Origin of the sequence: Nocardia terrae (genome assembly GCF_009760405.1) — a bacterium.
Classification (GTDB): domain Bacteria; phylum Actinomycetota; class Actinomycetes; order Mycobacteriales; family Mycobacteriaceae; genus Nocardia; species Nocardia terrae.
Window position 1 is genome coordinate 1 of the sequence record NZ_WRPP01000005.1, and the last position, 111,753, is coordinate 111,753.

A 111,753-nucleotide genomic window follows, 5' to 3' on the forward strand; every position below is an offset into this window, starting at 1 on the left:
GCATGCCGCCCAGCAGCGTTCTACCCCGAGACCGAACGGTCAACCCACGAGCAAACGCACGATCCGCGCGAAACAGCATGCCGCCCAGCAGCGTTCTACCCCGAGACCGAACGGTCAACCCACGAGCAAACGCACGATCCGCGCGAAACAGCATGCCGCCCAGCAGCGTTCTACCCCGAGACCGAACGGTCAACCCACGAGCGAACGCGCGATCCGCGCGAAACAGCATGCCGTCCAGCGGTGTTCCGCCCGGAGGCCGAGCGGTCAGACCGCGAGCAGGCGGGCGGTGCGGGTGAACAGCGTGCCGCCTGCGGCCAGGGGTAGCAGTGCGGTGTCGAGGCCGGTGGTGTCGGCGAGGCGGGCGTCGGGGTAGGTGAGGACGCTCTCCAGCGCGCGCGGGTCGGTCAGGGCGTCGTCGGTGACGGCGTCCGCGCCGAGTTCCAGCCGGTGGCGCAGCAGCGGTGTCGCGCCGACATCCGCGGTGAGTTCACCGCTCCAGTAGCCGTGGTCCTCGCCGGTGCGGCCGATCTGGACGCGTTCGCGAAGCCGCAGGCGCGCACCGTCTTCCAGGCGCACGGTGGTGACCGTCTCGTGCTCCGCGCCGCCCGCGACCACGGTCGGCTCCGGATCGAAATCCAGCTCCCCGCCCGCGGCGACCTCGAAGTGCCAGTGCGCCACCGACTTGCTGGTCTCGCGGCCCGGCAGGGCGATGGTGGCCGCCACCGAGCGCACGGCCAGGCGCGCGCCCTCCCCCACGGAGACAACGATATCCAACACGTCGCCGCCCAGCGGAGTGGCGGCGGTGCCGATCAGGTGGACCGTGTCGATCCCGGTGCGCCGCGCCGCCAGGCCGCCGACCGCGTGAATGTGCGGCAGCGTCCCGGCGGTCGCGGTGATGCGGAGCTCAGTGCGAATGGGCACTGCCCGCCGTCGCATTCGAGGCCGCCGCATCCTGCTCGGTGGCCAGCTTCAACTGCTCGCGCACCCATGTCAGCACCGGCGTCGCGGCCGGATCCTCGGTCAGCGAGGTGAACACGAACGGGCGGCCCTCGCGCACCTTGGTCGAATCCCGGTCCATCACCGACAGATCCGCGCCGACCATCGGGGCCAGGTCGGTCTTGTTGATGACCAGCAGATCCGACCAGGTCACGCCCGGGCCGCCCTTGCGCGGCACCTTGTCGCCGCCCGCGACGTCGACGACGAAGATCTGCGCGTCGATCAGGCCCGAGGAGAAGGTGGCGGTCAGGTTGTCGCCGCCCGATTCCACCAGGATCAGATCCAGCGGCGGGTTCGCCTCGATCAGATCGTCGATGGCGTCCAGGTTCGCGGTGATGTCGTCGCGAATCGCGGTGTGCGGGCAGCCGCCGGTCTGCACCGCGGTGATCCGCTCGTCCGGGAGCACCGCGTGCCGGCGCAGGAAGTCCGCGTCCTCGGTGGTGTAGATGTCATTGGTCAACACGGCCAGCGACAACTCGTCGCGCAACTGCCGGCACAGGGCGGCGGTCAGCGCGGTCTTGCCCGATCCGACCGGTCCGCCGATTCCGATCCGCAGCGGCTCCCCCGGCGTCCGTTCCCGCTTGGGACGGTCGTGGCTGTGATCGTGCGGTTCCCCGTCGATGAGGTGAGGTGGCATGTTCGACTCCTTTCCACCCCATCCTTGCCCAGCCACGTAAACCGCATGTAACCCGGGCCGCGACCAGCTACGACGCAAACAGCGGCATCTCCCGGCCCAGGTGGCGCTCGGCCAGCACGTCCTGCAGCGGATCCGAGAGCGCGGCAAGAGCTTTGACCGCGTGCGCAGCGGTCGCGTCGCACACGTCGGCGAGCCGGATGGTGCACGCGGCCACGGCCGCCGGGTCCAAGGCGAGCAGCCGTTGCGCCGCGGTCGCGGCGCCGGTCATCGTCGTGTAGACGGTCACCGCCGCGATGTCCTGCGGCGCGGCCTCGCAGGCGGCGCCGACCACCCCGAACACCGTGGACAGGTGTGGCCGGGTCCCGAGCGCGCCCCAGTCGGCTTCCGGCCAGACCTGTTTGGCGAGGCGGAGCAGACCGCGGCCCTGTGCCCGCGAGGCGGTGCGGGCCGAGGGCGACGGGGTGCGGGCATCGGCCTCGAGCTCGGCCCGGGCCGGGTCCAGGGTTCCCGCGCACACCGCCGCGGCCAGTGAGGCCGCGACCAGACCGGAGGTACGAATCCGCCGCCGCAGGTACAGCTCGACGCTCGCCACGTCGCGCAGCAGTCCCGAGGCGACCGCCTCCTCGACCCCGCCGGAGTGCACGTGCCCGCCGATCGGCAACCGCGAATCGGCCAGGGTGAGCAAGGTAGCCAGACTCATCGGCCCGCCTCCGGATCGACGCCGAGCAGTCCGCGCGCGATGAGTCCGAGCACCTGTTCGAGCGCGAAGTCGATGCCTTCGCGGGTGGTGGGCAGCGGGCCGTCCACCAGCAGAGCGGCCAGGCCGTGCACCGCCGACCAGGCGGCGATCGCGGCGCCCGGCCTGCGGTTCGGATCCAGCAGACCGACCGCCTGCACCTCGTCGAGGACCTGGTTCAGGATGTCGAACGGTTCGGCGGTTTCCGACGCTGCCTCGACGGTGGATCGATTCCCGCGCGGATCGAGGTCGGGCACCGGGTGCGAGTCGAAGGCGACACGGAACAGTCCGGGCTCGTTCACCGCGAAGGTGACATACGCGGTCCCGACCGCGCCCAGCCGCGATACCGGATCGGAGGCATCCTCGACGCCGCGCCGCATCTGGGTGGCGAGTTCGCTTCGGGCAGCGCGTGATACCTCGGCGAGCAGCGCCTCGCGGTCGGCGAAATGCCGGTAGGCCGCCGAGTGGGATACCCCGGCCTCCCGGGCCGCCTCGCGCAGGATCACCCGTTCCGGTCCGCCCTCGCGAGCGAGAGCGACGCCCGCGTCGATCAGAGCCGAGCGCAGAGACCCGTGGTGATAGGGCCGTTGTCGGCTGCCGGAGGCGGTTGCTGAGCTCATGGCGTCAAGGATCGCACATGCCGGGAAGGGTGTTGACACTGGTCACATCGCGGGCACATACTGGCCGCATGTAACCACTGGTCACTTTTTTGACCGGGGTGTATCCCTCGAAGCAGGAAGGACAGTCCGATGACACACGCACGTGTTCTGGTCACCGGAGCGACCGGCAAGATCGGCGGCGCGGTCGTCGACCAACTCGTGGAGCAGGGGGTGACGACCAGGGCGCTCGTTCACCGGGAGGACTCCCGCAGCGCTCGGCTGCGGGCGGCGGGCGCGGAGATCGCGGCGGCCGACATGCTCGATTACCGGCAGGTCGAGGCCGCGCTCACCGGCGTGGACCGGGTGTTCTTCAATCCGCCCTATCACCCGCACGCCCTGGACAGCGCGGTCGGATTCGCGGTCGCCGCACGCCGTGCCGGAGTGGAAGCGATCGTGTCACTGGGCCAGTGGATCGCGAGCCCCGAACATCCGTCGCTGCTGACCAGGCAGCAATGGCTGACGGCCAAGATGTTCGAGCTGCTGCCCGACACCGCTCACGTAGCCGTCGATCCCGGCTTCTTCGCCGACAACTACATGAAGACGCTCCCCGTGGCCGCCTTGTTCGGTGTCTTCCCCATGCCGACCGGATCGGGCCGCAACGCCCCGCCTTCCAACGAGGACATCGCCCGTGTCGCCGTCGGCGGCCTGCTCGACCCCCACCGCCACGACGGCAGGTCCTACCGCCCGACCGGACCGAAGCTGTTGTCGGGCACCGACATGGCCGACCTCATCGGCGAAGCGGTCGGCAGACGCGTCCGCCACGTGGAGATCCCGCTCCCGATGTTCATGCGCGCCATCGATGCCGACGCCGAACGCCTGCACGCCGACCTGTTCTTCCAATCCTCCCTGCGCCACTACGTCCCCGAACACGCCCTGGGCACCTGGGAATCCGGCGGCCCCACCACCCACGTCCGCGACGTGACCGGACGCGACCCCGAGGACTTCCTCACCATCGCCCGCCGCTACGCCACCGCCCCCGAAGCCCAGCGCACCGTCCGCAATTATCTGTCCTCCCTGGCGGATTCCCTGCGCATGGCGGTCCTGCCGCGCAAACGCCTGGACCGATTCGAGGCCGTACAACAGCATCCCCGCCCCGCGAACCCGCGTTTCTCGGGCGAGTCCGAATTCTGGCGGGCCGAGCATTCCGCCGGGGACCGCCACGCAGGCATGACCGTTTCGGCCCGGCCCGCCGATCCCCGGCGGAATACCGCGTAGATCAGTTCAGGTCGGCGCGGACGAAGGTATCGGAGTTGGTGAGCACGGCGTGAGCCCAAGGGAGATTGATGAGTTCGGGGCTCGCGCCCGGTCGCGGGGATTTGACAGCCTGATCGGAGACCACATGCCACGCGGCGTGCAGGTGGCCGTCGCGCAGCAGCCCGGTGAAGGAGCAGATGCTCGGGATCTCACCGGCCGCGACGAACGAGAACTGAACACAAGGCCCGCGATGCAGCCCGATGATCGGCACCTCGCTCCCCGCGAAAGCACTGTCCCCCAAGGCGGTTTCGAAGCTCCCCTCCAAACGCCCGCCCGCATCCTCGGTGATCGTCAGGCGCGACCCGTACTCGTTGCGCCACTGTCCCTTCCAGTCGATATCACTCATCTCCGGTCCAAGTCCCCCGCGACTCCCCGTATTCCGCTCAGTGGGTGGCCCGGCGGGTCATGCGGCCGCCGGCGGAGCGGTAGTGGGCGTGTCCGTCGCGAATGTCGTGGTAGGAGACCAGCATTTGGCGCGAGTACCCGGTGAACATTTCCAATGGGAGACCAGTGGGGGCGAAAAGGTCCTTGCCCACGGGGATGAAGCGGCGGGACATGGTGGGGATCGAGCCGCCGGCGAAGGCGGTGAAGATCTCGCGTTGGGAGGTGTCGGCGGGTTCGTAGGTGGTGGTTTCCTCCAATGCGCCGTCCACGATTCGGACGTCCACGCGCAACTGGTTGGAGCGGTAGGTGCCCGTGTAGGGGGTGAGGTCGGGGACTTCGATGGGGCCGGTGAGGAGGTCGGGGACGGTGACGCCGAGGCGGTCACGCAGCAGGGACAACAGGATTCGGTCGAACAGGACCATGGCGCCGGCGCTGTTGCCGTAGGCGGCGAAGACCAGGTCGTGGTCGGGGACGGCGACCAGGACCGCGACGCCGCCCGGGGAGGCGCCGGAGTGCGAGAGGACGGTGATGTCGCCGAAAGGCATGAGCAGCCAACCCAATCCGATCGGCGGGATGTGCAGGGTGCCCATGCTGTGGGTGACGGTCTGCATGCGTGCGATGGACTCCGCCGACAGCACCCGGGTGCCCGACGGGGCGATGCCGCCGTCGAGGTGGGTGCGGCCGAAGGCGAGCAGATCGGCGACGCTGCCCATGGCCGAGGAACCGGCGGGGCCCCAGGTGTCGGGGAGTTTGAACAGGTCGGTGCGGCGCGGGCCCGCCGGGTCGGGGAAGTGGCCGATGGCGGTGCTGCGCAGGATCGCCTGCTCGGCCGAGGTGGAGGTGTCGCGCATGCCGGTCGGCGTGAACAGATCCTGTTCCAGCAGTTGGTGATACGGCATGCCGGTCACCGCCTCCAGGACGCGTCCGGCGACGATCATTCCGCCGTTGGAGTAGCTGATGTACTCGCCGGGCGCGAACAGGGTGCCGACCTGGTCGGCCATGCCCGCGACGGCGACGCGCAGCGCGTCGGGCCCGTTCGCGTTCGGGAAGTACAGGTCGGCGTCGATGCCGTTGGTGTGCGAGAGCAGATGCCGGATCCGGATCTCCGCCGCGCCGGGCGCGGCGAGCCGGAAGTCGGGCAGGTAGGCGCACACCCGCTCGTCGAGGTCGATCCGGCCGCGCTCGACCTGCCGCATGACCAGTGTCGTGGTCAGCACCTTGGTGATCGAGCCGAACAGGAATCCGGTGTCGGGTCGCATCGGCGACCCGGTCACCACATTGGTGACCCCTTCGGCGACGATCTCCTGCTCGCCGGCGTGGTACACCCCGGCGACCACGCCCGGCGCCGCGCCGCTCGCGCAGAACTCCGCCACCAGCTGCTGCAATCCGTTGTCCGACATTGTCGTTCCTTCGATTCCGCTCGTCGCCGTCGAGATCGGGGAATCGCCTCGACCAGCTCTGGGAACGACAATGGCGGGTGCCGCTGACAGCGCACCGACAGTGCGCCGACAGCCGCCCCGGAACCCGGATCAGTCCGGATAGCGCCAGCTCCAGCGGGTGGAACCGGTGAGCGGCCGGTCGGGCGCGACAACCTGCGGGAGGGTGTTCAGGCCGTCGGGCGGCCCGGATTGGGGTTCCACGCAGACGGTTTCGGCGGGTTCGTCATAGACCACCACCCACTGCAGCGGGCTGGCGATGGTCAGCTCGACCGCCCCCGGCCAGGTGAGGACGACGTGCACACCGTCGGGCATGCCGAAACAGTCGTCCCAGGGTCCGGGTCCCGGCGGGATGCGGGTGCCGTCGGGAAGGTGGTCGGGGCCGCGCCGTTCCTGCCAGGCCGGGGTGAAGGAGATCTCCACGTCCTTGCCGTCGGGAGTGAGGCGACGGTGGAACCAGGGGTGCCAGCCCAGCTGAGCCGGGAAGGGCTCGCCGGTGGCCTCGACGGTCATGCGGAGTTCGACCGACTCCGGGGTCAGCTCGAACGATTGGGTGACGCGCCCGGGGAACGGCCAGGGGGCGCGCAGGTCCTGGGTCAGCACCAGTTCGGTGGTGTTGTGCCGCACCACCTCCCACGGGTGGTCGCGGACCGTGCCGTGGATGGCGTGGGGTTCGGCGTTGCGCGGAAGCTGATGGTCGCGGCCGTTCCAATGGAGGATGCCGTCACGCATGCGCCCGCACCACGGCGCCATGGGGAAGCTGCCGAAATGGTCGCCGGACCGCAGCAGTTCGGTCTCACGCAGCCGCAGTCCCTCGATTCGACCGGTATCGGGATGCACGGTGAGCACCGCGTCGTCGGCGTGCAACCGCAGGTTGTCGTCCGTCATATCGTCACCAGCTCCACCCAGTTCGGATTCCAGCCGACCCGGCGACGGTCGACGGGCCGCAACGCGCCGCTGTCGGGGTCGATGGCATACGACGTTACCGCGTGCGACTCCTGCCCCGCCGCCAGCAGGTTGCGACCCGAGGGATCGATCGCCATTCCGCGCGGGCAGCTTTCGGTCACGGTGTGGCCCAGCGGCGTGAGCACGCCCGTGCCGGGGTCGACCCGGAATCCGGCGATCGTGCTCGACCGCCGCTCGGACACGTACAACAGCCGCCCGTCCGGGGTGAGCTTCAGTTCCGCCGTCCACGGCTCGCCGCCAGGCTCGGGAAGTACCGAGACGGTGTCGAGCGGGCTGAGACGGCCCGTCCCGGAATCGTATTCGTAGCCGCTCACCGTGCCGTCCAACTCGTTCGTGCCGTACACCAATCGCCCGTTCGGATGGAACAGCAGATGGCGCGGCCCCGCACCGGGCTTGGTGGAGACGAAGGCCGGATCGTTCGGGACGCCCCGGCCGGTCCGCGCGTCGAATCGGAACTGCAGCACGACATCTCCGCCCAGCGCCGCCACGAACACGTGCCGGTCGGTGGGATCGGTGACGATCGAGTGCGCGTGCGGCGGCGTGGCGAGCGCTTCGATCGGCTCGGCCACCACGCCGCCGTCCGCGTCGATCGCGTTCACCGAGACGAAGTCCCCGGTATAGGACGCCCCGAGCAGGTAGCGCCCGCCGTGATCGGTGGACAGGTAGGCCATGTTCCCCGGCAGCGGCACCGTCTCCCGCGCCCGCAGTTCGCCGGTGCCCGAATCGATCTCGAAGCACGCGACCGACCAGGGCTGCGAGCGCAGCGAGGCGTAGAGGTGGCGGCGGTCGGGGGCGACCGCCAGCGGCATCACCGCGCCGCTGACGGCCACCGTTTGCACCGGCTCCAGCGTGCCGTCGGAGCGCAGTCGCAGGACCGCGATCTCGGCGCTGTCCGCGCAGGACACGTAGGCGACGACCGTCATGCGGCCCGCCCCGCCCGAGCCCGCAGATCCAGCTCGATCTCTTCCAGGCTGCGCCCCTTGGTCTCCGGCACGTACCGCCGCACCAGCACGAACAGCACCACGCTGACCGCCGCGAAGATCCACGCCGAGTACGCCAGCCCCAGATGCTTCGGATCGCTCATGACCGGGAACAGGAAGGTGATGGCGAAGGTGGCCGCCCACAGCACCGTCGAGGCGGTGGCCGTGCCGATGCCGCGCACCTTCAGCGGGAAGATCTCCGCGATCATCACCCACACGACCGCGCCCCAGCCCAGTTCGTAACCGACCCAGTAGAGATTGAGCACGATCAGCGTGATGATGCCGGTCCCGGTGCCCTTGCCCATGGTCAGCACGGTCAGCCCGAGCAGGAACAGCGACAGCGCCATGATCACATTGCCCAGCAGCAGCAACGGCTTTCGGCCCCACCGGTCCACCATCAGGAACACCCAGGCGGTGAAGATCAGTTTGACGGTGCCCATGATGGTCGAGGCGAACAGCGCGTTCTGGGTGCCGAAGCCCAACTGCTTGAACATGTCCGGCGCGTACAGGTTGACCGCGTTGGTGCCCGCGAACTGCTGTCCGATGGCGAGGATGAGCGCCACCACCAGGGCGGGGCGCGCCCACTTGGTGGTCAGATCCCGCAGCCGCCCACGCTGTTCGCCGTCGATCCGGATGACATCGCGGATGCCCTCCAGTTCGCTGTCGGCGTCGTCGTCGCGGTGCGTCTGCTCCAGCACCAGCCGCGCTTCCTCCTCGCGGCCGGCCTTGACCAGCCAGCGCGGCGTCTCCGGCAGCGTGAACAGGCCGAAGAACAGGATCACCGCGGGCACCGCCGCGAGCCCGAACATCAACCGCCAGTTGCCCGCACCGCTCAGTGCCCAGTCGACGATGTAGGCGATGAGGATGCCGGACACGATCATCAACTGGTTCAGCGTGGACAGTGCCCCGCGCATCCGGGTGGGCGCGAGTTCGGACAGATACATCGGCACGGTCGCCGACGAGCAGCCGACCGCGACGCCGGTGATGAACCTGGCCACCACCAGGATCGGATAGCTCGGCGCGAAGGCGCAGGCGAGCACCGCGGCGGTGAAGATGACCGCCGCCACCATGATGGTGGGCCGGCGGCCGTACCGGTCGGCGAGGCGACCGGCCATCATCGCGCCGAACACCGCGCCCGCCGCCAGCGAGCCGCCGATCACGCCCTTGGCGAAAGAGTCCAGGTGCCAGGGCTTCACGATGAACAGCAGGACACCGGAGATGACGCCGAGGTCGTAGCCGAAGAGGATGCCGCCGAGCGCTCCGAAGAAGTAGAGGGAGGAGACGCTGATCCGCCGTCGCTGAGCGGGCGTCGTTGCCGACTGCTGCATGGGTGATGCTTCCTTTACTACCAATCGAGTGTGCCCAGGCTCACATGCTCGAAAGGCGAACACAATACAGATTCCGATGCTTGTTCGGCATCAGCTCATGCGTTCACGGATGTGAACGCGCGGTGCCGAGAGATGTTGCCGCGCACGGCGTCCGGCGGGTCAGAGCGGGTTGGCTTGCCCCAGGGGAGTTTCCAGGAACGCGCCGCCGATGTACTCGGGCAGTTCACCCGGAGGCACCTGGTCGGCGAAGTATTCGGCGTCATCGTGGCTGACGTAGCCGATCTCCTGCGCCTCGCGCAGTGACACCACCGCCCGGGTATTCGCCGAGACGCCCCACATCACTCGATAGCCGGGAGTCTCGGTGGCCAGGCAGGCTTCGAGCAGGCGCGCGCAGTCGTCCGGCGACATCCACAGCGACAGTTGCCGCACGTCGGCGGGCTTCTCGAAGCAGCTGCCGATGCGCACGCAGGACACGTCCATGCCGAATCGCTCGTGGTAGAGGCTGCCGAGCGCCTCCAGCGTCGCCTTGCTCACGCCGTAGTAGGTGTCCGGTCGCGGGGTGCTCTCGCCGGGCAGCCCGTCCGCTCCGGCCTCGCCGACCTTGCGGTAGCCGACGGCATGATTGCTGGAGGCCAGCACGATTCGCGGCACCCCGGCCGCGCGGGCGGCCTCGAGCACGGTGTGGGTGCCGTCGATATTGACCGCGAGGATGCGCGACCACTCGTCCTCGCGGCTGAGGCCGCCGAGGTGGATGATCGCGTCGACATCGGCGCAGGCCGCGGCCATGATCTCCGGATCGGTGAGCGAACCGGTGACCGTCTCCACCTGCTCGCCCGGGGCGGGCGGATCCAGCGGGGCGAGATCGAGCAGTCGCAGGATCCGATCCGGGCGGGCCAGGCGTGGGCGCATCAGCCGCCCGAGATTGCCCGCGGCTCCGGTGACGAGGACGCGTTGCAGCGACATGGGGTGAACTCCTTGTGCGAGGGAACAGGTTCGTGGTCAGCGGATTCCGGCCTGTCGCAGGCGTCGCGCCAGCACCGCGGCGGCGTCGCGCAGCACGGCTCCGACGCGGTGCTGTTCGGCCTCGGTGACCCGGTCGAGCGGCATCGAGCAGCTCAGCGCGTCCGTGGCGGGCAGGCGGTAGGGCACCGCGGCCGCCGCGCAGGCGACCCCGGCCGTGCCCTCCTCGTGCTCGGTGGCGTACCCGCGGTCGCGGATCACCGTGAGCTCGGAGAACAGGACCTCACGGCTGGTCACCGTGTGCTCGGTGCGGGCCGGAAGGCGCTCGGGCAGCAGGGCTTTCAGCTCGCCGTCGGACAGTTCGGCCAGCAGCGCCTTGCCCAGCGCGGTGGCGTGCGCGGGCAGGGTGCGCCCCACCCGCGAGATGAGGTGCTCGGAGCTGCGTGACTCCCGCGTCTCCAGATACACCACCTCGCCGCCGTGCAGGCGGGCGTAGTGCACGGTGAATCCGGTCTGCTCGCGCAGTTTTTCGAGGGTTTCGGTGGCGTACGGGATCGCCGGGTCGCGATCGAGGTAGGCGGTGCCGCAGACCAGTGCCCGCACGCCGAGGCGGAATCTGGTTCCGGTGTCGTCGGTTTCGATCCATCCGGCATCACGCAGGGTGCGCAGCAGTCCGTGCAGGCTCGATCGCGGGAATCCGGTGGCCTCGTGCATGTCCACCAGCGAGAGCCAGGCCGGCCGCGCCGCGAACACCTCCAGCACCGCGATCGCCCGGCGTGCCGACTTCACTCCGTTCGCCGTCTCGTCGGCCCGTCCCCGCGCTCTCTCGTCGGTCCGCCGCACGGCATCCGGACGCTGCATGACACTCCCTGAGATCTCCCGGCATTCCGTCGATCGGATCGTTCTGGTTACGGAATTCCGCCTGATTCCCGATCGTATTCAGATACATGAACTTTCGTCCGATGCTTTCTGTGCATCGCTTGATGCTCAAACAATGTTGGACGGGTATCAGAGCGAGGCCCTAGCCTGCAGGGACAGGGATCCGCGAGACCGCGGGGCAGAGGAGTGCGCATCGATGACCGACGACGACCGGCTCTCGGCCATGGTGTCCCTGGAGCAGGTGCGCGGATTCGTGGTCGTCGCCGAGGAGGGCAGCTTCCGCCGGGCCGCCGACCGGCTGCACATGACCCAGCCGCCGCTGAGCCGCCAGATCCAGAAGCTCGAACGCGATATCGGTGTGCTGCTGCTGGATCGGACCCAGCGGCAGGTGGAACTGACCCCGGCGGGCCAGGCCTTCCTCGTCGAGGCCCGGCGGCTGCTGGCCCTGGCCGAGGCGGCTCCGGCCACCGCGCGCCTGGTGGCGGGCGGGCACACCGGCACGGTGCGGATCGGTTTCACGGCTACGGCGGGTTTCGGTTTCCTGGGCGATTTCCTCAACCAGCTCTCGGTCGCACTGCCCGAGATCGACCTGATCCTCAGTGAACTGGTCAGCAGCCTGCAGTTCGACGAATTATCCAGCGGGAAACTGGATCTGGCATTGGCGCGCCCGCCGTTCGATCGGCTCGCCTTCGACGGGCGGCCGGTGTATCGCGAGCCGCTGGTGCTGGCGGTGCCCGACGGGCATCGCCTGGCCACGGGCGGCCTGGTCGCCGTCCGCGAACTCGAGGGCGAGCGAATGCTCATGTACGCGCCCGGCCCGGCCCGCTACTTCGCCGACCTGACGCACCGGGTGCTTGCCGGGGTCTCCTACGACCCGGCCGACCGGGTGAGCCAGGCGCACACCATGCTCGCGCTGGTCGCGGCGGGCCGCGGGGTGGCGCTGGTGCCCGAGGCCGCGAGCCGGCTGCACCTCGACGGCGTCCGCTACCGGCCGCTGTCGGGGGTGAGCGAGCGCGCCGAACTGTACGCGGTCTGGCGGCGCGAACCGGCGAATCCGGCGCTGCGCCGCGTGATCGACCTCTTGGATACCTGGTAAGGAGAACACCACCGTGCACCGCACACCCCTCGACACGATCGCACCGGCGGATCTGGGACCGGTCCTGGGCCGCGGCCTGCTGTCGTTCCCCGTCACCCACTTCGACGCCGAGCTCGCGTTCGACGAGGCCGCCTACCGCGAGCACATCGCCTGGCTGTCCCAATACGACGTGGCGGGGCTCTTCGCCGCGGGCGGCACCGGTGAGGGCTTCTCGCTGACCACCGCCGAGATCGATCGGGTGGTGCGCGCCGCGGTGGCCGAGACCGCCGGGCGGGTGCCGGTGCTGGCCCCCGCCACCGCCGGGACCGCGGTGGCCGTCGAGCAGGCGCGCAATGCCGAAGCAGCCGGGGCGCAGGGGATTCTGCTGCTGCCGCCGTACCTGACCGAGGCCGGGCCCGAGGGCCTGCTCGAGCATGTGGCGGCGGTGTGCGCGGCGACCTCGCTGGGCGTGATCTTCTACAGCCGCGCCAACGCCCGCGTCGATGATGTGACCGTGGCGCGGATGGCCGAACACTGCCCGAACCTGATCGGGTTCAAGGACGGCGTCGGCGACATCGAGACCATGACCCGCATCTACGCCCGCATGGGCGACCGGCTCACCTATATCGGCGGGCTGCCCACCGCGGAGACCTTCGCGCTGCCCTACACCGAAATGGGTGTCACCACTTACTCTTCGGCGATCTTCAACTTCGCGCCGGAGTTCGCGCTGGCCTTCTACAAGGCGGTGCGCGCGCACGACCGCGAGACGGTGTACACGCACCTGCGCAACTTCGTACTCCCCTACCTCGATATTCGCGACCGCAAGCCGGGCTACGCGGTGTCGATCATCAAGGCGGGCCTGACCGCGGTGGGCCGCCCCTCGAGCCGGGTGCGACCGCCGCTGACCGACCTGGACGCGGGCGAGCTGGCCGAGCTGACCGCGCTCGTGGAAAGGATTGCCTGACATGGCCTCTCCCGCCGTACTGGACCGCGTGACCGCGGTGAAGATCTCCTCGGTGACGCTGCCGCTGCCGGGCGGCATCAGCGATGCGAAGGTGCTCACCGGACGACAGCGGCCGATGACCGAAGTGGCCGTGCTGTTCGCCGAGATCACCACGGCTGCGGGGTTCGAGGGCCTCGGCATCAGCTACTCCAAGCGCGCGGGCGGCCCCGGCCAGTTCGCGCACGCCGAGGAGATCGCGCCGCTGCTGCTGGGCGAGGATCCCAGCGATATCGCCCGGCTCTGGGACAAGCTGATGTGGGCGGGCGCGTCGGTGGGCCGCAGCGGGCTCGCGGTGCAGGCGATCGCCGCCTTCGATGTCGCGCTCTGGGATCTCAAGGCCAAGCGCGCGGGGCTGCCGCTGGCCAAACTGCTGGGCGCGCACCGGGATTCGGTGCGCTGCTACAACACCTCCGGCGGATTCCTGCACTCTCCGATCGAGGAGGTGCTCGAGCGGGCCACCGAGTCCCTGTCCTCCGGGATCGGCGGCATCAAGATCAAGGTGGGCCATCCGGACCACGCCGTGGACCTCGCGCGGGTCACCGCGGTCCGCGAGAAGATCGGCGACCGGGTGCCGCTCATGGTCGACGCCAACCAGCAGTGGGACCGCCCGACCGCGCAACGCATGTGCCGCGCCTTCGAGCCGTTGAACCTGACCTGGATCGAAGAGCCTTTGGACGCTTACGATTTCGCCGGGCACGCGGCCCTCGCGAGAACCTTCGACACCCCGATCGCCACCGGCGAGATGCTGGCCAGCGTCGCCGAACACACCGAATTGATCAGGGCCGGTGTCGATATCGTCCAGCCCGACGCCCCGCGCGTCGGCGGCATCACCCGATTCCTCGACATCATGAACCACGCCGCCCGCGAACAACTCCAGCTGGCACCGCATTTCGTCATGGAGGTCCACCTCCACCTCGCGGCGGCCTACCCCCTCGAACCCTGGGTCGAACACTTCGAATGGTTCGATCCGCTCTTCAACGAACGCCTCGACATCCGAGACGGCCGCATGCACCTTTCCGGCCGCCCCGGCCTCGGCGTCACCCTCAGCGACCAGGCCCGAGCCTGGACCGTCGCCGAGCACGAGGTCCGGGCATGAACGGAATCGTGTTCGAGTGCAAGCTGTTTCGACTTCCCAACGACGAGTACCGGAGGACCTGGTGATCGCGGATACGCCGCTCGAACGGATCGATGAGATTGTCGCGGCGGCGGTGCGGGCCGCCGAGGCGCTGGCCGAGACCACGCCCGCACAGCGGGCCGGGTGGCTGGAGGCCACGGCGGAGAGGATCGAGCGGGCCGGAGATGAGCTGGTCGCGCTGGCTGCCCGGGAGACCCACCTGCCCGAACAGCCGCGGTTGCGAGGAGAGTTGGCGCGCACCGTATTTCAGCTGCGACTGTTCGCCGAGGTGCTCGCCGACGGTGAATTCCTGCGTGCCACCATCGATCACGCCGATCCGAGCTGGCCGATGGGGCCACGCCCCGATATTCGGCGCAGTGTGGTGCCGATGGGGCCGGTGCTGGTGTTCACGGCGAGCAATTTCCCCCTCGCTCTCAGCGTGGCCGGGCACGACACCGCGGCGGCACTCGCGGCCGGATGCCCGGTGATCGTGAAGGCGCACCCGGGGCATCCGGAATTGTCCGCGCGCACACGCGACGTGCTCGTGAGCGCATTGGCCGAGGCGGGTGCGCCGGAAGGCACGTTCGAGATCATCTACGGCGTCGAGGCCGGGACGACGGCGTTGCGGCATCCCGATATTCGGGCCGCCGCGTTCACCGGGTCGGTGCCCGGCGGGCGGGCGCTGTTCGACATCGCCAATGCGCGGCCACGGCCGATTCCGTTCTACGGTGAGCTCGGCAGTCTGAATCCGGTGGTGGTGACGGCGGGTGCGGTCGAGGCGCGCGGCGAGCAGATCGCGCAGGGGTTCGCCGGGTCGTTCACGCTCGGGGCGGGACAGTTCTGCACCAAGCCGGGGCTCTTGCTGCTGCCGGTCGGCCACGGACTCGAACAGCAGCTGGTGAATGCCGTTGCGGCGGTGCCCGAACAGCGGATGCTCAACGACCGGATCGCGGCCGGCTACCGCACGGGTGTGTCGGTCCTGCGCGAGCAGGCGGGGATCACGCGGCTGGTCTCACCGGACGCGGACCCCGCCGACACCGGCTTCCGTCCGACACTGCTGTCGGTGCGCGCCCGCGACTTCCTCGGCGACCGTGAGGTTCTGGACCGCGAATGCTTCGGCCCCGCCTCGGTGATCATCGAATACGACGGCGAGGACGAACTGCGCGCCGTGCTCGAGGGACTCGAGCCCGGACTCACCGCCACCGTGCACGCGGAGGAGTCCGAGTACGAGCAGGTGCGGACCCTGCTGCCGCTGCTGACCCGGCTGGCCGGGCGGCTGCTGTGGAACGGCTGGCCGACCGGCATCACGCTGTCGTGGGCGCAGCAGCACGGCGGACCGTATCCGGCCACCACCGCACCGCAATTCACCTCCATGGGCGCGGCCGCCATCGAACGCTTCCTGCGCCCGGTCGCGTGGCAGGACTTCCCCGACGCTCTGCTGCCCGCCGCCTTGCGGGAGGCCAATCCGTGGCAGCTGCCCCGGCGCGTCGACGGCAAGCGCTGACACCCTGATCCCGGCAATCCGACAGGAATCCGAAGGTATGAACACCGATCTCCCCGTGATCACCGATGTCCGGCTCACCCCCATCCTCATCTCGGACCCGCCGCTACTGAATCTGTCCGGCGTGCACCAGCCCTACACCCCGCGGCTGATCGTGGAACTGATCACCGATGCCGGGATCGTCGGACTCGGCGAAACCTATGGTGACAGGGCGTATCTGGCACGGGCGAGCGAATTGTCGCGGCAGCTCGTCGGAGTGCCCGTGGGCGCGATCAACACCATTCTCGGGCTCGGCCGGTCCGCGAGCGCGCTCATCGATGCCACCCCCGCCGCCAGCGGGCTGCGAGGCGCGCTGACCACCGACAAGGTGCGGCTGTCGGTGATCTCGGCTTTCGAGGTGGCGGCGCTCGACGCGCTCGGCAGACACCTGGGCGTGCCGGTGCACACCCTGCTCGGCGGCAAGGTCCGCGACCGGGTCGAATATTCGGCCTACCTGTTCTACAAGTGGGCCGAACATCCGGTCGACGATGTGCCCGCCGATCCGTGGGGCGCGGCACTCGATCCCGACGGGATCGTGGAGCAGGCCCGGAAGTTCCTGGTACAGGGCGGATTCCGCTCGTTCAAACTCAAGGGCGGGGTCTTCGCGCCCCAGGAGGAGATCGCCGCGATCAACGCCCTCGCGGGAGCCTTCCCGGGCGCGCCGCTGCGGCTGGATCCCAATGGCGGCTGGTCGCTGAAGACCGCGCTGCGGGTGGCCGAGGAACTGACCGGCGTCGTCGAATACCTCGAGGACCCCACCACGACCGTCGAGGACATGGCCGAGGTGCACCGCCACAGCGGAATCCCGTTGGCCACCAACATGATCGTCACCTCCCTGGACGAGGTGAAACCCGCCTTCGATCGGGACGCGGTGCAGATCGTGCTGTCCGACCACCACTTCTGGGGCGGACTGCACGCCACCCGCGACCTCGCCGCCGTGTGCCGGGCCTACGGCAAGGGCCTGTCCATGCACAGCAATACCCATCTGGGCATCAGCCTGGCCGCCATGACCCAGGTCGCGGCGACCATTCCCGAGCTGCGCTACGCCTGCGACACCCACTACCCGTGGCAGTCCGAGGATGTCATCACCGAGCGCCTGACCTTCACCGCGGGCGCGGTCGACGTGCCCGACACGCCCGGCCTCGGCGTGGAGCTGAACCCCGATGCCCTCGCCCGGCTCCACGAACGCTGGAACAGCATGCCGGACATGCGCGAACGCGACGATGTCGCCGCCATGCGCCGCGCGCACCCCGGCCAGCGCACCGCGACCTCCCTCGAGTACTGATCTCGAGGCTGCGAACCGTTCAGGGCCGCAACGGGATTCCTGAAGTTTGCGGGAACGGCGGACAACCGTCGGCGATCGTACCTAGTCTCGTATTCATGAGGTACGCAGCGGAGGGAATGCTCGTCTGCACCGCGATCTCAGGGGCGCTGATCCTCGGCGCCTGGCTCACGAGAGGCGAGGTGCGGCGCGCCCGCGTGCGCCACGGCAGGCACCGCCGACTGCCGCCCGCACTGGTTTTCGGGCATGTCGCGCTCGCTCTGATCACCGCCTCCGCGTGGACCACCTTCGTGGTCGTCGGTAACCACGACATTGCCACCTACGCCGTGGCGCTACTGGTCATGACGGCCATCCTCGGGGCCACCATGTTCGTCCGCTGGATACCCACCTATCGCACCTTCGCCAAATCCCCGGAAGGTCCGGGCGCGGCGCATCGCGCGACCCGGGAATCCAATCTGCCGCTGCGCATCGTGCTGATCCACGGTGGATTCGCGCTCGTCACCGCCACCCTGGCGTCGGTCGTCCTGCTCACCAACCGCTGAGGGTGGGCACCCGATGCCCAGGCATCGGATGGCTCTGGGTAGGCCGGCGCGCGCGACGCACGATGGATCACGTCGAACCGACACCATCGCCGACAAAGGACGAAACACCGTGTACCACATCGCCGTCAGCTTCGATGTCCCCGCCGACCGCCGCGACGAGTTCATCGCCGCCGCCCTCGAGGACGGCCGCAATTCCGCCGCCGACGAGCCCGGCACCCTGCGCTTCGAACTCATCGCCGACGCCGACAACCCGAACCGCTTCTACCTCAACGAGGCCTACGCCGACGAGGCCGCCTTCGACGTCCACGCCAAGGGCCCCCACTTCGCCCGTTTCTTCGAGATCATCGAATCCTTCGCCGAGGGCCCCACCTGGCTCGTCAAAGGCACCCGCATCGAGGACCCGCGCGCCTGACCACTCGCAGTATCGAGATCAGGGAGCTCTCACCGTGGAAATTCGCCCGGATTTCCGCGCTGGGAGCTCCCTGATCTTGTTTGTGTTGGGGTTCTGGAGATTTCGGGTCAGTGGGTGGTCCAGGTCAGGAGTTTGTCGACGGGCCAGGTGTTGATGATGCGGTCGGCGGGGATGTTCAGGTCGAGGGCGCGTTGGGCGCCGTAGCCGAGGAAGTCGAGTTGGCCGGGGGCGTGGGCGTCGGTGTCGATGGAGAAGTCGCAGCCGAGGTCGAAGGCCAGTTTCAGCAGGCGGGTCGGGGGGTCGCGGCGTTCGGGGCGGGAGTTGATCTCGACGGCGGTGCCGCTGTCGCGGCAGGCGGTGAAGACCTGTTCGGGGTCGAATTGGGATTCGGGGCGGGTGCCCCGGGCGCCTTCGACCAGGCGGCCGGTGCAGTGGCCGAGGATGTCGGCGCGGCCGTCGGAGACGGCGCGGACCATGCGGCGGGTCATGGCGGCGCGTTCCATTTTCAGCTTCGAGTGGACGCTGGCCACCACGATGTCGAGGCGGTCGAGCAGGGCGGGTTCCTGGTCGAGGGAGCCGTCGTCGAGGATGTCGACCTCGATGCCGGACAGGATGCGCATGGGGGCGAAGCGGTCGCGTAGTTCGTCGAGGACGTCGAGTTGCTGGCGGAGGCGGTCCGGGGAGAGACCGTTGGCGACCGTCAGGCGGGGCGAATGGTCGGTGAGGGCGCAGTATTCGTGGCCGAGGGCCTGGGCGGCGGCCATCATCTCGGTGATCGGGGCCGAACCGTCGGACCAGTTGGAGTGGACGTGCAGATCGCCCTCGAGGGCCGCGCGCAGCTCGCCACCGCCCAGATCCTTGGCCGAGGTGCGCAACTTGACCAGGGCGTCGGGCTCGCGACCGGCCCAGGCCTGCGCGATCACCGTGGCCGTCTTCGGGCCGATCCCCGGCAGCGACTGCCAGTCGCCGGAGCGGCCCAGCTGCTGCCGCTGGGCGTCGTCGAGGCGTTCGACGATGTCGGCGGCATTGCGGTAGGCCATGACCCGTCGGGGATCCTCGCGGGCGCGGTCCTTGAAGAACGCGATCTGACGCAGGGCGACGACTGGGTCCATGTCACCAGTGTGCGCGCCCGGGTATCACGCGGTGGGCACTCGGGCCCTAGCCGTTGACCGCTCTGCCGACCATCAGCAGTGCGATGACCACCCCGGCGACGACCAGAATGCCGTAGTGGCCCGCCGAGGTGGCGTAGTCATAGGTCGATCCGGCGATGGCGATCGCGATCACCAGGAAAAGTAGTCGCTTCACGGCTGCCTCCCACACAATCGTCTCCACGGTAGAAGCGCGGATTCACGTGCACCACAGTCGATCAGGCCACTGGCGGCGCGGAGGCGTCGAACAGGCAGCGGTAGTGAGCCGGTTACCTTTTCCTCCGCCCCATCGTCATATCAGTGACGGCCCGGAACACGAGGTCGCCACACTGACGATCGGAGGACGAAATGCTCACGAACGTGCTGTACGTGACCGTGTATGTGACCGACCAGGATCGGGCGCTGAAGTTCTACACCGAAGGGCTGGGCTTGGAGAAGCACATCGACTACCCCGGACCGGATGGACGGTTCCTCACTTTGCGCGTGCCCAAGAGCCCCGTCGAGATCATCCTCTGGGAGCACCCGGCCGCCGCGGGACAACCGGTCGGTGCGCACGAGGTGCCCGCGCCCGGCCCGCTCATCCTCGAATCCGACAACCTGCGCAAGGATTTCGCGCTGTTGCGCGAACGCGGCGTCACCTTCCTCGTGGAGGAGCCGGAGGACTACGCCTTCGGTGTCCGCATCGAGGCGGTGGATCCCGATGGCAACCGGATCTCACTGCGCCAGCAGCGCAACGGGCGGTGACGCCATGCAGACCAGGCCGGGGAACCTGGTGACCGAGGCGTTCGAGCAGCAGCGGGATCACCTGCGCGCGGTCGCCTTCCGCATGCTCGGGTCCTATGCCGACGCCGAGGACGTGGTCCAGGAGGCGTGGATGCGCCTCGCCCGCAACGACGACGCCGCCATCGAGAACCTGTCGGGCTGGCTGACCACCGTGGTCGGTCGAATCAGCCTGGATCTGCTGCGCTCTCGCGGCAACCGCCCCGAACAGTCGTACGGGGACGGCATATCCGAGGTAGTCATCGTCGACGACAGTCCGGAGCCGGAAGAGTGTGTCGCGCTCGCCGATTCGGTCGGTCTGGCCCTGCTCGTCGTGCTGGACTCGCTCGGGCCGAGTGAGCGGCTGGCCTTCGTGCTGCACGACATGTTCGCGGTGTCGTTCGCCGAAATCGGCCAGATCCTGGGCAAATCCGCCGACGCCACCAAAATGCTCGCCAGCCGAGCCCGCCGGAAAGTGCGCGCGACCGAGCGCCCCGCCGATGCGTTGTGCGAGCACCGGACGGTCGCCCGGGAACAGGGCACAACCGGCGGGAGACAGCGGGCAGTCACCCGAGAACCGCAGACGAGCGCCCAGGTACATAGGGAAGTCGTCCATGAAACGCGGGCAACTGTTCGAGAACAGCGAGCGGTCGTCCGAGAGCAGCGGGCTGTCGCGCAGGCTTTCCGGGCGGCCGCGATCGGCGGTGACTTCGAGGCACTGCTGCGGGTGCTAGACCCGGACGTCCAGCTCACGGTGAACGCTCCCGGCGGCAGGTTCGTCACCCTCGGCGCGACCGAGGTGGCCGCTCGCGCGAAGATGTTCTCCGGCGAGATCGCCCGTCACCAGCCGGTGCTGGTCGGCGGTCTGCCCGGCTATATTTCCTGGCGCGAGGACGGCACTCCGCTATCGCTGATCTCGTTCACGGTGGCGCACAACCGAATCGCGGCGGTCACCATAGTGGTCGATCCGGCCGAGCTCGAACTGCTGGATCTGCCGAAGTGGGCGTGAGCAACCACACCGGCCCGGCCGACCGTGCAGCATCGGTCCGACCGCGTCGGTCTAGCCCACCGCGCGGTACAGGTCGGCCTCGTCGAAGACCGTGAGCCACTGGGCCCCGACAGCCCGATAGCCGAAGCGGGCATTCAACGCATTGATCACCGCCGGCATGTGAGCCGCACCGTAGACGACCGCCACCACCTCGGGCCGCTCGCGGTGTTCCTCGTAGACCTCGGCGAGGGCAGAGATCAGCTCCTCGTCACGGTCGTGCAGAAACGTCTTGTTCATGAATCGGATCCGCACATCGGAGTTGTCATCGATCTCGAACCGGCTCCGTAACAGCCAGTTTCGGCCGCCCAGCGCCATGACCACGGTGTAGTACGGGGTCAGTGCGAGCAGATCGAGCAGCGACCAGAAGGAGAAACGATGCCGCCGACGGCGACCGGACACACTTTCCGGAAACACCGTGGGTATGCCCAGCGCCGCATGGTCGATGTCCTGGTGGACGAGACCCCGAACTCCACGCTGACGGGTGAGCCGCATCGCGAGCACAATGGCCTGCCCGTGCGAACTGGGCATGTCCCACCCCTCCGACACGATCAGATCGCAGTCCCGCAGCCGCTCGGCCACCTCCCGATAGAACTCCGCCCGTCCGATATGGGCCATCGGAAACAGCCGGAACCGCAACGGTTTCCCCCGCGCCCGCAAATCGATGACCGACGATCGCAATCCGACAACGCTGTATTCGGTGATCTGCACCGCCCACCCCCATGGCCGGTCGTGGGCTCGAGACGGCCCACGCTCTGCGAAAAACGCTATGCCACCGCGGTGCCGACCCAAAGCACCCAATTACGGGGGGTATCTCCCCACAGCTTGACCTCAACGTTGATTGAGGTTGCAAGGTGAATGGGAGTTTGTCATGTCATCGAGGTGGAGGAGTTGTCGTGCACGCCATTCGGCTTCATGAGTTCGGGGCTGCGGAGAATCTGCGGTACGAAACCGTCGCGGATCCCGAAGTCGGCCCGGGGCAGGTGCGAATCGCGGTCGAGGCGGCCGGAGTGCATCTGCTCGATACCTCGCTGCGGAAAGGGATCGTGTCCGGACCCATGCCGCTACCGGAACTACCCACCATCCCGGGACGTGAGGTGGCCGGGACGGTCGACCGGGTCGGGGATGGGGTCGAGCGGAGCTGGCTCGGGCGGCGGGTGGTCGCGCACATCGGGCAGGCACCGGGCGGGTATGCCGAGCTCGCGGTGACCGAAGCCGAACGGCTGCACGAGATTCCGGTGGGGCTCGACGCCGGGGCGGCGGTGGCCATGATCGGGACCGGGCGCACGGCGCTGGGGATTCTCGGCTTCGCCGATCCGGGCCCGGACACGGTGGCGATCGTGCCATCGGCGGCGGGCGGGATCGGGACCTTGCTGGTGCAGTACCTGGTGGGAACGCGAGCCACCGTGATCGGTCTGGCGGGCGGCAAGGCCAAGGCCGACCAGGTTTTCGAGAACGGAGCCGATCTGGCGCTCGACTACCTGGATCCGACCTGGCCGGAGACCGTTCGGGCCCGCTACGGGGAGCGTCCCGCCACCCTGCTGTTCGACGGAGTCGGCGGCGAGGTCGCGCGGACCGCGGTCGATCTGCTCGGAAAGGGCGGTCTACGACTGGTGTTCGGATGGTCCGGCGGGCAGATCGAATTCGACGAGGAGCAACTGGCCGAGCGAGGTGTGACCTCGGAAGTCGTGCTCGGCCCGCGGATGCTCGAACGCGCGGGCGGCTTGCGGGCCCTCGAGACCCGGGCGCTGGCGGAGGCGGCGGCGGGGCGTCTGCGGCCCGCGGTGCACGGCTTCCCGCTCGCGGAAGCCGCAGCGGCGCATCGAGCCTTGGAGCAGCGGCAGACCACGGGGAAGGTGGTCCTACTCCCCTGACAAGCGACCCAGGCCGCGTTCCATGAAGCGTTGCGCGGCGCCTCGGCGCAGGTCGGTCCAGGCTTGGATGGGGCCCGTCCACCACGGGGCGATCTCGAGGGGCCGTGCGACCACGGCATGGCAGATGAGGTTGGCGGCCTCGTCCGCGGTGAGTCCGGGAATGCCGGAGAAGTCGGTGGGCGCGCTCATACGGGTGTGGACCAGGGGCATGTAGACCGAGGTGGTGGTGACGCCGTCGGCGGCGATCTCCGTCGCGACGGTGCGTAACCAGATGTCGAAGGCGCCCTTGGACGCTCCGTAGGCCGACCAGCGCGGGGCCGGGGGCATCCGCAGACCCCAGGTGGAGATGTTGACGATATGCCCGCGCCCGCGCTCACGCATACTCGGCAGCAAGGTCAGCAACAGCCGGACGGGGCCGAGATAGTTGACGTCGATGGTCCGGGTGAAATCGTGGAAACGATCATAGGATTCGTCGATCGGCCGGCGAATGGACCGTCCCGCGTTATTGATCACCACATCGACCCGGCCGTGCTCGGCTAGCATCGTGCGACCCAATTCCTCGACGGCGTTGAATTCGGTGATGTCCGAGGTGTAGACGTGCGCGGTCCCGCCCGCGGCGCGGATCTCGGCGGCCACGGCCTCGAGGTCGTCCTGTGAGCGCGCCACCAGCAGCACCGTCGCACCCGCCCTGGCCAGCTTCTTCGACGCCGCCTTGCCGATCCCGTGCGACGCACCGGTCACCAGCACGACCGCATCGGACACGGCCTCGCGCAAGGCTTTCCCGCGCGGGCGGGAGGTCGGATAGAAGATTCTGGTCGCCACGCGTTCCGCCAGCGGACGGCCGTTCGACCCGGCCGGATTCGCACTGTTCGGGGCGTCTTGCTCAGCCACGGTTTCGAGGGTAGCCGCAGAGTCGGCGGGTGATCGGGAACTGAGTGGAAATACGCGGGCGCGAACAGCTTTCGCCCACAAGGATGAAGGACGGTACTCGGGGGAAGGGAATCATGTCGACGCACACGCCGGAACGGGCGACACCGGAACACATTTCGATCATGGGCTGGATCGCAAGGGGGCTCGCCCTGGTGATCTTCGTCCCGCCACGTTTGGCGTGGGAGGCCCTCAAAGGGCTGGCCCACCTCATCGCCGCGACGCTTCGCCTGTTCGTCGAGCATCTGCTCGAACCGCTGTGGATCTTGTTCCGGGACTGGGTCTATCGCCCGTTACGCAATTTCGTGCGCAACTACCTCTGGCACTGGCTGATCCAGCAACTGTTGTTCGGCATGGTCCTCACCCCGCTGGGCGCATTCCTGCTGGCGTATTTCCTGCGTCCGATCCAGCGCGCCATCGAGGAATGGCTATGGCGACGCGTCCTGAAACCCGCCTTCCGGTGGACAGTCTGGAATGTGGTGGCACCCACCCTGCTGGCGATCGTCTGGTTCATCGAGCACATCGTGAATCCGATCATCACCTGGCTGATCATCTGGCCGCTGGTGCAACTCTGGCGCTGGGTGCTCCGCCCCTTGGTCCACGTGGTGCTCGTGACCTGCGCGTTCGGCTGGAGGATGGCCACCACCGTCGTCGAATTCACGGTGGTGGCGCCCTGCCGATGGCTCAACCGCACTGTCCTGCAACCGCTCTTCGCGGCCATCGCCCGCGCCCGGCACGCCCTGGCGAAGCCGGTGCGCTGGGCCTACCGGCGCGTGATCATGCCCTGGCGCGCCCGAGCCGCCGAGGTCTGGACCCTGATCTTCGGCGGCTAGTGCGCCGACCCGGACGCCACCGCACCGTTCTTCGCGGTGGCACCGGACTTGGCGAAGAAGGCCACCACCGCCATGCCGGCCAGCAGCACCGCGCCGGTGGTGGTCGCCACGTGCATGCCGTTGACGAACGATTCGCGCGCCGAATCCACCAGCGCCGCATTGTCTCCGGCCTCGTTGATGGTCTCGCCCAGGGTGGGGCCGAAGTCCCCGCCGGAGCGGAACACCAGCGCCGCCAGCGATCCCAGCAGGGCCAGGCCCAGCCCGTTGCCGAGCTCGAAGCTGGTCTCGGAGATCCCGACCGCGGAACCGGCCCGCTCGGCCGGCACCGACGACACCGCCACCTCCGACACCAGCGTGAACGCGATGCCGAAGCCCGCGCCCGCCACTACGGAACCCGCGATGTACCAGCCGATGCCGCCGTCCACGCCGACCCCGAGCAGCATGAGGTTGCCCAGCGAGGCCATGCTCAGCGCGAGCACGAAGGTGGTCTTGGTGCCGAGGGCGCGCCCGATGCGCGCACCGCTCATGGAGAACACGAACACCACCACGGCCCCGGGAATCCCGAGCAGCGCCGAGGCCAGCGCGTCGCGTCCGGTCACCGACTGCAGGTACATGCTGGTCAGGTAGCTCATGCCCGCCAGGGCCAGCATGCCGACCGTGCTGGAGCCGACGGCCACCGAGAACAGTCCGCGCCGGAACAGGCTCAGATCCAGCAGCGGTTCACTCAGGTGCCGCTGCCGCCGGATGAACGCGGTCAGCAGCAGCACGCCGATGATGCCGATCCCGATGGAGGGCAGGTCGAATCCCTCGGCCGCGCAATGCTTGATGGCGTAGACGATGGGCAGGATGCCGCCGATGGACAGCAGCACGCTCACCCAGTCCAGCGGCCCGCGCCCGGCCGCGCGGTGCTCGGGAAGCAGCAGCGGGCCGAAGACCAGCAGCACCAGCAGCACCGGGGTATTGATCAGGAACACCGAGCCCCACCAGAAGTGGTGCAGCAGCACGCCGCCGATGATCGGCCCGACCGCAGAACCGCCCGCGAAGAACGCGGTCCACACGCCGATCGCGGTCGCCCGCGCCCGATCATTGGGAAACAGGGTGGAGATCAGGGCCAGGCTGGAGGGCAGTAGCGTCGCGCCACCGATGCCCATGAGCGCCCGGGCCGCGATGAGCACGCCCGCGCTCGGCGCGAAAGCGGCCAGCACCGAGGCGATTCCGAATACCGTGGCGCCGGCGAGCAGGATATTGCGCCGCCCGATCCGATCGCCGACATTGCCCATGGTGATGAGCAGACCCGCGATCATGAACCCGTAGATGTCGAGAATCCAGAGCTGTTGGGTGGCCGAGGGATCCAGGCTCTGGGTCAGCGTCGGCATGGCCAGGTACAGCACCGACATATCCATCGACACCAGCAGCACCGGCAGCAGCAACACGGCCAGGCCGGCCCAGGCACGGCGCGGCGTCTTCGCGTCGGGACGCGCGAGGGTACTCGTCATGACCTATCCTTCGGGCTGATTCGCGGCTGAACAAAGACGGTGCGCGTACACCGTACGCGCGACAAGGGTACAGTGTACGCATAACCGGTGCGGGAAGGAAAGAATTCGTCCGATGACCGAGGCCAAGCTCACCCGGGCCGCCATTGTCGACACCGCCATCGCACTGGCCGACGAGTCCGGACTCGATGCCCTGTCCATGCGCCGCATCGCCGAACGCATGAACGCCGGAGCCATGTCGCTCTACCGGCACATCCCCAACAAGGACACCCTGCTCGCGGCCATGACCGACGAGGTCGCGCGCCGCAATCCCTATCCCCCGGCCGAGGGCGAGAACTGGACCTGGCGCGACCGCGTGCGCATCGCCGCCGAGGTGGATTGGCGGCTCTACCGCGAACACCCCTGGGTGCTGTTCACCTTCGCCGTGCCCCGCTACAACTTCGGTGAATACAGCCTCACCGCACTGAGCTGGCTGGTCGAGGGCTTCACCGAACTCGGCGTCGACACCCGCGAGGCCACCCGCATGTCCCTGTCGGTGTGGAGCTACATCGCCGGCGTCGCCCTGCAGCAGGTCAGCACGCAATTGCTGCACGGCCGCGACAGCAATGCCGACGAACGCTCCGGCCTGACCGCCCTGCTCGAGGGCTCACCCCACTGGCCCACCCCGTCGGCCCTCACCGCCCTCGAGGGCACCGGCGACACCGCCCTGCTCGAGCCCGAACAGCTCCTCGACTCCGGGCTCTCCGCGCTCTGCGACGGCTTCCAGGCCAGAACCACCGGCTGATCGCCGGAGCCGATCGTCAGTTCTCGATATCGCCGTCGAGGTAGACCCAGGCACCCTGATCGCGGCGGAAGCGGCTGTTCTCATGGAGTTCGCCCGGGGTGCCGTGGGCGCGGTAGTGGGCGCGGAATTCCACCGTGCCCTCGGTGTGGAACGGGCCACCGGCGGTGGCGGACAGGATCTCGAGTCGATCCCAGCGCAGGCCGGGGTCGAAATCGATGTCGGCCGGGCGGGTTTCGGGATCCCAGCTGCGCAGCAGGTAGTCCTCGTCGCGGACGGCGAAGGCGCTGAAGCGTGAGCGCATGAGCTGTTCGGCGGTCGTCGCGCTCACCTCGCCCCGATGCAGCCGACCGCAGCAGTCCGCGTAGGCGGCGGGGAGCCCGCACGGGCAGTCCTGCAAAATCGGCTGGGCTTTGCGGCGCTTCGACATGGGGTCAAGCGTAGAAGCTGCGTCCGGTGAGCCCGCCCGACACCGACCAGACCTCGACGATGAGGCCGTTCTCGGAGCGCAGGATGTCGGTGCCGCTCAGGTCGACGACCTGGTCGCCGCGGGTGATCGTGACCCCGTAGGGCTGGGCCACCAGGCCCGTGCGGGTCTCGTCCATCTCGATGACGGGGATGCCCTGCGGGGCGAACACGATGCCCGGCAACTGCTTGTGGAACAGCTCGATCTGCGCGGCGAAGGCCGCCGGATCGTGGATGTCGTCGTACACGGTCGCCCCCGGCTGGGCGTAGCGCAGCGTGAAATGCGGGGCCATGACCTCCTCGACCGGCAGTTCGCGGTTCCAGATCGCGGTCCAGCGGTTGTACAGCTCGATGCCGAAGTCTCGCATCGCCACTCCTCGATAGTCTCATTGATATGATCTCGCCGACGACGGTATAGTCTCATCGATACCGTGTCAATGGATTCGAGTGAAAGGGTGTGCGGCATGGCCGAACTCGGCCCGCAGGACCACATCGTGCTGGGTCTCATCGCCCGGCACGGACCGCTGACCCCCTACGATCTGAAGGTCCGGCTCGAGGAGAGCGTCGACAAGTTCTGGCCCATCCCCCACGCCCAGCTCTATCGGGTGCCGCCGCGCCTGGCCGAGCAGGGCCTGTTGCGTGAGGAAGCCGAGGAGGGCGGACGCCGCCGCCGCGTCTTCCATCTCACCGACGCCGGGCGCGCCGAATTCACCCGCTGGCTCGGCGATCCGAGTTCACCCCCGCCCGAGACCCGTGACCCGGCGCAGCTGAAGCTGTTCTTCGCCGACCTCGGCGAACCCGGCGACGTGGTGGCCCTGGCCCGCAATCAGGCCGCCGAGCACCGGCGCTGGCTCGAGCTCTACCGCGAGCTGTACGAGCAGATCGATCCGGGCGACAGCGTGCGCGCGGTCTCCCGCGCCCGGGTGCTACGACTGGGCATCATGCACGAACAGGCGTACGTGGACTACTGGGAAGAACTCGCCGCGAATCCGTAGCGAACGGCCGCGCCGCGAAAGCGCCGCGCCGCCGGGAGGTTACGAGGACCGCGCCGGAACCACCGGCGCGGACGTGGACACATTGGCGCGCCGATCCGGATCCGAACCGGCCGAGCCAGGATGCTCACCGCGATAGATGACGACCGCGAGCACGCCGACCACGAGAACCAGCGCGGCAACCGGAGCGGCGATCAGAACGCCACCGCGCAACCGCGCCAGCGCACCCGGTTTCCCCTCGGGCTCCACCGGAGCCATGAAGGCGGGTGGCGGGAAGGTCGGGCCGTACAGGTCGCTCATTGGTACGACCGTATTGATCCAAGCCCGAAGACGCCAGGCAACTTTCGAGCAACCTCACTCGGTGGGATGAGCCGGACCGGATAAGCCCAGCTCACCCGCCCGGAGTGAGCTCCGCCTCAGTCGTCCTCGCCCAGCACGATCGCGTACGCGAATCCGTCCCAGCCCTTACCGCCGACGGTCTGCAGCCCGGTCCCGTCCAATCGCGGTTCGGCGGCGATCAATTCGATGACGTCCCGGCTGGCCCGCACGGCCGCATCCGCCGAATCCGCGTCGGCGATCCGCCCGTTGCGCACCACATTGTCGACGATGATCACCGACCCGGGCCGGGTCAGCCGCAGCGCCCACCGCACATAGTTCGAGTTGTTCACCTTGTCCGCGTCGATGAACACCAGATCGAACGGCTCGGGCTGCTCCTCGGCGAGCACGGCCAGCGAATCCAGCGCCGCCCCGACCCGGATCTCCACCCGCTCTCCCACGCCCGCGCGATCCAGGTTCCCGCGCGCCACCTCGGCGTGCTTCGGCTCGAATTCGAGCGTCACCACCTGCCCGGACTTCCCCACCGCCCGCGCCAGCCAGGTGGTGCTGTACCCGCCCAGCGTGCCGATCTCCAGCACCCGCCGCGCCCGCGCCGTTTTCGCGATCACGTACAAGAACTTCCCCTGCGGCGGCGACACATCGATGGCGGGCAGCCCCGCCGCCGCGTTCGCCCGCAAGGTCTCCGAATCCCCGTCCCCCACCAGGGTTTCCACCAGATAACGATCAACTTCGGCCCACTCGGCACTCGTCATACCCGCAGTCTGCCACCGCACCGAGCACCCTCCCAGCATTGCGCTCGAGCCGAGACATTTCACACTCGCCGATGGGCGTCGGCCCGCCGAATGCGACGAACGCCGATGCCCGGGCAGGACATCGGCGTTCGCTCGACGCTATCCGATCAGAACAGGAAGTACCGCTGTGCCATGGGCAGTTCGGTGGCGGGCTGTTCGGCCCACACCTCGCCGTCGATGCGGACGGTGAAGGTGTCGGGGTCGACCTCGATCCGCGGCATGGCCTCGTTGTTGGGCAGGTCGGCCTTGGTGCGGCGGCGAACGTTGGCCACCGGCACCAGTTTCCGGTTCACGCGCAGGCGGTCGGCCAGGCCGTCCTCGATGGCCTGCTCCGAGACGAAGTGCAGCGAGGTGCCCGCCGTGACGCTCGGAGCCGCGCCGAACATGGGGCGCGGCAGGACCGGCTGCGGGGTCGGGATGGAGGCGTTGGCATCACCCATCGCGGCCCAGGCGATCGCGCCGCCCTTGATGACCGCGTGCGGGCGCACGCCGAAGAAGGCGGGCTCCCACAGCACCAGGTCGGCCAGCTTGCCGACCTCGACGGAACCGATCTCGGCGTCGAGGCCGTGCGTAACCGCCGGGCAGATGGTGTATTTCGCGATGTAGCGCTGCACGCGGTTGTTGTCGGCGGCCCCGTCGCCGGGGAGCGCGCCGCGGCGGCGTTTCATGACGTGCGCGGTCTGCCAGGTGCGCATGACCACCTCGCCGATGCGACCCATGGCCTGGGCGTCGGAGCCGATCATGGAGATCGCGCCCAGATCGTGCAGCAGATCCTCGGCGGCGATGGTGGACGGGCGGATCCGGCTCTCCGCGAAGGCCAGATCCTCGGGGATGGACGGGCTCAGGTGGTGGCACACCATGAGCATGTCCAGGTGCTCGTCGAGGGTGTTGACGGTGTGCGGCCGGGTCGGGTTGGTGGAGCTGGGCAGCACATTGAGATGCGAAGCGACGGTGATGATGTCGGGCGCGTGACCGCCGCCCGCGCCCTCGGTGTGATACGAGTGGATGGCCCGGCCCCGGATCGCGGCGAGGGTGTCCTCGACGAATCCGGCCTCGTTCAAGGTGTCCGAGTGCAGCGCCACCTGGACGCCGGACGCGTCGGCGACGGTGAGTGCCTTGTCGATGGCGGCCGGGGTGGTGCCCCAGTCCTCGTGCAGCTTGAAACCGCCCGCGCCGCCGCGCAATTGCTCCCACAGCGCTTCCTCGCGCACCGTGTTGCCCTTGCCGAGCAGCAGGATGTTCACCGGCCAGGCGTCGGTGGACTCGAGCATGCGGGCCAGATGCCAGGCGCCCGGGGTGACGGTGGTGGCCTTGGAGCCCTCGGCCGGGCCGGTGCCGCCGCCGATGAGGGTGGTGATGCCGCCCGCCATGGCCTCGTCGAGGATCTGCGGGCAGATGAAGTGCACGTGGCAGTCGATCGCACCGGCGGTGACGATGCGGCCGTTGCCGGCGATGATCTCGGTCGAGGGCCCGACCACCAGGTCCGGGTGCACCCCGCTCATGGTGTCGGGGTTGCCCGCCTTGCCGATGGCGGTGATCCGGCCGTCGCGAATGCCGATGTCGGCCTTGATGATTCCCCAGTGATCGACGATCACCACACCGGTGATGACGGTGTCGGGAGTCCCCTCGGCGCGGGTGGCGCGGGCCTGGCCCATGGATTCGCGCAGCACTTTGCCGCCGCCGAAGACGGCCTCGTCACCGGCCAGACCCGGTCCGCCGCAACGGTCCTCGGTGATCTCGATGAGCAGGTCGGTGTCCGCCAGGCGGATTCGGTCGCCGACGGTGGGCCCGAACAGTTCGGCGTAGCGGGCACGTGACAATTCGGCCATCAGGCATCCAGCTTTCCGGGTGGGGTGAGGCTGATTCCGTGGACTTCCCGGGAACCGCCGAGCGGCACCAGCGAGACCCGGTGACGCAGACCGGGTTCGAAGCGCACGGCGGTCCCGGCGGGAATGTCGAGGCGGCGGCCGTGCGCGGCCTCGCGATCGAAGTCCAGCGCGGAATTGGCCTGCGGGAAATGCACGTGCGAGCCGACCTGCACGGGCCGGTCACCGGTGTTGACCACCTCGAGTTCGATGCGGTCGGCACCCGGATTCAGCTCGATAGTGCCCTCGGCACAGAGGTATTCGCCAGGAATCATGGCCGCGTCATCCGATCGGGTGGTGGACGGTGACGAGCTTGGTGCCGTCGGGGAAGGTGGCCTCGACCTGGACGTCGTGGATCATCTCCGGCACGCCGTCCATGACGTCGGCGCGGGTCAGCACGGTCCGCCCGGACGCCATCAGCTCGGCGACGGTGCGCCCGTCGCGCGCGCCCTCGAGCACGTGGTCGGTGATGAGCGCGACCGCTTCCGGGTGATTCAGCTTCAGTCCGCGAGCCTGTCGCCGCCGCGCCAGCTCGGCCGCGTAACTCAGCAGCAGGCGTTCCTGCTCATGCGGCGACAATCGCATTCGGACTCCTCGTCGAATCGCGGGGATGGATCGTCGGCCATTCTGGCATGACCCGGGTTACCAGCATGTTTCGTCGGTAGCAGACCTTTCGGTCCGCGCGATTTCAGTTCTGCGGGTACAGGTTCTGCAACCGCACCTGACCGCGCGCCACCATGCGGCCCTGCTCATCGGTGATCTCCACGACCCACAGCTGCTGGGAGCGCCCGCGGTGGATCGGCGTCGACACGCCGGTCAGCTTGCCCTCGCGCACCGCCCGCAGGAAGTCGGTGTTGTTGTTCACGCCCACGACCGTGCCCCGGTCGCCCAGCCACGCGCCCGCGGCCACGCTCGCGAGCGTCTCGACCACCGTGCAGTACACGCCGCCGTTCACGATCCCGGCCGGCTGGAACTGCTGCGGGGTCACCACCCACTCCGCGCTCACGCCGTCCCCGCTCAGCTCGGTGAACTTCAGCCCGAGCAGGTCGGTGAAGGTTCCCTCGCTCATCTTGTTCATCAGCGCGGGGGTCACATCGGCCATGGACTTGACCGAGGAGAAGTCGTCACTCATAGCTCCACGTTCGCACGCGCGATCTAGATACGAAGCGGCGGGCTCCCCCAAATCGGGGAAGCCCGCCGCGGCAGCGGACCGGGGTATCAACGGCAGCCCTCCGGATACTCTCTCGGCCCTTACGCCGCGATCAGTATAGGTCAGGCTTACCTAACATGGCAACCGTCTCGGGATGACCGGCTCGATGTCAACTGATCCACGGATCCTGAAGGCGGCTTCAGGCTTCTTCAGGGACGGTTCAGACCGCATTGACATCGTTCATGCATCGGCAGGCCGATCCGGGCCGCTGATCCGAACGATGAAGGAGCACAGCATGAACCGCCGCCCCCTGACCGTCGCCCGCCGACACCGCGCCCTTGCGGCGTCAGTGCTGATCGGGGCGCTCGCGGTGGGATCAGCGGCCTGCAGTTCCGGTTCCGACACCGGGGTCGAGATGGTGCGTGCGACCGCCGCGACGACCAAGGAGTTCGCCGACATCGATACGGCGAAGGCGACCGGGTTCGTCGAGACGGGTGGCCCGGCCGTCTCCTGGGCCGCGGCGGCCGATACGGCCGAGAAGTCGGTGGCGGGCGGCTCGGTCACCGACCTGACCCTGGACAACGGGGTCTGGGAGGTCGACGTCATGACCTCCGAACCGCGGGTGCACAACGTCGCCGTGGATGCCGCCACCGGTGCGCTGTTGAGCAGTCGGGCCGACCGCATGCCGGACCGGGCCCGTTCGTATCTGCAGATCCCGCTGGCCAAGCTCGCGGCGGCCACGGTGTCGCGCGTCGAGGCCGGGCAGGTCGCGCTCGCGGCGGCCGGGCAGGGGCATGTCAGCGAGGTGTCGATCCAGGGCAGTGAGAGCCGTCCGCAGTGGCGCATCGAGGTCACCGACGGCGCGACACGGCACGAGATCGAGGTCGATGCCCGGTCTGCGGCCGTGGTTCGCCACGAGACGGAACGAGACCGTGGGAACGAGCGGCCGCGCGTCGCCGACCGGGCGCGCGAAGTGTCCGAGGATCGCGGTGTTTCGGAGCAGCCTCGCTGGCAGGAGCGTGCTCGCGAGCGTTCGGGTGATTTCGGCCGCGACTACCACGATTGGTCGGTGTACCTGCCTCGGTGAGCGCGGTCGGGACAAATGACCCGTGAAATCGGTAGCGGGTGTTCATTAGTGTCGACACGATGAGCTCCCGCATCCTGATCGTCGAGGACGAGGTCTCGCTGACCAAGGTCCTGCGGCGCGGGTTCGAGGCGGAGGGCCTGCGTGTCGATGTCGCCCACGACGGGAACGAGGGGCTGCGGCTGGCGCTCGAATCCGACTACGACGCCATCGTTCTCGACGTGATGCTGCCCGGCATCGACGGGCACCGGGTCTGTTCGATGATCCGCGCGGCCGGACTGTGGACGCCGATCCTCATGCTGACCGCCAAGGACAGCGAATACGACGTCGCCGAAGGGTTGGACACCGGCGCCGACGACTATCTGACCAAGCCGTTCTCGTATCTGGTGCTGCAGGCCCGGCTGCGCGCGCTGCTGCGTCGCGCTGCCCGGGGCCGGGCCGAGACCGTCGTGGTGGGCGATCTGCGGCTGACCCTCGCCTCGCGCCGCTGCACCCGGCTGGGCACCGAGATACCGCTCACCGCCAAGGAATTCGACCTGCTCGCCGCACTGGCGCACCGGCCCGGTACGACGGTGTCGAAAGGCGCTCTGCTGGAAGAGGTCTGGGACCTGCCCGCCGAGAGCGATCCCAATATCGTCGAGGTTCACATCAGCGCCCTGCGCCGGAAGATCGATCAGCCCTTCGGCCACGCCGACAAGCTGGTGCACACCTCGCGCGGCCTGGGCTACCGGCTCGTGCCCGCCGAGACCGAATCCGCGTGAGCCGCCGCGTTTTTCCGATCGCTTCGGTCCGGGTGAAGACCACCGTGGGCGCGTTGGTGATCGTCGCCGTCGCCCTGCTGGCCGCCTACGCGGGCCTGCTCGCGGTGACCCGGCACGGGCTGGTCGCCTCCGCCGAACGGACCGCGCGGATCCGCGCCGAGGCGGTCGGGCGGTCCGCCGCCGACGGCACGCTCGTGCAACGGCTAGCCATCCCGGAGGGCGAGGACAGCCTGCTGCAGGTGGTGGCCGATGACGGCCGGATCCTCGCGGCCAGTCACAATCTGACCGGGCAGGCACCGGTCGCTTCCTTCGCGCCCTCCCCCGACAGCGCGGCCGCGGCCCGCGGCCTGCGGGTGCGCACGGATGGGCGCGATCATCCGTATCGGGTGGTCGCGGTCCGCACGACCGCGGGCGACACCCCCGCGACGGTGTACGCGGGCACCTCCCTCGAAACCGCCGAGTACGCCGAGCAATTGATCCGCGACGCCATGCTGCCCAGCATCCCGGCGCTGCTCGCGCTGGTCGGTGCGGTCACCTGGGCCGCCACGGGGCGAGCACTGCGGCCGGTGGAGGCGATCCGCGTCCAGGTCGCCGAGATCACCGAGCACGATCTGGGCCGCCGGGTGCCCGTGCCCGCTTCCCGCGACGAGATCGCGCGACTGTCCACGACCATGAACGACACTCTCGACCGTCTCGAACAGTCCATGGAAAGGCAACGGAGATTCGTCGCCGACGCCTCTCACGAACTGCGCAATCCCATTGCGGCCCTGCGGGCTCACGTGGAGATGTCGCTGGCCCATCCCGAATTGCTGGACGGCCCGGACCTTCTCGACGATGTGGTCCGAGTCCAGCAGCTCGCCGACGATCTGCTGCTGCTGGCCCGCATCGACGCGGGCGACCACCCCGACCGGACGACCGTGGACCTGTCCGCCCTCGCCGCCGAAGTGCTGCGCGAGCGCCCCGAGGGCCGCGTCCCCGTCGTGCTCGAGGCACCCGGAACCGCTGCGGTGAGCGCCAATCGGGGACAGCTGGCGCGAGTCCTGAACAACCTGCTCGACAATGCCCAGCGCCACGCGGAATCGCGAATCACACTGGCTGTCACCGTCATTGGAGACCACACCACGGTCGAGGTACGCGACGACGGGTCGGGCATCGCGGCCGCTGACCGCGAGCGCGTCTTCACCCGCTTCACCCGCCTGGACGAGTCCCGCAGCCGCGACGCCGGCGGCACCGGCCTCGGCCTGGCCATCGCCCGCGATATCGCCACCGCGCACGGCGGCACCCTCACCGCGCACCCGGCTCGGTCTCGGGGCGCGCGCCTGGTTCTCACCCTGCCGTCACCGGCATGGTCGGCGCATACCCACTGACACGACCGCTGTTCGCCGGAGGCTTCGGCAGACGCCGACCCCAGGGTGGTTATTTCGTGGCGGCTACCAGCGGTACCAGCGTCCGCGACCACCGGCGGTATCAGCGCTGCGGAACACGAACCCGAGAGCCCAGATCACCAGCACGGCGATGGCAACCCACCAGAGAACCTTCACGAGGAATCCCAGCCCGACGAAAACGAGAGCGAGCAGCAGCACCAAAAGCAATACGGCCATATCCGTCAACCTCCTGATCGGTGCGTACCCGCCACCGTGAGTTGCTAACGGGCGGCGGTCACGCCCCGGGCACGACATCGTTTACCAGGTGTTTCGGTGGTAGCACCGCACCAGGGAGGCGTCGGGTTGTGAAGGAGTGCGACATGGATACCTCGAAGGACGGACCGGACGACAGCGGGACGCTGTCGGTGTTCGACCGGTTTGCCACCAGCACCAGCGAGTGGGCTTCTCGGCCGGGGTTTTTCGTCCTGTGCGTGGCGCTGGTGGTGATCTGGGTGCCATCGATCCTGGTGCTGCCGAGCATCGACACCTGGCAACTGGTCATCAACACCGCCACGACCATCATCACCTTCCTGCTGGTGGCGCTGCTGCAGAACACGCAGCGGCGCAGTGACGCCGCGGTGCAGGACAAGCTCAACGCGATCGCGGGCGCGCTGGCCGCCTTCATGGGTGAGCTCAGCGCCGAATATCCGGAGCTCGATCGCCATCGCAGTGAACTCGCCAACGCGGTGGGTTTGGAGAAGCGCGAGGGATCACGCGGACAGACGAGCAGACATCAATCCGGATCTGCGGGGTAGCTCGTCGGTATCCCGTTGAGCGACCGCGAAGGAGCGAACCTGTGACCAGATTCGGATACACGCTGATGACCGAGCAGAGCGGCCCCCGCGAACTCGTCGGCTACGCCGCGGCCGCGGAACGCGCCGGATTCGATTTCCTGGTCAGCAGCGACCATTTCTCCCCCTGGCTCCAGGAGCAGGGGCACGCGCCGCACGCGTGGACGCTGCTCGGCGCGGTCGCGCAGGCCACCGAGTCGATTCCGCTGATGACCTACGTGACGTGCCCGACCATGCGGTACCACCCGGTGGTGGTGGCCCAGCAGGCCGCCACCCTGCAGATCCTCGCCGGCGGCCGTTTCACGCTGGGGCTGGGCAGCGGGGAGAGCCTCAACGAGCACGTGGTGGGTGCGGGCTGGCCCGGACTCGCCGAGCGGCACGAGCGCCTCGAGGAAGCGATACGCATCATCCGCGACCTGCATTCGGGCCGGACGGTGAGCCGACGCGGACATTGGTATCGGGTCGATTCCGCACGCATCTGGGACCTGCCGGCCCAGCCCGTTCCGATCGCGGTCGCGGTGTCGGGCCCACGCTCGGTGGAACGCTTCGCCCCGCTGGCCGACGAGATGATCAGCACCGAACCCGACGAAGACCTGGTGCGGTCCTGGCACGATGCCAAGCCCGACGGTTCGGCACGGATCACCGGTCAGGTCCCACTGAGCTGGGATGCCCACCGCGACAAGGCCGTTCAACGCGCCCACGAACAGTTCCGCTGGTCCACCGGCGGCTGGGACGTGAACTCGAACCTGCCCACCACCGACGCCTTCGCCGCCGCGACGCGACTGGTACGACCCGAGGATGTCGCCGACACCATCGCCTGCGGCCCGGACCTCGACTCGGTCGTCGATTCGGTCCGCCCTTACTGGGAAGCCGGTTTCACCGACATCGCCCTCGTCCAGATCGGCGACGAGGCACAACAACGCTTCCTCACCGAAGCCGCCACACCCCTGCTGGAGAAGCTACGGGACGCAGCTTCCCGCGGCCAGAAGTAGATCCAACGCTGTCCGTGACGATCCCTACCGCCACAGGCCATCTCGGCCGTGCGGGGCGGTGGACCGGCTCACAGCTCGCACCTGGCTTACACCAATTTCGCACTGATGTTCCAGCGCAACGATGTTCAGGGCGCGCGGAACGATCGAGCCGTGTGCGCCGGAATGACCCCCGACGACAGGAGATGCATCTATGTCCCACTCGAGGTTGTCGAGAATCGCCGCTACCGCCGCGATCTCCCTCGGATTGCTCGGGGCGGCAGCGGGTATCGCTGCCGCCGACCCGGCGCCCGATCAGCCCGGCGGTCCAGTCGCAGGACAGTGCCCTCCGCCCGGAGATTCCCAGGGCCAGCCGCCGCAGGGGCAACCGCCGCAAGGCCAGCCGCCGCAGGGTGAGCCGCCTCAGGGGCAGCCGCCGCAGTGTCCGGCGTCCTGATCTGACCCCTGCCGCGAGGTGGAACCCCGCCCTAGCCGGCGTCGGCGTCGGCGTGGGTGGGGTTGGCGGCGTTGAGGAGTCGGTACAGGGTGGCGCGGTCGGATGGGGGGAGGGTGCCGATCGTGGTGTCGAGGATCTCGTTCATCAGCAGGGAGCCCTTGCGGTGTGCCTGTTCGCCTTCGGGGGTGAGGCGGTGGCGGATCGCTCGGCCGGGGCCCGCGACTCGGACGAGTAGGCCGCGGTCGATCATGCGGGTTGCCAGTGTCCCCATGGATTGGTCGGTTTGGAAGGTCAGCTGGGCCAGGGTGTGGAGCGAGGCGTCGGGATGTTCGTGCAGGTTGCGCAGGACGTCCCATTGGGCCAGGGACAGGCCGAGCTCGGCGAGGCGGCGGTTGGCTTCGCGGTGGTGGTGCCATTGCAGTCGTTTGACCGCCTGACCGACTTGTTGGAGGGAAGGGTCCACGGCGACAGTGTATCCCCGAATTCATCTTCCTTATATAAGGAGCTTGATATAAGCTTCCTTATATAGTCGGGAGCGGTTGCAGCTCCCGGAGATTCGGAGATTTCGATGACCATCCATTCCCTCACCGGGTTCGGCGAGCCCGTCCAGTTGACCGTCGACGATCGCGGCACCGGCGACCCGATCCTGCTGCTGCACGGCGGCGCGGGACCGATCTCGGTCGACGGCCTCGCGCAGGCGCTGGGCGAGCACCACCGGGTGCTCACGCCGACCCATCCCGGATTCGAGGACACTCCGCGACCGGAAAACCTCACGAGCATGGCCGATTTGGCCCGGCGGTACCGCGCACTGCTCGAAGCCCTGGATCTCACGGACGTGACCGTGGTCGGCAATTCGATCGGGGGCTGGATCGCCGCCGAGCTCGCCCTGCTCGGTGACCCACGCGTCGCGCGGGTCGTCCTCGCCGACGCGGCCGGACTGGATCTGCCGCAGACCCCGATCGCCGACTTCTTCGCGCTCACCTTCGACCAGCTCGCCGACCTGAGCTACTGCCGCCCCGACGACTTCCGCATCGACCCGAGCACCCTTTCCCCGCAACGCCTTTCGACCATGGACGGAAACCGCGCCGCCCTGCAGACCTACGGCGGCACGGCCATGACGGACCCGCATCTGCTCGACCGGCTCCCGGCCATCGCGGTCCCGACCTTGGTGGTGTGGGGCGAGTGCGACCGCATGATCCCCGTCGCACACGGCCACGCCTTCGCGTCGGCCATCCCCGGCGCACGCCTCGAACTCATCGAGAATGCGGGCCATCTCCCGCAATTGGAAACGCCGAAGCATTTCGTCGAGCTCGTCGAAGACTTTCTCGACACTCCGAGAGAGGCCGACTGACCCGACACCGGTCAGGAGGACGCGGTAGTGGCCGCGTAGGGCACGACCGTCGCGCGGCCGGACGCCGGCGACCAGGGCAATACCTTTCCGCCACGGACGAGTTCGCCGTAGTGCGCGGGATCTACCGGGCCGAGGGCGAGGTCCACAAGGCCGTTGGCCGCTTGGGCCGGGGTGGGCGCGTCGCTGACGTTCCACCACAGGGCCGAAGTAGGGGTGTTGATCATTCCCGGGCAGACGGCGGCGAGGAGAATGCCACGGGCACTGTCGGATTCGCGGCGGTCCGCGGCGAGGATGCGGACGGCGGCGACCTGCGCGATCTTGGAGGGGATATTGACGAAGCCGGGCCAGTCGCCGGAGCGGGCGCTGCCGTCGGCGACCGCGTCACGCCAGCGCGCCACCTGATGGTCGAGGTCGTCGAGGGAGCCGGGACCATCGAAGCGGTCGTGCAGGCTCGGGGCCAGGTGGTGGAGGGTGCCCAGGGAACTCGCCACGATGATCAGACGGGCGTTGTCGCGGAGGATCGGGGCGAACGCGCGCAGCAGCCGGGTGGTGCCGAAGTTGTTGACCTCCACGTAGTCCCGGACGATCCGGCGCGGGTCGTCGTCGGGGCCGACGCGCATGACGGCATTGCCGAAGACGACGTCCACCCCGCCGTGCCGAGATTTCAGTTGCGCGGCAAGGCGTTCGGCGGCAGTGGGATCGGCGACGTCGAGCAGCTCCCCGCGTACCTGTGCGCCACCGGCGGGCATGGCGGCGACGGCCGCGCCGACCCGGTCGAGATCGCGGCCGGTGAGGTAGACGGTGTCCTCGGGCTCCAGTCGCTGGGCGAGACCTTCGACCAGGGCCAGTCCCAGGCCCTGGGTGGCTCCGGTGACGAGTGCGACGGTACTCATTTCGCTCCTCCGATGGTGTTGTCCCGCAAGCTCATGCGTCCACGCTAGGAGCTCGCCGGACATGTCGGCAGCGAGAATTCTGCAAGGGTGGTATGCGTAAATGTCATGACCTTCAGCGACGCGTCTCTGACCGCCCTGCGCGTGTTCCGGGAGGTGGCCGAGCGCGGCACCCTCACCGCCGCGGCCGCCGCGCTCGGCTACACGCAATCGGCGGTGTCGCGGCAGATCGCCGCCCTGGAGCGGGCCGCGGGCACGCCGCTCATGGAACGCCGCCACGACGGGGTCCGGTTGACGCCCGCCGGGCGCATCGTGGCGCGGCGGGCCGCGGCCGTCGTCGACCAGATCGATGCCACCGCAAGGGAATTGGCCGGGCTCCCCGATGATCGCGCGACGGTGCGACTCGGCTGGTTCGCCAGCGCCGGTGCCGCGCTGGTCCCGCCCGCCCTGGCGCGGCTGCGGCGTACCCACCCGGGGATCACGGTCGTGGGCCGCGAAGGCAGCACCCCCGCATTGGTGCGCGCGATCCGGGCGGGAACGATCGATCTCGCCCTGGTCGCCTCCGCGCCGCCCTATCGACCGCTCGACGCGGAAACGCCCGCCCTGCAGGTGCGGATCCTCACCGAGCGGGACCTGCGGGTCGCCGTACCGGCCGATCATCCCCTCGCCCGCGGCCACCACATCGATGTCGCCGATCTGCGCGGACAGTCCTGGATCGCCGGGACGGGCGACGACCTGTCCATGGGCGTCTGGCCCGGTCTGGACGAACGGCCCGCCATCGCGCACACCGTGCGGGACTGGCTGGCCAAGCTCGAACTCGTCGCCGCCGGATGCGGAATCACCACCATCCCCGCGAGTCTCACCCCGGCCTGTCCGCCCGGCGTCCGGGCGCTGCCGGTGCACGGCGGACCCGGCGAATATCGCCGCCTGCTGCTGGCCCGGCTGCCCGGCCCACTCGCCGATCCGGTCGCCCGCGTGGCCGAGACCCTGCGCGCCATCGCGGTGGAGTCGGTACGTGACGCCGACGCCTGACCTCAGGAGAGCCACGCCATCGACGCACGGGTCTTACGCGCCCACCGCACGGTGACCGCCAGCACCGCCGCACTGATAACCCACCGCGTCCAGCCCACATCCGCTCCGGTGATCCGGCCGAGCGCACCGGCGAACACCCGTCCGCCGAACCAGTAGAAGAGGTTCAGCGCGAACGCGGTGTACACCGCGGTGAGAGCCGCCCGGCTGATGCCGGTGAGTACCGACAGCACGCCGAACCATCCCGCGCTCACCAGAACACAGAGTCCGAGCTCCAGATATCGCAAGGCCAGCGGCAATTCCGCATGCGTGGCGAGAGTGAAGAATCCGACCACGAATCCGGGCAGCAGCGCGGCGAAGACGATTCGCGGTGCCCGCCAGCTCATCTCGGCGTCGGCGAGGTCGGCGGTGTACGGCTTGCGGTCGAAGCAGTTCTCGGTGCAACCCAGGCAGGGTCGGCAATGGTCGTTGCACACGGTGGCCAAAGGGCTTCGGCCGTAAGCATGTTCGAGCGGGAGCAGCGGGCAGATATTGCGCCACAGCCCGGGCGCGACCATGAATGTGACTGGCAGCAATGGGATTCCGATCCCGGACAGCAGCAGCAACCCGTCCTCGGGCCGCGCGAACAGCGCCCCGATGAGTCCGGCGAACGCGAGGAACACGACCGCCCGAGCCACACTCCACTTCGTGGGCGCGGCCATCACCCGCTGCACGGTCAGCAGGCCGCCGCGAGCGCGTCGAACGGACCATCGAACGGATCGAGGCGACGAACCGCGGTCTTGCCGTGGTCGGACTCGATTCTCGTTGCGAACACTGACAACTCCTCGCTGCGTAGGCACTTCCCTCGCCAACCGTAGCGAGGGGATGCCGAGCGAGCCGGGACGAATGCCCCCGGGAAGTGTGATGAAAATCCGCTTTCGATCAGCGGAATTACCCGATGATCGATTGCCCCGGCATGCCGCAGGTGCTGCCCGCCGGGGCACCGGCGAGTCGATCGCCGATCCAGTCGAGGGCGGCTGGGCTGCCCGCCACGTTTCCGGTGAGGTGTTCGACGCCTGGATATTTGTGGTAGCTGACGTCGACTCCACGGGCGCAGTAGTCACCGATGAGGCCGTCGGTGTCGGCGATGGGTGCGGTTTCGTCGTTCATGGCGTGGTAGATGTACAGCGGCATCGAGGGGGTGCCGTAGGCCCCGGCGCGCAAAGTGCCCACGACACCGGCGATTTCGGGGATGTCGAGCAACCCGACGCCACCCGGGGTGACGGCGTGGTCGGACAGGCGCATCATCGGGAACGCGGATTCCAGTTGCAGCAGGCACGCGTTGCCGACGGTAGTGCGGAACCCGGGATCGGGAAAGTAGGAGTCCATGCGCAGTTGCGGGTAGGCGCGGCCGAGACCGAGGGCGGCGGCCGCGGCCAGCGGTCCGGAGAAGGTGCCGTCGATCGAGCGCGCCGTCGAGGCGATGTCCACGGTGACTCCCCCGGCCGCGACGCCGCGCAGATTCAGTTCGGGGGCATAGGCGGCGGCGAGTTCGGCGGCGAACTCGCTGCCGCGCGCGCCGCCCGAGTAGCCGAAGATCGCGGCCGGTGTCGCCGAACCGGGAAGACCTGCGGGCGCGAAGTTCTCGGCGGCCCGGATGCTGTCGAGGGTGCCGCGGCCTTCCACGTACCCGGCCGCGAATTCGCCGTCGGGCCCGAGGTAGTCGGGGACCACGACGGTCCAGCCGCGCTCGAGAGCCCGGGCGAGGTAGAGCATGTCGAATTCCATCACGCCGGTCGTGGTCTGCTGCCCCAGGCCCGCCTGCATCTGATACGACGGAAAGCATTGCGGCGCCATGGCATCGATGATCGCGTCGTAGGCCAGCAGCACCGGCGGCTCGACGCGGTTGACCGGCCGCAGGATCGTGGCCAGCGTGGTCCAGGGCGCGCCCTGGGTGTTCTGGCTGACGTAGCGCACCTGCCAGGCCGAGAAGGCCGCGCCGGTGGGGATGCTGGTGACCGTCACCGGATGCGCCTCGACCACCTCGCCCATCCCGTCGGCCGCCGCCGAATCCGCCGTACCCAGGACGGCCGCGACCGTCGCTACGACCGCTCCGCACACCAGAGCGACCAGGGATCGCCGAGCCAGCACGAGAAACCACCTCTCGATCGGAAAGGATCAGAGCATCGTTCGGTCACCGTGAATCGACCGAGATCATAATCGCTGGTAGTTAGCCATCCAGCCTTCCGACGCCCCGATGTCGCCGCCAGTTCAGTTGCTGGCTGTTGTCCTATATGGGGTCTAGGGTGCGTGGCGTGGTAGTGGACAGCGCGGTGATGGTGCGGGCGCGGGGGCTGGTCAAGCGGTTCGGCGACGTCGAGGCGGTACGGGGAATCGATGTCGAGGTCCGCCGCGGGGAGGTGTTCGGGTTCCTCGGGCCCAACGGCGCCGGGAAGTCCTCGACCATGCGCATGATCGGGTGTGTGTCGCCGCGCACCGGCGGGGAGTTGCGGGTGCTGGGACAGGATCCGGAGTCGGCGGGTCCTCGGGTGCGGGCGCGGCTGGGAGTGGTTCCGCAGCAGGACAATCTGGATGCCGAGTTGACGGTGCGGCAGAACCTGGAGATCTACGGCCGGTATTTCGGGCTGTCGCGGGCGGCCGTGCGGGACAAGGCGACGGAGTTGCTGGAATTCGCCCAACTCGCCGAGCGCGGCCCGGATCGGGTGGAATCGCTCTCGGGTGGGATGCAGCGCCGACTGACCATCGCGCGCTCGCTGGTGAACGATCCGGAACTGCTGCTGCTCGACGAGCCGACGACCGGTCTCGACCCGCAGGCCCGGCATGTCCTGTGGGACAAGCTCTTCCGGCTCAAGTCCGCGGGCGTCACGCTGATCCTCACCACGCATTACATGGACGAGGCCGAGCAGCTGTGCGACCGGCTGGTGGTGATGGACGACGGGCGGATCGTGGCCGAGGGCTCACCCGCGGAGTTGATCGCCCGCCACAGCACCCGCGAGGTCCTCGAATTGCGCTTCAGGATCGGCGAGCACGACGCGTCGGCCGGACGGATCGACGGACTGGGCGAGCGGCTCGAGGCGCTCCCGGATCGCGTCCTGGTCTACGGCGACGACGGGGAATCCCTGCTCGAACAGGTCTACAGCCGAGGACTGCGGCCCGAGTCGAGCCTGGTCCGGCGCGGCACGCTCGAGGACGTCTTCCTGCGGCTCACCGGCCGGGCCCTGGTGGACCGATGACCGCCGCCACCGGCCGCGCCGTCGGCGCGTGGCAGGGCGCGTGGCTGCTCGTCGAGGCGTATTGGACGTGGTACCAACGGTATTGGACGGCGACGCTGTTCTCGACCATGGTGTACCCGCTGCTGTTCCTGCTGACCATGGGCGTGGGTGTCGGCTCGCAGGTGCAGGCGGGTCCGGCGACCGGCGGGGTGTCGTACCTGCACTACATCGCGCCGACGGTGCTGGTGGCCGGGTCCATGCAGCAGGGCGTCGCCGATTCCGGCTACCGGGTGCTGTCGGGATTCAAGATGCAGCGCGACTATGTGGCGGTCACGGCCACACCGGTGACACCCGGCCAGATTCTCGGCGGCCACATCCTCTGGAACAGCATCCTGCTCACACTCACCGGAGCGGTCTACGCCACTGTCGCAGCGCTTTTCGGGGCGTGGTCGAATCCGGGTGTGGTCGTGGTCGTGCTGGTCGGCACCCTCACCGGGCTGGCCTGCGCGACCCCGACGGCAGCCCTGGCGGCCAAGACCTTCGACGAGGGCGGCCGCTTCGCGCTGCTGTTCCGTTTCCTGGTGCTGCCCATGACCCTGCTGGCGGGCACCTTCTTCCCGATCGGCTCGCTGCCGCTCGTCTTGCGCTGGCTCGCCTGGGTTTTCCCGCTCTGGCACGGCAATCAACTGGCGCACGCGGCGACCATCGGCGGGGTCGGCGGGTGGGCGGTGACCGGGCATCTCGCCTACCTGTGCGCGGTCTTCGCGCTGGGATGGGTTGCGGCACACCGGTTCTTCTATCAGCGGCTGGTGTACTGAGATGACCGTGCGCACCGAATCCGCCCGCGGGCGCCTGCTGCTGCGGGTGCTACCGCCCGGCCTGTACAGCGGCCGCATCGACGCGGTCGTCGAACGATCGGTCCTGGCGAACCGGCACTCCTGGCTGATGCTGGTCTCGGGCGTAGTAGAGCCGCTGGCCTATCTGCTGGCCTTCCAACTGGGTTTCGGCGCCCTGGTCACCGAGGTCCGCGGCCCCGGCGGGCACCCGATGAGCTATGCCGCGTTCGTCGCCCCGGCGCTGCTGGCGAGCGCGGCCATGAACGCCGCGGTCTACGAATGCACCTACAACGTCTTCCTGAAACTGCGCTACACCAAGCTCTATGACGCCATGCTCGCCACTCCGATCGGCCCGGCCGACATCGCGCTGGGCGAGATCGGCTGGGCCATCGGGCGCGGGGCGCTGTATTCGATCGCGTTCCTGGCCGTGACGACGGCGATGGGCCTGTTCGCCTCCTGGTGGGCGCTGGCGCTGCTGCCCGCGGCGCTGCTGGTGGCGTTCGCGTTCGGCGCGATCGGCATGGCCCTGGTCACCTTCCTGCGCTCGACCGCCCAGTTCGACTACATCAATCTCGCCCTGGTCCCCATGTTCCTGTTCTCCACCACCTTCTTCCCGCTGACCGTCTACCCCGAACCGGTGCGCTGGCTGGTGCGCTGTCTGCCGCTCTACCAAGGCATCTCATTGATGCGCGGCCTGGCCGCCGGGGCGCCCTCGGTGGGCATGCTGGGCAACCTGGCCTATCTGCTCGCCCTCGGCGGATTCGGCCTGTGGGGCGCGACACGACGGCTGAGCACCCTGGTGCGCGGCTGATCAGATCTTGAATCGGCCCGCGAAGGCGCGCAGGGGCAGGTCGGCGCTGGTGATGATGCCCGGGCGGGCGGCGACCACGGATGTGATGGCGTTGAGGGCGGGCAGGCCGGTGACCGTCATGCCGATGGCGGCGAAGTTCTCGGGATCGGACAGGTCGAAGCCCTTGGGCGGGAGGACCATGTGCTTGCTGTAGATGGTGGGGTCGCCGGTGACCTGGGTGATGTAGCAGCCCTTGATGTTCCACGCCGGGTCGGTGTGCGGCGTCATCTGCCATTCGAGATGGGTTTCGATGCGCGGGACGCCGTCGACCAAGCCCTGGTATTTGATGTAGCTGGCACCCAGTGACCCCTTGGGCAGCTGGTACCAGCCGAGATCGATGTCCTTGGTGCAGGCGCCGAGTTCGTGGCGGAACACCACCTCGTCGAGTGCGAGATCGAAGGCATCGGCCATGAGGTAGACCGCGTCGGCGAAGACCGCGGTGTACTTGTGCAGCGATTCGGGGATGGTGGGGTCGTCGATCGGGCGGCCGTAGCCGACGGCCTTCCAGGTGTCGACGGAGTGGTGGCAGGACACGTCGACCGATTCGGTGACGGTGACGTTCTCGATATCGGCGACATCGGTGGTGTGCACGATGCCGAGGATCTGACACAGGCCGGGATTCATGCCGGTGCCGTAGAAGGTGGAATTGCCTCGCGCACAGGCGGATTGGATGACTTCGCTGACCTTGCGGCCCGAGGGGTGCGGGTGGTTGGCGTCGCGGTGGAACCCGGTGATCCAGTCCGCGGTGGTGACCACGTCGATGCCCGCCTCGAGCACCTTCTCGTACAGGTCCTCGTCCGGGAAGACACCGTGGAAGGTGAGCACGTCCGGAGCGGCGGCGATGATCTCCTCGACCGAGCCGGTCGCGATCACCCCGATCGGTCCGAGGCCGACGATCTCCCCGGCGTCACGGCCGATCTTCTCGGGCGAATAGCAGTGCAGCCCCACCAGTTCGAGGTCCGGATGGTTGCGGATGCGTGTGATCATCTCGGTGCCGACATTGCCGGTCGCGACCTGGAAGACCCGGATCTTGTCTGCGCTGCTCATCGGTTGGAGGCCTTTCGATCTGCGTCGGGATAGAACTGGCGCGCCCACGCGCGCAGTGCGGTGAATCCATCGAATTCCTTGCGCGACAACGCCGGTGGGTCGGAGTAGCGCTGATGCGACCAGATCTCGATATCGGCCTCGAACTGCTGGATCACGTACTCGGCCATGGCCTTGCCGTAGGGGCCGATCTCGGGGCCGTCGTCGCCGGGCCGGCGTCCGATCCACACGGTGAAGCGGATGTCGCAGGTGGAGTCGTCCACCGGTGTCACCGTCGGCATGGTGCGGTTGTCGACCATGCCCCAGCTCTTGGTGATCGAGCAGCCCAGCCCGGCGTTGATCGACTCGACCCCGCTGTGGATGTCGTCCCGGGTCACCCCGGGATCGAAGGCGATGGTGAAGTCGACGTAGGACACCGGTCCGGAGAAGTCGTGGCGGGTGAACTCCGGAACGAACGGCGTCTTGTGCACGAACTTGAAGTGCGCGAAGTCGACTCCGTTCTCCAGGACGTACTGCGGATGCAGTTCGAGCCCGCGCCGGTGCAGCGTCGCGGCCGGGACGGGCGGATAGTAGTCGGCCGCCGTCTTGTCGTCCCCGAACGCGGTGAACAGGTCCGGGACGTCGAAATACGGTGGGCGACCGTCGATGTCGAACCAGATCCAGATCGCCTCGTTGCGCTCGGCGACCGGATAGCTGCGGATGCGGCGCCCCTTGTTCGGATGGCTCTCGTACGGGATGCACACATTGCGCCCCTGCGGATTCCACTCCCAGCCGTGGAACGGGCACACCAGGTTCTCGCCCTCGACGTGGCCGCCGTACCCGAGGTGTGCGCCCAAATGCTCACAGTAGGCGTCGAATACGGCCACCTGCCCCGATGCTGTTCGCCACGCGACCATTTCGCGGCCGAAGTACTTCATCGTGTGCACGGCCCCGGCCACGACCTCGGTGCACCAGGCCACTTGGAACCAGCCGGTGGGCTGCATCGGCAGAGGTGGTTTCGCCATCTCGATCCTCCCGGTGAATCACGGTAGAAGCCGCCGCGCCAAAATACAAGAGCCCTCTATGAAACTTGATCTCGCAGGTCAACGGCTACAATCGGGCGTCGTGGCAGAGGTGAAGGCGGGTGCGCGGCGCGCGAACAGGCGCGGAATCCAGTCCCGGGAGAGCATGCTCGAGGCGGCCATCGCCTCGCTGGCCACCGGCGACCCGGCGGCGGTGTCGGGCAATCGGATCGCCCGCGACATCGGCGCGACCTGGGGCGTGATCAAATACCAGTTCGGCGACATCGACGGCCTGTGGGCCGCGGTGCTGCGCCACACCGCCGACAAACGCGGCGATCTGCCCGCGGCCATCGCACACGAGGGCACCCTGCACGAACGGGTCGCCGCGCTCGTGCACGCCATGGCGGCGGGCCTGCGGCAACCGGAGTCACTCGCCATCGAGACCCTGCGGGCGGCGCTGCCTCGCGACCACGCCGAACTCGAACGCGACTTCCCCCGCACCGCCGCCGAACTCGCCTCCTGGAAACCGAACTGGGACAACGCCTGTGACCGCGCCTTCGCGGACCTCGATCTCGACCGGGTCAAGATCCGCAAGGTGGCCGCGCTCATTCCGGCCGCCATGCGCGGCATCACCTCCGAACGCACCCTCGGCACCTACGGCGATCTGGACGACGCCCTCGACGCGCTCATCGGCGGAATAGTGGCCTACCTCGAACGATGACCCTCGCAGTGACCTGGTTCGCAAAATTCCCGCTGGCCGTGGGTAATTTGGCGTTTGATCCAATGGCTGCATGAATACCGTTTCGCGGCACGCCCTTCGACAGCGTCTGTCGGCGGTACCCGTGGTGATTCTGGCCGCGGCCGGATTCGCGCAGACCGCCCCGGCCGGGCCCGAACACCCCCGCGACCGCGTCGACCCGATTCCACCTCGGCGAGATCGCCCTGGCCGACCCGTGGATCGAGTTCACCGACTCCGGAACCTGGCTCACCGCCGAGACATCCACTTCCGACACCATCGGCGCGGACTCCCTGCGCCGCATCCGCCTGGCCCGCCTCGACGCCGCACCGACCCCGGGCCGCACCGACTGGACACAGGTCGGCGCCACCTTCGAACCCACCCTGACCCCGCTGTCGCTGCAGCCCTACGCGGGCCGTCCGGCGGCCGCCCTCACCTTCCGGTACTGAGATGACATCAACCACCCTGCCCGCCATGGACTCTCGCTGGCGCGGGTTCTCCCTGGGAGAACTCGACGAGATCCTCGAACGCAATCAGCGGATCGACGCCATCGAAGAACAGACCTGCCCGCACTGCGGCCGCGACAGCCTCCGGACCTATCTGCACGGATCCGAGCGCGGTGGCACGGCGATGACCCTGACCCATTTCTGGTGCTCGCGGTGCCGCCACTACACCGGCTGGCCCACGCCCGGCCGGTCCGGCTTCTGGTTCAGCGACCCGCTGGCCGACACGTCCTGGAATCGGTTTCTGGCCCTGTCCCGCAGTGAGGACGCGTTCTTCGAGACCCTCGACGCGTTGTGGGCGAACACCCTGCTGCCCCAGCGGATTCAGCACGCCTGACCGTTCCACGCCGGTGTCGCGGCGAAGCTCGACCCGCACGCGGTGCCCGAGGTGCCCGCACGCTGGTGCGATAATGCGACGGGGCCACCCGTGTAGCTGAATCCACCCGAAGGAGCAGCGTGCGAGCAGGAGTTCTCTTTCCGATATTGGCCGCCACCCTCCTCGCGGCGTGCGGCACCTCCCCGGAGACACCCGCTTCGCAGCCCGATTCGCCCGGGAAGCTGATCTCGAAGCGGTCGCTGGACCAGCTGGATCCGGCCCTGTCCGCGGCCGCCGGCTCGGCCACCTACCTGCGCTACGAGTCGACCTCACCGGCAGGGAAGCCGATCGAGGTGTCGGGGGCGGTGTTCGTGCCGCCGGGACAGGCTCCCGCGGGCGGCTGGCCCGTCGTCGCGTTCGCGCACGGCACCTCCGGGGTGGTGAGCGCCTGCGCACCCACCAACTCCCCCACCCTGTTCGGTTCGGCTCCCGTGGTCGAGCAGCTGCTCGCCGGGCATCGCGCGGTGGTGATGACCAACTATCAGGGCCTCGACGGTCCGGGCGCGGCGCCTTATCTCGATACCCCGTCCTCGGGCTACGACGTCCTGAACTCGGTGCGCGCCGCGCATTCCACCGGTCTGCCGCTGGCCGCGGACACTGTGCTCGTCGGCGCGTCCCAGGGTGGGCGGGCCGCCGAATCGGCCGCCGAGACCGCGAAAGCCTATGCGCCGGAACTGAAGATCCACGGTGCGGTGCTGCTGTCCCCCGCGCTGGAGCTGAAGTTCGTCGACACGGTCGACACCCACAGTCTCAATGCGCCCGACCAGTACCTGATCCTGCCGTACCTGGTCGCCGCGGTGCGCTACAACCAGCCCGGCTACACCTACGACCAGGTCGTGCACGGCGATCTGCTGGCCGCCGCGCCGACTCTGGAATCCCGGTGCACCGGCCAGGTGACCCCCGAGGAAGCCGCGCTCGGCATGGCGGGCAAACCCGATGAGGTCCGCTTCGTGGACGAGGCCGCCGCGCAACCCTTCGTCGACCTGCAATCACGCACGAATCTCCCGAAGTCCGCGACGACCCTGCCCACCTATATCGCCCGCGGTGACGCCGACCGACTCGTCGATACCGCCTGGTCGACCGCCGCGGTCACCGACATGTGCACCCTCGGCACGCCGGTCCACGATCTGGTCGTCCCCGGTGGCCACGACGCGCCGTCAGCTGTCGCCGACCGGTGGCTGGGCTGGGTCGGGGACCTGTTCGCGGGCAAGCCGTTCGAATCGACCTGCCCGCACTGAAACGGCGTGCCGTGGGTTCTGCTGTGGCCCTTGCACTCCCGTCGCGCGGGCCCGGTCGGGATCGCGGAGGATCCCGGCCGGTGGCGCGGAGCCGGGCCGGTCGGTGCTACCGGATGACGCAGGCCCGGCGGACCGGTAGACCGCGGTCCTCGAACGCGGCCAGCATGGCCTGGCCGCGGCGGGCACCGTCGGTGGAGGAGGTGCGGGCCAGGGCGGGAACGTAGGTCGCCGCGCCGACGACGGATTCGGCCACCAGGGACCAGAATCGGCGCGCGCCCAATCCGGCGCAGCGGGCCATGGCCTCCTGCACCAGGGTCAGGGCGGGTATGCACCGGTGGGCCAGCCAGACGTAGAGGGCGGCCTCGCACGGCAGCGCCACCACACCGTCCTGTCCGGCCAGCATGTCGCCGTCCACCACGCGAATGGTGGTGTCGGACAGGCCCGCCCAGTCGATGCCGCCGTCGTTGTCGGTGTGGATCCACAGGTTTTCCAGGCCCGGATCCCAGGCCCGGCCCTCCGAGACGACCATGGCCAGCACCCGGCCGACCACCGCGTGGATCAGGGCCGTGGCCACCACCTCGGCGGCGATGTCGGCATTGCTCATCTCCGCCGCGTGCCGGCGGTACATCAACTCGATGCGGCCCTCGCGAATGCCGTCGGCCAGCCGCCACCAGCGGCGTTTGCCCTGGTCGGCCATGGCCGCGACGGCGTAGACGCGGGGGTGTTCGGGTTGCAGGGCGCGCAGGCGGCTACAGGCCAGCCCGAAGGCGAGCCGGGAATCGCGAGGCGGGCACACGGTTACGGGTTCGAGCATCGAACCTCCTCATTCATCGACTTCATCGACTGTTCGGCCAATGCTTGGACAACGAGAACAGGAAGATAGGTTAGGGTTACCATACTTGTCGAGCAATGAAACGCGTCAGGAGTAGTTCGTCACCGTGCCCGCCGTAGTCACCAACAGACGGCGACGTCTGCTCGGACTTCTCGTTCTCGCTGTCCTGCTGGCGGGCGCGCTGGCCGCCAGCATCGCCCTGGGCTCGCGCAACCTGGGCCTCGGCACCGTCTACGACGCGCTCGTTTGCCCTGGTGGACTACCACTTTCATGCCCCGCGGAAGGCTCGGCCGCACAGATCGTGCGCGAATTGCGGCTCCCCCGAACCGGACTGGCGGCGCTGACCGGCCTCGCCCTCGGCCTGGCCGGAGCCCTCATCCAGGGCTACACCCGAAACCCCCTGGCCGATGCGGGATTACTCGGCGTCAACGCGGGCGCGGCCTTCCTCGCCGCGTTGAGCATCCACCTGCTGGCCCTCACTACTCCCGCGCAGTACATCTGGTTCGCCTTCGCGGGCGCACTGCTCGCGGGCGCGGTCGTCTTCGGCGTCTCCACCCTCGGCAGCGGCCGGGCAAGCCCCCTGAGCCTGGTCCTCGCGGGCGCGGCCGTCACGGCGTTCCTCCAGGCCATGACCAATATCGTTGTCCTGCTGGACGGCACCGCCCTCAATACCTACCGCTACTGGGTAGTCGGCGACGTCGCCGGACACGACACTTCGACGCTGCGGCAGGTCCTGCCCTTCCTCATCCTGGGCGCGATCCTCGCCCTGGCCTGCGCCCCCGGCCTCAACCTCCTCGGCCTCGGCGACGACGTAGCCCAGGGACTGGGCCTCAATCTGGCCCGCACCCGAACCCTCGGCCTGGCCGCCATCGTCCTCCTCGCCGGTGCCGCCAGCGCCGCCGTGGGCCCGATCGCCTTCCTCGGCCTGATCGTCCCCCACCTGGCCCGAGCCCTCACCGGCCCCGATTACCGCTGGCTACTCCCCTATTCGGCCCTCCTCGGCGCAATCGTGTTGCTACTGGCCGACACCGCCGGACGCCTGATCGCCCGCCCCGGCGAACTCCAGGCCGGAATCACCCTCGCCGCACTCGGCGCACCCTTCTTCCTCCTGTTGGTCCGCCGCCGAAAGCTGGTGAGCCTGTGACACTTCCGACACCGCCCCCGGGAACACGGCCCGCTGTGAGCCCGGGTCACCGCCCGGCAAACGCCGACCCGCAGTCCGCACGGCCCGCCCCGGAGGCAAGCTCTCCCGGTCATTCCGCTCCTCCTGCCGCGTCGACCGGCGGCCGAGGTCTGCATGCGGTGCGGCCTGCATTGCGGGTGGGTGAGTTCTCGGCGGTGCTGCGGGTGGGCGCGCTGGTGACGGTGATCGCGCTGGTGGGCTTGTTGTTCGGGTTGTTCGCGCTGGATATCGCGGTGGGCGAGTTCCGGATTCCGGTGGGGCGGGTGCTGGATGTGCTGGGCGGCGGGGGGACTCGGGCGCAGCGGTTCGTGGTCATGGATTCGCGGTTGCCGCGGGCGTTGACGGCCGTGGTGGTCGGGGCGGCGCTGGGGCTGGCGGGGGCGGTGACGCAGTCGATTCTGCACAATCCGCTGGCCAGTCCGGATCTGCTGGGGATCACCTCGGGTGCGAGTTGCGGGGCCGTGGCGGTGATCGTCGGCATGGGCGGTGTCGGGACCGGTGCGGCTGCGGCGCTCGGGGTTTCGGCGGCGGCGTTGATCGGGGGGCTGCTGACCGCGGTGGCGATCTATCTGCTGGCGTGGGGGCGGACCGCGAGCGGGGACAGCGGGGTCATGGGATTTCGACTGGTGCTCATCGGAATCGGTGTGAACGCGGCCCTGCTGTCGGTGGTGAGCTGGCTGCTGACGCGGGCCACGCTCACCGACGCGGCGCACGCGCAGCAGTGGCTGACCGGGTCGTTGAACGCGGCGGACTGGTCGACGCTGATTCCGGCGGCGATCGGGCTCGGGCTCGCGCTGGCCGTCACCGCCGGGTCGGCCCGGACCCTGGCCACACTGCGATTCGGCACCGACACCACGCGGATTCTCGGCGTGCGCATCCAAACCCAGCAGGCGATTCTCATTGCGGCCGCGGTCGGTTGCGCCGCCCTGGCCACCGCGGCCGTCGGGCCGCTGGGATTCGTGGGCTTGGCCGCGCCCCAGATCGCGCGGCGGCTGCTGCACACGCCCGGTGAGCCGATCATCGCCTCCGCCCTGGTCGGAGCCATTGCCGTGGTCGGCGCGGACCTGCTCGCGCGCACCGTTTTTCCCGTCTCCCTGCCCGTCGGTGTGGTCACCGCGGCGGTCGGCGGGCCGTTCCTGCTCTACCTGCTCGTTCGCACCAATCGAAAGGCGACACCGTGACCCTCGCGGCGGAGAACATCACCCTCGGATACGGCGACCGGGTCATCGTGGACGGGCTGTCCGTCGACATCGAACCGGGGCTGATCACGACGGTCATCGGCCCCAACGGATGCGGCAAATCGACGCTGCTGCGCTCGCTCGGGCGGCTGCTGCGGCCGAAGTCGGGCCGGGTCCTGTTGGACGGCAAGGCCATTTCGACCATGAAGACCAAGGACATCGCGCGCATCGTCGGCATGCTGCCCCAGACCCCGGTCGCGCCGGAAGGATTGACCGTCGCCGATCTGGTCGCCCGCGGCCGTCACCCGCATCAATCGTGGCTGCGGCAGTGGTCGGCCGACGACGAGACCGAGGTGGCCGCGGCCCTGGAGCAGACCGGCATCGCGGACTTGGCGGGCCGCACCCTCGACGAGCTGTCGGGCGGGCAACGCCAGCGCGCCTGGATCTCCATGGCGCTGGCGCAGGGCACCGACATCCTGCTGCTCGACGAACCCACCACCTACCTGGATCTCGCGCATTCCCTCGAGGTCCTCGATCTCGTCGATCGCCTGCACGACGACCTCGGCCGGACCGTGGTCATGGTGCTGCACGACCTGAATCTGGCCATCCGCTACAGCGACCGCCTCGTCGTCATGCACGCGGGCCGCATCGTCGCCCAGGGCCGTCCCGCCGACATCATCGACGCCGAGCTGCTGCGTGAGGTTTTCGGCCTGCGTGCCGAGGTGCTCGAGGATCCGGTGTCGGGCCGACCGATGATCGTGCCGATCGGCTCGCGGCACGTGCACGAGTCCCTCGCCACAGATATGCCGGTCGACGCCGGGGTATGAGCAATACCACACCAGCAACCCCCCGGTTACGACGACCTGTAGTACGCATTCCTGTCGTTGTCTCCGTAAGCTTGTGGGATGGCAGGTCTTGGTGAACTCGAGAAAGCGGTCATGGACCAGTTGTGGTCGGCCGATGAACCGCAAACGGTCCGGCAGGTCCATGAGGCACTCGCTGCACGTCGTGAACTCGCGTACACCACGGTGATGACCGTTCTGCAGCGTTTGGCGAAGAAGAACCTCGTGGTCCAGCAGCGTGATGATCGCGCGCACCGGTATGCGCCGGTGCACACCCGCGACGAACTCGTGGCGAGCCTCATGTTCGACGCGCTGCAGCAAGCGGATGAAGTAGGCAGCCGCCGAGCGGCTCTCGTGCACTTCGTGGAACAGGTCGGTGCGGATGAGGCTGCCGCATTGCGCGACGCACTCGCTAAGCTCGAAGCCACCGAGGCCGCGCGCAAGGACAAACCCGAGTCCAAATAGCCGTATCCTCGGCCCGAGCCCCACAACGCAGTGAGCTGAGGACATGGACTGGACAGCGCCGGTATTCGCCGGTCTCGCCCTGTTGTTGGCGGGACCGGTGCCAGCGCTGCTCAGCCGCTCCACCTGGCCCTATCGCAGTCCCCGTGCCGCACTCGTGCTCTGGCAGGCGATCGCGCTGGCCGCGGTGCTCAGCGCCTTCGGCTCCGGGCTCGCCATCGCCTCGCGGCTGCTGGTCCCCGGCGCGGACGGCCGCCCGACCACCACGCCCAGCAAGGAGATCGACGCCCTCGGCCTGCCGCTGTGGCTGGCGCTGGTGTTCGTCTTCGCGCTCACCCTGCTGGTCGGGGCGCGGCTCATCTGGTCGGTGATCCGCGTCGGCATCCACACTCGGCGTCGTCGCGCCCGCCACCGCATGCTGGTCGACCTGCTCGATCAGTCCAGCGTGCAACGCAAGGCCGCCGACATCCGGGTGCTGGCCGCCACCGAACCCATCGCCTACTGCCTGCCCGGCATCCGCCAGCGCGTGGTCCTCAGCCAGGGGACCGTCACCAACCTGTCCGACCAGGAACTGACCGCCATCGTCAGTCACGAGCGCTCCCACCTGCGCGCCCGCCACGACCTGGTCCTCGAAGCCTTCACCGCCGCGCACGAAGCCTTCCCCCGCGTGGTCCGCTCCAAATCGGCCCTGGACTCGGTGAAACTGCTCATCGAACTGCTCGCCGACGACTCCGCGGTCAAGGTCACCGGCCCCACTCCCCTGGCCCGCGCCCTCGTCGCCTGCTCCAATTCCCCTGCCCCGCAGGGCGCGATGGCCGTCGGCGGCCCCACCACCCTGATCCGCATCCAGCGCCTGGCCGGCCCCATCGGCGACCTCCGCATCGCGGTGGCCGCCTACCTCGCCGCCGCCGCCATCCTCGTGGTGCCCACGCTGGCCGTGGCAATTCCGTGGCTGGTCGAGGTCACCCGCCTGGTCAGCCGTGCCTGATCCCCACCTACCCGTCCCCGAATCCGACTCGGGCGCGGCGCAATCCGCCATGCCCGCGGTCGAATCCGATCTGGCCACACCGTCTGCCCCGGCCCTCGCAGCCCGCCGTGGCTCGTCCCCTACTACCTCCGACCCAGACCAGGAGACCAACATCCGCACCGACTCGCCGTCCTCCTCCGAGCCCGCCGACCAGGCGAACGACCGCCACGACCGAGGAGCCCGCCCCGGCCGACCACCGGGAGCCACGGCGACCGGTAGCGCTGGTGCCGCGGATGGCGGTGCAGCGGCGCCGGCGACTGAGTCCAAGGCCCAGGGCGGCGAGGCTCCCTCCCACCGGAACAAGAGGGCGGCGGCAGCGTCCCCCGGCGTCGGGCAAGGCGGGGTGCGATTCGCGGATCTCGGGTTGCCGCCGGTGCTTGTGCAGGTGCTGCGGCGGGATGGGATGGACCAGGCGTTTCCGATTCAGGCTGCGGTGATTCCGGACATTCTGGACGGGCGGGATGTGTTGGGTCGGGCCGCAACGGGTTCGGGAAAGACGCTCGCGTTCGGGTTGCCGATGTTGGTACGGCTCTTCGGTGCGCCGAGTGCGCCCAAGCGGCCGCGCGGACTGATCCTGGCTCCCACGCGCGAGCTGGCGATTCAGATCGAGCAGGCTCTCGATGAGCCAGCGCTCTCGCTCGGGTTGCGGTTGGCGACGGCGGTCGGCGGGCTGCCGATTCAAAAGCAGGTGGATCGGCTGGCGCGCGGGGTGGACGTGGTCATCGCGACGCCCGGGCGGTTGACCGATCTGCTCGGCCGGAAAGCCGTGCAGCTGGACGACATTCGGGTGGTGACGGTCGACGAGGCCGATCACATGGCCGAATTGGGGTTCCTGCCGCAGCTCACGGCGCTGCTGAACAAGGTCCCGGATGGGGCGCAACAGCTGCTGTTCTCGGCCACCCTCGACGACACCATCGACGGCCTGGTGCAGCGCTATTTACGTGATCCGGTGAGTCACTCGGTCGGCGCGACCATCTCGACTTCCGGTGCTACCGGACCGGATTCGGGCAACGCCCCCGGCCGGGGAACCGCTGGCGATCACCCGGCCGAAGGCGTGGTGCCGGGCAGCGCGTCGCTGGAAAGCGGTGCGGCGCACGGGGGTCGGGCCTCGGGCGGCACGGCCGCGGTGCCCGCCGTCGCCCACTACGCCCTGCATGTCCGCCGCTCCGACAAGCGGACGGTGGTGAGTGAGATCGCCGCACGAGAGGGTCGCACGCTGCTGTTCGTCAAAACGCAGTACGGCGCGGACAAACTGGCGACCAAGCTGCGCGAGGTGGGTATCGGTGCGGTCGCGTTGCACGGCGGCAAGGCGCAGAACCAGCGCAATCGAATGCTCTCGGCCTTCGCCGACGGGACCGCGCCGGTCCTGGTCGCCACCGATGTGGCCGCCCGCGGCCTCCACATCGACGATGTCTCGCTGGTCGTGCACGTCGATCTGCCCGCGGACCCCAAGGACTATCTGCATCGCACCGGGCGAACCGCACGGGCGGGGGCGTCGGGCACGGTCGTCACCATCGTCACCCCGGACAATCGCGACGAAGCGGCGCAACTGGCCCAGCGCGCGTCGGTGACGCTCACCGACGTGGACGTCCGCCCCGGCGATCGACAGCTCATCGAGATCACCGGCGCGCGCCGCCCGGGTGGCCGTCCGGTGGCCGACCCCTCGGCGCCGCCGCCGAAGGCGGAGGCCGCGCCCGAACAGCCGCGTTTCCGGCAGCGGCCCAAGGGTGAGAGCCGACCGCACAACAAGAAGCGCAAGCCCGGCGCGGCCCGCCGTTCCACGCGCTGACTCAACCCGACGACAGAGATCATTCCCGGCAGGGAATCGCGCCTACGTGACCGAGGCGCGAATATTGCCGCCATGACCGACGCACAGTTGCTGCGCTACACGCTGATCGAGACCACGGCCGACGGCGGGTCGGTGTTCGTCGATGCCGAAATTCCGCTCGCCGACCGCACTTTCGTGGCCGGGGTTCCCGCCGTGGCCGTCGGCGCGATGTCCGCCGCGGCGGGCGCGTCCTACCTGCGCAGCGCCGGTTTCGACAGCGAGCCGCACCCGGCTCCGGCCCGGCAGTGGGTGGTCATGCTGCGCGGGGCGATCGAGGTGACCACCTCCGACGGTGAGCGCCGCCGGTTCGCACCCGGTGATCTGGTGCTCGCCGGTGACACCGAAGGGCTGGGTCACACCACGATCGCGGTGGGCGAACCGCCGTTCGAGGCGCTGTTCATCCCGATCGCCCGCTGACACAACACGTTTGGATGTTCCTACGACACGCGCGGCGAATTCGAACTGATTAACCGGCAAATCGGACGAGATTGAGATAACTCGAACCCGCCAACGAGCTTCAGCAAGCTGACAGCAAACCAATCAGGTCAGGTCCGCGTTCCCGTCGATGGTCTTCAACTTGTACTCGAAACGATCGATGCGCCAGCCCTTCTCGGTGCGGGCCAGGCCGAGCGCGTAGCTTCCGACGAACCACCGGGTGGTGCCGTGCTGTGCAGAGTTCTTGACGTGCACGGCGATCGAATCGGCATGCGCCAGCGCGGTATCGCCGGTGATCTCGATCAGATGGTTGCCCGCCTGGTGATGCACGGCGTCGAGGGACCCCAGGCCGGTTTCCCAGTCGTCGACGATGTCGGAACCCGGCCGCGGTCCGACCGGCCCGCCGAAGCCGCTGTCGAAGAAAACCTCTGTGGCGAGCACGGATTCGCGCAGATCCGCCCAGCGGGCCTGATCGCAGTAGACGAAGAGTCGGGTGATGGTGTCGCTGATATCCAGTCGGTCGGCCAGCGCCGCGAGATCGGTCACGATCCCGACGCTAGGCGACCGCGCTGGCAGCCGCCTGGTATTTTCTCCACCCCAAACCACCGCGAACTCTCAGCATTCAGCTACCATGGCACAACGTGCAGTTTCTTCCCGGGCAAAATCCGCCCTATGACCTGACCTACGACGACGTCTTCCTCGTCCCCCGCCGGACGGATGTGGCGTCCCGGTTCGATGTCGACCTGTCCTCCGCGGACGGCACCGGCACGACCATTCCGCTCGTGGTCGCCAATATGACCGCCGTCGCCGGCCGCCGCATGGCCGAGACCGTCGCCCGCCGGGGCGGCATCGTGGTGCTGCCGCAGGATCTTCCGATTCCCGCGGCCGCCGACACCATCGCCTTCGTCAAGAGCCGCTCGCTCACGGCCGACACCCCCGTGGTGCTCGACCCCGAGCAGTCGGTGTCCGACGCGCTGGCCCTCATCCACAAGCGCGCCCACGGCGCGGTCGTGGTGGTCGAGGACGGCAAGCCGGTCGGCGTGGTGACCGAGGCGTCCTGCCAGGACGTCGACCGCTTCGCCCGCCTGAGCACCGTCGCCGACACCAACTTCGTGTCCGTTCCGGCCGACACCTCCCCGCGCGACGTCTTCGACATGCTCGAGGCCGGGCACAGCCACCTGGCCGTGCTGGTCAACGCCGACGGCACCCTCGCCGGCGTCATGACCCGCACCGGAACCATCCGCACCGGCATCTACACCCCGGCCACCGACGCCGACGGCAAGCTGCGCATCGCCGCGGCCGTCGGCATCAACGGCGATGTCCCGGCCAAGGCCAAGGCCCTGGTCGACGCGGGCGCGGACGTGCTGGTCATGGACACCGCGCACGGGCATCAGGAGAAGATGATCGAGGCGCTGCGCACCGTGGCCGCCCTGGATCTGGGTGTGCCGCTGGTCGCGGGCAATGTGGTCGCCGCCGAGGGCGTGCGCGATCTCATCGAGGCCGGCGCGGACATCATCAAGGTCGGTGTGGGCCCCGGCGCCATGTGCACCACCCGCATGATGACCGGCGTGGGCCGCCCGCAGTTCTCGGCCGTGGCCGAATGCGCCGAGGCCGCCAAGGAATTCGGCAAGCACGTGTGGGCCGACGGCGGCGTGCGCCACCCGCGCGACGTGGCCCTGGCCCTCGCGGCGGGCGCGTCCAACGTGATGATCGGCTCCTGGTTCGCGGGCACCTACGAGTCGCCCGGCGACCTGCGCACCGACCGCGACGGCAACCGCTACAAGGAGTCCTTCGGCATGGCCTCCAAGCGCGCGGTGGCCGCCCGCACCGCCACCGACTCGGCGTTCGACCGGGCCCGCAAGGCACTGTTCGAGGAGGGCATCTCCTCCTCGCGCATGCGCCTGGACCCCGAGCGCCCGGGCGTGGAGGACCTGATCGACCACATCACCTCCGGCGTGCGCAGCTCCTGCACCTACGCCGGCGCCCGCACGCTCGCGGAGTTCCACGAGCGCGCCACCCTGGGCGTGCAGTCGGCCGCCGGCTTCGCCGAGGGCCGCCCGCTGCCGTCCGGTTGGTGATCACCCGGTAGTACTGCACAGCCCGAAACCCGGCGGGTCCGCCTCGGATCCGCCGGGTTTCGCGTGTGCGAGGGCCACGGCCGGAATGTGATACGGCCCCGCCGTGAAGATTCCGTCAACGTGTCCCGGTACCATGGGCTGTCCGGACCCCGGCTGAGTCTCATTACACTGAGCGGGTATCCGAAGCGCATATCCGCTAGCAACCCCTGCGAAAGGAACCAGTTGTCACCCGCGTCCCAGGGCGCTACACAGGAGGGCTCCTCTACCGAGCCGGGTGACAAACCCGGCGCCCACGCAATATCGGCCCTTCGAACGGCCGGGTGGTGCTGACCGTGTCGGCTCTGCTCACCGTTCTCAGTCTGCTCGGATTCATCGCACTGACCGCCGGCACGGCGCTGTTCGTCGCCGCCGAGTTCTCGCTCACCGCCCTGGAACGCTCGACCGTGGAGGCCCATGCCCGCGGGGGCGACCGCCGGGCCCGCCAGGTGCGCCACGCCCATCGCACGCTCTCCTTCCAGCTTTCGGGTGCGCAGCTGGGCATCACCATCACCACGCTGATCACCGGCTATATCGCCGAGCCCGTGCTGGCGCGGCTGCTCGAGCCGATGTTCAACGCGTTCGGCGTGAGTGCCGGTACCTCGCACGGGATTTCGCTGGCGCTGGCGCTGATCATCGCGACCTCGCTGTCGATGATCTACGGCGAGCTGGTGCCCAAGAACATCGCCATCGCCTCGCCGCTCGAGGTCGCGCGCTTCACGGCCGCGCCGATGATCGCCTTCTCCACCGTGTTCAAGTGGATGATCAATTTCCTCAATGGCGTCGCCAACTGGGCGGTGCGCCGGATGGGTATCGAGCCGGCCGAGGAGCTGCGTTCGGCGCGCTCGCCGCAGGAATTGGGTTCGCTGGTGCGGACTTCCGCCCTGCACGGGGCACTCGATCAGCGCACCGCGCAGGTGGTGGACCGCTCGCTGGAGTTCGGTGAGCGCAGCGCGGAGGAGCTGATGACCCCGCGCATGACCATCGAATCCCTGGATCAGGACTGCACTCTGGCCGATCTGGTCGACGCCGCCCGCGAGACCGGTTTCTCCCGCTTCCCCGTCATCGAGGGCGACCTGGACAACACGCTCGGATTCGTGCACGTCAAGCAGGTGTTCGTGTATCCGGTGAAGGATCGCCGCAATATCAAGCTGAAGACCATCGCCAAGCCGGTGCCGATCGTGCCCGCCAGCCTCGACGGTGACGAGGTGCTCGACCGGGTGCGCCGCGACGGCATGCAGGTGGCGCTGGTGGTCGACGAGTACGGCGGCACCGCGGGCATCGTCACCATGGAGGACCTGATCGAGGAGATCCTCGGCGACGTACGCGACGAGCACGACGAGGAGGAACTCGATGTGCGCCGCACCCCGAACGGCTGGAACTGCTCGGGTCTGCTGCGCATCGACGAGGTCTCCCGCGCCACCGGATACGACGCGCCCGAGGGCGAATACGAGACCCTCGGCGGCCTGGTCCTGACCCGGCTGGGCCGGATCCCGGTGGCGGGCGACGAGGTCGTGCTGCCGCAGCCGACCCATCTGCTCGACCCCGACACCGGCGGCGGCGGGTGGATCGCCACCGTCGAGCGCATGGACGGCCGGCGCATCGACCGCGTCCACATCCGTCCCGTCGACGCCGAGGCCCTCGCGACCTGGGAGCTGGAGCACAGCCATGGGTGACCTGTACGCCGTCCTGCTCACCTTCCTGCTGCTGCTGGGCAACGCGTTCTTCGTGGGCGCGGAGTTCGCGCTCATCTCCGCGCGCCGCGACCGGCTGGAAGCGCTTGCGGCGCAGGGCAAGCGCAGTGCCAACACCGTCATCGAGGCGGGCCAGAACCTGTCGATGATGCTGGCCGCGGCGCAGCTGGGCATCACCATCTGCTCGATCCTGTTGGGCCGTGTCGGTGAGCCCGCCGTGGCGCATCTGCTGGAGCAGCCGTTCGATCTGGTCGGCGTGCCCGAGTCGCTGCTGCACCCGATCTCGTTCGCGCTGGCGCTGACCATCGTGGTGATCCTGCACATCCTGCTGGGCGAGATGATTCCGAAGAACATCGCGCTGGCCGGGCCGGAGCGTTCGGCGCTGCTGCTGGTGCCGCTGCATCTGCTGTGGCTGCGGCTGGCGAAGCCGTTGATCGCGGTCTACAACTTCGCCGCCAATATCACCTTGCGCGCCTTGCGGATCGAGCCGAAGGACGAGCTGGATTCCACGGTGTCGTCGGTGGAGCTGGCGGAGATGTTCGGCGAATCCCGTTCGGAGGGACTGCTCGACGAGGAGGAGCACCGCCGGCTCACCCAGGCGCTGGGTTCGAGCGATCGGATCGTCGCCGATGTCATGGTGCCGCTGGACAAGACGCGCACGGTGCCGTTGCGTGGGGACGGGACCACGCTGGGCGATATCGAATCCGCCGTCGCCGAAACGGGTTTCTCCCGATACCCGGTGCGCGCCTCGGACGGTTCGCTGGTCGGCTATCTGCACGTCAAGGACGTACTCGACCTGACCGCCGACGACGACGCGGGCCCGGGCACCCCGATCCCCCGCACCGATATCCGCCCGCTGCCCACCCTGAGCATGGGCACGACCCTGTTCGAGGCGCTGGCCCGCTTGCGCCGCACCAACTCTCATCTGGGCCGGGTGGTCGACAGCCGCGGCAACACGGTCGGCATCGTGGCCCTGGAAGACCTGGTGGAGGAGTTCGTCGGCACCGTCCGCGACGCCACCCACCGCCTCGCCGAATGATGAACGCGCCCACCGAGCTATCCGTGCTACCCGGACCCGATTGGCTGTCCGGCCCCGACTGGCGGGGCCGGGCGGCCGCCCACCGCGCGCGGGTCGACGCCCTGGTCGGCCCGTATCTCGAACGGCGGGCGGCCGGCCGGAAACATCCGGTGATCGACTTCCTGTTCACCTACTACGGCCACAAGCCCGCCCAGCTCAAACGCTGGCATCCCGGGTTCGGGGTGATCCTGGCCGACGCCGCGGACTACACGGGATCCCGTGGCTACCATCAGATCTCGGCCGAAACACCGGGTGGACCGCTGACCGGCTGGACCGCCGACCCGGCCTTCCTCGACAAGCGCCGCGACACCGTCGAATTCGTCGCCCGCCTGCTGGCGGCCACAGCCACCCGCCCGGCGCAGCTGTCCTGCTTCGGACTCCACGAGTGGGCCATGGTCTACCGCAGCGACGACATCCGCCACCAACAGGTGCCGCTGCGTCTGGGTCACGAGGGCACCGACGCCGTGGTCGAAGCAATGCAATTGCGCTGCACCCACTTCGACGCGTTCCGCTTCTTCACCCCTGCGGCCGCCCCCTTGAACATCGAACCCCTGACCCGCGAATCCCAGATCGACCGCGAACAGCCCGGCTGCCTCCACGCCAACATGGACATCTACAAGTGGGGTTTCAAACTCACCCCCTTGATCGGCTCCGACCTGCTCTTCGACGCCTTCGACCTGGCCTGCGCCGCCCGCGAACTCGACATGAAGGCCAGCCCCTACGACCTGCTCGACTTCGACTACCAGCCCATCCGCATCGAAACCCCCTCCGGCCGAGCCGAATACGTCCGCGCCCAAGCCGACATCGCGTCCCGCGCCGAACTCCTGCGCACCCGCCTCCTCACCGCGTGCCGAGACCTGCTTTCGGCTACTCCGTGACCGGGTGGATCTTCAGGGTGCAGGTGTAGACGGCGGCGTCTATGACGCGGGTGTCGGTCGAGTTGGGTGGGGTTACTTCGGTTTTCACGACTTTGGGGTCGGGTTTGCCGTAGGGGCCGCAGGAGGTGCCCTCGGCGATGGCGTGGGCGGGGTGGCCGGATTTCACCACGACTGTCGGTGGGGTGGTGGTGCCCTGGGGTAGGCCGCCGACGTAGCCGTTGAGGGTGCGTTCGGCGTGGATGACGGTGCCGGTGTCGGTGATCTCGTCCATGCCTGGGTAGCCGGTGAGGGTGCAGGACTGGGACGGGTTGGCGATCGAGAAGGTGAGGGTGATGCCGTCGTGGCTCATGGCCGCGCCCATGCTCTTCGCGGTCACGTCGACCTGGCCGGGGGCGCAGGCCGCGAGGGTGGTGTCGGTGGGGGTCGTGGCCGGGCTGCCACCGCCACCGGAATTCCCGCCGGAGTTCCCGCCGCCGGACTGGCTACCGGCGGTGGTCGTCGCGGCGGGCGAACCGGATTGGGTGGGGCCGGGTGATGTCGAGCTCGCGCAGCCGCTCGCGGCCGCTACGACGGCACACGCGAGCAGCGCGGTGAATCCTGTTGTGCGCATACGTCATCTATCCCTTTCGATCTTCGAACGTTTCAAGATCGACAGCATGCCCGCAGCCGCTGGCACAGCTGTCACAGACAATTTTCCGTTACCCCCCTACCGGCCAGTCAGTTTATGGGTTAGCGTTCCGAGACGTAACCGTGACCACAGTGCGCACCTGTCTGTGCCACCGGTCACCGCAGCAACGGTTCGAAGAAGATGGGGGTACCGCGATGAGGCGGTTCACGGGCATACGCCGGTCCAAGCCGGCGACGGTGCTGGCGGTATCGCTGCTGGGGGCGGCCCTGCTGCCGATCCACGGCGCGTCGGCGGATCTGCAGTCCGACATCGCCGATCAGGTGCAGCAGTTCCTCGATGTCGGGCGGACCTCGGTGCCGCGCGCGGACTGCGGGGACGACGCGCTGCCGGAATCGGGTATGCAGGGCGACGTTCCGGCCGATGACCGCGACAGCGGTCGCAGCACCCTGGGGTATCGCTGCAATCTGTCGTTCGTCGGCGGATACGTCGGTAAGGGCGCGGGCATCACCTCGACGACCTACGACCACTGCTCCTACACCGGATCCATGTTCCCGGGCGATATCCTCGGCCCCGCGCAGGGCGTGCAGGTGCTCGATGTCTCCGATCCGGCGAACCCCGTGGTGACCGGCAGCCTCACCGAACCCGCCATGCTCGCGGGCACCTGGGAGTCGCTCAAGGTCAATGCCGAGCGGAAACTGCTGGTGGGCACCGGTGTTCCGGTCGGCGAGGGCGCGGGCTACCTGTCGGTCTACGACATCTCCGACTGCGCCCACCCCCGCCTGCTCAATCCGGGCGCGGGCACGAATCTGCTGATGCCGCTGCCCATCACGACCCACGAGGGCGGGTTCTCGCCCGACGGCCGGACCTACTGGGCCTCGGGTATCGCGCCCGGCTTCGTCAGCGCGGTGGACCTGACCGATCCGTCGAACCCGCACGTGATCTGGCAGGGCCTCACGGGTATCGAGGCGCACGGCTTCGGGATCAGCCCGGACGGCAATCGCATGTACCTGTCCGCATTGGCCGGTTTCACCGTGCTCGATATCAGCGCCGTGCAACGCCGTGACCCGAATCCGCAGGTCAACCATCTGGGACGGGTGTTCTGGACCGACGGGTTCGCGACCCAGCACAGCATCCCCGTCACCTATGACGGCAAGCCGTACCTGTTCACCGTCGACGAGGGCGGCGCGGGCGGGGTGAAGCTCATCGACATCTCCGACGAGACCAATCCGCGGGTCGCCGCGAAGATCAAGCTCGAGATCAACCTGCCCGAGCACCAGGATTCGGCGATGGCCTCGGCCATGGGCGGCTCGATCTTCTCCTACGACGCCCACTACTGCGCCGCCGACCGCCCGGACAACCCGACCGCGCTGGCGTGCGGGTGGGAGGAGTCCGGCATCCGGGTGTTCGACGTGCGGGATCCCTTCCACGCCAAGGAGATCGCGTACTTCAACCCGCCCGCCCGCAAGGGCCGCAATCTGGAGTTGTGGAACTCCCCGCACGCGCTGGCCTCGATCATCGGTGTCCCCGGCATGGAGTTCCCGTCGGCGGCGCGCGCCATTCTCGAGGGCAAGTTCGATCCCTCCAAGGCGCTCTCGGCGCGCACCGGCATGGTGGCCTTCGGCGATCTGTCCACCGACTGGTGCTTCTCGCCGCCGGAGTGGCACGGAAACCAGTTGTGGGCCACCTGCAATGACAACGGCTTCATGGTGTTGCAGCTGTCCGACGACGTGTACACCCCGCCCGCCGACCAGCGCTCCGTGGTGGGGTCGTGACGGTGAGCCTTCGTGATCGCCTGCGCGGGTTCGGATACCGCTGGCGGCGGCCCGCCGGGTTCGCCGCCCTAGCGCTGACGCTGTTGACGGCCGGATTCCTGGTGCGGCCCGTGCTCGTTCCCGAGAATCGTTCCGCGCCACCGGTGCTCAGCGCGGTCGAGATCGGTTTCAGCCAGGACATGTCCGCCCACCACGAGCAGGCGCTGATCATGGTGCAGCGCCTGGATTCCGGCGTCGACCCGACGGTGCGTCAACTGTCCCAGCAGATCGCCGACACCCAGCGCATGGAGATCGGCACCCTGCAGGGCTGGCTGCGCCTGGCCAATGCCTCACCGGACTCCAAGCACCCGATGGCCTGGATGAACTCGCCCGGCGCGCACGAGCATTCGATGGCGACCATGACCAGCACCAACGGCACGACCATGCCGGGCATGGCCACCCAGTCCGAACTCGACGCCCTGGCCCGCGCCCACGGCAAGGACGCCGAAATCCTGTTCCTGCAACTGATGCTGCGCCACCACACCGGCGGCGTCGCCATGGCCAAGGCCGCCGACGCCCTCCTCACCTCGGGCCCGGTGAAGGAAGCGGCCCGCGGCATGATCACCGCGCAGTCCCAGGAGGCCGGTCTCATGACGATCCTGCTCGCCCAGCGCGGAGCCCAACCCCTCACCTGAGCCACGCCCGAGCACGGAACCCGCAGCACGACATCGCACCCGAGCCGGGCGGCGACCCGCACGAAGACGTGACATGGCCCTGCCCCCAGCCACCGCGCCACAGGGATTCGGAGCTCGTGGCCCGGGCTGTACAAAGGCATGGGATTCGGGGGTGAAATCGCGCTGGCCCGGCTATCCCACCGCGCGGATTCGGGGTGCGGAATCGCTGGAGCCCCGAGGTGCGAAATCTCACGGGAGCGGTAGTCAGGGCCCTGGGTATGGTCGATTGTGTTGATCGGCCCATCGGCCGGGAGAGGTTGACCTTCACCATGACCCAGGCGGAAGCGCTCACCATCCCCGCGCACATCCACGGCTACCCGGAGGTGGCGTTCGGCGGCTACCTCGCGGGCCTGCTCGCGGCGCATTCCGGCGCGGACACCGTGCGCGTCGATTTCCGCCGCGCGGTCACCGTCGGCACCCCGATCCTGCTGTCCACGCCCGCGCCCGGCCATGCCGCTCTCACCGCGACCGACGACACCCTGCTGGTGGAGGCGACCCCCTCAGCGCTCACCGTCGACCCGCGCCCCGCGCCGTCGTGGGCGGCCGCGAAATCCGCCGTCGAGGTGGCTTTGTCGGGCCCGCGCACGGTGACCGACTGCTACGGCTGCGGCCTGGCCTGCGAGCCGGGTCGCGGACTGCGGCTGTTCCCCTCGGAACTGCCGGGCGAGCAGATGATGACGGCCGCCTGGACCCCCGACGCCGGGCTGGCCGACGAGACCGGCGAACTCCCGCCCGAGGTGGTCTGGTCGGCGCTGGACTGCCCCGGCGGCCGGGCCGCGTTCGTCTTCTCCAAGATGAACAGCGGCGCGTTCACCGCCGCCCTCACCGCCACCCGATTCCGGCCGATGTACGCCGGAGCCGACTACATCTCGCACGCCTGGATCATCGGACGGGAGGGCCGCAAACACACTGTCGGCGTGGCACTTTCGACCGCCGACGGCGAACTCTGCGCCCTGTCCGAGGCGCTCTGGATAGAACCCCGCCGAGGCTGATCCGCCGTCGGCAGGCGGTCGGGGCTCGCGCGTGACAAACTGACCGCGTGGCAGGTTCTTCGTCGCCGAAAGCCCAGACCGACGCCATGGCCGCGGTCATCGATTGGAACACAGTCGGTCCCGCCTTTCATGACTTCTGGACCAGTACCTACGCCAACGAGGTGGTGAGCACCGGCCGCCTCACCGGCCGATTCCGCAGCTGGGGACAGATTCTCCGGTTCACCGCCATGGTCGCCAGCGCGGTGGTGACGGGGCTGGCCGGATTCGAGGGCAATCTCATCCGCGCGGCCACCGCTTTCGCGGGCGGGGTGGCGGTGGTGGCGACCGGCAGCGCCGCCATCTTCCACGCCGATCAGCGGGTCGCGACCAACCGCCGCACCCAGCAGCTACTGCTGTCGGAGGGATGGCGGTTCGTCGCGGGCGCAGGCGATTACCCCGGCGGGCCGACCGCCGCCAACGCGACCAAGTTCCTGCTCAGCGTCGAGCAGATCCTTTCCACCTACGTCGACGACTACATCAAGACCATCGACGAGCCCACCCCCGCACCCTGAGCCCGCGTGCTCGCACCCGGTCGCGCGAACGGCCTTCGGTACGATGCTGTTCGGCGCGGCCGAGGGGGCCGAGAGGGGAGGAGATGTCGTGCTCGAAGTGTGGGGTCGTGGAGTCGCCATCAGGTACGGCAACGGCCGGCTCGTGACCCAGCCCCTGCGCGCCGATGACGAGGTCGCCCTGGACGTGCCGGTCAGCGAGCTGCACCGCATCCGGGTCGCCACGACCGACGACGACCGGATCGCGGTCCTGCTGTATTTCCGCTCGCCGGAGTTCCCCATGAACGGCGTTCCCACCCAACGTCATCCGGTGCCGATCTTCCTGGAGCCGGAGTTGCGGCCCCAAGCCACCGAACTGGTGCGGGCCGTCGAAGGGGAGCTGCTGGAGGCACGCCGGCTGCACCCGCGCCGTCCGGACCTCACGCCGCCGCCGTTGCTGCCGTCACCGCACGGCCCGATGCGCCAGGACGTCACCGCCGCCGCGCGGCGAATGCGGTTCATCGGCCACACGACTCACCTGATCACCGCGTTGCAGACACTCGCGGGGCCCGACGAGTTCGTGCTGGAGCTGGCCCAGGCCACCCATTCCGGGACGCCGGGACTGATCGCGATCACCACGCAGCGGTTCCTGTTCGTCGGCGCCGACGCGGTCCACGAACTGCCAATCGCCGCGATCGATCGGGCCGAGGTGACGCCCCCGCCCGCCCCGCGCGCGGTGGCGACGCTGCGGTTGCGCGCCTATCCGACCACGCTCGAGTTCGTCGACTGGGTGGCGGAGGATTTCGCTCGCCTGGCGCAGGCGGTGCAATTGGCCTGCGACGTAGCGCATGTCGACGGATCCATCCTGCCCGCGCGCCCGTCCTCGGCCGACCTGTTCGCCGAATGGCAGCTGCTGGTGGAACGCCGCCGCCTGGGCATGGTCGAGGACGAGGCGTTCCAGCGCCAGGCCTTCGGCATCATGGGCTCCCTGCCCAGCTGACCCGCTAGGACTGCGGCACACCGCCATTCGGCGTGCCCGGATGCAGCGCGACCCGCCGCCACGGGCTGGACGGACGGGCATACAGCCCGTACAGCATCTCCCGGCGCTCGCCGACCTGCTCCCGCGCGGCCGCGAGATCCTGCGTCGCCGCCCAGTAGATGGCCCCGGTCAGGAATCCGGACCCGAATTGCCGCCAATTGCGGTAGTGCTGTTGCGCTTTGGCGAGCCCGGTGAGCATGTGCTCCCACGCCTCGTCCTCGGGCAGATACCCGGCGGTATGCGCGGACCGCGCGATGAACACCACCCGCGCGAGATCCCACGCGGTGGCGTCGGTGTTCAACGGCTGCGGCAGCCCGTCGACGATCCCGAGCTTGATCGCCTGCAACCAGGCGTCATAGTCCCGATCGAGTCCGGCCGCCCCCTCGTACCCGCGGATCTGGGACAGGATGTGCAGGAATTCCCGATGCCCCGACGAGATCCCACCCCGATCGGGCCGATACGACGACTCCCCCGCCGCCGCCACCGCCAGCGGATGGATCAAGCTGAACAACGGCGAATGCATCCCCGCCAGCAACCGGCGAATCGTGTCCCGGGCATCCTCGCCATTGTCGACGCCCCACGACTCGTGCAGCCCCTCGATCGTGGCTTCCCGCCGAGTGTCCGACCGCCCCGTCAGCTCGGGCTGGAACGCCACGGTGTCGTTGTAAGCACCCCAACTACGCCCGTAATACGCCCCGACGGCAAGCGCCCGAACCCGATCCTCCGAAACTCCCACCCCGGACCACAAATCCGGCTCCAGATTCCCCTTCGACATCGGAAACCCGCTGACCCCAGCCACACCCGTCCCCTTCTCCACACCGGCACCCAAATCCTATCCCGGGCGTCGAGTGGCACATCCTGGAGGCGGATTCGGGCAAAACCCCTCCGGGATGTGCCACTCGACGGACGGTCAGAGGTTGGCGATGGTGTGTTCGAGGCGGGTGGCCACCAGGTCGCGGGCTTTTTCGCGGAGGGCGGGGCGGTAGCCGGTGGGGTAGACCGGGTCCGCGGGGGCGTAGGTCTTCAGGACTTCCTTGGCCAGGGTGATCTTGTGGACCTCGGTGGGGCCGTCGGCGATGGCCATGATCTGGGCGTAGGTCATCATGTCGGTGAAGGGGAGGTCGCTGCTCACGCCCAGGGCGCCGTGCAGATGCATTGCGCGCTGGGCGATGTCGTGCATGACCTTCGGCATGGCGACCTTGATGGCGGCGATGTCGTGGCGGACCTTGCGGTAGTCCTGTTCCTTGTCGATGCGCCAGGCAGTGCGCAGCACCAGCAGCCGGAACTGTTCCATCTCGATCCAGGATTCGGCGATCTTCTCCTGGGTCATCTGCTTGCCGCCGAGCACGCCCCGGCCCATCGGCCGCGACACCGCGCGCTCGCACATCATGTCGAACGCCTTGCGCACCAGGGCGACCGTGCGCATGGCGTGGTGGACGCGGCCGCCGCCGAGACGGGTCTGGGCGACGATGAAGCCGAGGCCCTCCGCCCCGAGCAGCGCGTCGGCGGGGATGCGGACGTTCGAGAACCGCAGGTGGCCTTCGTGTTCGCTGAAGCCGGGGACGGTGAAGTTCTTCACGATCTCCAGGCCGGGGGTGTCGGCGGGCACGATGAACATGGACAGCCGCTGATGCGGCGGCGCGTCCGGGTCGGTGACCGCCATGACGATATGGAACGTCGCGAACTCGGCGGCGGAGTTGAACCACTTCTCGCCGTTGATGACCCACTCGTCGCCGTCGCGGACCGCGCGGGTCTGGAAGGCCGTCGGATCCGAGCCGCCCTGCGGTTCGGTCATGACGTAACAGGACCCGATCTCACCGTCGAGCAAGGGCTGCAGGTACTTCGCCTTCTGTTCGGCCGTGCCGAAGTGCGCGAGGATCTCGGCATTGCCCGAATCCGGTGCCTGGCAGCCGAACACCAGCGGGGCCCACTGCGAGGTGCCCAGCATCTCGTTGAGCAGGGCCAGTTTCAGCTGCCCGTAGCCGGGCCCGCCGAGTTCGGGACCCAGGTGGCAGGCCCACAGCTGCTGTTCCTTCACCTTCTCCTGCAGCGGCTTCATGAGCGCGCGGATCTCGGGGTTGGTGCGGTCGTAGGGGTTCGGATACACCAGGTCCAGGGGTTCCACCTCGGTCCTGACGAACTCCGCGACCCAGTCCAGCTTCTTCTGGTACTCCGGGTCCGTCTCGAAATCCCAAGCCATGATCAGCCTTTCGTGCTCTTGCGCGGTTGGATGAGTCCGTCCAGGACGGTGGTGCAGAGAATGTCGGCGATCTCGTCGGGGGTGTGCCGGCCGTCGGCGCGGTACCAGAAGGTCACCGAATTGAGCATGCCGAGAACGCTGTTGGTGACCACGTGGTCGCCGGTGCGCAGCACGCCGGAGCTCTTGCCCGCGTCGATGACCTGCTGCCACAGCGCTTGGATACGGTCGCGCAGCTGCTGCAGCTCGCCCGCCCGCTCACCGCTGAGCGCCGCGCCGTCGCGCAGCTGGATGGCGACGGCGGCCCGGTTCTCGATGATGAGCCGCACGTGCGAGTGGATCAGCTTGCGCAGCTTGGTGACCGGATAGTCCGAGCCGCCCGCGATCTGCTCGGCCTCGGCGAGCATGAGCCGCGTGTAGTCCCCGAGGATCTGCCACAGCAACTCTTCCTTCGAGCCGATGTGGTAGTACAGCGCCCCGCGCTGCACGTCGGCGCGGTCCCCGATCTCGGCGACGCCGGTGCCGTGGAAGCCCTTCTCCGAGAACAGTTCCAGCGCGGCCCGCACGATCCGCTCCCGGGTCTCCCCCGGCCCGGCGGCCGAGGCGGGCGGGCGGCCGCGTTTGCGGGCGGGGGCCGTCACCGGATGCCGCCGTCCAGGGCCAGGGTCGAGCCGGTGCAGTAGGCCGAGGCGTCGGAGGCGAAGAACAGTGCCGCCCCGACGATGTCGGCGGGCACCCCGATGCGGCCGAGCGCGGTATGCCGGGCCAGTTCGGCGCGCATCTGCGGCGGCCACGCCTTGGCGATATCGGTGTCGAAGGCGCCGCAGCGAATCGTGTTCACCCGCACCGCGGGTCCGTAGGTTTGAGCGAAACCCATGGTCAGCGCCTCGAGCCCGGCCTTGGCGGCGGCGTAGGGCACCGCCAGCGGTTCGGGATGGGCGGCCTCGATCGAAGATATATTTACGATCGATCCGCCGCCGCCCGCGGCCATGCGCGCCCCGATGAGCGCCGAGAGCCGGAACGGCCCCTTCAGATTGGTGGCCATCACCTTGTCGAACATGGCCTCGGAAACCTGGTCCAAGCTGGGATAAAGCAGCGACATCCCGGCGTTGTTGATCAGGACGTCGACCGTCCCGAACTCCCCGTAAGCCGCCTCGACGAGGGCCTCGCACTGCGCCCAGTCCCCCACGTTGCAGGCCACCGGAAGGGCTCGTCGACCGGTCTTCGCGTGCACGTCGGAGGCTAATTCCTCACATGCCTCGAGCTTGCGGCTGGCGATGACGACATCGGACCCGGCCTCGGCGAGAGCCAGCACCATCTCCCGTCCGAGTCCGCGGCTGCCGCCCGTTACCACAGAGACCTTGCCGGACAAGGGATTTCCCATGAATCGCACCTCGACCAATCACCGCCGAAAAATGTTCCAACCAGTACATTAAATGTACCGACCGATACAATCAAGACCCATCGTTCGAGGCCCCAACCCCGAGGCCGTGAAATACCGCCGGGTAACCGCGAGTAATATGACGCGCGTACTTTTTCCACCCGGCTTCTCGAAATGAGGCAGTAGATGACAGAGCGGATTCAGGTCGGCGGGCTGCAGGTTGCCAAGGTGCTCCACGATTTCGTGGAGAACGAGGCCCTCCCCGGCACCGGTGTTGATTCCGCCGCGTTCTGGTCGGGTGCCGAGGCCGTCATCAATGACCTCGCCCCCCGCAACCGTGCTCTCCTGGCGGAACGCGACGACATCCAAGCCAAGATCGACGAGTGGCACCGCGCGAACCCTGGCGCTGGCTACGACAAGGCTGCCTACAAGCAGTTCCTCACCGAGATCGGCTATCTCCGTCCCGAACCGGCCGATTTCCAGATCGGTACCGAGAACGTGGACGCCGAAATCGCCACCCAGGCGGGACCGCAGCTGGTCGTGCCGGTGATGAACGCCCGCTTCGCCATCAATGCCGCCAACGCGCGCTGGGGTTCGCTCTACGACGCGCTGTACGGCACCGATGCCATCTCCGAGGCCAATGGCGCGGAGAAGGGTTCGGGCTACAACAAGGTCCGCGGTGACAAGGTCATCGAGTGGGCCCGCAACTTCCTCGACGACGCGGTGCCGCTGATCACCGGCTCGCACGTCGGCTCCACCAAGTACTCGATCGAGGACGGCGAGCTCGTGGTCGGCCTCGAGGACGGCACCGAGATCGGCCTGGCCGACAACGATGCCCTCGTCGGCTACCTGGGCGACCCGGCCAACCCGACCTCGGTCCTGCTGAAGCACAACGGGCTGCACATCGAGATCCAGATCGACCCGTCCTCCCCGATCGGTTCCACCGACACCGCGGGCGTCAAGGACGTCGTGCTGGAGTCCGCGGTCACCACGATCATGGACTTCGAGGACTCGGTCGCCGCCGTGGACGCCGAGGACAAGGTCCTCTGCTACCACAACTGGCTGGGCCTGATGAAGGGCACGCTGTCCGAGAAGGTCACCAAGGTCGGCAAGACCTTCACCCGCACCATGAACCCGGACCGCGTCTACACCGCGCTCGACGGCAGTGAGCTTGTGCTGCACGGTCGTTCGCTGCTGTTCGTGCGCAACGTGGGTCACCTGATGACCTCCGACGCGATCATCGACGCCGCCGGCAACGAGGTTCCCGAGGGCATCATGGACGGCCTGATCACCGTCCTGATCGCCAAGCACGCCCTCAACGGCGACACCGAGCTGAAGAACACTCGCACCGGCTCGATCTACATCGTGAAGCCGAAGATGCACGGCCCGGACGAGGTGGCCTTCACCAACGAGCTGTTCGGCCGCATCGAAGAGGTCGTCGGCGTCCCGGCCAACACCCTCAAGGTCGGCATCATGGACGAGGAGCGCCGCACCACGGTGAACCTGAAGGCGTCCATCTTCGCCGCCAAGGACCGCGTGGTCTTCATCAACACCGGCTTCCTGGACCGCACCGGCGACGAGATCCACACCTCCATGGAGGCCGGGCCGATGGTCCGCAAGGCCGAGATGAAGGCCCAGCAGTGGATCAAGTCCTACGAGGACTGGAACGTCGACACCGGTCTGGCCACCGGCCTGCCCGGCAAGGCGCAGATCGGCAAGGGCATGTGGGCCATGCCGGATCTGATGGCCGAGATGCTGGTCCAGAAGATCGGCCACCCCAAGTCGGGCGCGAACACCGCGTGGGTCCCGTCCCCGACCGCCGCCACCCTGCACGCCACCCACTACCACCTGGTGGACGTGTTCAAGCGGCAGGCCGAGATCGCCAAGGGCGGCCCGCGCGCCACCGTCGACGAGATCCTCGAGATCCCGCTCGCCCCGAACACCGACTGGTCGCCCGAGGAGATCCAGCAGGAGCTGGACAACAACTCCCAGGGCATCCTCGGCTACGTGGTCCGCTGGATCGACCAGGGCGTCGGCTGCTCGAAGGTCCCCGACATCAAGGACATCGGCCTCATGGAGGACCGCGCCACCCTGCGCATCTCCAGCCAGCTGATGGCCAACTGGCTGCGCCACGGCATCGTCTCCGAGGCGGATGTCATCGCTTCGCTGGAGCGCATGGCCCCCGTCGTGGACCGCCAGAACGCCGGTGACTCCTCGTACTTCCCGATGGCTCCGGACTTCAACGCCTCCATCGCCTTCCAGGCGGCGAAGGAACTGGTCCTCGAGGGCACCACCCAGCCCAACGGCTACACCGAGCCCATCCTGCACCGCCGCCGCCGCGAGGCGAAAGCCTTCAACAAGTCGGTCTGAACCGAGCACTGGAAACCACTGAAAAGAAGCTCCTCGCAGCACTTTTCAACCTGAGGCCCCGCCCTGGAACCACTCCGGGCGGGGCCTCACCCATAACTGGAGATCACCCCACATCCCGGCCCATCACGCCGAAAACGGTCACACACGGGACACGTCTTCGTCGCCAGGAAATGCCCTCTACCAGTGGATTCGCGTCGGATAGCACTGATAGCAGCGAAGACCCATCATCGAAGTCTTGATTCGCTGTCCCCAATGAACCCCTCCTCGGCGTGTCCCGACCCGACACTCCGAAGATCTTTCGCCTTCAGCAACCGACTGCTCCGGCACTCCGAATCCGAGGCCTGCCTGATGCGCTCGGTTCAGTCCGATTCAGAAGACGTCGATCGTTTTCGGGGTGCCACGAATCGATGGCCGGACTTCGCGTGCGTACAACGGAACTCCACCGCCGTCGAGCTACAAGTCACTTTGTTGGTGGTGTCCGGCCATCCCGAGGTGATGCTCATCTTCGAATTCACCGGCACCGCAACGTCGGTGAATCGGCCATCCGCCGCGACCGAGGCCGGCGATTTGAAGAACGCGTTCGCGATCCGGCATGTCGACGGAACCTACGCGGCCAGTGCCTCGGCTGAGCGTCATCCGACCGCCGTGTATGTCATCGGGGTGTCGCTGATCGATATCGCTCGAGATGGTGATGAGTCGTGGCGATCGGCCACACTCGATGCCGGTGCCGAAGTCCACTAGGTATGTCCTCCGGCTCATCGCGAGGTTAAGGCTCCTGTAGCCCGTGCCTCCCACCGGTGACCGATACCAATGCGGGTGGCCACGACGGTTATCCGTTCAGCCGGTGCGCCGAGCAGGCCGTATAAGTAGTCGCAGAACGCTTCGATCGACCCGTAGCGGGCCACCACGTCCGAAAGGCATCCTCGGTGGGGACCCTTGCCACCGGAAATGCCCTGGCAACGTCGCGTTGATGCGTGGCGCGGGCGGCATGCAAGCATGGTGCCGAGACCCTGGTCAGAACCGCTCGAACAAGGGCGCCACGGCCGGCGCGATCAGCGCGGTATGCGGCTTCTTGCCGACACATCCGCTCATTGAGGCACTCACCGATCGCGCAGGCGATGAGCGGCCATTTCCTGGACCAGTTCGAAGGATGTGGCGTCGCGGGCGAGGTAGCCCTGCCAGTGGAAGCTGGTGTCGGTGATGTTCGAGAAGATCCACCGGACCGATGTACCGACGTGAGTACTGCCTTCGAGGACGATGCCGGTGTCGGCAGAGCTTGCGTGCAGGGTGACGTGCAGGCCGGAGTGTGGGTCGAGCCAGACCGCGTTCCAGCTGTCTGTGGCTGGGACGTAGCAGCGGATCGTGGTGCCGGGGTAGCGATTCGGTGCGGTGGGGCAGTCGAGGACATCCTGGATCGCCAATCCGCCCAGCGTCCAACCGAAGTCCCAGCGCCCGGGATAGGTCGTCCAGCTGCCGTCGGCGTCACGGAGGCGATTGGTCACTCGCCAGGAGCCGATGAACTGCCCGAACAGGGCGAGCTTCTCGACGTGATCGGGGTGGGGGCCTTGGGCGTGCAGGACGTTGGCCAACGCGTCGGCGGACCGGAAAGTCGTGTCCACAGCAACTCCATATCAGTTACTAAAATAGTTTAAGTACTGAGAATGCTAAGGTCGGTGCTGCAGGTCGTCAATGGTGAGGAGGTGGGTGGTGAACGATCTGGATCTGGTCGTGGATTTGGTCAATACCGTTTACGCGCTGGCCGATCCGCCCGATCGATTGACGACGGTCGACCATTTCAGGGTCATCCTGCGCGGCGCGGGCCAGTCGGACCTGGCCGAGGAACTCGCCGACGGCGATCTGGATCGGCTGCGCGAGCTGCGGGAGCAGTTGCGGCCCGCGTTCGGCTGCGATACCGGCTCCGAGGCAACGGATCTGGTGAACGAACTACTGCGTGAACACGCCGTGGTCCCGCAGTTGTCGCAGGACACCACCGGCGTCATCCGGATGGACGCGAGTGGCATGTCGCACGGGCTCGCGGCCTTGGCAGGCAGGCTGGTCGCGGCCCTCGCCGAACACCTTGTGCAGCACGGCATTCGGCGACTCGGGGTGTGTGCCGCAGCCCCGTGCGAGTGCGTGTTCGTCGACCGCACCCGCCCGGGCACTCGCAAGTATTGCTGCGACACCTGCAACGACCGCGCCGCAGCGGCCGCGCACTATCGCCGCCGGAAAGCGAACCGACGAGATTGACTGCCGCCCGAAACCTCCGGTGCCGAAATACCGGTCAGGCAGCGAAGATGGCGCGAATGAGAGCCTCATCGCCGGCGATCTCGACGGCCCCGAGCGCACGAGCGTCGCTGAGGGTGAGTGCACCGGCGGCAAGCCCGAGGATGTAGGCGGGGTCGGCGCGGACGGTGGCGTCGAGGTCGCGGCCGTCGTGCGGGGCGACCTCGAATCCGGATGCCGTGACACGGAGCTGGAAGAGCGAGCCACCGATGTCGAGGCCGACCGTCGCGGAGGGCCGGTCTTCGACCCGGACGGTGAGCAGGGCGGGCACGGCGAGGGCGAGCCATTCGGGGCGGAAGGCATCGGCGCCGGGGCCGGGGATCATCAGCGGGGTGGACCAACGGATCAAGCTCTCGATCGGCTCACGCAATTGCGCGCCCCAGGGGGTGAGTGCGTATTCGACGACGCTGCCCTCACCGGCCAACCGCCGCTCGATCACGCCGGAGGATTCCAGGTCACGCAGCCGGTCGGCGAGGAGATTGGTGGCGATGCCGGGCAGGCCGTCGAGCAGGTCCCGGTAGCGGGCCGGTGCGAGGAGCAACTGGCGGACGATGAGCAGGTTCCACCTGTCACCCACGACTTCGAGGGACCGGGCGAGCCCGCAGTACTGGCCGTAGCTACGCATCAATTCCTTCAATCGCTTGAGAATCTCAAGTTGACTTGAGAAGATCAATCATACCGTGATGTCGAGCGTAGGGGGTTCAACCATGGCCGAGACCACCAGCACCACGCGACCCGATTGGGTCGACGACACTCTGTTTCCGTTCGAGAGCCGTTTCGTCGAAATCGATGGGCACACCGTGCATTACGTCGACGAAGGATCAGGTCCGACACTGCTGTTCCTGCACGGCAATCCGACCTGGTCGTTCTTGTGGCGCGACGCGATCAGCGCGCTGCGTGGCGAGTTCCGCTGTGTCGCAGTCGATTACCCGGGCTTCGGGCTGTCGACACCGAAGCGTGGTTACCGTTTCCTGCCCGAGGAGCACGCGCAGGTGGTGGCCGGGTTCGTCGATGCCCTCGGTCTGCACCAGGTCACATTGGTCGGCCAGGACTGGGGTGGTCTGATCGGCCTAGCGGTCGCGCAGGGGCGGCCGGGGGTCTTCGAGCGGCTGGTGCTGGCCAATACGTGGGCGTGGCCGGTCAACGGCGTCCTGCACTTCGAAGCGTTCGCACGCGCCCTCGGCAATCCGGTGAGCCGCCTGCTGGTGCGCCAACTCAACCTGCTGGTCAACGCGTTCATCCCCACCGGTCACCGTCGCCGCAAGCCGACCGAGGCCGAAATGACCCACTACCGTCGGGCGCTGGACACTCCCGCACGCCGTCAGGCCAGTGCGATGCTGCCCGGCGCGGTACTCGCCAGCCGCGACTTCTTCGCCGAGATCGAGGCCCGCCTGCCCGATGTCGCGCAGTTGCCGACGTTGATCGTGTGGGGTGACGCCGATATCGCCTTCCGTCCCCAGGAGCGGCAACGACTGGAAGCGACCTTCACCAACCACACGACCGTGATCGTCGAAGGCGCCGGCACCTACGTCGAATCCGACGCGCCCGAGGAGTTCGTCACCGCAATCCGCGACTGGGTCAAGGCATAGGACTCAGCCCGGGCGGGTTGGTCAGTCGAGCAGAAATTTCAGGCGGTCGTCGGCTTGTCCGGCCGCGACCTCGAGGATCTCGGCCGTTACGACGTCGGCCGCGACGAACGGGTCCTGCGCGACGCGCCGCTCGAGGTCTTCCGGGGAGGTGTTGCGGGCCAGAACCGCGCCGCCGACACCAGGTTTGATACTGCCGACCAGCAAGAACACCCCGTCGTCGAAGCCTTGCTGGATCCACCGCTGGTGGGCTGCCATGTGCTGGGGCGCGTCGGACTTGCGGTCAGAGAACTTCAGCAGAACGACGAACATGGTTCTCTCGCTTCTATTTTCGTGAGTCGTCGAGGAAGATGTCGAGCCAGCCGTGCAGGCGCTGCACCTCTCGGCGCAGGAACCGCTCGTCATGGAAGGCATTGGCCAGGGTGGCCACACCCTGACTGGCGGCCAGCACATGCATGGCCAGCTCGTCGGCGTCATCGCGATGCCCGAGCCGGCCGAACTGCTCGGCGAGCCATTCCCGGAACAGGACAAACAGCCCGCTGGCGGCATCGAGTGCGGTGAGGTCGAATTTGGCCAGCTCCCTGGTCAAAGTGCCGACCGGGCACCCGTAGTCCTGGATATCGGCGCGGTTGACCAGCAGGATGTCGACGAACTTGCGAATACGACCGGCCGGTCAAGTGTCTGCGATTCCCACTGGGCCAGCATGGTGCGGGTCTCTTCGAGGCGGGTCGCGATGACCGCGTCGAGCAGGTCGTCCTTGGCTTTGAAGTGGTGATAGAAGTTTCCGCGCGACAGCTGCACAACCTCGGCGATCGACGCAAACGAGGTCTGCTCGAACCCCCGGTGATAGAACAACTCATCCGCCGCTCGGTCGCCGCACCGAGCGATGGCAGCGGAAGGACCACGGCGGCCCGCTGATCAAATCTTGGTAGCCGCACGACAGGCTGATCACGATGCTGCAGCACGTTCGAGCTGGTGGTCCCCAACCGGGATCGATCAATTCCGGAGGTCACGGCGGTTGAAGCGGTATGTCCCACCGACCACGAGAGCCATTGAGACGGCGGCGAGTATCGCCAGGTCGGCCCACTGGAAGCCGTTGCGCAACGGCTCGCCGCCGATGTAGTAGTGAAACGGCGACAGGTAGGCGGCCCACCCGAGACCGAGTTGCGCGGCGAAGGTGTGGGTTCCGTAGGCGGCGACGCCGACGACCGCTGTGAGGGCGAAGACCGCGCCCCTGCGCCCGGCCACCGCGCCGATTCCCGTTGCGAGGGCGCCGAAGATGATCGTCAGCAGCGCCACCTGGGCACATTGGGCGGCGAACCGGGCCGGAGTGACGGCGGTCAGGTCCGCGCCGCCGCGCACGGCGAGCATGGCCAGCCAGAGGATCGCGCTGACGCCGGTCGCCGCGAGTACCAGGGCGGCGAAACGCTGTGCGATCAGCGATGTTCGGGTGAGCGGATGGGCCAGGAGCAGGTCCAGGGTTCCGGTTTCCTCGTCGGCGGCGGTGACGCGCGCGCCGAGTGCCGCGCCGAAGAACATTGTCAGCAGTGGCACGATCAGTCCGAATACGGTGGACCCGAGATATCCGGGCGCGGAGGTGATGTCGTTCATCCGCAATGCTTCACGCAGGCTTTCGGGCAGGTTCTGGGTTTGTGCGGCGCCGTTTTTGGCGATCTGGGGGTAGAACCCGGCGTAGGCGGTGGCCGCGGCGGTGATGCCGAGGGTCCATCCAAGGAGGCTGCGGCGGCTGTCGCGGAGGGTTTTGATGATCACCTCCGCCTGGATGGCCTTGTCGGCTGCGGTGTTCGGCATGGTGGCGGTGACGGTCGTCATGGCTTGGTTTTCCTTGGGTAACAAGAGGTTTCGGCGGATTACGCGGCGTCGCGCGGGGCGGCGTCGGCGTATTGGGTGTGGAAGATCTCGTCGAGGTGGGGATCGGTGGTGTGCAGCGAGGTGACGGTGTGTTGGGCGGCGATTTTGAGGACCGCGTCCGGGGTGCCGGTGAGTCGGGCGCGCAGGATCGTGCCGGTGTCGTCGAGCGTGGGTTCGGTCAGACCGGCCAGACCGCGGAACTGATCGAGGGAAACTGGTGCGGCGAAGCCGATCTCGATGCGTCGGACGGCCGCGGCGCGCAGATCGGCGACGGTGTCGAGGGCGACCAGACGCCCGTCGCGCAAGATGGCGATGCGGTCGGCGACGGCTTCCACCTCGTCCATGATGTGGCTGGACATGAACACTGTCTGCCCGTTGCGGGCGGCCTCGGTGACGAGGTCGAGGAAGGTCTGCTGCAGCAGCGGATCCAGCCCGGAGGTGGGTTCGTCGAGGATGAGCAGTTCGGGTGTGTGCATGAACGCCTGTACCAGGCCGACCTTCTGCCGGTTGCCTTTGGACAGGTTCTTGATCGTGGCGGTCTGGTCCAGGCCGAGCCGGTCGGCGAGTTCGTCGATGCGCGACACGGGGACGCCGCCGCTGAGCCGGGCGAGGAATCGCAGGCACTCGCGCACGCTCTGCCGGCCGTCGACCACGAAATCACCGGCCAGGTAACCGATCCGGCGGCGCAGTTCCCGGCCGTCGTGGCGCGGGTCGAGCCCGAGCACTCGGACGCTGCCGCCGGTGGGGCGGATGAGGTCGAGCAGCACCCGGATGGTGGTCGACTTGCCCGCGCCATTGGGGCCGAGGTAACCGAACACTTCCCCCTGACGGACGTCGAGAGTCAGGCCGGTCAGGCCCCGACGGGTGCCGTAGGTCTTGGTGAGATCGCGGATTTCTATGGCATTGAGCACGTCTCACAATCTAACGAACTTTCAGAGATTTGTGAAGATTCAAAATTTCCGGAGCTATCTGTACTGTGTGGCTGTGGATTCCAAGCAGCGACTTCGAGACGCGGCCGAACGGCTGGCGCTGACCCTGGCCCAGGGCGGGATGCAGAAGACGACCGCGCGGGTGATGACGGCCTTGCTCTACACCGAGCAGGACACAATGACCGCCGCCGACCTGTGCGAGCAACTGTCGGTGAGCACCGGCGCGGTGTCGACCGCGATCAAGCAGCTCACCCAGTCGGCGATGGTGGAACGGGTGCCCGCCCCCGGCAGTCGCCGCGAGCACTATCGATTCCCCAAAGGCGTGTGGGCTGATCTGTTCTCGCAGCAGAACGTCATGCTCAAGGTGATGCGCGAAGCCGCCCAGAACGGCCTCGACATCACCGGCGACGACGGCCCGACCGCGGCGAGATTGCATGAGATGCAAGACTTCTACGCCTACATGGAGCGTGCGCTGCCACCACTCATCGACGGCTGGCGCGAGGAATACCGCCCCTGAAGCACCCCCTCGGCAGCAGGCGCGGCTGCCGTGGCGTCTCCCGCGTTTGCGGAATCCTGTTTGCACAGTGGTTGATTCATGCGGCATCTTTACGGCGGTGGCGGCGGTGAGTCTGGTCGACGGCGCGATCCGAGGGTAGGTGCGGCCGGCGGCGGGAGGGTGCGAGCGGTGTCGGTCGCGCTTCGGGATGATCGCGGTGAGGGCCTGGGCTACCTCAGCATGGCGTTGGGTTGGGATCCGGCGCGGCGCAGATGGTTCGGCGGTCCTCGTGCCGAGATCGATTTGAACGCGGCGGCTTTGCTGTTCGCCGGTGAGCGGCTCGTCGACGTGGTCTATCACGAGCAGCTGGCCTCCGCCGATGGTTCGGTGCGCCACCATGGCGACAGCCTGACCGGGGAAGGCAAGGGCGACAACGAGATCATCACCATCGACCTGACTCGCCTGCCGGGCGGGATCACCTGCGTGCTGTTTCTCGTCACCTCCTATACCGGCCAGCAGCTCGCGCAGGTCGACAACGCCTTCTGCCGCCTCGTGGACGCCGCCACCGGAACCGAACTCGTCCGCTACGACCTCAGCGAGTCGATCTCCTCCGGCCTTGTCATGGGTGTCGTGTTCCCGACCGGTGAGGGCTGGTGCTTCGAGGAGATCGTCGAGGGCATCGACGCCCGTCACCCGCTCGACGCATTGCCCGCACTCAGCCGCCATTTGCGCTGACGCCGCGCACCGAACAGCCGGGTGGCATCGTCAACAGCATGTATTGCTCGACTGATGCCACAATCTTGGCGTGAATCCCTTGCGCCGTCTCAGCCGTGTGGTGCTGGCGTTCGCGTTGGTGGTGCTGGCGGGCACCGTCGGCTACGTAATGCTGGGCTTCGGCGTCCTCGACGCGCTTTACCAGACGGTCACGACGATCACCACAGTCGGTTTCCGTGAGGTCCATCCGCTGTCGGCGACAGGCCAGGTGTTCACCATGGTGCTGATCCTGGTCGGCGCCGGCACCGTCTTCTACCTGTTCGGGGTCCTGTTGGAGGCCCTCATCGAAGGCCATCTTCGGCACCATTTGGAGCGGAGGCGAATGAACCGCCGGATAGAACAGATGCGTGGGCACGTCATCGTGTGCGGCTGGGGGCGTGTGGGCCGTTCGACCGCGCAATACCTGCACGGCCTCGGCAAGACGATCGTGGTGATCGACCGCGACCCGGAACGGCTGCGCGACATCGAATTTCCGAACATCCTCGGCGACGTCACCGACGACAGCGTGCTCGAAGCCGCCGGTATCGAGCACGCGCAGGCGCTGATCGCGGCCTTGGACGGCGATGCCGACAACGTCTACGTGACGCTGTCGGCCCGGGCGCTGCGCGCCGATCTGGTGATCATCGCGCGGGCGCGCACCGAAGGCTCGAAGTCGAAACTGCTTCGCGCGGGGGCCAACCGGGCCGTCAACCCGCAATTGATCGGCGGTCGGCGGATGGCGGCGTTCGCGTTGCAGCCCAATGTCGCGGAATTCCTCGACGTGGTCATGCACGAGGACACCCTCGAATACCGGATCGAGGAGATCCGGCTCGGACCGGGGTCACCACTGATCGGCCGCTCCCTGTCCGACATCGCCCTACGCCCCGCCACCGGCGCACTGATACTCGCCATTCGAACCCAGACCGGACAGTTCGTCGCCAACCCCACCGACGACACCCAGCTCCACGCCACAATGATCCTCATCGTGCTCGGCACCCCGACCCAACTCGACGCGGTACGCACTCTGGCCACCGGCTGAAAGCAGGTGCCGAGCGGTGGCCCTACCCGAATGCGTAGTAACGCAGCCACAGGTAGGGGGCGGCGACCGCGACGGTGACCGCGGTGACTACTGCGCCCTTGCGGGTGAATTCCCAGAAGGAGATGGGGTTCTCGGCACGGCGGGCGATGCCGAGCATGACGACGTTGGCGCTGGCGCCGATGGCGGTGAGGTTGCCGCCGAAGTCGGCGCCCAATGCCAGCGCCCACCACAGTGCCTGAGTGTTGTTGTGATGGTCCATGCCGGCGGCGAGGTCGGCTACCAGCGGGCTCATGGTGGCGACGTAGGGGATGTTGTCGATGACTCCGGACAGCAGCGCCGAGACACCGAGGATGAGCAGGGTGGCCACCAGGGCGTTGCCACCGATGGCGTGGGTCGCGAGGACGGCGAGGTGTTCGATGACACCGGTTTTCACCAGTGCGCCGATCATGATGAACAGCCCGGCGAAGAACAGCAGCGTCTCCCACTCCACCGCGCCGAGGTAATCGGTTTGGGGCAGTCCGGCAGTCAGGACGAGCACGCCCGCGCCGAGCAGTGCGACCAGCGACGGCTCGATGTGGATGACGGAGTGGCCGATGAATCCGGCGAATACCGCGGCCAGCACGAGCCCGCATTTGATCAGCAGTGCGCGGTCGCGGATGGCTTCGCGCTCATCGAGTTCCATGATGTCGGCGATGCGTGCCGGGTCGACGGTGAACGAGCCGCGGAACAGTCGGGGCAGCAGCAGGGTGAACACCGCGAGCTCGATCGCGACGATCGGGGTCACGTTGAGCAGGAAGTCGTTGAACGACAAGCCCGCTCGGCTGCCGATGATGATGTTGGGCGGATCGCCGATCAACGTGGCCGCGCCGCCGATATTGGACGCGAGCACCTCGGCGATCAGGAACGGCGTCGGGGAGATCTCGAGGCGTTCGCAGACCAGCAGGGTCACCGGGGCGATGAGCAGCACGGTGGTGACGTTGTCGAGGAACGCCGAGGCGATCGCGGTGATCAGCACCAGCAGGATCATGATGCGCAGCGCGGATCCCTTGGCGCGCTTGGCCGCCCAGATCGCGGTGTACTCGAAGACCCCGGTGTGGCGGAGGATACCGACGATGATCATCATCCCGAACAGCAGGAAGATGACGTCCCAATCGACGCCGGTCTCACGCGAATAGAACACGTCCTCCGACCCGAGTACGCCCAGTGCCAGCACAATCGCCGCGCCGCCGAGCGCGGCCTTGGTCTTGTGGACCCGTTCGGAGGCGATGAGTGCGTAGGCGACGGCGAAGATCGCGACGGCTATCACTGCCACTGCGACCACCCGTTGCGAGCGGTGCCTGCGGCGAGGGTCTGTGGGGGCCTCGTCAGCAGTCGGACAGTGTCGCGGCCAATAGCCGTGACGCGGTGATGATTCCGATCAGGTGCTCGTCCTTCATGACCGCGATGAGCGGACTGCGCAGGCGTGCCATGAGCGTGGCGACCTCCACGACGGTGTCGTCGGCCGCCACCGCGGGCACGTTGCTCAGTCTCTCCGGAATGACGTCGCGGACCTTCTTGCCGCGCAGTTTGTGCGAGACCCGGTCGCACATGGACTCGGTCAGCACACCCGCGAGTGCTGGATCGTCGAGCACATAGGTGGGGACGATGAACCGCACCACCTGCGAGGCGGGCAGCACGGCCACCGCAGTGCCCGAAGCGTTGGTCACGACAAGGCCCGGTAGGCGGTGTTCGGCCAGCAATCGAGCGGCATCGAGAGCATCGGTATCGAGGCTGACCGCCGGGTAGTCCTCGGCCAGTTGAGCAGCTTGCACTCCCGCAGGATACGTCGCCACCGGTGGCGTTTGTCCCGGGGGAATCCGCCGAGTTGAACAGGGTGGCCGTCACGCAGAACTCCATGGTCGAACGACACGACCCGAGGCTTCGGGCCGTGTTTCGCCGACCAGACTTCCCGGCACACCAACCCTGAAGATGCCGTAAAGGATGTCTATTGATCAAGTTGGGAACGGCGGGTTCGCGTACTGTGCGACGCCGCTGAGGAACTCAGCGTCGGGTGGTGGGCTCGGTTCGGCAGCGGGGAACGACCACCGCACGCGTGAAGATCACCGCGAGGACGATCGAGGTGATCAGTATCGCGACGCCCAGGACCGTGGTCATGGGGCCGTGCCCGGCGCACCGGTCCACAGCGAAGGAGCCGAGCAGACACAGCATCCAGACGAGGGCGATCAACGGTGTCGTCACCAGCAGCACCGGGGCAGAGCGAACCTCTAGACTGCACGAATGCCGAAGGCTGGATTCGAACTCGCGTTGTTGGCGGGTTTGGTGTTGATAGTGGTAGCCCTCGTCGCCGATCGGCTGGGTCTGGCGCTGGGATTGCTGGCCGTCTGGACTGTTGCCGCCGTGATCGTCGATCTGCGCCGTCACCCCCGTCCGGCCGGGCGCGGCTATTTCGCGGACTTGGCCATCCGACTCGAGAGCGGCACGCGAATCGACCTTTGAGCACCTCCGACCGAGCCGCCCGATCCAGACGCCGTACCGCAGATCCGTGCGGGTGATAGTCCTCGGGCGTGGGCGGCTGATGCGCCCACGAAACCAGGATCTGCTGCCATCATGGCGATATGGGAACCATCCCGTTCGACGCCCAGGAACGCGAAGCACTGTGTGATCTGTTCGAGGAGCTCGGGGCCGATGCGCCCACACTGTTGGAGGGTTGGACGGCCCGGGATCTCGCCGCCCACTTGGTCCTGCGCGAACGCGATATCCTGGCGGGCCCCTGCATGGTACTACCGGGACCATTCGCGCGATTCGCCGACAGACGCCGAGCGAATCTGGTGGCGCACAACGAGTTCGGGTGGCTTGTCGACCGACTCCGGTCGGGCCCGCCCGCTGGATTCTTCCGCCTCGGATGGGTGCGGTCGTTTCCGAGTCTCAACGAGTTCTTCGTGCACCATGAGGATCTGCGCCGCGCCAACGGCCTCGGCCCCCGACACGAGATGCCGCCCGCGCTGCAGGATGCGTTGTGGCGCAACGTTCGTCGTGGTGGCCGTTTTCTGAGCCGACGACTCCGCGGAGTCCGACTCGATCTCGAGCGCGCCGGCACCGGCGAACGCGTGACGGTTCGACGGGGCGAACCCGCGGTCCGGCTCCGGGGCGCGCCCGGTGAACTGCTGTTGTATCTGTTCGGGCGGCAGGACGCCGCCGAGGTCGAGGCCCTCGGGCCGGCACCAGCCGTGGACACGGTCGGACGTACCCGATTCGGCATGTAGCCGACCTTGTAACGCGGAATTGACTGCAGTGCAGGGAGATTCGACGGCAGTGAATCAGCAGTCCGCCTCCGGAGGTGCCGGCTTCCTGAACCATCCTCGGCCCAGGCGGGTACGCAGCCGGTAGGGCGTGGGTGATGCCACGGGGCGCGGGGTGGCGGTGCAGCCGAACAGTTTCGCTACCTCGGCGATGGTGTCGGGTTCGGCGAGCACCAGGATCTCGTCGCCGGCGCGCAGGAGAGTATCGGCGGTGACGGTGACCAGCCGCCCTTGGCGGATGAGCACGCTCACCCACAGGTCCTCCGACGGCAGCTCGGCGATGCTGGTGCCGTCGGCGGGCGCACCGGAACCGATGGTGAACCGGTGCAGGCTGTTCGGTTCCTCCTCGAAGCGGGCGTTCATCCCCCACGGGCGCGGGTTGACCGTCTCCAGCGGGATGCCCAAGCGTCGCGCCAGCGCAGGCACCGCGCCGCCCTGCACGATGACCGAGAACGCGACCACCACGAAGATGATGTCGTAGGCGCGTTGCGCGTCGGCGACCCCGGCTTGAACGATGAACACGCCCAGCAGAATCGGCACCGCGCCCTTGAGCCCGGTCCAGCTGACGAACAGCCGTTCACCACGGTTGAGGTCGGTGCGCCACAACAGGATCACGACCGCCAGCGGGCGAATCAGGAGGGCCAGCAGCGCGGCCAGACCCAGCCCGATGCCGAGGGCGTTGCCTTCGGTGATGCCGCCCGGTCCGGTGATCTGGATGGTCAATCCGAGCATGACGAAGGCGACGATCTCGGCGAGATTGGCCAGCGCCGAATGGAATCGCTCGATCTCGATCTTGTAGGGGGCGCGTTGATCTCCGACCACGACGCCCGCGACGAGCACTGCCAGGAATCCGGATCCGTGTGCGAGGGTGGTCACCGCGTAGATGGCGAACACGCACATGAGTACGCGTAGCGAGTAGAGACCGGCCGCGGGCAGCAGCACGCTGCGCATGAACCACAGCAGGCTCGTGCCACCGAGCACGCCGATCACCGCGCCGATGAGCAGCTGGGTGGTGAATTCCCAAGCGACCGAACCCGCTGCGCCGACCGTGAAGTGGGACGTACCGAGCAGCACCACCATCAGCGCGATGCCGACCGGGTCGTTGGCACCGGATTCCCCCTGCAACAGGACCCCGCTGCGCCCGCCGATCTGCCGGCGGCCCAGCACGGAGAACACCACCGCCGGATCCGTCGGCGACAGGGCGGTACCCAGCAGCAGCGCGATGCGCCAGTCGAGACCGAACAGCAGGTGCGCTCCCACTGCGAGCGCTACCGCGGTGAGCAGAGTGCCGGTCGCACCCAGCCACACGATGGCTCCGGCGTTGGCGCGGACCCTGCGCCAGCCCAGCTGCATACCGCCGTCGAACAGGATCACCACCAGCGCGATAGTGACCACCCGCTCCACCTGCAGAGTGGGAACCTGTGCGAGGGGCTGCCAGATATCGGAAGCGACCGCGGCACCGATCAGGAACAACGCCGGAGCCGGGATCGGGAATCGTTCCACGAAGCGGTGCGACAGCACGGCGGTCAATCCGACCGCGGCAATGATCACCAACGTGGTCGCGAACGGCACCACGTCGTTCATCGGAGCCGACCGAGGTCTCGCAGCGCCACCGAGTTGCTCCTTCTGGTTCCAGCGATCGGACATACGTCGCCGACCAGACTTCCCGGCACACCCGTACCAACCTTAACGGTCGCCGATCGCGCGGCGACAGCCAATTCCCGACGGGCAGGGTAGGTCTCGAACCGTTCGGTTAGGGGACGTGCTCGGCATCGGCGACATGGATGAGCATGTCGACCGGATCCATCGTGACCAGTCCGCTGGTGACGATCTCATCGATCTGCGGCAGGAACCGCCGGACGGCGTCCTCGGCGTCGACGATGATCACAGCCACCGGCAGATCCTTCGACGGGGCGAAGAAACGACGACTGTGGATGCGATAGGTCGTGCCGTAGCCTTCCATGCCCCGGAACACCGACGCCCCCGCCAGTCCGGCCGCGTGGGCGCGGCGCACGATCTCCCGCCACACCGGCTCCCGATTCCAGGTGTCCCCGTCACCGACCACGATCGACAACCGCAACGCCTTACCCGCAACACGCATCGCGCTCACCTCTCCCATACGCCTCGAGCACCCGCAGCTGCGCCGGTAACACTCCACTGCGATGCCGTGACCTCGATCCAACTCCCCCGCCCCCGATCGCTTCAAGAGATCACGGCCCCGATCCTCGCGGCCATACGCCTTCTTTACAGACCCTCGAACATCCCGCAGTTGCACAGGCTCAGCGCCCCAACCACACCAACGACCAATACTGCTCGCGCCACTGCCGAGCGTGATGCAGCTGGACCCACCCCTGGAGAAACGCCAGACCAATCCACACCGCCAACCAGATCGTCGCTATGACCCCGCTCCCGCCACCGATGCCCTGACTGACGTTGCCGCTCGGCCGAACACCTGGCTCGGGGATCGTCGAGGCCACACGTTCACGAACCGGGAACGACAACGACTATCTCGGGACCCCGGACCATGGTTGGAAATTGTCGAAATCGGGTAGTGGCGAGATGGTTTCACCGTTGGCGGGCAGCTCGGTCTTCCAGTCCGAGCCTTCCCATTTCTCGGTGACCCGCACTGAACTCAACGCGCCCGCCGCCGTCTGGAGCGCGAGGTCCGCGACGGCTCGGTCGCCGGTATAGGACAGCATCCGGAATCCAGCGAAGTAGGGCAGGTCGGCCGCGGAGTCGAAGCCGGTCGAAATCCGCTGCGTCGGCGGCTGATCGGCGGGCGCGACGACGGCCATCCGGCGGGCGGCGGCGAGCCACGCCGAATCGTTCAGGCCGGCCAGTCGCGCTTGGTGTTGCATCATGGCGATCACCACGCCCTCGGCCGTATGGCTGAAGCCGGTCGCGGCGTCGTCTTGGATCCGCGTCGGCCCCCACCTATCGGCAGTCGGCAGCCGAGTTCCGTGCCACGGATGCCATGTGATCCAACGCGACATCGCAAACGAGAGTGGGAAGTCCGCACTGGAACGCGCCGGATCCAGTGACACCGCAACGGCGTGAGCCCCCTGGTCGGCCGAGGCGGGCATCGAACATGCCGTGCCTCCGACCATGAGCGCGATAGCCCAGACGGCACACCACAATCGCCGTAACGGAAGCGTTCCGGACCGAGAGCTTGCCGTCACCGTGGCTCCTCCCGAGCTCGGCATCCGCGGGAATGGCCCGAGTAGGCCAGCCCGAGATCTAACTGTGGCATACAGCAACTATTGCACAGTAACCGTGTTTGTTAGATTTGTATATACGCCTCAGGGGTGCGCCGACGGCACATGACGACCGCACCAAGGGCTCGGGGCGCGTCCGTAGGAGCTTTCTTTCGAGGAGCTGAGCCCCATGGCGTTCGACATCTTGGCCTTCACATTGGCCGCGCTGAACCTGACCGCTGTCGTCATCATGTTGACCATCGGCATGACCGACATTCCCAGTTGGCCCATCTCGGCGCGCTGCCGGCAGTGCACACGTTGGACTTTCGATACGCGGCGCGGGCCCGCACCGACCTGCTTCCGGTGTCGGCTACGCCCACCGCCGACGCAGAAGACGGCCTAGGGGCCGACATCGATAGCACCGCCGACTGCCCGCCGCCCGACACGGCGGGCCCGGAACTGCGCGAATCAGAGTTGATAGCTGTCGATGTCCAGGTCGCCGTGCGGTTCGCCGCCCGCGGCGGTGAACGCGGTCAGCGCGCGCACGAGGCCGGAGCGATCCTTCTCCGGCATCTGCTCCACCACGGCCGCGATCTCGCGCCGCCGGTGGGCGGTCACCTGATCGACCACACGATGACCGAGCGTCGTCAACTCGATGATCAGCTCACGACGGGAGTCGGGATTCGGTTTGCGATTCACCAAACCGGCCGCGACAAGACGGTCGACCATGCGGGCCGCCGTGGAGGGTTGGACGTTCAACGCGTTCGACAGCGTGACGACCTTCGACGGCCCACGCGTGGACAGGATCACCAGGGTGCGGAACTGCGCAATGGTGATGGACTCGTCGACCAGCGCGATCGACCGCGCCGAGAGAGCGACCAGCAGACGAGAAGCAGCCAGCAGCGCATCGGTGATCTCGTCGGCAGACTCACCGACCAACACTTCTTTCGCCATCGCGACCACCTCCGCAAACTGTGCATTCACCTACCCCCTCTATCCTGCCGTGTCCGCCCCGATTCCGCGTAACCGCATCGCGGATCGCCCGACAAATTCAACTCGGGCACACAGAAACTGTTGCATAATGCTTTGGTCAGGTAGGGTCTCCGACTCGTGGGAGTGCGTGCAGCGTTCGAAGCTCGAATGGACGTGTGCCGGTGGGGATTTGCCACCGCCGTCGGCGTGGTCGCGGGGTACGCGTCAGTGTTGCTGGCGAATCCGCGCCACTTCTATACCGATGACACCGAATCCCAGTACGGCCCGATGTGGGTCATGCTGGGACGGCACATGCACCAGGGCCGGTTCCCGGCCCTGGTGCCATGGGAGTGGATGTCGGGCAACTACTCCATGGAAGAGGCCGGGCTCTACAACCCGCCACAGATGCTGGTCGACTGGTTCGCACCGGAATTCGACAATCTCGCGCTGTACGTGACGATCGTGAAGCTGATCTTCTCGATCATCGCCGCGCTCGGCGTCTTCCGGGTCTGCCTGGCCTACGGGTCCCGGCCACCGTGGGCGACGGTGGCCGCCGTGGCCTTTCCGCTCTCGGGCTGGTTCCTGTTCTTCGACGAGGCCAGCTGGGCGACCTCGCTCACCGGCACCGCGTGGATGCTGCACGCCTGGGCCTCGGCGATCCGATACACACGAAGCGATTCCGAGTCCCGACCCTGGACGCGCGGGCCGATTCCGGTGTTCGTGTTCCTGTATCTGGCGATCTCGGTCCAGTACGTCTTCCCCGCGGTCGAAGCCGCGCTGATGATCGCCGCGGTCGCCGTCGGCGAAGTGGTCTACCAGCGGGCGTGGCGGCCGTCGCTGCGGCTGCTGGCCGTGGCGGCGTGCGCGGGCCTCGCCGGTTTGGAGACCTACCTACCGGGCATGCTGTCCTCGCCGGTGACCTGGCGCGGCAACGAGCGAATCCTCAACGAGGACTTCCTCAATGTCGGCTGGTCGGAATCGCTGAACGCGAGCCTGCCCAGCACCGTCCCCGCCTTCACCGGCTGGTGGGGCTACGTGCAGCCGCTACCGATGGTCTACATCGCCTGGTTCCTGATCCCGCTGCTGGCCTTCATCGACTGGTCGGCCATGCGGCGGGCATGGCGTGAGCACACCGGGCTGGCGATCTTCGTGCTCGGATTCCTGATGTGGACGGCCGGGCCCGGCCGGATCGGTCCGCTGCGCTGGCCGGCGCGCGTCCTGCCGATGCTCGCGGTCGGTCTGCTGGTCCTGGTGTGCGTGGCGTTGTCCCGATACGGGAGTTTCTCCGATTGGCGACGCCGCGGCACCGCCGCCGCCGTGCTGATCGGGCTGCTGTTCGTCCGGTCCTTCTGCGCCGCACCGCATCTGGTGGTCCGGCATCTGGTCGCCACCGCGGCGGTCGCGGCGCTCACCGCCGCGCTGGTGTGGCTGGCCCGCACCCGTGGCATCACCGCGGCGTGCGCGCTCGCGATCGTGGCCATGTTCCCCATCGCCTACGACCAGGTCCGCGTGCAATCGCCGACGCCGATGTCCTATCACTTCCCCGAGAAGCGTTCGGACATGCAGGCGGCCTTCCCGCATTTCGACGGTGTCACACTACAACTCGCCGACCGCGCGCTGGTCCCGCCCGCCGACCAGAGCCTCGCCGGCGCGTGGGGTTCGCTGGCGTTCGGCAATTACGCCAAGAACATGCACCTGAACTATGTGAACGCCTACACCCCGATCGGGTACCGGACGTTCAGCAAACTGCTGTGCATGGGCTGGGACGGCAGCACCTGCCCGGCCGCGTTCGGCGCGGCCTTCTCGACCGAACCCACCACCGGCCGCACCTACGTCGACCTGATGAAGGTGGATCGCGTGGTGCTGCAACGCGCCCAGTACCCGGACGCGGGCGACCAACCCGCCCCGCCCGGCTGGAAATGGGTCGACTACCCCGGACACGACCGCTACATCTGGGTTCTCGAGCGCGAGGACGGGCCGATCTCGACCCGCGACGGATTCATCGCCGACACCCGGGGCGTCACCACCAGCCCCCTCGACCGCGACAGCGTGACCAGCCACATTCACGTCACCTCGGCAGACGGCGGCCAGATCGTGTTCGCCCGCCTGGCCTGGCCCGGCTACCGGGTCACCCTCGACGGGCACGACATCGGCTTCCACACCATCGACGGAACCTTCGTCGCCGTCAACATTCCGGCGGGGACCGACAACGGTGAACTCATCGTGTCCTGGCGACCACCGGGCTGGAAGATCGGAATCGGCACCGCCCTACTCGGGCTGATCGGCCTGGGATGGCTGCAATGGATACACCGCCGCAGGTCCGGTGGCACAAACTCCGACTCGGACCCGGAACAATTCGAGCCGGTCACCGAGCCGTTGGCCCCCGCACTCGTCTGATTGTCCAAACCTCGCGGGCGTTACACCGACCAGTCTGTTTACACCCCCAGTTATCGAGCAGAGCGCAACTATTGCATACTGCAATCATGTTGGCGCTCGACGGAGCCAGGCAGAATCGGCTCCGAATCTCCCTCGGCTCACGCAAATCCTTCTCCGGCTGGTTGCGGGAGAGTTCGTCCGGAATCCTGGTGCTGGCGGTCGCCGTCGGCGCCGCGACCGGGATCGCAGCGGTGGCGTTCCGGTATCTGATCACCGGGGCCACCCGGCTGTTCACCGGCTATGACGACTATTCCGGGCTCGGCCGGATCGCCTCGGCCCACTGGCCCGCCCTCGGCTTCTGGTTCCTACTGCTCGCTCCGGTCGTGGCCGGTGCGATCTACGGGCCGATCATCCACCGCTTCGCACCCGAAGCGCGCGGACACGGCGTGCCCGAGGTGATGTTCGCGGTGTCCGAACGCGGCGGGCGCATCGCACCCAAGGTGGTCGTGCTCAAGGCGCTGGCCTCGGCACTGTGCATCGGCGGCGGCGGCTCGGTGGGCCGCGAAGGACCAATCGTGCAGATCGGGTCGGCCACGGGATCGACCATCGCGCAACTGCTCCGGCTCGATACCCCGCGGGTCCGTCTCCTGGTCGCCTGCGGCGCGGCGGGCGGCATCGCGGCCACCTTCAACGCCCCATTGGCCGGGCCGTTCTTCGCCATGGAACTCATCCTGCGCAACTTCGCCGCCGAATCCTTCGGCGCGGTGGTGCTTTCCAGCGTCACCGCCAGCGTGGTCGGGCGAGCCATCATGGGCGACAAGGCATTTCTGACGCTGCCGGTCTTCGCGGTCCACAATCCGGTCGAGTACCCGCTGTATCTGCTGCTCGGCCTCGTGGTCGGAATCGTGGGCGTGTGCTTCTCCAAGGTGCTGTACCTCATCGAGGACCTCTGCGACTGGGCCTGGCGCGGACCCGAATGGGCGCGCCCCGCCGTCGGCGGCCTATTGCTCGGCGGTTTGCTGATCGCGCTGCCGCAGATGTACGGTGTCGGCTACCCCGTGCTCGAGAACGCCGTCGAAGGCAAGTACCTGCTGGGAATGCTGGCGTTGCTGCTGATCGGGAAGATGGTGGCCACCAGCCTCACCATCGGCATCGGCGGCTCAGGTGGCGTGTTCGCGCCCACCCTGTTCATCGGCGCGATGGCCGGTACGGCGTTCGGCGAGATCGTGCACCACATCCTGCCCGCCGCAACGGAATCCCCAGGCGCGTACGGTCTGGTCGGCATGGCCGCCGCCCTCGGCGGCTCGACTCGAGCCCCCATCACCGCGGTGATCATCCTGTTCGAGCTCACCGGCGAATACAGCATCATCTTGCCCCTCATGGCTGCCGTCGCGGTGGCGACCGGAGTCTCGCGCTTGGTGTCGTCCGACACCATCTACACCCGCAAACTACTGCGCCGCGGTATCGACATCGAACGACCACGCCACCCGTTCTCCTCGGTGACAGCCGCAGAGCTCGCCCAGCCGATCCCCGAAACACTGTGGCACAGCGCAGATCTCACATCGGCGGCCAAACTGCTCGAAAGGAGCCCCGGCGGGATTCTTCCGGCTGTCGACGATCAGGGTCGCTATAGGGGCTGCGTCTCCGCGCGTGACGTCGCCGAATCTCTCGATGCGCCCGAGTCACCGATCACGGTGGCCCCGCTGATCAGAATGCTGCCACCGGTTACGGCTGATACCGGCTTTCACGACGTGGTCACCGCTCTCGCGGGTCATGGCGGCACCGGGCTTCCGGTGGTCGACTCGGATCACACGGCGGTGATCGGCTGGGTGAATTACGAAGGGCTGCTGTCAGTCCTGCATCCTGAGCAGGAGCGGCAACCACCCGCCTGACCGGCTCGCCGACCAGTGTCGAGGTCTCGAACCTCGACCGTTCAGTACTCGAGAAGTGCTGCCGCCGATTCCTCACTGCCACCTTCGGCCGGCTTAGATCACGGCCCGGCCAGAGGTTTCGGCTCTGCGGCGCGCCGATGCCCACCGGACGGCAGGTGTCGTTGCATTTCTCGTCACTGGCCCTCACCGGCCGCTTCGTGCTGACCTCCCGGAAGCGCCCGGCCGGGCTGACCGGCCGCCAAAGCCGTAGGGATGGAGGGCTTCCGGGGAGGACTGAGGTGGCTGTTGAGCCAGCCGAATGCCTTTGGATACATCGCTCGCCAGGTTCCCCAGTTGTGTCCACCATCATCGGCGACCATCATCGGCGCGACCTGTGTGGGAGCCTTGGCGGCGGCCGTGAGGGCCTGCGCGTTGGCGACGGTGCTGAAGGGGTCGCGTCGACTCGTCGCCACCAGTAGGGAGACTGGAGCACCGGTGCCCGCCAAGCGAATCGGATCGTTCAGGCGGCGCAGCGTGCGACTGGGCACCACGTCCGGATCTCCGTGGAAGTCATCGGGACTGAAGCCGAGACCAGTGGAGAATGCCCCTGGGTATTGCAGCGGCAGTGAGATCGCGCAGTAGCCGCCGGTCGAATCCCCTGCCATCGCCCAGCCGGAGGGCTGGGCGAGCGCCCGGAAATGGGTGATCACGAGATTGCGGACGTCCTGCGTCAGCCAGGTCGCGGTCTGCGGGCCACGGGGGATGTTGGCGCAATCGGTGTTGCCACCGGGGTCGACGCGCGGCATGACCAGGATCGCCGGTGCCAGTTCGCCTTTGCCCATCATGTCGGCCAGCTCGGTGGTCGCGTGGCCGCCTTTGATCCAGGCCCTGGGCGTGCCCGGAACACCGTGCAGCAGCATGATCACCGGGAAGCGGTAGCCGCGGTATTCGGGCTGGTCGTACTGCGGTGGAGTCCAGACCAATACTTTTCCGCGCAGATGCGATCGCGGACCGCGATAGTCGGTCCCCACGACGTGATCGCCGAGGTCCTGGAAATCGGCAGTGTCGGAACCCGGTCCCGCCGGGATGTCGCTCGCGGACTGCTCGCCGAGCAGATCGTTCCAGGAACTATAGAGAGCGAAGTCATTGTTGACCCAGAGCCCGAGCACCGCGACGGCGGTGGCCTGACACAGGCCGATCATGAACAACCTGGTCAGCCAGCGCACGAACCGTGGTCCCCGCACCGCATTCCAGGCCGCCAGGGTCGTGATGACCGCGATGACCGCCGCGGCGATCATGGCATAGAACAGGTAGTCGCTGGTCAGGCTCATCGGATCAATGCGCGAAAGATCTTGCCTGCGATCGGATTCGGCTGAGGTACGGCGGCAGCGCTGGTATCGGAGATCGTTGTCGAGGGCACGGGGCGTCGTGCGGAGGCGTCACGCGTCACGACTCCGGAGGCTACCGGATAGAATCCTGATGCAATAGTTGTCATATGCACTTCTCAGGGTGAGCACCCACCGGGAACCGCACACTCCGGATCAGCCCGGTATCCAATTCCGGGTATCCGCTCCAACTCGTCCACGGGTTCTCCAGCGTCAGGAGGCAACCGGATCGAGTATATGAGCAGTAGACAACTGTTGCATACTGCCATTTTTATTGATAGTTTGGGCATACGCCCAAGGCAATCTCCCAAGGTAGGAGGTCCGGTGTGGCCACCGCAGCCGAGCAAGGTCGAGAGACACGCGCACGCCTGATGACGGCCGCGGTGGAACTCCTCGCCGAGCACGGATGGGGCGAGGTGACGACTCGATCCGTGGCCGACCGCGCGGGTGTGCGTCCGGGGGTGGTGCACTACCACTTCCCTTCGGTGACCGACCTTTTGATCGATGCCTCGGCACAAGCGGCGCGGCACGAGTACGAATCGGTGATGACCGGCGTCCTGGCCCTGCGCGGACCGGATGCGATGCGCGAGATGCTGGCCGCGATCGCCTCCTACAGCAGCGCGGATCCGATCACGATCGCGATGACGGAGATGATGCTCGCCGCGACCCGTCACGAGCGGTTGCGGGTCGAGCTGGGCCGGCTGGTCGCCGATGCCCGGGCGGTGCTGGCGCAGTGGTTTCGCGCCGATGGTTCGGTGCCCGATCCCGAGGCGACGGCCACGGTGGTGGCGGCGCTGCTGGACGGGCTGATTCTGCATCGGCTGATCGATCCGGGCCTGGGGTCGGTGGATGTGACGGGGCCGCTGCTGCGCGCGGCGGGATTGGCCGAAAGCCGAACGAGCGAGGGGGTATCCGATGAGCGGGCAGGTTGAAGCGAACCGAGCAGGTGACGGCCGTCGACGTGGCGGGATCACGCTGCGCGGGGTGAGCAAGACCTACGGTGCGGGTGAGGCCGCGGTGCAGGCTTTGGCCGATGTCGATCTCGACATCCGGCCGGGGGAACTGGTGGCCGTCCTCGGTGCCAGCGGCTCGGGAAAGACCACCCTGCTCAACGTGATCGGCGGGATCGAGACCGCCGACAGCGGCTCGATCATGGTTGCGGGGCAGGATATTTCGGGGCGCGATCCGGCCGGACTCGGCGAGTTCCGGCGCGACCATGTGGGTTTCGTCTTCCAATTCTTCAACCTGATCCCGACCTTGACCGCGCGCGAGAACGTCGAGGTGATCGTCGAGCTGACCGGACGTGGTGACCGCCGCCAGGTTCCGAAGTTGCTGGCCGCGGTCGACTTGGCCGATCGCGCCGACCACTTTCCGGCCCAGCTGTCGGGCGGCCAGCAGCAGCGGGTCTCGATCGCGCGGGCGCTGGCCACCGATCCGGACCTGCTGCTGGCCGATGAGCCCACCGGCGCGCTGGACGTGGCCACCGGCCAAGGCGTGCTCGACCTGCTGCAGCAGACCAGCCGCGCCGGGCGCGGGGTGGTCATGGTCACCCATAACGAGGTCGCCGCGGGCATCGCGGATCGGGTGATCCGCATGCGGGACGGCCGCGTCACTGCCAACGAGGTGAACGCGAATCCCGTTGCCGCCACGTCCATTCGGTGGTGAGGGCGATGTTCATGGCCTCACGCCGGGTACTCGCCCTCAAGATCCTGCGCGATCTGCGGCGGCGGGCGACCCAGGTGGCCGCCATCGCGGCCACGGTGCTGCTGGGCGTGCTGCTGTTCGTCGCCAGCTACGACTCCTTCCGCAACCTCGACACCTCCTACCACCACACCTACTCCCGCCTGCACTTCGCCGACTTCACCGCCGCGGGAGGCGATCCCGTACACATCGCGGACGCGGTGCGCGATACGCCAGGAGTAGCCCGGGTGTCGGTGCGCACCCAGGCCGATGTGCCGATGTCGATCGGCGGCACGAAGCTGCTGGGCCGCGTCGTCGGAATAACCGGACCCGACGGCGTGAACGAGATCAGTGTGGCCACAGGTCGATTGCCGGACGCCGCGCATCCCGACCAGGTGATGGTCGAGCATCACGCCGCGCAGACCTTCGGCCTGCCCCCGGGCAGCACGCTGCAGGTCTTCGACGGCACGACCTGGCATAGGCTCTCAGCCTCGGGCGTGGCGTGGTCGCCGGAATATCTGTGGCCCGCCCGCAGCCGCCAGGAGGTGCTCGGCGATCCGCACGGCTTCGCCGTCGTTTTCGCGCCCCAGGAACAGGTGAGGCGGCTGACCGGGAATGCGGGTGCCGACCAGGTACTCGTCGAAATGGACTCCACGGCAACGCAATCCGAGCGCGATCAGGTCATGCGACTGTTGCGGACCGCTGGCGCGGTCGATGTGCAGACGCAGGCCGAACAGCCGTCCAACGCCGCCTTGCACGAGGATCTCAGCGGATTCTCCGAACTCGCGGTCGCCTTCCCCGCCCTGTTCCTCATCGGGGCGGCGATCGCGGAGTACGTGCTCATCACCAGGCTCGTGCTGGCCGAACGACCGATCATCGGCACGATGCTGGCCATGGGGGCGCGCCGCCGCACCGTCATCGGCCACTACGTCGGGTACGGGGTCGGAATGGTGCTGGCGGGCACCGTGTTCGGGGTAGTCGGCGGATACTTCGCGACCTCGGCGGTGACCGCGGCCTACACCAGAGCCGTCAGCATTCCCGACACCGTGATCGACCATCGATGGTCGACCGCCCTGATCGCCGCTGCGCTCGGATTGCTCACCGGCGCGATCGCGGGTCTCGTCCCGGCGGTGGCCGCGGCCCGCGTCGCGCCCGCCGCCGCTATGCGAGGCGACGGGCTGCGACCGGATCGGGCCGGGCGATGGTCGCGGCTCACCGCCCGCTGGTACGGGCTCCCGGTCGTCGCGCGAATGACGTTGCGCTCGTTGGCCCGTGGCCGTCGCCGCACAATCGCCACCATGACCGGCACCGTCCTGGCCCTGGTGCTGATCCTGGCATCGGTGGGCATGCTCACCAGCATGCGCTCGGCGCTGCACATCCAATTCGATCGGGTCGACCGCGAGGACGCCACGGTCATCACCTCGGCACCGACCAACGAACTCGCCACCCAGCTGCGGTCCATCTCCGGAGTCACCGACGTCGAGCCGGCCGCCCTCACCCCGGTGACGCTGGCCGCCGGCGGGCGCTCCTACCCCACCACGCTGACCGGGCTGATGCCCGACACCACCATGCACGGTTTCCTCACCCCGGACGGGAGCACGACGCGGCTGCCCGACACCGGCATCCTCGTCGGAGCCGCAGCAGCCAGCAAACTAGATGTCTCCGTTGGCGATACGGTCACGGTCACACCGGCGCTCGGGGCCCCGAGGAACGAACAGATCCGAGGACTGCTCGACGAGCCGCTGGGCACCTTCGCCTACGCCACACGGACGACCGCGACCGATATCGGAGGTGCCGGACTACACGGCTACCTGCTGCGATTCACTGGCACGGCCGATCGGAATACGCTGCGCGCCACGGTGACCGGCCTGCCCGGCGTGCTCGCCTACAGCGATACTCGCGCCATCCAAGACCAGATGAACCAGTTCCTCGGCCTGTTCTGGGCCTTCATCGCCGCGATGCTGATCTTCGGCACACTGCTCGCCTTCACCGTCATCTACGTGACCATGACGGTCAGCCTCGCAGAACGCACCACCGAACTGGCCACCCTCCGTGCCGCGGGCGTTCCCGTCCGCAGGCTCACCGCCTCGCTCGCCGCCGAGAACCTCACCGCGACACTGCTGGCGGTCCCGCTCGGTCTGGCCGCTGGATACCTCGCGGCCTGGGCCCTGCTGCGCTCGTTCGCCAGTGACATGTTCACCCTCGGACTGTCGCTCGGCCTGGCAGCGCCCGTCCTCGCGGCCCTCGCGGTCATCGCCGCCGCGGCCCTGTCCCAGCTTCCAGCGGCCCGCCTGGTGAGACGCATCGACATCGCCCACGTCGTCCGCGAACGCGCCCAATGACAACCAGAAACGCTCCCGGACAACCAGAACCACTCCCGAAGGAGAACAGCACATGGCGACCCACGGCCTCACTGCCCGAATCGGCGCACGAGCACTCCAGACCCGATCGGTCGTGCGAGCCCCGATCACCCTGTATCGAGCCGGACTCGGCTTCCTGTTCGGCACTCGAATGCTGATGCTCGAGCACACGGGCCGCCATAGTGGGCAACACCGGTACGTCGTCCTCGAAGTGGTGGATCACCCGTCCGCCGACCAGTACATCGTGGTTTCGGGATTCGGCACTCGAGCTCAGTGGTATCGGAACATCACCGCCAACCCCGAGGTGCGCATCTCGGTCGGCATCCGACGCGCTATCCCCGCGATCGCGACACCGATGTCGGACGACGAATCCGCGCTCGCGCTCGACCATTACATCGAGCGCCATCCCAAGGCGTGGGTCAAGCTGCGTGGCACCATCGAGGCAGCTACCGGCAAGCCCGTGGACCTTCTTCCCATGGTCCGACTGAGCATCGTCCGATCAGCCGCCGAATAGACGAACACCTCGGGTGCACCGCGACTTCCGCCGCCACGCCGGTCGGAGATCGACCACCACCGACGAAGGATGAGCGTGGATGAAACGACTTCCGCGTCGAGTTACGCGGCACTGTCGGCCTATTCCCGGGCACAAGCGTGGCCGTGGTGGCCTGGGTGGCCGCTGGCCCGGCCCCTCACCGCGTCGACCGTGCGACTCGCCGCGACGCCATTGCACCCGCTCGTGACCGCCGCGCCGCGTCGTCCGGCCGGTACAACCACTTGACCCGAGCCGCCGGGTCCGAATCTCGGACTGCCCACCGAACCACTCGCTAGCAGTCCACGGATCACCGACCAGCGCTTTCATGCATATCACAACTGTTGCATAATGCTCTGATGTTTGCCGCGAGGACGACCGTCGCCAGTGGGCGCCATGGCCATCGAACGACTACGCACTCGCGTGCAGCCCTCTTGCCCCCGACTGCGGGCGGTATCGCCGTACGCGCTGCGGCACTGACGAATTCGGCAAAGGAAGCACCGTCGCCACCGCGCACCGACGACGGCGTCCGCACGCCGCCCGAGCATTTCGCAGCCATCGCCGACCCGAGGAGATAGATGACATTCACCGGTGCCGAAGTCGACTTCGACGCCCGGCCGTCGCGGACATCGTGGCTGAGCCGCGCCCCGATACCCCTGTATCGCGCCGGATTGGGATCCGTGCTCGGCTCCGGTCGGCTGATGCTGCGGCACTCTGGCCTCACGCGGTACGCCATCCTGCGGGTCGCGGATCGGCCACAACCGGACCGGATCGTCGCACTCCCCGAAATCGGGGATACGCAGTGGCTTCTCGCTATCCGAGCCGACCCCTGCGTCCGCGTGTGGATCGGTGACCACCGCGACTCGCCGGCCACGGCGACGCCGATCACCGCGGAGCAGGCCGGCGAATCGCTCGAGCGCTACATCGACGCCCGCACGGCAGCGCAGCGACGACCCCACGCGGCGATCGCACCGCTCGCGAGTTCGATGCCGATCATTCTCCTGGAGTTCGACGGACCCGGAATTCACCGGACCCGGACGTCATAAGGGTCACGTCCGCCGAACGACCGGGAACTTCGACGGTCGATCCGGATCCGCTGACACGCACCGTCCGGCGCATGTGGCCGGATTGGCTGTGTCGTTCTCGTTCGAGGCGGGCCAGCACGAGCGCCAGTTCGTCGATCGCTCTGGTGATTTCGGCGTCTGAATCCGGCTGCGGAGGTGGAGTTCGGCCGGTGAGGCCATGCCACGCCAGCCGGATCCGGCATCGCAGGCACAGCGGCTCGGGCTCGTGGCGCATGTCGATCATCCATCGCGAACAACGAAGGCAGCGAGCGGAATTGGGTTGCTGCGGTAAATCGGTCAGGCCAACGACCAGCATCACGGTCGCGGCGGCCAGATAGAGCGCGCCCAGGATGAAGGGTTCAGGAGACCTGGTTGGCGGTGATCCGCGGCGTCGCCGGATTCGAGGGGCGGGCCGCCCTGAAGACCTGGGTGTTCCGAACCCTGGTGAACACGGCCAAGAAACGTGGCATCGCCGAGAGCCGGACGATCCCGTTCACCACCCTCGCCCCGGAGGACGAGGAGGAGCCGTCGGCGCCGAGAGCCTGTCGGACCCGGCCCGCACCACACTGTTGGGCGCGTTCCGGACCTGGACACACTGAACGCCGCTGAATCGTCGTAACGCCGGATGCTTCGCGCGACACTGCCGGTCATGACGAACTACGACGACCTGCGCGCGCTCTTCATCAACTGCACCCTCAAGCGCTCTCCCGAGATCAGCAACACCCAGGGGCTGATCGACGTCAGCGCCCACATCATGGAGAAACAGGGCGTGCGGGTGGACCACATTCGTGCCGTCGACCACGACATCGCCACCGGCGTCTGGCCCGACATGACGGAACACGGCTGGGCCACCGACGCCTGGCCCGCCCTGCAACGGCAAGTCATGGACGCCGACATCCTGGTGATCGCCGGTCCGATCTGGCTGGGCGACAACAGCTCTATCACCAAACAGGTCATCGAACGCCTCTACGGAAATTCCCACATCCTCAACGATGCCGGGCAGTACGCCTACTACGGCCGCGTCGCCGGATGCCTCATCACCGGCAACGAGGACGGCGTCAAACACTGCGCCATGAACATCCTCTACAGCCTCCAGCACCTCGGCTACACCATCCCGCCTCAGGCCGACGCGGGCTGGATCGGCGAGGCCGGCCCCGGCCCCTCCTACCTCGACCCCGGCTCGGGCGGCCCCGACAACGACTTCACCAACCGCAACACCACCTTCATGACCTGGAACCTGCTGCACCTGGCCCGAATGCTGAAGGACAACAACGGTATTCCCGTCCACGGCAATCAGCGCTCGGCCTGGGACGCGGGCTGCCGCTTCGACTTCGAGAACCCCGAATACCGCTGATCCCGCGCGCCGGGCGGGTCCATGGTGGGCTCGCCCGGTCGAGGTGTCGGTGAAGCCGGGATCAACCGACTCGTGCTTCGTAGTCGGCATACCCGTCCTCGATGGCGGGGAGGATGAGCTCGACATGGAAGTAGGGGACCGACCAGAGCGGAGAGTCTCGGAGTTCCTCCATCAAATCGGACCACGATTGCAGGTCGTCAGTAGTGGCGGTGAGTACATCGGATGGTCGTGCCGACAGCGCTTCGGCATCGAACCAACGCACGCGGACGCGGGAATGCTTGTCCAACAAGGGATTGATGTGCTCGGCGATCAACTGGCTGCGCTGCTGACGGGACAACGCCAGCCAGGCGGGCTGAGCGGTCAGATGGACGAAGATGGTGAAAACCGTGCTCATGAGTGTTCCTGCCGAGGCATTTCGAGCTGTTCGGATTATGGGGTGGCAGTCAGTGTTTGCGGTAGTAGGCCCGCATGGTGAGAGGCGCGAAGACCGAGGCGACCACTACCGCGGTGAGCAGCACGGTCGATACTTGACCGATGGTGGCGGACCCTGCCATCGCCGCACGAACTGTGCTGACCAGGTGAGACACCGGATTGATGTCGACGAGGGTGCGCAGCCAACCGGGCATGGTGGCGGGGTCGACGAAGGTGTTGCTGGCCAACGTCAGCGGGAAGAGCACCACGAAGGCCACGTTCATGATGGCGCTCGGGGTGCGCAGCAGCAGCCCGAGCAGCGTGAAGACCCATGACAGCGCCACCGCGAAAACGACGACGAGTACGACAGCGAGGACGCAGCCGGACACGCCGCCGTGCGGGCGGTATCCGAGGGCCAGTCCCAGGCCGATGACCAGAGCTGCCGCGAGGGTGTAGCGGAGGGTGTCGCCGAGGAGCGCACCGACGATCGGTGCGGGTCGCCAGATCGGCAAGGTGCGGAACCGGTCGTAGACACCCTTGTCCAAGTCGGCGTTGAGGTTGACGCCGGTGTACATGGTCGCCAACAGGACTGCCATGGTAAGGGTTCCGGGCAGCAGGTATTGCAGGTAGTGGTGTGGGGAGCCTGCGAGGGCACCGCCGAACAGGTACGTGAAGAGCAGGGTGAAGATGATCGGGACCGCGATCACGTCCGACAGCTGTTCGGGGACACGACGGATCTTCCACAGCGCACGCAGCGCGAAGACACGTGACGCGGCGAGCCCACCCGCCCGGGCCGGTGTGGAGGTGTCGCCGATGAGTGCGATGAGCCGTGTGGTGGTCGGCGATGAATTCGTGTCGAGGGACATGAGAATCCTTGAATGGAGAAGGGGCGGTCAGGCCGCGGACGGGTGAGGTGGGTTGCCCGTCAGGGACAGGAACACTTCGTCCAGACTGGGCCGGTCCAGTGCGAATTCGGCGGCGGTGAGGCCGTTTCGGTTCAGCTCGGCGAGCACCGCGGCCGCCTGGGTGGCATCGATGTCGTGGAGCTCGAGCCGGCCGGAGTCCTCGGCGGTGACCTGTATGCCGAAACGCCGGGTGAGGATGTCCGCGGCCGGCGTGCGGAGTGCGGGGTCGGTGAGGCAGACAGTGAACACGCCGGAACCTGCGGCGGCTTTGAGTTCATCGGGGGTGCCCTCGGCAAGGAGCCGCCCGTGGTCGATTACGGCTATCCGATCGGCGAGACGGTCGGCCTCATCGAGATATTGGGTGGTCAGCAGGACCGTCGTCCCACTGGCGGCCAGAGCGGCGACGATGCTCCAGACCTGATTGCGCCCTACCGGGTCCAGCCCGGTAGTGGGCTCGTCGAGGAACAACAGTCTCGGTGGGATGACGAGTCCGGCAGCGATATCGAGGCGACGCCGCATCCCGCCGGAATATGTCTTCACCGTTCGGTCGGCGGCGTCGGTCAATTCGAAGGCTTCCAGCAGATCGGCGGCGCGCAGCCGCGCCGGTCGGGGCCGGTACCCACGCAGGCGGGCGACCACGAGCAGGTTCTCGCGCGCGGTGAGGTCGGCGTCGAGGGCAGCGAATTGTCCGGTGAGGCTGATATATTCGCGGACCGCGCTCGCATCTCGCACCACGTCGAGGCCGAAGACTCGAGCGCTGCCGGAGTCCGGCGGCAGCAGAGTGGCCAGCATTCTGATGGCCGTGGTTTTGCCCGCCCCGTTCGGCCCCAGTACCGCGTAGATGCAGCCGATGGGCACTTGCAGCGAGATTCCGTCGACGGCGCGCGTCGTTCCGTAGCTCTTGGCCAATTCCTGTGTCTGGATGGCGAATTCGACTGTCTTGTCCATGGGCGATGCCAACTTTCCGACTTTAACTTGACAGTACTGTCAAGGTTAAGAAGGGGAGTTAAGCTTGTCAACTGTGTCAAGTCTTCCGCCGTCGGCGCAGCGCCGCCGTCGCATCGACGGTCAGCAGAACGCCGCCACCATCCTCGACGCGGCGGGCAAGGTGCTGGCGGTACGACCCGATGCCGGGCTGACCGAAGTGGCCAAAGCGGCCGGGGTCAGCCGCCAGACCGTCTACGCCCACTTCCCTTCCCGGGAGGCGCTGATCGATGCCCTCATCACGCAGGCCACAGCGCGGGTCGTCACCGCCCTCGAGGCGGCCGAGCTCGATCATGGACCGGCCGATCAGGCGTTGGTCCGGTTGCTCGAGATCGGCTGGGAAGCGTTGGCCATGGACCCATTCCTGCTACAGATGACCACCCCCGAACAGACCCCCGAACAGGACCGGGAACGACACGCACCGATCCTCGGGCACGTACACGCTGTCGTCGAGCGCGGCCAACGCGAGGGCGATATCGACCCGGAGTTGCCGACCTCTTGGGTACTGGCCTCGATCTTCGCCATCGGTCACGCCACCGGCGAGGAAGTCCGCGCTGGCCGGATGACCTCTACCGCAGCGATCGACGTACTTCGCCGGACCATCCCTCGCCTGATCCGGCCGAGCAACTGATTCGACCGAGCACTCAGCCCTGACCCGCGGCCTCACCCCGACCGATATCCGAACGGCCCCAGGCGTAGCCGCGACCCCATACGGTCGAAATCCGATGATGCTCACCGAGCTTCGCGCGTACCCGCTTGATATGGACGGTCACGGTCGACAAGTCACCGATGTCCCATCCCCACACCTGCGCCAGCAGCTCCTCGCGAGCGAAGACTCGACGCGGATGCCGCATCAGGAACGCGAGAAGATCGAACTCGCGGCCGGTCAGCTCGACAGGAATCCCATCACACAGAGCCGTTCTCGATTCGGTCGAAACCGCGACACCGACGTCCCTCACCCACGGCTCGGTCTGCCCGGCCCCACGCCGAGCGCGGCGAAGTATCGCGCCGACGCGCAACGCCAGCTCGCGCGCGCTGAAAGGCTTGGCCAGATAATCATCCGCGCCCGCCGCGAGTCCGCGGACCCGGTCCGGTTCATCACCCAAATCCGAAATCAGAATGATCGGAATGTCCGGTAGATCGGCGCGCATTCGCACCATCCGGCAGATGTCGATGCCACTGCGCCCCGGCATCAGGACATCCAGAACCGCGAGATCCACAGGTGCCGAACAACCTTCGTGTTCGAGCAAAAGCTCCGCCGATGCGGCAGCGCCATCCGCGGCCTCGACCACGGAAAGCCCATCCTTTTCCAAGTAGAGGCGGACGACCTCACGAACGAGCGGATTGTCGTCGGCGACCAACACACGTATCACGGCGGCCTACCGGCGAGCCGTCCGAACGACCACCATGCCGGAACGAGCCGGTGGCACTTTCCACATCATCGCTTTCCCCTTGCCTCGATACACAATTCGGCGTTTCGGGTGCAGAGTCCGTGGAGTCGCGATGCGTTACATACCGATCACCGGGGAGGTCGAAACCACTCACGAGGGCGGCCGAACCCTGGTCCGGTATGCAAGTTCGCACCGGGAGCCGCCTAGCGGTCAGGGGCACGAACGATGAATACCGGGCAGGCGGCGTGCTGGGCGCAGTGCTGACCGACTGAGCCGAGCAGCATACCGCTGAAGGCCCCGTGCCCGTGGCTGCCGACCACCAGCAGGTCAGCGTTCTCGGCCGCCTCGATCAGCACGGCCGCTGGGTGGCCCTCCGTGACCTCGGGGGTGACAGGCGTCGTCAGATGCTCGCCCAAGACTTCGCCAATGGTGTGTTGCAGGCTCTTACGGGCCTGCGCCTCGAAGTCCACATCGGAATAGTCCACCGGCATGCCATAGCTGGGCGGCGGTTGCCAAACCTGGATCGGACGGAGTTCGGCACCCGTCAGTTCTGCTTGCCGGGCCGCCCACCGCAATGCCGACTTGCTCGACTCGGAACCGTCCACACCAACGACCACCTGTGAGGTGGTTGAACCGTTCATGTGTCTCACCTCGATTCTGCGGAGTCACTCGAGGATGGCTAGGCCGATAACGATGCGCTCGAGCAGCAGACGACCGTAGAGCCGTATGTCGCAGACCGAAGGTGACGTTGGTACCTAAAGCCGCGCACTCACGCGCGATCGCGGGGCTGCCGCAGGATCGGGTGACAGCGTCACTTACCCCGGCAGCAGCCCCGAACCAACCACTGCGCAGCCAACGCATCGAACGCCATGCGCGACCCAATTCGCTGCCCGCACCTGAGACCTCGCCTCGTTGCGCGCCGGCGTGCACGGTCCCGTCGCGACGCGGGATCCGCTGAGATCATCCGGCGAACCACCGCCTAGCGCGGGTCAGAGCAGGCGGGCGGGTCGAAGGTGCTGGTAGGACACATCCGCTTCAGCACATGAAACGAATCCCCGGTCGACCGAGTCGGCCGGGGATTCGCCTTCTGTGGCGAGATTCCGTCGCGATGGGTGCACAACCCCCTTCGTTGTGCGCACATCGCGGCGGGCCGACGCGCCGCACCGACCGGATGCGCTTCGGGCAGGCGCATGGGGTCGGTGCCGCTGTCGAGAGCGCTTGCCCTCGATGCCGCTTCGTTGAGGCTTGGATGACGCTATCTGTGACGATCGGGACATTTTTGGCATGTTCGCGACGAAATCTGGCAAGCGGGTGGGAGTGCTGTTGTCCGGCACGGTGGGCCGACCTCGCGGAGGCGGTTATACGAGCAGCTGTTCGCGCATCTGCAGCGGGGTCAGCTGGAACTGACGCTGGAAGGCGGTGCTGAAGCGACGAACCGACGAATAGCCCGCCGCCTCGGCGATCTGGCTCATCTGGATGGTCCCGGGGTGGGACAGTCGCTCCCGCGCGCGGGCGAGGCGGATCTCCCGCAGCAGCGCGGCGGGGGTGACATCGTCGGTTGTCGTCAGGGCGGTATACAGCGTTCTTCTGGAGACTCCGCACATCCGGGCGACCGTGTCCGGGGTCAGCTTGAGGTCGTCGGCGAGGCGCTCCATCGTTTCCCGGGCCTGCGCGGCCACCAGCGCATACCGGCCTTCCGGTAGCGGCTGTGCGCGGTCGAGCAGCCCCTCGAGCAGCACCAGTGTGCTGCGATAGGCGACACGGAAGTCGTGCGTGGTCCATGCTCCGGGGTCGGCATGGAGCTGATTGATCTGGTTCACCAGCATCGGCACCAGAGGGCGGCCGACATCGAGTGCGAGCGGGGCTGAATCGGCCAGGTCGTGATTGACCAAATGCCTCGGCACAGTGAGAATCAGCGATTCCAGCGGCTCATCCTGCTGCATGAGCACGGGCAGGTCCCAGCGAAACAACGCGACGCTTCCCGGTGTGAAGATCTCGGCCCGCTCGCCCTGCGCCAGCTTGAACTCCCCACGTACCGGCACCATCAGGCGATAGCCGTCGTCTCCGTCGATCTTGGTGTCCCGGACGGTTCGACGGTAGTGCACCTGCCCGGAAGAGAACCGGACGATCTGCAGGTCGCCGGAGACCTGGGCCAGTGTCTTCCAACCGAAGTCGTTGCTCTCGTCCCGCGCGCTGAAACCCAAACCGACGCTTCCCTGCCGGCGCTGCAGATAGTCGCGCCAGCGCTCCCTGCGGTCCGCCGCGGTCTCGGTCTTCGCCGACGACTCCTCTTCCCACAGATAGTCCGTAGTCACGCGTGTATTTCCTCTGTCCCGACAAGTCTGTGATGCCCTGAATGTACTGTTCCACTGGAACCGGGGTCGCGATGATGTCGCCTGGTTGGCCACCGCGATGACGGGTTGTCTTCGCGCACGGGGCTTCTCGGCCGCGGCACCGAAATCCCGGAAGGCGGGTGCCAGCGGCCGTGAGTATGATCTGGCACCATGCAGCCGCCTGCTGGGGAATCCGGCCCCGATATCCTCGACCGAATCCCGGTGCCGCTGTACGCACCTGAGTTCGCCGCCGATCCGCACACCTTCTACACCGCGATGCGCGAGAAGTTCGGTCCCCTTGCGCCGGTGGAGCTTTCGCCGGGG

At 67.9% G+C, this 111,753-nt stretch carries 122 protein-coding genes and 1 pseudogene (1 of these 123 only partly in view); 64 read left to right on the forward strand and 59 right to left on the reverse strand.

What is annotated here, in order from left to right; genetic code table 11:
• Positions 1-264 precede the first annotated feature (264 nt).
• The 4 genes from GPX89_RS23955 to GPX89_RS23970 all read right to left on the reverse strand — a co-directional run bounded on the left by GPX89_RS23955 (position 265) and on the right by GPX89_RS23970 (position 2,989).
• Positions 265-915 (reverse strand): urease accessory protein UreD, encoded by a 651-nt coding sequence (locus GPX89_RS23955; RefSeq protein WP_328602373.1) that lies wholly within the window; start codon positions 913-915, stop codon positions 265-267.
• Positions 905-1,633: an urease accessory protein UreG gene (ureG, locus tag GPX89_RS23960; RefSeq protein WP_157389961.1), complete on the reverse strand. Its 729-nt coding sequence runs from the start codon at positions 1,631-1,633 to the stop codon at positions 905-907. Before ureG ends, GPX89_RS23955 begins: the two co-directional genes overlap by 11 nt.
• A 67-nt stretch (positions 1,634-1,700) precedes the next feature.
• The gene (locus GPX89_RS23965; protein WP_157389962.1) at positions 1,701-2,333 is read right to left on the reverse strand and encodes an urease accessory protein UreF; all 633 of its coding nucleotides are present in this window, start codon (positions 2,331-2,333) and stop codon (positions 1,701-1,703) included.
• A complete protein-coding gene (locus GPX89_RS23970; protein WP_157389963.1) occupies positions 2,330-2,989 on the reverse strand; it encodes a TetR/AcrR family transcriptional regulator in 660 nt (219 codons plus the stop codon). The genes GPX89_RS23965 and GPX89_RS23970 overlap by 4 nt, the downstream gene beginning before the upstream one ends.
• Positions 2,990-3,118: 129 nt before the next feature.
• On the opposite strand from GPX89_RS23970, the gene GPX89_RS23975 reads away from it, so the two are divergent.
• A complete protein-coding gene (locus GPX89_RS23975) occupies positions 3,119-4,243 on the forward strand; it encodes an NmrA family NAD(P)-binding protein (RefSeq protein ID WP_157389964.1) in 1,125 nt (374 codons plus the stop codon).
• 1 nt (position 4,244) lies between these two features.
• On the opposite strand, the gene GPX89_RS23980 is transcribed toward GPX89_RS23975, so the two are convergent.
• The 7 genes from GPX89_RS23980 to GPX89_RS24010 form a co-directional block, all read right to left on the reverse strand.
• On the reverse strand, positions 4,245-4,628 hold the full coding sequence (locus tag GPX89_RS23980; protein ID WP_157389965.1) for an avidin/streptavidin family protein: 384 nt from the start codon (positions 4,626-4,628) through the stop codon (positions 4,245-4,247).
• A gap of 37 nt (positions 4,629-4,665) precedes the next feature.
• Entirely contained in the window at positions 4,666-6,066 is a 1,401-nt protein-coding gene (locus GPX89_RS23985; protein ID WP_157389966.1) for a serine hydrolase domain-containing protein, read from the reverse strand.
• A 129-nt stretch (positions 6,067-6,195) separates the two neighbouring features.
• A complete protein-coding gene (locus GPX89_RS23990; protein WP_157389967.1) occupies positions 6,196-6,990 on the reverse strand; it encodes an aldose epimerase family protein in 795 nt (264 codons plus the stop codon).
• On the reverse strand, positions 6,987-7,991 hold the full coding sequence (locus GPX89_RS23995) for a lactonase family protein (RefSeq protein ID WP_157389968.1): 1,005 nt from the start codon (positions 7,989-7,991) through the stop codon (positions 6,987-6,989). The genes GPX89_RS23990 and GPX89_RS23995 overlap by 4 nt, the downstream gene beginning before the upstream one ends.
• Positions 7,988-9,376: a sugar porter family MFS transporter gene (locus tag GPX89_RS24000; protein WP_157389969.1), complete on the reverse strand. Its 1,389-nt coding sequence runs from the start codon at positions 9,374-9,376 to the stop codon at positions 7,988-7,990. Before GPX89_RS24000 ends, GPX89_RS23995 begins: the two co-directional genes overlap by 4 nt.
• Before the next feature lie 159 nt (positions 9,377-9,535).
• Positions 9,536-10,339: an NAD-dependent epimerase/dehydratase family protein gene (locus GPX89_RS24005; RefSeq protein WP_157389970.1), complete on the reverse strand. Its 804-nt coding sequence runs from the start codon at positions 10,337-10,339 to the stop codon at positions 9,536-9,538.
• A gap of 36 nt (positions 10,340-10,375) precedes the next feature.
• Positions 10,376-11,197, reverse strand: a complete 822-nt coding sequence (locus tag GPX89_RS24010; protein ID WP_157389971.1) for an IclR family transcriptional regulator — start codon at positions 11,195-11,197, stop codon at positions 10,376-10,378.
• 214 nt (positions 11,198-11,411) lie between these two features.
• Between GPX89_RS24010 and GPX89_RS24015 the strand changes: the two genes are divergently transcribed.
• From GPX89_RS24015 to GPX89_RS24045, 7 genes are all read left to right on the forward strand, one after another.
• Positions 11,412-12,311, forward strand: a complete 900-nt coding sequence (locus tag GPX89_RS24015; protein WP_198347565.1) for a LysR family transcriptional regulator — start codon at positions 11,412-11,414, stop codon at positions 12,309-12,311.
• 13 nt (positions 12,312-12,324) lie between these two features.
• Positions 12,325-13,254, forward strand: coding sequence for a 5-dehydro-4-deoxyglucarate dehydratase (gene kdgD, locus GPX89_RS24020; protein ID WP_328602249.1), 930 nt, complete (start codon positions 12,325-12,327; stop codon positions 13,252-13,254).
• 1 nt (position 13,255) lies between these two features.
• Complete coding sequence (locus GPX89_RS24025) at positions 13,256-14,389, forward strand: L-talarate/galactarate dehydratase (RefSeq protein ID WP_157389972.1); 1,134 nt, start codon at positions 13,256-13,258, stop codon at positions 14,387-14,389.
• A 61-nt stretch (positions 14,390-14,450) separates the two neighbouring features.
• The gene (locus GPX89_RS24030; protein WP_328602250.1) at positions 14,451-15,911 is read left to right on the forward strand and encodes an aldehyde dehydrogenase (NADP(+)); all 1,461 of its coding nucleotides are present in this window, start codon (positions 14,451-14,453) and stop codon (positions 15,909-15,911) included.
• Between the two features lie 37 nt (positions 15,912-15,948).
• Positions 15,949-17,232 (forward strand): glucarate dehydratase family protein, encoded by a 1,284-nt coding sequence (locus tag GPX89_RS24035; protein ID WP_157389973.1) that lies wholly within the window; start codon positions 15,949-15,951, stop codon positions 17,230-17,232.
• Between the two features lie 95 nt (positions 17,233-17,327).
• Positions 17,328-17,771, forward strand: a complete 444-nt coding sequence (locus GPX89_RS24040) for a hypothetical protein (protein ID WP_157389974.1) — start codon at positions 17,328-17,330, stop codon at positions 17,769-17,771.
• Positions 17,772-17,880: 109 nt separating this feature from the next.
• Positions 17,881-18,183, forward strand: a complete 303-nt coding sequence (locus GPX89_RS24045) for a putative quinol monooxygenase (RefSeq protein WP_198347566.1) — start codon at positions 17,881-17,883, stop codon at positions 18,181-18,183.
• A gap of 107 nt (positions 18,184-18,290) precedes the next feature.
• Here GPX89_RS24045 and GPX89_RS24050 read toward each other — a convergent pair whose 3' ends face one another.
• Positions 18,291-19,295, reverse strand: a complete 1,005-nt coding sequence (locus GPX89_RS24050) for a PHP domain-containing protein (RefSeq protein ID WP_157389975.1) — start codon at positions 19,293-19,295, stop codon at positions 18,291-18,293.
• A gap of 46 nt (positions 19,296-19,341) precedes the next feature.
• A complete protein-coding gene (locus GPX89_RS24055; RefSeq protein ID WP_157389976.1) occupies positions 19,342-19,488 on the reverse strand; it encodes a hypothetical protein in 147 nt (48 codons plus the stop codon).
• 191 nt (positions 19,489-19,679) lie between these two features.
• Here GPX89_RS24055 and GPX89_RS24060 point away from each other — a divergent pair, with 191 nt between their 5' ends.
• Both GPX89_RS24060 and GPX89_RS24065 read left to right on the forward strand, forming a co-directional pair.
• Entirely contained in the window at positions 19,680-20,075 is a 396-nt protein-coding gene (locus GPX89_RS24060; protein ID WP_157389977.1) for a VOC family protein, read from the forward strand.
• Positions 20,076-20,079: 4 nt separating this feature from the next.
• Positions 20,080-21,099 carry a sigma-70 family RNA polymerase sigma factor gene (locus GPX89_RS24065; protein ID WP_157389978.1) on the forward strand — a complete coding sequence of 340 codons (1,020 nt, stop codon included), beginning with the start codon at positions 20,080-20,082 and terminating at the stop codon, positions 21,097-21,099.
• A 51-nt stretch (positions 21,100-21,150) separates the two neighbouring features.
• Here GPX89_RS24065 and GPX89_RS24070 read toward each other — a convergent pair whose 3' ends face one another.
• The gene (locus tag GPX89_RS24070; protein ID WP_157389979.1) at positions 21,151-21,846 is read right to left on the reverse strand and encodes a hypothetical protein; all 696 of its coding nucleotides are present in this window, start codon (positions 21,844-21,846) and stop codon (positions 21,151-21,153) included.
• Between the two features lie 185 nt (positions 21,847-22,031).
• Here GPX89_RS24070 and GPX89_RS24075 point away from each other — a divergent pair, with 185 nt between their 5' ends.
• Positions 22,032-23,009 carry a zinc-binding dehydrogenase gene (locus tag GPX89_RS24075; protein WP_328602251.1) on the forward strand — a complete coding sequence of 326 codons (978 nt, stop codon included), beginning with the start codon at positions 22,032-22,034 and terminating at the stop codon, positions 23,007-23,009.
• Here GPX89_RS24075 and GPX89_RS24080 read toward each other — a convergent pair.
• On the reverse strand, positions 22,998-23,900 hold the full coding sequence (locus tag GPX89_RS24080; protein ID WP_328602252.1) for an SDR family NAD(P)-dependent oxidoreductase: 903 nt from the start codon (positions 23,898-23,900) through the stop codon (positions 22,998-23,000). The two genes, GPX89_RS24075 and GPX89_RS24080, sit on opposite strands and share 12 nt — an antisense overlap.
• A 113-nt stretch (positions 23,901-24,013) precedes the next feature.
• Here GPX89_RS24080 and GPX89_RS24085 point away from each other — a divergent pair, with 113 nt between their 5' ends.
• Positions 24,014-24,769, forward strand: a complete 756-nt coding sequence (locus tag GPX89_RS24085; protein WP_157389981.1) for a hypothetical protein — start codon at positions 24,014-24,016, stop codon at positions 24,767-24,769.
• Here the strand turns inward: GPX89_RS24085 and GPX89_RS24090 are convergent.
• A complete protein-coding gene (locus tag GPX89_RS24090) occupies positions 24,766-26,265 on the reverse strand; it encodes an MFS transporter (protein WP_157389982.1) in 1,500 nt (499 codons plus the stop codon). The two genes, GPX89_RS24085 and GPX89_RS24090, sit on opposite strands and share 4 nt — an antisense overlap.
• 112 nt (positions 26,266-26,377) lie before the next feature.
• Between GPX89_RS24090 and GPX89_RS24095 the strand changes: the two genes are divergently transcribed.
• Positions 26,378-27,046, forward strand: a complete 669-nt coding sequence (locus GPX89_RS24095) for a TetR/AcrR family transcriptional regulator (RefSeq protein WP_157389983.1) — start codon at positions 26,378-26,380, stop codon at positions 27,044-27,046.
• A gap of 16 nt (positions 27,047-27,062) precedes the next feature.
• Here the strand turns inward: GPX89_RS24095 and GPX89_RS24100 are convergent, their stop codons facing one another.
• A complete protein-coding gene (locus GPX89_RS24100; RefSeq protein ID WP_157389984.1) occupies positions 27,063-27,473 on the reverse strand; it encodes a YchJ family protein in 411 nt (136 codons plus the stop codon).
• 4 nt (positions 27,474-27,477) lie between these two features.
• Positions 27,478-27,876: a nuclear transport factor 2-like protein gene (locus tag GPX89_RS24105; RefSeq protein ID WP_157389985.1), complete on the reverse strand. Its 399-nt coding sequence runs from the start codon at positions 27,874-27,876 to the stop codon at positions 27,478-27,480.
• Positions 27,877-27,972: 96 nt separating this feature from the next.
• Between GPX89_RS24105 and GPX89_RS24110 the strand changes: the two genes are divergently transcribed.
• Entirely contained in the window at positions 27,973-28,503 is a 531-nt protein-coding gene (locus GPX89_RS24110) for a PadR family transcriptional regulator (protein WP_198347567.1), read from the forward strand.
• A gap of 39 nt (positions 28,504-28,542) precedes the next feature.
• Here GPX89_RS24110 and GPX89_RS24115 read toward each other — a convergent pair whose 3' ends face one another.
• The 6 genes from GPX89_RS24115 to GPX89_RS24140 all read right to left on the reverse strand — a co-directional run bounded on the left by GPX89_RS24115 (position 28,543) and on the right by GPX89_RS24140 (position 32,624).
• A complete protein-coding gene (locus GPX89_RS24115) occupies positions 28,543-28,800 on the reverse strand; it encodes a hypothetical protein (protein ID WP_157389987.1) in 258 nt (85 codons plus the stop codon).
• A gap of 116 nt (positions 28,801-28,916) precedes the next feature.
• On the reverse strand, positions 28,917-29,588 hold the full coding sequence (locus tag GPX89_RS24120) for an O-methyltransferase (protein ID WP_157389988.1): 672 nt from the start codon (positions 29,586-29,588) through the stop codon (positions 28,917-28,919).
• 146 nt (positions 29,589-29,734) lie between these two features.
• Positions 29,735-31,456, reverse strand: a complete 1,722-nt coding sequence (locus GPX89_RS24125) for an urease subunit alpha (protein ID WP_157389989.1) — start codon at positions 31,454-31,456, stop codon at positions 29,735-29,737.
• Positions 31,456-31,767 carry an urease subunit beta gene (locus GPX89_RS24130; protein ID WP_157389990.1) on the reverse strand — a complete coding sequence of 104 codons (312 nt, stop codon included), beginning with the start codon at positions 31,765-31,767 and terminating at the stop codon, positions 31,456-31,458. Before GPX89_RS24130 ends, GPX89_RS24125 begins: the two co-directional genes overlap by 1 nt.
• Before the next feature lie 7 nt (positions 31,768-31,774).
• Positions 31,775-32,077: an urease subunit gamma gene (locus GPX89_RS24135; RefSeq protein ID WP_157389991.1), complete on the reverse strand. Its 303-nt coding sequence runs from the start codon at positions 32,075-32,077 to the stop codon at positions 31,775-31,777.
• Positions 32,078-32,180: 103 nt separating this feature from the next.
• Positions 32,181-32,624, reverse strand: a complete 444-nt coding sequence (locus GPX89_RS24140) for a PaaI family thioesterase (RefSeq protein ID WP_157389992.1) — start codon at positions 32,622-32,624, stop codon at positions 32,181-32,183.
• Between the two features lie 313 nt (positions 32,625-32,937).
• Here GPX89_RS24140 and GPX89_RS24145 point away from each other — a divergent pair, with 313 nt between their 5' ends.
• Genes GPX89_RS24145 through GPX89_RS24155 form a run of 3 tightly spaced genes read left to right on the forward strand, consistent with a single transcriptional unit; the run spans position 32,938 to position 35,854 of the window.
• Positions 32,938-33,729 carry a PepSY domain-containing protein gene (locus GPX89_RS24145; protein WP_157389993.1) on the forward strand — a complete coding sequence of 264 codons (792 nt, stop codon included), beginning with the start codon at positions 32,938-32,940 and terminating at the stop codon, positions 33,727-33,729.
• A 59-nt stretch (positions 33,730-33,788) separates the two neighbouring features.
• Positions 33,789-34,487 carry a response regulator transcription factor gene (locus tag GPX89_RS24150; protein WP_157389994.1) on the forward strand — a complete coding sequence of 233 codons (699 nt, stop codon included), beginning with the start codon at positions 33,789-33,791 and terminating at the stop codon, positions 34,485-34,487.
• A gap of 32 nt (positions 34,488-34,519) precedes the next feature.
• Entirely contained in the window at positions 34,520-35,854 is a 1,335-nt protein-coding gene (locus tag GPX89_RS24155) for a sensor histidine kinase (protein WP_328602253.1), read from the forward strand.
• A gap of 63 nt (positions 35,855-35,917) precedes the next feature.
• Here GPX89_RS24155 and GPX89_RS24160 read toward each other — a convergent pair whose 3' ends face one another.
• Positions 35,918-36,088, reverse strand: a complete 171-nt coding sequence (locus tag GPX89_RS24160) for a hydrophobic protein (RefSeq protein WP_157389995.1) — start codon at positions 36,086-36,088, stop codon at positions 35,918-35,920.
• A gap of 143 nt (positions 36,089-36,231) precedes the next feature.
• On the opposite strand from GPX89_RS24160, the gene GPX89_RS24165 reads away from it, so the two are divergent.
• Complete coding sequence (locus tag GPX89_RS24165) at positions 36,232-36,666, forward strand: low affinity iron permease family protein (protein WP_157389996.1); 435 nt, start codon at positions 36,232-36,234, stop codon at positions 36,664-36,666.
• A gap of 41 nt (positions 36,667-36,707) precedes the next feature.
• On the forward strand, positions 36,708-37,694 hold the full coding sequence (locus GPX89_RS24170; RefSeq protein ID WP_328602254.1) for a TIGR03557 family F420-dependent LLM class oxidoreductase: 987 nt from the start codon (positions 36,708-36,710) through the stop codon (positions 37,692-37,694).
• 464 nt (positions 37,695-38,158) lie between these two features.
• Here GPX89_RS24170 and GPX89_RS24175 read toward each other — a convergent pair whose 3' ends face one another.
• Entirely contained in the window at positions 38,159-38,590 is a 432-nt protein-coding gene (locus GPX89_RS24175; protein ID WP_328602255.1) for a MarR family winged helix-turn-helix transcriptional regulator, read from the reverse strand.
• Between the two features lie 105 nt (positions 38,591-38,695).
• Between GPX89_RS24175 and GPX89_RS24180 the strand changes: the two genes are divergently transcribed.
• A complete protein-coding gene (locus GPX89_RS24180; protein ID WP_157389997.1) occupies positions 38,696-39,478 on the forward strand; it encodes an alpha/beta fold hydrolase in 783 nt (260 codons plus the stop codon).
• Positions 39,479-39,489: 11 nt separating this feature from the next.
• Here GPX89_RS24180 and GPX89_RS24185 read toward each other — a convergent pair whose 3' ends face one another.
• Positions 39,490-40,371, reverse strand: coding sequence for an SDR family NAD(P)-dependent oxidoreductase (locus GPX89_RS24185; protein WP_157389998.1), 882 nt, complete (start codon positions 40,369-40,371; stop codon positions 39,490-39,492).
• Between the two features lie 105 nt (positions 40,372-40,476).
• Between GPX89_RS24185 and GPX89_RS24190 the strand changes: the two genes are divergently transcribed.
• A complete protein-coding gene (locus GPX89_RS24190; protein ID WP_157389999.1) occupies positions 40,477-41,400 on the forward strand; it encodes a LysR family transcriptional regulator in 924 nt (307 codons plus the stop codon).
• Between the two features lie 2 nt (positions 41,401-41,402).
• Here the strand turns inward: GPX89_RS24190 and GPX89_RS24195 are convergent, their stop codons facing one another.
• A complete protein-coding gene (locus tag GPX89_RS24195) occupies positions 41,403-42,098 on the reverse strand; it encodes a hypothetical protein (RefSeq protein WP_157390000.1) in 696 nt (231 codons plus the stop codon).
• 229 nt (positions 42,099-42,327) lie between these two features.
• Positions 42,328-43,527, reverse strand: coding sequence for a lipase family protein (locus tag GPX89_RS24200; RefSeq protein WP_157390001.1), 1,200 nt, complete (start codon positions 43,525-43,527; stop codon positions 42,328-42,330).
• Between the two features lie 164 nt (positions 43,528-43,691).
• Here GPX89_RS24200 and GPX89_RS24205 point away from each other — a divergent pair, with 164 nt between their 5' ends.
• The 3 genes from GPX89_RS24205 to GPX89_RS24215 are packed head-to-tail and all read left to right on the forward strand — an operon-like array spanning position 43,692 to position 46,256.
• Positions 43,692-44,630 carry an ABC transporter ATP-binding protein gene (locus tag GPX89_RS24205; protein WP_328602256.1) on the forward strand — a complete coding sequence of 313 codons (939 nt, stop codon included), beginning with the start codon at positions 43,692-43,694 and terminating at the stop codon, positions 44,628-44,630.
• A complete protein-coding gene (locus GPX89_RS24210; protein ID WP_157390002.1) occupies positions 44,627-45,427 on the forward strand; it encodes an ABC transporter permease in 801 nt (266 codons plus the stop codon). Before GPX89_RS24205 ends, GPX89_RS24210 begins: the two co-directional genes overlap by 4 nt.
• Before the next feature lies 1 nt (position 45,428).
• A complete protein-coding gene (locus tag GPX89_RS24215; protein WP_157390003.1) occupies positions 45,429-46,256 on the forward strand; it encodes an ABC transporter permease in 828 nt (275 codons plus the stop codon).
• Here GPX89_RS24215 and GPX89_RS24220 read toward each other — a convergent pair whose 3' ends face one another.
• Positions 46,257-47,342, reverse strand: coding sequence for an NAD(P)H-dependent amine dehydrogenase family protein (locus GPX89_RS24220; RefSeq protein WP_157390004.1), 1,086 nt, complete (start codon positions 47,340-47,342; stop codon positions 46,257-46,259).
• Positions 47,339-48,343, reverse strand: coding sequence for a Rieske 2Fe-2S domain-containing protein (locus GPX89_RS24225; RefSeq protein WP_157390005.1), 1,005 nt, complete (start codon positions 48,341-48,343; stop codon positions 47,339-47,341). The genes GPX89_RS24220 and GPX89_RS24225 overlap by 4 nt, the downstream gene beginning before the upstream one ends.
• Before the next feature lie 163 nt (positions 48,344-48,506).
• Between GPX89_RS24225 and GPX89_RS24230 the strand changes: the two genes are divergently transcribed.
• From GPX89_RS24230 to GPX89_RS24240, 3 genes are all read left to right on the forward strand, one after another.
• Complete coding sequence (locus GPX89_RS24230; RefSeq protein WP_235948091.1) at positions 48,507-49,061, forward strand: TetR/AcrR family transcriptional regulator; 555 nt, start codon at positions 48,507-48,509, stop codon at positions 49,059-49,061.
• Between the two features lie 465 nt (positions 49,062-49,526).
• On the forward strand, positions 49,527-49,916 hold the full coding sequence (locus GPX89_RS24235) for a hypothetical protein (protein WP_157390007.1): 390 nt from the start codon (positions 49,527-49,529) through the stop codon (positions 49,914-49,916).
• Positions 49,917-50,035: 119 nt separating this feature from the next.
• Positions 50,036-51,193: a lipase family protein gene (locus tag GPX89_RS24240; protein WP_328602257.1), complete on the forward strand. Its 1,158-nt coding sequence runs from the start codon at positions 50,036-50,038 to the stop codon at positions 51,191-51,193.
• A gap of 106 nt (positions 51,194-51,299) precedes the next feature.
• Here GPX89_RS24240 and GPX89_RS24245 read toward each other — a convergent pair whose 3' ends face one another.
• Positions 51,300-52,007 carry a hypothetical protein gene (locus GPX89_RS24245; RefSeq protein ID WP_157390008.1) on the reverse strand — a complete coding sequence of 236 codons (708 nt, stop codon included), beginning with the start codon at positions 52,005-52,007 and terminating at the stop codon, positions 51,300-51,302.
• Positions 52,008-52,131: 124 nt separating this feature from the next.
• Between GPX89_RS24245 and GPX89_RS24250 the strand changes: the two genes are divergently transcribed.
• The 7 genes from GPX89_RS24250 (at position 52,132) to GPX89_RS24280 (ending at position 58,962) form a co-directional block, all read left to right on the forward strand.
• Positions 52,132-53,169, forward strand: a complete 1,038-nt coding sequence (locus GPX89_RS24250; protein WP_328602258.1) for a FecCD family ABC transporter permease — start codon at positions 52,132-52,134, stop codon at positions 53,167-53,169.
• Between the two features lie 158 nt (positions 53,170-53,327).
• Positions 53,328-54,389 (forward strand): FecCD family ABC transporter permease, encoded by a 1,062-nt coding sequence (locus tag GPX89_RS24255; protein WP_328602259.1) that lies wholly within the window; start codon positions 53,328-53,330, stop codon positions 54,387-54,389.
• Positions 54,386-55,213 carry an ABC transporter ATP-binding protein gene (locus tag GPX89_RS24260; RefSeq protein ID WP_328602260.1) on the forward strand — a complete coding sequence of 276 codons (828 nt, stop codon included), beginning with the start codon at positions 54,386-54,388 and terminating at the stop codon, positions 55,211-55,213. Before GPX89_RS24255 ends, GPX89_RS24260 begins: the two co-directional genes overlap by 4 nt.
• Before the next feature lie 78 nt (positions 55,214-55,291).
• Positions 55,292-55,693 carry a BlaI/MecI/CopY family transcriptional regulator gene (locus tag GPX89_RS24265; protein ID WP_157390009.1) on the forward strand — a complete coding sequence of 134 codons (402 nt, stop codon included), beginning with the start codon at positions 55,292-55,294 and terminating at the stop codon, positions 55,691-55,693.
• Positions 55,694-55,736: 43 nt separating this feature from the next.
• Complete coding sequence (locus GPX89_RS24270; protein ID WP_157390010.1) at positions 55,737-56,678, forward strand: M56 family metallopeptidase; 942 nt, start codon at positions 55,737-55,739, stop codon at positions 56,676-56,678.
• Positions 56,679-57,120: 442 nt separating this feature from the next.
• Positions 57,121-58,506: a DEAD/DEAH box helicase gene (locus GPX89_RS24275; RefSeq protein WP_235948097.1), complete on the forward strand. Its 1,386-nt coding sequence runs from the start codon at positions 57,121-57,123 to the stop codon at positions 58,504-58,506.
• A 72-nt stretch (positions 58,507-58,578) separates the two neighbouring features.
• Entirely contained in the window at positions 58,579-58,962 is a 384-nt protein-coding gene (locus tag GPX89_RS24280) for a cupin domain-containing protein (protein WP_157390011.1), read from the forward strand.
• Between the two features lie 123 nt (positions 58,963-59,085).
• Here the strand turns inward: GPX89_RS24280 and GPX89_RS24285 are convergent, their stop codons facing one another.
• On the reverse strand, positions 59,086-59,526 hold the full coding sequence (locus GPX89_RS24285) for a nuclear transport factor 2 family protein (protein ID WP_328602261.1): 441 nt from the start codon (positions 59,524-59,526) through the stop codon (positions 59,086-59,088).
• A gap of 95 nt (positions 59,527-59,621) precedes the next feature.
• On the opposite strand from GPX89_RS24285, the gene GPX89_RS24290 reads away from it, so the two are divergent.
• The 4 genes from GPX89_RS24290 to GPX89_RS24305 all read left to right on the forward strand — a co-directional run bounded on the left by GPX89_RS24290 (position 59,622) and on the right by GPX89_RS24305 (position 64,744).
• Entirely contained in the window at positions 59,622-61,058 is a 1,437-nt protein-coding gene (locus GPX89_RS24290; protein ID WP_328602262.1) for a GuaB1 family IMP dehydrogenase-related protein, read from the forward strand.
• Positions 61,059-61,390: 332 nt separating this feature from the next.
• Positions 61,391-62,770, forward strand: coding sequence for a hemolysin family protein (locus tag GPX89_RS24295; RefSeq protein WP_328602263.1), 1,380 nt, complete (start codon positions 61,391-61,393; stop codon positions 62,768-62,770).
• Positions 62,763-63,827, forward strand: a complete 1,065-nt coding sequence (locus GPX89_RS24300; RefSeq protein WP_157390012.1) for a hemolysin family protein — start codon at positions 62,763-62,765, stop codon at positions 63,825-63,827. The genes GPX89_RS24295 and GPX89_RS24300 overlap by 8 nt, the downstream gene beginning before the upstream one ends.
• Positions 63,827-64,744, forward strand: coding sequence for a 3-methyladenine DNA glycosylase (locus GPX89_RS24305; protein WP_235948105.1), 918 nt, complete (start codon positions 63,827-63,829; stop codon positions 64,742-64,744). The genes GPX89_RS24300 and GPX89_RS24305 overlap by 1 nt, the downstream gene beginning before the upstream one ends.
• Here the strand turns inward: GPX89_RS24305 and GPX89_RS24310 are convergent.
• Entirely contained in the window at positions 64,734-65,354 is a 621-nt protein-coding gene (locus GPX89_RS24310) for a DUF4232 domain-containing protein (protein ID WP_157390013.1), read from the reverse strand. The two genes, GPX89_RS24305 and GPX89_RS24310, sit on opposite strands and share 11 nt — an antisense overlap.
• 212 nt (positions 65,355-65,566) lie before the next feature.
• Between GPX89_RS24310 and GPX89_RS24315 the strand changes: the two genes are divergently transcribed.
• The 5 genes from GPX89_RS24315 (at position 65,567) to GPX89_RS24335 (ending at position 70,376) form a co-directional block, all read left to right on the forward strand.
• Positions 65,567-67,144, forward strand: coding sequence for an LVIVD repeat-containing protein (locus GPX89_RS24315; RefSeq protein WP_157390014.1), 1,578 nt, complete (start codon positions 65,567-65,569; stop codon positions 67,142-67,144).
• The gene (locus tag GPX89_RS24320; RefSeq protein WP_407939484.1) at positions 67,141-67,818 is read left to right on the forward strand and encodes a DUF305 domain-containing protein; all 678 of its coding nucleotides are present in this window, start codon (positions 67,141-67,143) and stop codon (positions 67,816-67,818) included. The genes GPX89_RS24315 and GPX89_RS24320 overlap by 4 nt, the downstream gene beginning before the upstream one ends.
• Before the next feature lie 308 nt (positions 67,819-68,126).
• On the forward strand, positions 68,127-68,849 hold the full coding sequence (locus GPX89_RS24325; RefSeq protein ID WP_157390015.1) for a hotdog family protein: 723 nt from the start codon (positions 68,127-68,129) through the stop codon (positions 68,847-68,849).
• A gap of 47 nt (positions 68,850-68,896) precedes the next feature.
• On the forward strand, positions 68,897-69,400 hold the full coding sequence (locus GPX89_RS45950) for a DUF4231 domain-containing protein (protein WP_157390016.1): 504 nt from the start codon (positions 68,897-68,899) through the stop codon (positions 69,398-69,400).
• Positions 69,401-69,488: 88 nt separating this feature from the next.
• Positions 69,489-70,376, forward strand: a complete 888-nt coding sequence (locus GPX89_RS24335) for a hypothetical protein (RefSeq protein WP_157390017.1) — start codon at positions 69,489-69,491, stop codon at positions 70,374-70,376.
• 4 nt (positions 70,377-70,380) lie between these two features.
• Here GPX89_RS24335 and GPX89_RS24340 read toward each other — a convergent pair whose 3' ends face one another.
• The 4 genes from GPX89_RS24340 to GPX89_RS24355 form a co-directional block, all read right to left on the reverse strand.
• A complete protein-coding gene (locus tag GPX89_RS24340; protein WP_198347569.1) occupies positions 70,381-71,070 on the reverse strand; it encodes a DUF1266 domain-containing protein in 690 nt (229 codons plus the stop codon).
• 255 nt (positions 71,071-71,325) lie between these two features.
• Positions 71,326-72,615 carry an acyl-CoA dehydrogenase family protein gene (locus GPX89_RS24345; RefSeq protein ID WP_157390019.1) on the reverse strand — a complete coding sequence of 430 codons (1,290 nt, stop codon included), beginning with the start codon at positions 72,613-72,615 and terminating at the stop codon, positions 71,326-71,328.
• A 2-nt stretch (positions 72,616-72,617) separates the two neighbouring features.
• Positions 72,618-73,253, reverse strand: a complete 636-nt coding sequence (locus GPX89_RS24350) for a TetR/AcrR family transcriptional regulator (protein WP_328602264.1) — start codon at positions 73,251-73,253, stop codon at positions 72,618-72,620.
• Positions 73,250-73,996, reverse strand: coding sequence for an SDR family NAD(P)-dependent oxidoreductase (locus GPX89_RS24355; protein WP_157390020.1), 747 nt, complete (start codon positions 73,994-73,996; stop codon positions 73,250-73,252). The genes GPX89_RS24350 and GPX89_RS24355 overlap by 4 nt, the downstream gene beginning before the upstream one ends.
• A 183-nt stretch (positions 73,997-74,179) precedes the next feature.
• Between GPX89_RS24355 and GPX89_RS24360 the strand changes: the two genes are divergently transcribed.
• Positions 74,180-76,363, forward strand: a complete 2,184-nt coding sequence (locus tag GPX89_RS24360) for a malate synthase G (protein WP_157390021.1) — start codon at positions 74,180-74,182, stop codon at positions 76,361-76,363.
• Between the two features lie 348 nt (positions 76,364-76,711).
• On the forward strand, positions 76,712-77,104 hold the full coding sequence (locus tag GPX89_RS24365) for a hypothetical protein (RefSeq protein ID WP_157390022.1): 393 nt from the start codon (positions 76,712-76,714) through the stop codon (positions 77,102-77,104).
• Between the two features lie 359 nt (positions 77,105-77,463).
• Here the strand turns inward: GPX89_RS24365 and GPX89_RS24370 are convergent, their stop codons facing one another.
• On the reverse strand, positions 77,464-77,982 hold the full coding sequence (locus GPX89_RS24370; RefSeq protein WP_157390023.1) for a hypothetical protein: 519 nt from the start codon (positions 77,980-77,982) through the stop codon (positions 77,464-77,466).
• Positions 77,983-78,070: 88 nt separating this feature from the next.
• On the opposite strand from GPX89_RS24370, the gene GPX89_RS24375 reads away from it, so the two are divergent.
• Complete coding sequence (locus GPX89_RS24375; RefSeq protein WP_198347570.1) at positions 78,071-78,610, forward strand: CGNR zinc finger domain-containing protein; 540 nt, start codon at positions 78,071-78,073, stop codon at positions 78,608-78,610.
• A gap of 34 nt (positions 78,611-78,644) precedes the next feature.
• On the opposite strand, the gene GPX89_RS24380 is transcribed toward GPX89_RS24375, so the two are convergent.
• Positions 78,645-79,271, reverse strand: coding sequence for a winged helix-turn-helix transcriptional regulator (locus tag GPX89_RS24380; RefSeq protein ID WP_157390025.1), 627 nt, complete (start codon positions 79,269-79,271; stop codon positions 78,645-78,647).
• A gap of 82 nt (positions 79,272-79,353) precedes the next feature.
• Here GPX89_RS24380 and GPX89_RS24385 point away from each other — a divergent pair, with 82 nt between their 5' ends.
• Positions 79,354-80,235 carry an alpha/beta fold hydrolase gene (locus GPX89_RS24385; protein ID WP_157390026.1) on the forward strand — a complete coding sequence of 294 codons (882 nt, stop codon included), beginning with the start codon at positions 79,354-79,356 and terminating at the stop codon, positions 80,233-80,235.
• 21 nt (positions 80,236-80,256) lie between these two features.
• On the opposite strand, the gene GPX89_RS24390 is transcribed toward GPX89_RS24385, so the two are convergent.
• The 5 genes from GPX89_RS24390 to GPX89_RS24405 all read right to left on the reverse strand — a co-directional run bounded on the left by GPX89_RS24390 (position 80,257) and on the right by GPX89_RS24405 (position 83,015).
• Positions 80,257-80,544 carry a YciI family protein gene (locus GPX89_RS24390; RefSeq protein ID WP_157390027.1) on the reverse strand — a complete coding sequence of 96 codons (288 nt, stop codon included), beginning with the start codon at positions 80,542-80,544 and terminating at the stop codon, positions 80,257-80,259.
• A 13-nt stretch (positions 80,545-80,557) separates the two neighbouring features.
• Positions 80,558-80,821: a hypothetical protein gene (locus tag GPX89_RS43920; RefSeq protein WP_198347571.1), complete on the reverse strand. Its 264-nt coding sequence runs from the start codon at positions 80,819-80,821 to the stop codon at positions 80,558-80,560.
• Positions 80,818-81,087, reverse strand: a complete 270-nt coding sequence (locus GPX89_RS43925) for a TetR/AcrR family transcriptional regulator (RefSeq protein ID WP_198347572.1) — start codon at positions 81,085-81,087, stop codon at positions 80,818-80,820. Before GPX89_RS43925 ends, GPX89_RS43920 begins: the two co-directional genes overlap by 4 nt.
• A 141-nt stretch (positions 81,088-81,228) precedes the next feature.
• Positions 81,229-82,065 (reverse strand): ABC transporter permease subunit, encoded by an 837-nt coding sequence (locus GPX89_RS24400; RefSeq protein ID WP_157390028.1) that lies wholly within the window; start codon positions 82,063-82,065, stop codon positions 81,229-81,231.
• 38 nt (positions 82,066-82,103) lie between these two features.
• Entirely contained in the window at positions 82,104-83,015 is a 912-nt protein-coding gene (locus tag GPX89_RS24405; protein ID WP_328602265.1) for an ABC transporter ATP-binding protein, read from the reverse strand.
• 73 nt (positions 83,016-83,088) lie between these two features.
• On the opposite strand from GPX89_RS24405, the gene GPX89_RS24410 reads away from it, so the two are divergent.
• The 3 genes from GPX89_RS24410 (at position 83,089) to GPX89_RS24420 (ending at position 85,321) form a co-directional block, all read left to right on the forward strand.
• A complete protein-coding gene (locus GPX89_RS24410) occupies positions 83,089-83,550 on the forward strand; it encodes a GbsR/MarR family transcriptional regulator (RefSeq protein ID WP_328602266.1) in 462 nt (153 codons plus the stop codon).
• 168 nt (positions 83,551-83,718) lie between these two features.
• Positions 83,719-84,264, forward strand: coding sequence for a TerD family protein (locus GPX89_RS24415; RefSeq protein WP_328602267.1), 546 nt, complete (start codon positions 83,719-83,721; stop codon positions 84,262-84,264).
• A gap of 70 nt (positions 84,265-84,334) precedes the next feature.
• Positions 84,335-85,321 carry a potassium channel family protein gene (locus GPX89_RS24420; protein ID WP_328602268.1) on the forward strand — a complete coding sequence of 329 codons (987 nt, stop codon included), beginning with the start codon at positions 84,335-84,337 and terminating at the stop codon, positions 85,319-85,321.
• Positions 85,322-85,343: 22 nt separating this feature from the next.
• Here the strand turns inward: GPX89_RS24420 and GPX89_RS24425 are convergent, their stop codons facing one another.
• The 3 genes from GPX89_RS24425 to GPX89_RS24435 form a co-directional block, all read right to left on the reverse strand.
• Positions 85,344-86,633, reverse strand: a complete 1,290-nt coding sequence (locus GPX89_RS24425) for an ArsB/NhaD family transporter (RefSeq protein WP_328602269.1) — start codon at positions 86,631-86,633, stop codon at positions 85,344-85,346.
• Positions 86,634-86,685: 52 nt separating this feature from the next.
• Positions 86,686-87,132 carry a CBS domain-containing protein gene (locus tag GPX89_RS24430; RefSeq protein WP_328602270.1) on the reverse strand — a complete coding sequence of 149 codons (447 nt, stop codon included), beginning with the start codon at positions 87,130-87,132 and terminating at the stop codon, positions 86,686-86,688.
• Between the two features lie 229 nt (positions 87,133-87,361).
• Positions 87,362-87,559, reverse strand: a complete 198-nt coding sequence (locus GPX89_RS24435; protein WP_157390031.1) for a hypothetical protein — start codon at positions 87,557-87,559, stop codon at positions 87,362-87,364.
• Between the two features lie 39 nt (positions 87,560-87,598).
• Here GPX89_RS24435 and GPX89_RS24440 point away from each other — a divergent pair, with 39 nt between their 5' ends.
• Together GPX89_RS24440 and GPX89_RS24445 are read left to right on the forward strand one after the other, a co-directional pair.
• Positions 87,599-87,817, forward strand: a complete 219-nt coding sequence (locus GPX89_RS24440) for a hypothetical protein (RefSeq protein ID WP_157390032.1) — start codon at positions 87,599-87,601, stop codon at positions 87,815-87,817.
• A gap of 119 nt (positions 87,818-87,936) precedes the next feature.
• The gene (locus GPX89_RS24445; RefSeq protein ID WP_157390033.1) at positions 87,937-88,584 is read left to right on the forward strand and encodes a TIGR03085 family metal-binding protein; all 648 of its coding nucleotides are present in this window, start codon (positions 87,937-87,939) and stop codon (positions 88,582-88,584) included.
• A 54-nt stretch (positions 88,585-88,638) separates the two neighbouring features.
• On the opposite strand, the gene GPX89_RS24450 is transcribed toward GPX89_RS24445, so the two are convergent.
• The 3 genes from GPX89_RS24450 to GPX89_RS24460 all read right to left on the reverse strand — a co-directional run bounded on the left by GPX89_RS24450 (position 88,639) and on the right by GPX89_RS24460 (position 91,613).
• Positions 88,639-90,204, reverse strand: coding sequence for a cation:proton antiporter domain-containing protein (locus tag GPX89_RS24450; RefSeq protein ID WP_157390034.1), 1,566 nt, complete (start codon positions 90,202-90,204; stop codon positions 88,639-88,641).
• A 169-nt stretch (positions 90,205-90,373) separates the two neighbouring features.
• Positions 90,374-90,721 (reverse strand): DUF190 domain-containing protein, encoded by a 348-nt coding sequence (locus GPX89_RS24455; protein WP_157390035.1) that lies wholly within the window; start codon positions 90,719-90,721, stop codon positions 90,374-90,376.
• 403 nt (positions 90,722-91,124) lie between these two features.
• Positions 91,125-91,613, reverse strand: coding sequence for a hypothetical protein (locus GPX89_RS24460; RefSeq protein ID WP_157390036.1), 489 nt, complete (start codon positions 91,611-91,613; stop codon positions 91,125-91,127).
• A 391-nt stretch (positions 91,614-92,004) separates the two neighbouring features.
• Between GPX89_RS24460 and GPX89_RS24465 the strand changes: the two genes are divergently transcribed.
• Positions 92,005-92,217, forward strand: coding sequence for a hypothetical protein (locus GPX89_RS24465; protein ID WP_157390037.1), 213 nt, complete (start codon positions 92,005-92,007; stop codon positions 92,215-92,217).
• A gap of 65 nt (positions 92,218-92,282) precedes the next feature.
• Here GPX89_RS24465 and GPX89_RS24470 read toward each other — a convergent pair whose 3' ends face one another.
• Positions 92,283-92,768: a MarR family winged helix-turn-helix transcriptional regulator gene (locus GPX89_RS24470; RefSeq protein ID WP_157390038.1), complete on the reverse strand. Its 486-nt coding sequence runs from the start codon at positions 92,766-92,768 to the stop codon at positions 92,283-92,285.
• Positions 92,769-92,954: 186 nt separating this feature from the next.
• Between GPX89_RS24470 and GPX89_RS24475 the strand changes: the two genes are divergently transcribed.
• Together GPX89_RS24475 and GPX89_RS24480 are read left to right on the forward strand one after the other, a co-directional pair.
• Complete coding sequence (locus GPX89_RS24475) at positions 92,955-95,183, forward strand: glycosyltransferase family protein (protein WP_157390586.1); 2,229 nt, start codon at positions 92,955-92,957, stop codon at positions 95,181-95,183.
• Positions 95,184-95,269: 86 nt separating this feature from the next.
• On the forward strand, positions 95,270-97,054 hold the full coding sequence (locus tag GPX89_RS24480; protein WP_157390039.1) for a chloride channel protein: 1,785 nt from the start codon (positions 95,270-95,272) through the stop codon (positions 97,052-97,054).
• A 173-nt stretch (positions 97,055-97,227) separates the two neighbouring features.
• Here GPX89_RS24480 and GPX89_RS24485 read toward each other — a convergent pair whose 3' ends face one another.
• Positions 97,228-98,364 (reverse strand): alpha/beta hydrolase, encoded by a 1,137-nt coding sequence (locus tag GPX89_RS24485; RefSeq protein ID WP_157390040.1) that lies wholly within the window; start codon positions 98,362-98,364, stop codon positions 97,228-97,230.
• 380 nt (positions 98,365-98,744) lie between these two features.
• Between GPX89_RS24485 and GPX89_RS24490 the strand changes: the two genes are divergently transcribed.
• The 7 genes and pseudogenes from GPX89_RS24490 (at position 98,745) to GPX89_RS24520 (ending at position 105,405) form a co-directional block, all read left to right on the forward strand.
• The gene (locus tag GPX89_RS24490; protein WP_328602271.1) at positions 98,745-99,350 is read left to right on the forward strand and encodes a TetR/AcrR family transcriptional regulator; all 606 of its coding nucleotides are present in this window, start codon (positions 98,745-98,747) and stop codon (positions 99,348-99,350) included.
• Complete coding sequence (locus GPX89_RS24495; protein ID WP_157390041.1) at positions 99,334-100,083, forward strand: ABC transporter ATP-binding protein; 750 nt, start codon at positions 99,334-99,336, stop codon at positions 100,081-100,083. The genes GPX89_RS24490 and GPX89_RS24495 overlap by 17 nt, the downstream gene beginning before the upstream one ends.
• 5 nt (positions 100,084-100,088) lie before the next feature.
• Entirely contained in the window at positions 100,089-102,440 is a 2,352-nt protein-coding gene (locus tag GPX89_RS24500; RefSeq protein ID WP_157390042.1) for an ABC transporter permease, read from the forward strand.
• 52 nt (positions 102,441-102,492) lie between these two features.
• Positions 102,493-102,972 carry a nitroreductase family deazaflavin-dependent oxidoreductase gene (locus GPX89_RS24505; protein WP_157390043.1) on the forward strand — a complete coding sequence of 160 codons (480 nt, stop codon included), beginning with the start codon at positions 102,493-102,495 and terminating at the stop codon, positions 102,970-102,972.
• Positions 102,973-103,565: 593 nt separating this feature from the next.
• Positions 103,566-104,033 carry a nitroreductase family deazaflavin-dependent oxidoreductase gene (locus GPX89_RS24510; protein ID WP_157390044.1) on the forward strand — a complete coding sequence of 156 codons (468 nt, stop codon included), beginning with the start codon at positions 103,566-103,568 and terminating at the stop codon, positions 104,031-104,033.
• A 387-nt stretch (positions 104,034-104,420) separates the two neighbouring features.
• Positions 104,421-104,660: pseudogene (locus GPX89_RS24515) on the forward strand (hypothetical protein); the annotation flags it as partial.
• A 16-nt stretch (positions 104,661-104,676) separates the two neighbouring features.
• The gene (locus GPX89_RS24520; protein WP_198347573.1) at positions 104,677-105,405 is read left to right on the forward strand and encodes a flavodoxin family protein; all 729 of its coding nucleotides are present in this window, start codon (positions 104,677-104,679) and stop codon (positions 105,403-105,405) included.
• A gap of 61 nt (positions 105,406-105,466) precedes the next feature.
• Here GPX89_RS24520 and GPX89_RS24525 read toward each other — a convergent pair whose 3' ends face one another.
• From GPX89_RS24525 to GPX89_RS24535, 3 genes are read right to left on the reverse strand one after another with little or no spacing between them, the layout of a single operon-like run.
• The gene (locus GPX89_RS24525; protein ID WP_157390047.1) at positions 105,467-105,799 is read right to left on the reverse strand and encodes a darcynin family protein; all 333 of its coding nucleotides are present in this window, start codon (positions 105,797-105,799) and stop codon (positions 105,467-105,469) included.
• A 49-nt stretch (positions 105,800-105,848) separates the two neighbouring features.
• The gene (locus GPX89_RS24530; RefSeq protein WP_157390048.1) at positions 105,849-106,682 is read right to left on the reverse strand and encodes an ABC transporter permease; all 834 of its coding nucleotides are present in this window, start codon (positions 106,680-106,682) and stop codon (positions 105,849-105,851) included.
• A gap of 27 nt (positions 106,683-106,709) precedes the next feature.
• Positions 106,710-107,669 carry an ATP-binding cassette domain-containing protein gene (locus tag GPX89_RS24535; RefSeq protein WP_157390049.1) on the reverse strand — a complete coding sequence of 320 codons (960 nt, stop codon included), beginning with the start codon at positions 107,667-107,669 and terminating at the stop codon, positions 106,710-106,712.
• A gap of 73 nt (positions 107,670-107,742) precedes the next feature.
• Here GPX89_RS24535 and GPX89_RS24540 point away from each other — a divergent pair, with 73 nt between their 5' ends.
• Positions 107,743-108,336: a TetR/AcrR family transcriptional regulator gene (locus GPX89_RS24540; protein ID WP_198347574.1), complete on the forward strand. Its 594-nt coding sequence runs from the start codon at positions 107,743-107,745 to the stop codon at positions 108,334-108,336.
• Between the two features lie 13 nt (positions 108,337-108,349).
• Here the strand turns inward: GPX89_RS24540 and GPX89_RS24545 are convergent, their stop codons facing one another.
• The 3 genes from GPX89_RS24545 to GPX89_RS24555 all read right to left on the reverse strand — a co-directional run bounded on the left by GPX89_RS24545 (position 108,350) and on the right by GPX89_RS24555 (position 111,411).
• Complete coding sequence (locus GPX89_RS24545) at positions 108,350-109,069, reverse strand: response regulator transcription factor (protein WP_328602272.1); 720 nt, start codon at positions 109,067-109,069, stop codon at positions 108,350-108,352.
• 230 nt (positions 109,070-109,299) lie between these two features.
• Positions 109,300-109,737, reverse strand: coding sequence for a universal stress protein (locus GPX89_RS24550; protein ID WP_157390052.1), 438 nt, complete (start codon positions 109,735-109,737; stop codon positions 109,300-109,302).
• A 717-nt stretch (positions 109,738-110,454) separates the two neighbouring features.
• Positions 110,455-111,411, reverse strand: coding sequence for a helix-turn-helix transcriptional regulator (locus GPX89_RS24555; RefSeq protein ID WP_198347575.1), 957 nt, complete (start codon positions 111,409-111,411; stop codon positions 110,455-110,457).
• Positions 111,412-111,600: 189 nt separating this feature from the next.
• Between GPX89_RS24555 and GPX89_RS24560 the strand changes: the two genes are divergently transcribed.
• A protein-coding gene (locus tag GPX89_RS24560; RefSeq protein ID WP_235947978.1) for a cytochrome P450 crosses the window boundary here: on the forward strand, positions 111,601-111,753 show its start. It continues 1,053 nt past the right edge of the window; the window shows 153 of its 1,206 coding nt (coding positions 1-153); the start codon lies at positions 111,601-111,603; its stop codon lies off the right edge, out of view.

Coding starts and splice junctions, on each gene's coding strand:
- GPX89_RS24040 (WP_157389974.1), top strand. CDS start 17,328: ATGAGGTACGCAGCGGAGGGAATGCTCGTCTGCACCGCGATCTCAGGG.
- GPX89_RS24035 (WP_157389973.1), top strand. CDS start 15,949: ATGAACACCGATCTCCCCGTGATCACCGATGTCCGGCTCACCCCCATC.
- GPX89_RS24165 (WP_157389996.1), top strand. CDS start 36,232: ATGGATACCTCGAAGGACGGACCGGACGACAGCGGGACGCTGTCGGTG.
- ureG (WP_157389961.1), bottom strand. CDS start 1,633: ATGCCACCTCACCTCATCGACGGGGAACCGCACGATCACAGCCACGAC.
- GPX89_RS24015 (WP_198347565.1), top strand. CDS start 11,412: ATGACCGACGACGACCGGCTCTCGGCCATGGTGTCCCTGGAGCAGGTG.
- GPX89_RS24105 (WP_157389985.1), bottom strand. CDS start 27,876: ATGCGAGACTTCGGCATCGAGCTGTACAACCGCTGGACCGCGATCTGG.
- GPX89_RS24470 (WP_157390038.1), bottom strand. CDS start 92,768: ATGGCGAAAGAAGTGTTGGTCGGTGAGTCTGCCGACGAGATCACCGAT.
- GPX89_RS23990 (WP_157389967.1), bottom strand. CDS start 6,990: ATGACGGACGACAACCTGCGGTTGCACGCCGACGACGCGGTGCTCACC.
- GPX89_RS23995 (WP_157389968.1), bottom strand. CDS start 7,991: ATGACGGTCGTCGCCTACGTGTCCTGCGCGGACAGCGCCGAGATCGCG.
- GPX89_RS24525 (WP_157390047.1), bottom strand. CDS start 105,799: ATGAGCACGGTTTTCACCATCTTCGTCCATCTGACCGCTCAGCCCGCC.
- GPX89_RS24220 (WP_157390004.1), bottom strand. CDS start 47,342: ATGAGCAGCGCAGACAAGATCCGGGTCTTCCAGGTCGCGACCGGCAAT.
- GPX89_RS24120 (WP_157389988.1), bottom strand. CDS start 29,588: ATGACGAGTGCCGAGTGGGCCGAAGTTGATCGTTATCTGGTGGAAACC.
- GPX89_RS24195 (WP_157390000.1), bottom strand. CDS start 42,098: ATGGCCGCGCCCACGAAGTGGAGTGTGGCTCGGGCGGTCGTGTTCCTC.
- GPX89_RS24480 (WP_157390039.1), top strand. CDS start 95,270: ATGTTGGCGCTCGACGGAGCCAGGCAGAATCGGCTCCGAATCTCCCTC.
- GPX89_RS24390 (WP_157390027.1), bottom strand. CDS start 80,544: ATGTTCGTCGTTCTGCTGAAGTTCTCTGACCGCAAGTCCGACGCGCCC.
- GPX89_RS24090 (WP_157389982.1), bottom strand. CDS start 26,265: ATGACGAGTACCCTCGCGCGTCCCGACGCGAAGACGCCGCGCCGTGCC.
- GPX89_RS24450 (WP_157390034.1), bottom strand. CDS start 90,204: ATGAACGACGTGGTGCCGTTCGCGACCACGTTGGTGATCATTGCCGCG.
- GPX89_RS24150 (WP_157389994.1), top strand. CDS start 33,789: ATGAGCTCCCGCATCCTGATCGTCGAGGACGAGGTCTCGCTGACCAAG.
- GPX89_RS24265 (WP_157390009.1), top strand. CDS start 55,292: ATGGCAGGTCTTGGTGAACTCGAGAAAGCGGTCATGGACCAGTTGTGG.
- GPX89_RS24125 (WP_157389989.1), bottom strand. CDS start 31,456: ATGGCCGAATTGTCACGTGCCCGCTACGCCGAACTGTTCGGGCCCACC.
- GPX89_RS24495 (WP_157390041.1), top strand. CDS start 99,334: ATGAGCGGGCAGGTTGAAGCGAACCGAGCAGGTGACGGCCGTCGACGT.
- GPX89_RS24115 (WP_157389987.1), bottom strand. CDS start 28,800: ATGAGCGACCTGTACGGCCCGACCTTCCCGCCACCCGCCTTCATGGCT.
- GPX89_RS24460 (WP_157390036.1), bottom strand. CDS start 91,613: ATGTCGCGTTGGATCACATGGCATCCGTGGCACGGAACTCGGCTGCCG.
- GPX89_RS24280 (WP_157390011.1), top strand. CDS start 58,579: ATGACCGACGCACAGTTGCTGCGCTACACGCTGATCGAGACCACGGCC.
- GPX89_RS24380 (WP_157390025.1), bottom strand. CDS start 79,271: ATGCGTAGCTACGGCCAGTACTGCGGGCTCGCCCGGTCCCTCGAAGTC.
- GPX89_RS24095 (WP_157389983.1), top strand. CDS start 26,378: ATGACCGAGGCCAAGCTCACCCGGGCCGCCATTGTCGACACCGCCATC.
- GPX89_RS24135 (WP_157389991.1), bottom strand. CDS start 32,077: ATGCGATTGTCGCCGCATGAGCAGGAACGCCTGCTGCTGAGTTACGCG.
- GPX89_RS24505 (WP_157390043.1), top strand. CDS start 102,493: ATGGCGACCCACGGCCTCACTGCCCGAATCGGCGCACGAGCACTCCAG.
- GPX89_RS24465 (WP_157390037.1), top strand. CDS start 92,005: ATGGCGTTCGACATCTTGGCCTTCACATTGGCCGCGCTGAACCTGACC.
- GPX89_RS24145 (WP_157389993.1), top strand. CDS start 32,938: ATGAACCGCCGCCCCCTGACCGTCGCCCGCCGACACCGCGCCCTTGCG.
- GPX89_RS24245 (WP_157390008.1), bottom strand. CDS start 52,007: ATGCTCGAACCCGTAACCGTGTGCCCGCCTCGCGATTCCCGGCTCGCC.
- GPX89_RS24360 (WP_157390021.1), top strand. CDS start 74,180: ATGACAGAGCGGATTCAGGTCGGCGGGCTGCAGGTTGCCAAGGTGCTC.
- GPX89_RS24160 (WP_157389995.1), bottom strand. CDS start 36,088: ATGGCCGTATTGCTTTTGGTGCTGCTGCTCGCTCTCGTTTTCGTCGGG.
- GPX89_RS24315 (WP_157390014.1), top strand. CDS start 65,567: ATGAGGCGGTTCACGGGCATACGCCGGTCCAAGCCGGCGACGGTGCTG.
- GPX89_RS24130 (WP_157389990.1), bottom strand. CDS start 31,767: ATGATTCCTGGCGAATACCTCTGTGCCGAGGGCACTATCGAGCTGAAT.
- GPX89_RS24100 (WP_157389984.1), bottom strand. CDS start 27,473: ATGTCGAAGCGCCGCAAAGCCCAGCCGATTTTGCAGGACTGCCCGTGC.
- GPX89_RS24485 (WP_157390040.1), bottom strand. CDS start 98,364: ATGAGCCTGACCAGCGACTACCTGTTCTATGCCATGATCGCCGCGGCG.
- GPX89_RS24520 (WP_198347573.1), top strand. CDS start 104,677: ATGCTTCGCGCGACACTGCCGGTCATGACGAACTACGACGACCTGCGC.
- GPX89_RS24065 (WP_157389978.1), top strand. CDS start 20,080: ATGCAGACCAGGCCGGGGAACCTGGTGACCGAGGCGTTCGAGCAGCAG.
- GPX89_RS24025 (WP_157389972.1), top strand. CDS start 13,256: ATGGCCTCTCCCGCCGTACTGGACCGCGTGACCGCGGTGAAGATCTCC.
- GPX89_RS24300 (WP_157390012.1), top strand. CDS start 62,763: ATGGGTGACCTGTACGCCGTCCTGCTCACCTTCCTGCTGCTGCTGGGC.
- GPX89_RS24010 (WP_157389971.1), bottom strand. CDS start 11,197: ATGCAGCGTCCGGATGCCGTGCGGCGGACCGACGAGAGAGCGCGGGGA.
- GPX89_RS24235 (WP_157390007.1), top strand. CDS start 49,527: ATGACATCAACCACCCTGCCCGCCATGGACTCTCGCTGGCGCGGGTTC.
- GPX89_RS24510 (WP_157390044.1), top strand. CDS start 103,566: ATGACATTCACCGGTGCCGAAGTCGACTTCGACGCCCGGCCGTCGCGG.
- GPX89_RS24180 (WP_157389997.1), top strand. CDS start 38,696: ATGACCATCCATTCCCTCACCGGGTTCGGCGAGCCCGTCCAGTTGACC.
- GPX89_RS24190 (WP_157389999.1), top strand. CDS start 40,477: ATGACCTTCAGCGACGCGTCTCTGACCGCCCTGCGCGTGTTCCGGGAG.
- GPX89_RS23965 (WP_157389962.1), bottom strand. CDS start 2,333: ATGAGTCTGGCTACCTTGCTCACCCTGGCCGATTCGCGGTTGCCGATC.
- GPX89_RS24110 (WP_198347567.1), top strand. CDS start 27,973: ATGGCCGAACTCGGCCCGCAGGACCACATCGTGCTGGGTCTCATCGCC.
- GPX89_RS24050 (WP_157389975.1), bottom strand. CDS start 19,295: ATGGACCCAGTCGTCGCCCTGCGTCAGATCGCGTTCTTCAAGGACCGC.
- GPX89_RS24310 (WP_157390013.1), bottom strand. CDS start 65,354: ATGCGCACAACAGGATTCACCGCGCTGCTCGCGTGTGCCGTCGTAGCG.
- GPX89_RS24230 (WP_235948091.1), top strand. CDS start 48,507: ATGCTCGAGGCGGCCATCGCCTCGCTGGCCACCGGCGACCCGGCGGCG.
- GPX89_RS24270 (WP_157390010.1), top strand. CDS start 55,737: ATGGACTGGACAGCGCCGGTATTCGCCGGTCTCGCCCTGTTGTTGGCG.
- GPX89_RS24225 (WP_157390005.1), bottom strand. CDS start 48,343: ATGGCGAAACCACCTCTGCCGATGCAGCCCACCGGCTGGTTCCAAGTG.
- GPX89_RS24535 (WP_157390049.1), bottom strand. CDS start 107,669: ATGGACAAGACAGTCGAATTCGCCATCCAGACACAGGAATTGGCCAAG.
- GPX89_RS24445 (WP_157390033.1), top strand. CDS start 87,937: ATGGGAACCATCCCGTTCGACGCCCAGGAACGCGAAGCACTGTGTGAT.
- GPX89_RS24550 (WP_157390052.1), bottom strand. CDS start 109,737: ATGAACGGTTCAACCACCTCACAGGTGGTCGTTGGTGTGGACGGTTCC.
- GPX89_RS23985 (WP_157389966.1), bottom strand. CDS start 6,066: ATGTCGGACAACGGATTGCAGCAGCTGGTGGCGGAGTTCTGCGCGAGC.
- GPX89_RS24000 (WP_157389969.1), bottom strand. CDS start 9,376: ATGCAGCAGTCGGCAACGACGCCCGCTCAGCGACGGCGGATCAGCGTC.
- GPX89_RS24365 (WP_157390022.1), top strand. CDS start 76,712: ATGCGCTCGGTTCAGTCCGATTCAGAAGACGTCGATCGTTTTCGGGGT.
- GPX89_RS24355 (WP_157390020.1), bottom strand. CDS start 73,996: ATGGGAAATCCCTTGTCCGGCAAGGTCTCTGTGGTAACGGGCGGCAGC.
- GPX89_RS24385 (WP_157390026.1), top strand. CDS start 79,354: ATGGCCGAGACCACCAGCACCACGCGACCCGATTGGGTCGACGACACT.
- GPX89_RS24530 (WP_157390048.1), bottom strand. CDS start 106,682: ATGTCCCTCGACACGAATTCATCGCCGACCACCACACGGCTCATCGCA.
- GPX89_RS24305 (WP_235948105.1), top strand. CDS start 63,827: ATGAACGCGCCCACCGAGCTATCCGTGCTACCCGGACCCGATTGGCTG.
- GPX89_RS24455 (WP_157390035.1), bottom strand. CDS start 90,721: ATGCGTGTTGCGGGTAAGGCGTTGCGGTTGTCGATCGTGGTCGGTGAC.
- GPX89_RS23975 (WP_157389964.1), top strand. CDS start 3,119: ATGACACACGCACGTGTTCTGGTCACCGGAGCGACCGGCAAGATCGGC.
- GPX89_RS24400 (WP_157390028.1), bottom strand. CDS start 82,065: ATGACGACCGTCACCGCCACCATGCCGAACACCGCAGCCGACAAGGCC.
- GPX89_RS24210 (WP_157390002.1), top strand. CDS start 44,627: ATGACCGCCGCCACCGGCCGCGCCGTCGGCGCGTGGCAGGGCGCGTGG.
- GPX89_RS24500 (WP_157390042.1), top strand. CDS start 100,089: ATGTTCATGGCCTCACGCCGGGTACTCGCCCTCAAGATCCTGCGCGAT.
- GPX89_RS24185 (WP_157389998.1), bottom strand. CDS start 40,371: ATGAGTACCGTCGCACTCGTCACCGGAGCCACCCAGGGCCTGGGACTG.
- GPX89_RS24005 (WP_157389970.1), bottom strand. CDS start 10,339: ATGTCGCTGCAACGCGTCCTCGTCACCGGAGCCGCGGGCAATCTCGGG.
- GPX89_RS24440 (WP_157390032.1), top strand. CDS start 87,599: ATGCCGAAGGCTGGATTCGAACTCGCGTTGTTGGCGGGTTTGGTGTTG.
- GPX89_RS23980 (WP_157389965.1), bottom strand. CDS start 4,628: ATGAGTGATATCGACTGGAAGGGACAGTGGCGCAACGAGTACGGGTCG.
- GPX89_RS24215 (WP_157390003.1), top strand. CDS start 45,429: ATGACCGTGCGCACCGAATCCGCCCGCGGGCGCCTGCTGCTGCGGGTG.
- GPX89_RS24275 (WP_235948097.1), top strand. CDS start 57,121: ATGGACCAGGCGTTTCCGATTCAGGCTGCGGTGATTCCGGACATTCTG.
- GPX89_RS24085 (WP_157389981.1), top strand. CDS start 24,014: ATGTCGACGCACACGCCGGAACGGGCGACACCGGAACACATTTCGATC.
- GPX89_RS24140 (WP_157389992.1), bottom strand. CDS start 32,624: ATGAGTGACGACTTCTCCTCGGTCAAGTCCATGGCCGATGTGACCCCC.
- GPX89_RS23970 (WP_157389963.1), bottom strand. CDS start 2,989: ATGAGCTCAGCAACCGCCTCCGGCAGCCGACAACGGCCCTATCACCAC.
- GPX89_RS24060 (WP_157389977.1), top strand. CDS start 19,680: ATGCTCACGAACGTGCTGTACGTGACCGTGTATGTGACCGACCAGGAT.
- GPX89_RS24325 (WP_157390015.1), top strand. CDS start 68,127: ATGACCCAGGCGGAAGCGCTCACCATCCCCGCGCACATCCACGGCTAC.
- GPX89_RS24475 (WP_157390586.1), top strand. CDS start 92,955: ATGGACGTGTGCCGGTGGGGATTTGCCACCGCCGTCGGCGTGGTCGCG.
- GPX89_RS24345 (WP_157390019.1), bottom strand. CDS start 72,615: ATGGCTTGGGATTTCGAGACGGACCCGGAGTACCAGAAGAAGCTGGAC.